Source organism: Streptomyces sp. NPDC002623 (genome assembly GCF_053592635.1).
In genome coordinates, this window is record NZ_JBSFWB010000009.1 from 244,408 (window position 1) to 346,525 (window position 102,118).

Genomic DNA, 102,118 nt, shown 5'->3' on the forward strand with positions numbered 1-102,118 from the left:
AGCTGGTGCGGGCGGTCGGCGCCGGCCAGCCGCCAGCGGATGACCTGCGGGTCGTAGACGTTCCACTCCGCCTTGGGCCGCACCGTCACGCCCACCCGGCGGCGGGACTCGACCAGGTGCATGGACTCCAGGACGCGGACCGCCTCGCGCATGACCGAGCGGGAGACGTCGAAGCGCTGGGCGAGTTCGTCGGTGCGCAGGACACTGCCCGGCGGGTACTCACCCGCGGTGATCGAGGGGCCCAGGGCGTCCAGTACTTGGCCGTGCAGACCCCGGCCCGGAGTGGTCATGCACACAGAGTACGGGGTAGATCACGGAGCCAAAAAGTCAGACTTATATGTCACAGACTCTTGAATTAGTCGTACCTAATCGGTTTCAGTGTCGTCGGCGTCCGTTGACGTCAGGTGTCGAGGAAGACAGCGAGGCAGAGATGCGTACCCCCCACGTCGTCGTGGTGATGGGCGTCGCCGGCACGGGCAAGACCACCATCGGTCCCCTGCTCGCCGCCCGGCTCGGCGTCCCCTACGCCGAGGGCGACGACTTCCACCCGCAGGCCAACATCGCCAAGATGTCGGCCGGCACCCCGCTCGACGACGACGACCGGTGGCCCTGGCTCGACGCCATCGGCGCCTGGGCGGACGGGCGCGCCGGGCTCGGCGGAGTGGTCAGCTGCTCGGCGCTGAAGCGGTCCTACCGCGACCGGCTCCGGGCCTCGGCCCCCGGTGTCGTCTTCGTGCACCTGGCGGGCGACCGTGCGCTGATCGAGGACCGCATGGCGCACCGGCAGGGTCACTTCATGCCGACGGCCCTGCTGGACTCCCAGTTCGCCACGCTCCAGCCTCTCCAGGCGGACGAGGCGGGCGTCGTCGTCGACGTCTCCGGCAGCCCGGAGGACATCGCCGGGCGGGCCATGACCGCGCTCGCCGCTCTCCCCGACGCCGCCGCGTAACTCCTGCGCTCCCCCTCTCCACCCCCGGCTCCACCTCCATCCCGAACCCCATGACCTGTAAGGGACACCCGTGACCAGACTCAGTGTCGAGGCGCTGGCAGCGGACGCCGCCGAGCCCATCACCTCGGCCGGCCACGCGCAGTTGGGCATCGCCGTTCTGGCGGGCATCGCCGTGATCGTCCTGCTCATCACCAAGTTCAAGCTGCACGCCTTCCTGGCGCTGACCATCGGCTCGCTCGCGCTCGGCGCGTTCGCCGGGGCCCCGCTCGACAAGGCCATCGCCTCCTTCACCACCGGACTCGGCGCCACGGTCGCCGGCGTGGGCGTGCTGATCGCGCTGGGCGCGATCCTCGGCAAGATGCTCGCGGACTCCGGCGGCGCCGACCAGATCGTCGACACGATCCTCTCCAAGGCGAGCGGGCGCACGATGCCGTGGGCGATGGTGCTGATCGCCTCGGTGATCGGACTGCCGCTGTTCTTCGAGGTCGGCGTGGTGCTGCTGATCCCGGTGGTGCTGATGGTCGCCAAGCGGGGCAACTACTCGCTCATGCGGATCGGCATCCCGGCGCTGGCCGGTCTGTCCGTGATGCACGGGCTGGTGCCTCCGCACCCCGGCCCGCTGGTCGCGATCGACGCCGTCGGCGCCAACCTGGGCGTCACCCTGGCGCTGGGCGTGCTCGTCGCCGTCCCGACGGTCGTCATCGCAGGCCCGCTGTTCTCGCGCTACGCCGCCCGCTGGGTCGACGTCCCGGCCCCCGACCGCATGATCCCTCAGCGCCCGTCCGAGGATCTGGAGAGGCGGCCCGGGTTCGGCGCCACGCTCGCCACCATCCTGCTGCCCGTCGCGCTGATGCTGTCCAAGGCGCTGGTCGACATCGTCGTGGACGACAAAGAGAACACCGTGCAGCGTGTCTTCGACGTCGTCGGCTCGCCCCTGATAGCCCTGCTGTCCGCCGTGCTCGTCGGCATCTTCACGCTGGGCCGGCCCGCGGGCTTCAGCAAGGAGCGGATCTCCCAGCTCGTCGACAAGGGTCTCGCGCCCATCGCGGGCATCCTGCTGATCGTCGGCGCGGGCGGCGGCTTCAAGCAGACGCTGATCGACTGCGGCGTGGGGCAGATGGTCCTGGACATCTCCGAGGACTGGTCGATCCCGGCCCTGCTGCTGGCCTGGCTGATCGCGGTGGCGATCCGGCTGGCGACCGGTTCGGCGACCGTGGCGACGATCTCGGCGGCCGGCCTGGTCGCGCCGCTCGCGGCCGACATGTCGACCACGCACACCGCCCTGCTGGTCCTGGCCATCGGCGCCGGCTCGCTCTTCTTCAGCCATGTCAACGACGCCGGGTTCTGGCTGGTGAAGGAGTACTTCGGCCTCAGCGTCGGCCAGAACATCAAGACCTGGTCGGTGATGGAGACCATCATCTCGGTGGTCGCCGGCGGTCTGGTCCTGCTCCTCTCACTGGTCATATAACCGGTCTTCAACGGCCATACAGCCCGTCGCCCGGGCACCCGCCTGTGGCGTCCGTGACGGAGATCCGTCACGGACGCCACAGGCGGTGTTCGCGCTCCGCCCACTCCCGGCTCACCGTGCCCGTGCGCATGCCGCGGCGGGCCTCCGGGTCGCCGAGGGCCATCCCGATGTGCCCGGCGAGGACGACGCCGATGGTCAGCGCCAGCCAGTCGTGGACGAAGGTCGCACTGGTGCGCCACATGATCGGGGTGAGGTGGGTGAACCACATGAGCAGACCGGTGCCGAGCATCACCAGGGTCGCCCCCGCGATCCAGGCCGCGTAGACCTTCTGCCCGGCGTTGAACTTGGCCGCCGGACGCGACTCCCGTCGCTTGTCGCGGCGCAGGGCGGCCCGCAGCCAGCGGCGGTCGTGCGGACCGAAGCGGTTCAGGTGCCGCAGATCGGCGCGGAAGGCGCGGGAGGCGAGGCCCGCCAGCACCGGGACGGGCAGGGCGAGACCCGCCCACTCATGGATCCGGACCACCAGCTCGCGGCGGCCCACGAGCTGGGCGAACTCGGGGATGTAGAGGCAGGCCGCGGTCACCACGCACACGCCCATCAGGGCACCCGTGGCGCGGTGCACCCACCGTTCGGCGCGGCTGAACCGGCGGATGCCCGTGGCGGCCGGCGGCGCCTCAGCTCGTAGGCTCATCGTCCCGTCCGTTCGAACGGCCGACCCAGGCGTCGACGTCGTAGCCGCGTTCCTCCCAGTAGCCGGGCTTCACCTTCTCGGTGACGGTGATGCCGGAGAGCCACTTGGCGGACTTGTAGAAGTACATGGGGGCCACATAGAGGCGGACCGGGCCGCCGTGGTCGTGGCCGAGATCCTTGTCCTGCATGCGCAGCGCGACGAGGACGTCCGCGCGGCGCGCCTGGGCGAGGGTGAGGCTCTCGGTGTAGGCGCCGTCGAAGCAGGTGAAGCGGATCGCGCCGGCCTCGGCCCGGACGCCGGCCGCGTCGAGGAGCGCGGAGAGCCGGACGCCCTCGAAGGGCGTGCCGGGGACGCGCCAGCCGGTGACGCACTGGACGTCCTTGACCATGCGGGTCTGGGGCATGGCCCTGAGCTGGGCCAGCGTGTAGCTGCCGGGGCGGTCGACCAGGCCGTCCACGGTGAGACGGTAGTTCGAGGCGTTCTTGTGCGGGACCGACGAGGTCACCGAGTAGTAGCGGAAGCCGCCGCCGTTGGGCAGCAGACCGGTGAGGCCCGTGGGGTCCTTGTCGGCGGCGCCGGCCAGGAAGGCCTCCATGCCGCGCTGGAGCGGGGGCGCGGCGACGACGCCCAGCGCACCGAGGGCGAGCGTGCCGAGGAAGATCCGTCGGCCCACGGGCGCGCCTCGTTCGCCGGGTGCGCCGCGCTCGCCGGGCGGCTCGGGCGGCTTTGACGCCTCTGACGGTCCGGATGGCTCTGACGGTCCGGATGGTTCGGGGTTCACCTTTCCATTCGAACACTCGGGGCCCGGCGGGGCCAGGGATCCCGGGCGGCCGTCGGACTTCCGTCGCACTTCTTACCCCGCTCTCAGACCATGGGCTCCGCATCGGACCCCAGCGCACCGGCACGGGCCGCGTGGAAGGCCTGGTACGGGTCGCGGGCCGGGTAGGACCAGGGCTCGGGAGTGGCGTGCCGCCCGATGCGCCGGAAGAGGGCGGCGGCCTGGGCGCCCCGGCCCTCGCAGAACGTGGCGTGGGCGAGGAAGTTCAGGTCGAGCAGTCGGCGGGGGTGGCCGTCGCCCTCCCACTCCTCCCACTCCAGCCACCAGTCGAAGGCGGCTTTCAGCACGTCCCGGGCCCGGCCGTCCTGCCAGTGCCCGGAGGCGACGGGGTCGGCGGGCGCGAAGCCGTGCGCGGCCAGGACGCGGTAGCGCTCGGCGTGCGCGACGACCGGGAGGACGGCCAGCGGGGAGTCGGCGGGCGCCTGCTCGGCGGCCCAGGCGGCGAAGTCGTAGACCTCGTGCAGCGGGTCCGGGCCGCCGTCCGCCCGACGCTCCGCGAGCCGGGCGACCATCAGGTGGTGGGCGTGGTGGTGGTCGCGGTGCCGGGACCGGACCTCCTCGAAGATCCGCACGGCCGCCGCCCCGGCGTCCTGCTCCAGTTGGAGCAGGCCGAGCCAGGGGGTGGGGTCGGCGGGCGCGAGCGCGGCGGCCGACCGGCAGGCCGCCCGAGCCACGGCCGGGTCGTCCTTGCCGCGCAGCGCCCGGCGGACCCGGGCCAGTGCGTGCAGGACGGCGGCGTCGGCGCAGCCGGGCTCGGCGAGCAGCCATTCATGGGCCCAGGCGGCCGCGTACGGCTCCAGCGCGAGGACGGCGACCCGGTGCGCGCGGCGGTCCCAGTCGTCGCCGGTGCGGGCCAGCAGGGCGCGGACGGGCTGCCGTCGGCCCTGCACCAACGCGGTGCGCGCGACGACGAGTTGGCTGTCGTCCAGCGCCGGGTCGGGTGTGGGGGCGGGGACCGGGGCGAGGGTCGGACGGACGCGCTCGTGGGCGCGGCCGAGGGAGAGCGGGGGTGGGGGCACCGCGGGACTTCCTCATCCTCCTGGGAGGCGACTGTGACATCGGCCCGCGATCGGCCGATCACGCGCAGTCAACCCTCGGCCGACGCTCACCGTCAAGGCCCGGGTCACCGTGACAGGTGTCAACCGGCTTACGACACAGGGAAGTTGGCGACGGTCCGGCCCTGGTGGGAGCCGCTGCGGCCGCCGCTTCGAAGAACCGGTGTGGCGTATGCCATGGCGCGGCCTCGCCGGAGCCCACACCATGGCCGTAGAGGGACGCTAGAGTCGGCCACCACGCACCCCGTCCGTGGTCCGACCGGATGAGCGAGGTACGCAGCGTGTCGGTTCTGGTTCTGGTTCTCGCCGTGAGCGCCGCCTGCTGTCTGGGCTTCGGGTTCGTGCTCCAGCAGAACGCGGCCCAGAAGGCGCCGCTCGGCGACTTCCTCTCGCCGCGGCTGCTGCTCGACCTCATGAAGGTGCCGCGCTGGCTCGGCGGCATCGGCCTCATGGTGGCCGGCATGGCGCTGGGCGCGGTCGCGCTCGGCCAGGGCGAGATCTCCCTGGTGGAGCCGCTCCTGGCGACGAACCTGCTGTTCGCCCTCGCGCTCTCCCGCCACCAGACCAAGCAGCCGCTGGGCCGCCAGGGCTGGGCGGGCCTGCTGCTGCTCGCGGGCGGTGTGACCACCTTCATCGTGGCGGGCGAGCCGCGCGGCGGCAGCGCGCTCACGGATCCGCTGCGGCACTGGCTGATCATCGGCGTGATGGTCGGACTGGCCCTGCTGCTCACGACGTACGCCAAGCGCTCCCGGCTGAGCTCCGGCCCGGTCCTGCTCTCGCTGGCGGCCGGTCTGCTCTACGGCGTCCAGGACGCGCTGACCCGGGTCAGCGGGCAGCGGTTCTCCGCGGGCGGCCTCGGCGAGATGCTGACCGGCTGGCAGCCGTACGCGGTGCTCGCGCTCGGCGTGACCGGACTCGTACTGGTCCAGAGCGCCTTCGAGACGGCGCCCCTGCGGATGTCGCTGCCCGCGCTGACCGCCGCCCAGCCCCTCGCCGGGATCATCTGCGGCGTCGGCTTCCTGGGCGACCGGCTGCGCACCGACACCGGCGCGCTGGCCTGGGAGGCGGCGGGGCTGGCGGCGATCGTCGCGGGCATCGTGCTCCTCGGACTCCACCCGGCGATGCCGCGGGGCACGGCGCCGCGCGAACGCGTGCCGGACCTCCAGCCCCAGTAGCGGCCTGCCCGACCAGCCTGCCCGACCAGTCGGCCCGGACGGCCTGCTTGGATGGGGTCATGAGCGCTGCTGACGAGATCCTCGACATCGTCGACGAGCACGACCGGGTGGTCGGACGGCTCCCGCGCGGGCAGGCGTACGCCGAGGGCCTGCGCCACCGCTGCGTCTTCGTCCGGGCCAGGGACGCCGAGGGCCGGATCTTCGTCCACCGCCGCACCCCGACCAAGCTGGTCTTCCCCTCCCTGTACGACATGTTCGTCGGCGGGGTGGTCGGCGCGGGCGAGAGCTACGACGACGCCGCCCTGCGCGAGGCCGAGGAGGAGCTGGGCGTGAGCGGTCTGCCCCGCCCGGAGTTCGTCCTCAAGTTCCGCTACGACGGCCCCGCCGGGAGCTGGTGGTCGGCCGTCTACGAGGTCCGCTGCGAACTGCCGGTGAACCCCCAGGCGGAGGAGGTGGCCTGGCACGACTTCCTCCCGGACGAGGAGCTCGAACGGCGGCTGCCGGAGTGGGAGTGGGTGCCGGACGGGCTGGCCGCGTACGAGCGGCTGCGGGAGTTCCGGGCCCGGGGCGACGGGTAGGGTCCTGCGGGTGATCGAGTTGGTACGGAACGTCCGGTTGTGGTTCGCGCCCGCGCAGGTGCGGGAGGGGGGCACCACACCCGACTACCGGTTCTCGCTGGCGAACGAGCGCACGTTCCTGGCCTGGCTGCGCACCGCGCTCGCGCTGATCGGCGGGGGCTTCGCGGTGGACCAGTTCCTGCCGGACCTGCGCTGGGGCTGGCGGGTCGGGCTCGCGCTCGCCCTGCTCGCGGCGGGCGTGCTGTGCTCGCTGCGCGCGGTGAACCACTGGGTGCGCTGCGAGCAGGCCATGCGCCGGGGCGAGGATCTGCCGGTGTCCCGCTTCCCGGCGCTGCTGGGCGTGCTGGTCGCGGTGGTGGCCCTGGCGATGGCCGTCGTGGTGCTGGTGGGGTGGGAGGGATGAGCGGCGCGGCGCCGCCGGAGCGCGACCCCGGTCTGCAGCCCGAGCGGACCCGGCTCGCCTGGCGACGGACGACGCTGGCGGGCACCGTCGCCGCCGTGCTGGGCCTGAAGACCGCGCTGCACGGCGGCCCGTCGGCGTCCGCGATCATCGCCTGCGCGCTGGTCTGCGGCCTTTGGCTGGCCTTCCTGCTGCTGGCCCACCGGCGCATCCGCACCCTCTCCGCCACGGCGAGCCCGGCAGCCCTGACCCCACGGCACGCCACGGCGGCGGCGCTGTGCGCGGTGGCCACGGCGGTGTGCGCCGCGGCCCTCGTCGTCTAGCGGCCTCCTCCTCGGCCGGGGGACCCTACTCGGCGTTCTCGTCCGCCCAGTCGACCGTCACCACGATCTTGCCGCGGGTGCGGCCCTCCTGGTTCAGCCGGTGGGCGTCCGCCGCGCGCTCCAGCGGAAACGTGTCGGAGACGTGCACGGAGACCACGCCCTGTTCCGCGAGTTCCGCCAGCCGGGTGAGGTCCGCGGCGTCGGGCCGGACGAAGCAGTACCGGCCGCCGTAGCCGACGACCTCCCCGTCGGCGATCGACACCAGGCGTCCTTCCGGGGCCAGCAGATTGGCGGAGACCTTCAGGGTGTCGCCGCCGACCGTGTCGAAGGCCGCGTCCACACCCTCGGGGGCCAGTCCGCGCACCCGCTCGGACAGCCCCTCGCCGTAGGTCACGGGCTCGCCGCCCAGTGAGCGCACGAAGTCGTGGTTGGCCTCGCTCGCCGTGCCGATCACCCGGGCCCCCAGATGGGCGGCGAGCTGCACGGCGATGGAGCCGACGCCGCCCGCCGCCGCGTGGACGAGGACCGTCTCGCCCCGCTTCACCTGCAGGGCCTTGGTCAGCACCTGGTAGGCGGTGAGCCCGGCCAGGGGCAGGCCGGCGGCCTCCTCCCAGGTGAGGTTGCGCGGCTTGCGGGCCAGGGTGCGCACCGGGGCGGCGACGTACTCGGCGAAGGTGCCGCGCGAGAGGAAGTCCTCGCGGACGTAGCCGATGACCTCGTCGCCGACCGCGTACTCCGCGACGGACACCCCGAGCCGGACGACGACCCCCGAGACGTCCCACCCGGGAACGACCGGGAAGACCGCGTCGAGGATCGGGTCCAGATACCCCTCGCGGCACTTCCAGTCGACGGGGTTCACGGCCGCCGCCCGCACCTTGACCAGCACCGAGTCGGGACCGACCTTGGGGTCCCGGACGTCCCCGAAGCGAAGCGTCTGCGGCCCGCCGTAGCGTGAGTAGCTGATGGCCTTCATGGGTCCGACCCTCCGGGGTACCCGGACGCCACGCAAGCCGAATGACCCGTTGCGCGCAGTTCGCGTGGCAACCTGTCCGACGTCGTCACCCCCCGCAGCTTCGAAGGCGAGCACCGCATGACCACCCTGCACGTCGAACACCCCGCCCACCCGCACAGCCACGGCCCGGACTGCGGGCACACCCGGGTGAGCCACGGCGACCATGTCGACTACGCCCACGACGGACATCTGCACCGGGAGCACGGCGGCCACTGGGACGAGTGCGAGCCCGGCGGGCATGTGACCCACGACGGGCACGAGCACCGGCACGGCGCGGACTGCGGGCACCCGAGCGTGCTCCACGGCGACCACGTGGACTACCTGCACGACGGCCATCGGCACGCCGAGCACGACGGTCACTGGGACGACCACTGACGCGACTTCTGACGCGGCTGCCTACGCGGCCGAAAACCGCCTGCCGACGGCTCCCCGGGTTCGCCCCGGGGAGCCGTCGCCCTATCGTGGCCCAGATCACGTTGGACGCGACCACTGGACGACATACCGACCGGTCGGCATCATGGTGCGGAGCACTCGTCCACCCGTCCCGTCCGTAGGAGCGACGCATGAGCCCCGATCACCCGCCCGGACTCGACCTCGACCGGCTGCGCGCCCTGCTGGAACGCGAGCGCCCCGGTCTGGTCGACGGCCCCCTCACCGGCCGGCTGATCGAGGGCGGGCGCTCGAACCTCACCTACGCGGTCTCCGACGGCGAGGCGAAGTGGGTCGTCCGGCGCCCCCCGCTCGGGCACGTCCTGGCCACCGCGCACGACATGAAGCGCGAGCACCGGGTGATCAGCGCCCTGCACCCGACGAGCGTCCCGGTACCGCGCCCGGTGCTGCTGTGCGAGGACGACGAGGTGCTCGGGGCGCCCTTCTACGTGATGGAGTTCGTCGAGGGCACCCCCTACCGCACGGCCGAGGACCTCGCCCCGCTCGGCGCGCAGCGCACCCGGGACGCGGTGCTGTCGCTGGTGGACACGCTGGTGGAGCTGCACGCGGTGGACCCCGCCGGGGTGGGCCTGGCCGACTTCGGCCGTCCCGAGGGTTTCCTGGACCGGCAGCTGCGCCGGTGGGGCAAGCAGCTGGACGCCTCCCGCAGCCGCGACCTCGCCGGGATCGACGAGCTGCACGCGGCGCTCGGCCGCGCGCTGCCGCACTCCCCCGCCCCGGCGGTCGTGCACGGCGACTACCGGCTCGACAACGTCCTGATCGGCGCCGACGACAAGATCAAGGCGATCCTCGACTGGGAGATGTCGACGCTCGGCGACCCGCTGACCGACCTGGGCCTGCTGGTGATGTACAGCGTGCCGCTGGAGCTGCCGGACTCCCCCGTCTCCACGACCGCCACCGCCGTCGGACACCCGTCGGCGGCCGAGCTGATCGAGCGCTACGCGGCCCGTTCCGGGCGGGACGTCTCGGCGGTCTCCTGGTACACGGCGTTCGCCTGGTTCAAGCTCGCCGTGATCCTGGAGGGCATCCACTACCGCTACACGCTGGGCCAGACCGTCGGGCGCGGCTTCGACCGCATCGGCGATCTCGTCCCCGTCTTCATCGCGCACGGCACGACCACTCTCCAGGAAGGCTGACCGGCATGGACTTCGCGTTCGACGCCCGCACCGAGGAACTCCGCGCCAAGCTGCTCGCCTTCATGGAGGAGTACGTCTACCCGGCCGAGGCCGTCGCCGAGGAGCAGCGTGCGCTGCTGGCCTCGCCGTGGGACACCCCGGCCGTGGTGGAGGAGCTGAAGGCGGAGGCGCGCAGGCAGGGCCTGTGGAACCTCTTCCTGCCCGACGCCGAGCACGGCGCCGGCCTGACGAACCTGCAGTACGCGCCGCTGGCCGAGATCACCGGCCGCTCCCCGCACCTGGCGCCGACGGCCCTGAACTGCGCCGCGCCGGACACCGGGAACATGGAAGTGCTCGCGCAGTTCGGCGACGAGCGGCAGCAGAAGCAGTGGCTGGAGCCGCTCCTCGCCGGTGAGATCCGCTCGGCGTTCGCGATGACCGAGCCGGACGTGGCCTCCTCCGACGCCACCAACATCACCACGCACATCGAGCGGGACGGCGACGAGTACGTCGTCACGGGCCGCAAGTGGTACATCTCCGGGGCGATGAACCCGGACTGCCGGATCTTCATCGTGATGGGCAAGACGGACCCGGACGGCGCCGACCCGCGCCGCCAGCAGTCCATGATCCTGGTCCCGCGCGACACGCCCGGTGTCACCGTCAAGCGCGCCATGAAGGTCTTCGGGTACGAGGACCACTCCCACGGCGGCCACGCCGAGGTGCTCTTCGACCACGCGCGTGTGCCGGTGACGAACCTGGTCGGCGAGGAGGGCGGCGGCTTCGCCATCGCCCAGGCCCGGCTCGGCCCCGGCCGCATCCACCACTGCATGCGGCTGATCGGCATGGCGGAGCGGGCGATCGAGCTGATGTGCCGGCGGGCCGTCTCCCGGGACGCCTTCGGCAAGTCGCTGGCGCAGCAGGGCGTGGTCCACAACTGGATCGCGGACGCGCGCGTGACGGTCGAACAGCTGCGGCTGCTGGTGCTGAAGACCGCCTGGATGATGGACACCGTCGGCAACCGGGGCGCCCACACCGAGATCCAGGCCATCAAGATCGCGACGCCCCGCGCGGTCGTCGACATCATCGACCGCGCGATCCAGTTGCACGGCGCGGGCGGCGTCAGCCAGGACTTCCCGCTGGCCGAGCTGTACGCAAGCGCGCGCACCCTGATGATCGCCGACGGCCCGGACGAGGTGCATCAGCGGTCGCTGGCGCGGCGGGAGCTGAAGAAGTACCTGTAGGGGCATGGCATGCGGTAAGGGGCGGTCGCCATGGGCGACCGCCCCTTACCGCTGCACGCATGGACGCACGCCGCTACGGACGCAGCGCCCGCAGCAGCAGGTCGGCCAGGTGGTCGGCGACCTCCTGGGGGCTCATCGGCCCGCCCGGCCGGTACCAGGTCGACAGGTGGTGCACGGACCCGAAGTGGTAGTCCACGACCAGGTCGGCCGGGGTCGCCGTGGAGAAGACACCGGCCTCCTGGCCCTCCTCGACGAGCGCGCGGAACCGTTCGTGATAGCGCCGCCGCTCGGCTCGCACCTGCTTGTTCTTCTCCGGGCTCAGATGGTGCATCGACCGGAAGAAGATCATCGCGTCGTCGAGGTTCTCGATCGTCGTGACGACCACGTCCGCCGCCGCGCCCCGCAGCCGCTTCTCGATCGGCTCGTCGGCGTTCGCGAAGGCGTCCAGGCGCTCCTGCTGGACGCGCAGCACGCGCGCGTACACCTCGTGCAGCAGGTCGTCCTTGGAGCCGAAGTAGTGGTACAGCGCCCCCTTGGTGACGCCGGCCGCCTCCACGATCTCCTGCACCGAGGTGCGGTCGTAGCCCTGCTCGGCGAAGAGCCGGGTGGCCGCGGCCAGCAGCCGCTGCGGCACGGGGGTCCCGTCGCCGTCCGTCGTCCTGGGCACTGCCGCCACCTCTCGCATCGTCTCTACCGGCTGTCGTGCGCGCGGGAACGCAGTTCCCGACGGAGGATCTTCCCACTCGCCGTCTTGGGCAGGTCGGGCAGGATCTCCACCTGACGCGGATACTTGTAGGCCGCCAGTCTGTCCTTGCAGTAGGCGGCGAGCGTATCGGCATCCGCGTCGGAGCCGGGGCGCAGGCTGATGTACGCCTTGACGGTCTCCCCGCGATAGCCGTCCGGCACCCCGACCACGGCCGCCTCGCGCACCGCCGGGTGGGTGTACAGCACGTCCTCGACCTCACGCGGCCAGACCTTGCCCCTCCTTCTGGGGGACACCCCCAGACCCCCGGCGGACGCGTTGATCATGTCCTTCTTGCGGTCGACGACGTACAGCCGACCGGACCGCCGCCGGTAGCCGAGGCCGACGGGCCCACGTACGACGATCTCACTCGGCTCGCCGAACGGGACCTCAGCACCCTGATCACTGGTCCGTACGACCATGTCTGCCTCGGCCCCACGGCGAGGGTTCCCGACTGGGTCGACCGGTGATTCGTACTGCGGCAGGCCGGAAGCGCAGAAGGCTGCGGACTCAACGAGGTTGCAACGGTTGCCGATGTACGAGCCGGGACCGGCGCGGAACTTCTCCACCAGCACGGGCCACACGGCGGCGCGGCTCGCCGAGATCTCCGACAACAAGGAGAGGTGGTCGCGGATGCCGACAGGACGGGCATCCGACGCCCCGGAAACCGCCGACGGTCCGACCGTGAGGCCGGACCGCATTCGGCGTACGCGTCGAGAACGGGAATCCTCTCGAAGCGGTGCATCACGACTGTGCCCACACTGCTGAGGCACGCCGCGAACTGGCAGACCATGCCGGTGATTTGACCTCCTCCTCACGCCGAAGCACGAGGATTCCAACCCAGTAGGTTGAAGTTCACGGACGCTCGACCGCATACACGGTGTCGTCCCTCCGGCAGGCCCTGCCGCAACACCCCTGTTGGGGCCCGCACAAGGTACCACCGCGCCCAACTCACCCCAAACCGGCGGGCGGTGACCCGCCCGGGCGACGGCGGTGAGGTCGTCGGCGTCGGACGCCCGCTCAAGCCGTTCGAAGGCCAGCACGCGCGCGTCGCCGCGGGTCTGGAAGTCCAGCTCGCAGCCGGTGAGCACGATCCGCACCGGCGAGTCGGCCGCCGTGTCGCGCAGATACGACTCCCAGGCCCGGTCGGAGCAGATCAGCGCGGCGACCTCGCCGTCCCGCAGGACATGGGCGACCTCCCCCGACTTGTACATCGGGTTGACGGGGACGACCGTCGCGCCCGCCTTCCAGGCGCCCAGCAGGGCGACCACGAAGAGCGGGGAGTTCTGCAGCAGCACGGCGACCCGGTCGCCGGGCTCCAGGCCGCGGGCGGCGAGGTGACCGGCGACGGAGTCGCTCAGCTCGTCCACCTCGCGATAACTGAGCCGCCCGTCGAAGTAGGCCAGACAGGTGCGGTCGGGAGCCTCGGCGACAGACCTGCGGAAGGCGTGCACCAGGGAGTCGGCGGGATCGATCGGGGCGCGCTGGGCGTCGTCGAGAAGGTCCAGCCAGGGCTTGGCCGCGTAGCGGGAGGCAGGCGTGGGGCCGGACGCGGGGCCGGACGCGGGGCCGGGCGTGAGGTCGGGCGAGCTCATTCGGCGGCCTCCCACTTCTGCTGGAGGTGGTTCATGTTGGTCAGCCAGCGGTCGGGGTCGCCCGCGCGCACCTGGTAGTACCCGGCGACCTCGGGGTGCGGCAGGATCAGGAAGCGGTCCTCGGCGATGCCCTTGAACAGGGCGTCCGCCACGTCCTGCGGCTCGATCGCGGTCGGCTTGAGCACCAGGTCGCCCGCGCTGCCGGTGGCGTCCAGCATGTCGGTGCGCACGCCCTGGGGACAGATCGCGTGGACCTTGATGCCCCGGTGCCGGTAGGTCAGCGACAGCCACTCGGCGAAGGCGTACGCGCCGTGCTTGGTGACGCTGTAGGGCGCGGCGCCGATCATCGTGAGCAGCCCGGCCGCGGAGACCGTGGAGACGAACCGGCCCCGGCCGCGCTCCAGCCAGTCCGGCAGCAGCGCGTGCGCCGCACGGACATGGGCCATCACGTTGACGTCCCAGGCCTGCGCCCAGACTGCCTCCCCGGCCGCCTCCGAGCCGCCCGAGGCGACTCCGGCGTTGGCGCAGTACACGTCGACCGTGCCGCCGAGCGCCTCCCGGGCCGCCTCGACGATCGCCGAGGCGTCGCCCGGAACCGCGATGCCGCCGATCTCGTCGGCGACGGCCCGCGCCCGGTCCGCGTCCAGGTCGTTGACGACGACCCGGGCCCCCTCGGCGGCGAAGCGGCGGGCCAGCGCGGCCCCGATGCCGCCCCCCGCTCCGGTCACGACCACTCCGGCATCCTGCACGGCTTCCACCATCGGTCTCCTTCGACGCGACTGCGGCACGAATCGGCTCCGACGCCAGACTAACCGGTCGGTATGTCTGACGAAAGGGAGACGGAGCCACGGCGACACCTTAAGGCGGCGCACCGCACGCGCGGGGCCGACCGCGTTCCGGCGTGCGCGACAGGATTGTCTTTTGTACGGATGAGCCGTGACGTATGGCCAATTACGCCCGTTGGCGGGACGATGCGCGCACTTGGCGCACCGCTTCGGGGGACGAGGGGGCCTGTCATGGCGGATCCGGCGATGAGTGTGACTCCCTACTGGGAACTGACCTTCGACGCCGACGGGGACGTCGACGGCGCGCGACGGGACCGGCTGCTGACCGAGGTGAAGCGGCGCGGCGTCCGGGATCTGATCGTCTTCTCGCACGGCTGGAACAGCGACCGCTCCGGCGCGACCCGCCTCTACAGCCGCTTCTTCGCCCCGATCCCCGGTCTGGTCCCGGCGGCGAAGATCGGTTACGTCGGCGTGGTGTGGCCGTCGATGCGGTTCTCGGACGAGCCGATCCCCGACTTCCCGCGGTCCGTCGCGGCCGGGACGGCGGAGGCGATCCGGCGGCCGGCGCTCGACGAGGACACCCGGCACGCGCTGCTGGAGACCTTCCCCGGCCGGGCCACCGTGGTCGACCAGATCGCACGGATGCTGGAGCAGCGGCCGCCCGAGGAGGCCGAACTGGAGGAGTTCGGACGGCTGGTGCGGCTGCTGGTGGACGTGGTGCCGCCCGGGCCGCAGGCGCCGTTCGCGGCGGACACGCTGGCGGAAGGGGTGCCGCAGGACGAGCCGGAGATGCTCGCCGGGTCGACGGCGGCGGCCTGCGAGGAGTTCGCGGGGGCCCTGGCCGGACTCGAATCCCCTTCGGGTGTCGAGGGGTTCGGCCTTCCCAACCCGTGGGACGGGGCGCACGAGTTGCTGCGGCAGGCGACGTACTACGCGATGAAGCGGCGCGCGGGGACGGTCGGCGAGCGCGGGCTCGGGCCGTTCGTCGGCCGGCTGGCGAAGGTCGCGCCCGCCGTGCGGGTGCATCTGGTGGGGCACAGCTTCGGCGGGCGGCTGGTGGCGTTCGCGCTGCGCGGGCTGCCGGAGGGCGTGCGCACGGTGAAGTCCGTCACGCTGCTCCAAGGGGCCTTCTCGCACTACGCGTTCTCCGCGCGGCTGCCGCACGACACGCGCGCGGGCGGCGTGCTGCAGGGGCAGCAGAACCGGATCGACGGCCCTCTGGTGTGCTGCTACTCCTCCTTCGACCAGGCGCTGAGCACGATGTACCCGCTGGCCTCCCGGATGGCGGGCGACGCACAGGGGATGGTCGCGGAGTTCGGCGTCGGGAGCGTGCTGGGCGCCAAGTGGGGTGCGATGGGGCACGACGGGGTGCAGGCGGTGCCGGGTACGCGCGCGTGCACGCTCGCCGAGGCGCTGGCCGGACGACTGCCGGCCGCGGGCTGTGTGAACGTCGACGCGTCCGCGGTGGTCCGCCGCGGTGGGGCGCCGGCCGGGGCGCACAGTGACATCGTGCACCCCGAGCTGGCGCGGGTGGTGCTGGCGGCGGGCCGCATCCACTGAGGACGTCCGCTGAGGACGCGGTCCGCCGCCGTCTTTCACGGGCTCACCGGTGCGAGGTGAACTCCACCACCTGCTGGAAGGTGGGCCGGTTCTGCCAGCTGATGTTGCCGTGCTTGATGCCGCCCAGGGTGCGCTGAACGATCGAGTCGGCGCACCACTGGTTGCCGGTCGCGCACAGGTCGTCGCCCGGGTAGACCTGGGCCGCGGTCAGGCCGGCCGCCGTCTTCAGGGTGCTGATGAGGACGTCCCGGCAGCCGGTGAGGGTGCCGCCGCCGCAGTACTTCTGCGGCAGCCCGCCCTGTACCGACTCGCCGAGCACGGCCCGGATGTCCTTGTCGACATAGCTCCACCAGCCGTACTGGAAGGAGCTTCCGGCGTGCGCCCCGGTCGGGCCGTGGGCCGCGGACGGGGCCTCGTCGATGGGCAGGTTGGCGGTGAACGCGGTGTACAGGGCGGTGCCGAGGCCGGGTTCGAACTCGGCCTTGACCAGCAGCGGCCACCAGGCGTCCAGGATGCGGATCGCGTCGGCGTTGGCGTAGGTCTTCGAGCCCGCCGTGGTCTCGGTGCGTTTGCCGCCGGCCGTGAGCCAGGTCTGGAGCTTGGTCACGGCCGCGGCCGCGGTGGTGTCCGTGACCGTGGAGCTGTTGATCACCTTCAGCAGGTCCGGCAGGACGTCCTCGGCGCGCAGGTCCGCGAGCGCCGCGTCCGCCATCGCCTTCGTCAGGGACGCGCGCGTGACGCCGCCGGCCGCGACCAGCTTCTTCACCCGGTCCTCGAGCAGGTTGCCGCGGTGCACCGACCCGTCGCCCCAGGAGGCCGTCGAGTAGTCCAGGGCCTGTTTGTTGTTCCAGGAGATGTAGTAGTCCTGGTCGATGGAGTTGGGGTGCGCCGAGGCCGGCGTGTACTCGGCCGTGTTGGTGGCCGGCACCCAGTTCTTCCACTCGTACGCCGCCTGCGCCCACACCGGGAACTCGGCGTCGACGCCGCTCGCGCGCACCGGGTTGTCGCCGCTGTTGTAGTACGCGGTGTGGGTGGAGTCGGCGTAGAACCAGTTGAAGGTGTAGTTGATGTGCTGCACCGCGCTCTGGAAGGTCTGCGGGCTCTTGACGTAGTCCGGGTCGTTCAGCATCTGGAAGCCGATGATCGAGTCGGCCTCGTGCATGAACGAGGAGCGCAGGGTGGTGTAGGCGACCTTCTTGCCGCCCACGGTCGCCCGGTACTCCACGGGACCGTACTTGGTGCGGTAGACCCGCATCGTGTACGAGCCCACGGCCGTGTCGTCGGCGGTGGTCGGCTTCCAGGCGTTCTTCTGCTCCACCACGTCCATGGCCGTGCAGACGCCGCGGTACAGATAGTGGAAGTCGTCCTGGCACAGCTCGACCGCGTAGGTGTCGATGATGTCCTGGCCGGAGGTCGTGGCGCTCCACGAGTAGTCCTGGCCGCGGCCGAGCTCGACGTACATGCTCAGCCCCGCGAAGGAGGCGCCGCGGGCGCTGATGCCCGGACCCTGGATCTCCTGGAGCATGAGCAGCTGCGGGGCGAAGTAGCCGGTCTGCGGTCCGAAGACGGCGATCGGGTGACCGCTGGCCGTGGCGCTGCCGCTCACCACGAGGGCGTTGGACATGCCGCGCTTGGCCGAGCTGAGGGCGGTCGCGGTCGCCGTGGCGGAGGCGGCGCTCGCGCTCGCGTCGCCGCCGGTGCCCGTGGCGTCGTAGATCAGCGGCTCCGTGGTCACCGAGCCGGCGTCGGGCAGCGCCGCGCCCTGCGGGCTCGCGGGCTTGGCGGCGTACGGGAAGCTCTGGCCGTCGTGGACGGTGAGGACGGCCTCGGGGTCGTTGCGTTCGCGGAACGCCTCCCAGACCTGGGTGCCCTGTGTGACGCCGTACTTCTCCTGTGCGGCGAGCAGCGAGATGGCGTTGTTGACCTCTCCGCCGCCGCCGGAGCCGAAGAGCGCGCCGATGACCGAGGCCAGCGCCACCAGGTCGGTGATCTTGAAGTGATCGATGGTGCCTGCATTGGTGATTGAGTCCTTGTGGCCGGTCAGGACGTATTCACCGGGGAAGTAGCGGCCGCTGTCGGAGGCGTCGATATAGGCGTTGACGCCGGCCAGATAGGCGTTGGCGTCGGCGAGTGCCTGTTGGCCGCGGGTGCCGTTGTTCGCGACGGCGTTGTCGATCTGGGCCTGGAGGTCTGCCTCGGTGTACGGAGCGTTGCGCCAGAACTGCTGCTCAAGACCCTGGTTGGAGGGGTCGCCGCCGGCGAACGCGGTGAGCTGGCCGCGGCCGACGTGGCGGAAGACGTCCATCAGCCACAGCCGGTCCTGGGCGGCCGCATATCCGGCGCCGAACTCCGTGCCGTATCTGGTGGTACCGGTGATGTGCGGGACACCCGTCTTCTTGTCCCGGACGATCGTCACGTCCGTACGGCCGGCGGGACTGAGGGTGGAGGCGACTTGATCGGCGGAGACTCCGAACGACGCGTCGTTGAAGAACGTGTTGATCGTGGCGTTGGTGAGCGTGGAGTAGCCCTTGGCCAGGTTGGCGTAGGGGCCCAGCTGGTCCTCGGCGTGCTCGGGCTGGGTGCCGAAGGCCTGGTTGAGGAGGATCTGGGCGAGGGTCGCGTTGCCGTTCTCGCCGGGCGGCAGGATGTCGGAGCACTGTCCGCCGCAGTAGTCGTTCGCCGCCGTGACCTCGGCGGCAACCGCCGTTTGGGAAAGCGGCGACAAAAGTCCGGCAATCAGCGCGCATACGGAGGCGGTCTTCAGGAACCCGGGGAATCTGCCGGGAGTTCTCAGTCTGTCGAGAGTTGTTCGGGGGGTTCGCCGTGGCATCGGCTGCTCCTAGCGACAGGGGGGTCGGCGGAAGGTTACCGGCGGTATCCCCGGGTTTGAAGATGAACATGCGTCAAGTTTTCGGCAGGGGGAGGTCATCGGAAAATCGGATGGAGCCGAATCGCATGTCGATACGTCTATTCGACGACGTCCGTACGACGACGCCGAAGTGACCGAAGTACAGGTGCAGATGTGACGGAGGTGCAAGGCGATGGCGGGTTTCCGAAGTCTGGCAAGACAGGTGCGAGACCCTCGGTGCGATCTGGCGCTGCGGCGGTATTCGCTGCGTAAGTGCCTTGAGCGGTTCGCCCCCTACGGGCACAGGGCGACCTGGGACCACCTCTGCTCACGCGCCGGGTTCGGTCCGGAGGACCGCTCCCCCGACCCAGCGCGGCTCGTGGCCGCGCTGGACGAGCTGGAGGAGGCGCGCGCGGTGTGGCTGGCCTATGAGGTCGAGTTCGCCGCGCGCCGCAGGAAGGAGAAGCACGGCGGGTTGCGCAGGCCCGGCAGTGTGGACGACTGGCACCGGCTGACCTGGGGCGGCTTCGGCGTCGCCTGGTGCGACGACCCGCGACTTCACCCCCGTGAGTCGCTGGCCGAGGTACTGCGCAGGCTGATCTCCGCGCTGAAGCGGGAACCGGGCTCGGGCTGCCCGGTGTGCGGCGGCGAGCGGCTCCCGTGGAAGTACGAGCTGGATCACGAACCGTCGGCGGGCCCGGTCTGCGCGGACTGCGGAATCCTCGTACCGCGCCCGGTGCTCACCCCCGAAGCCCTGGCCTACGCCAGGCGCGGGCGGCTGCTGGTGTCGGCCTGAGGCCCTGACACCGGCCCTATGCTCTGCCCAAGGTCGGCCCACGGCCGACCTGAGAGTACGACGGGGGTGCGCCGGGGATGCCGCACCCCCTGTTCCACCGAGACGTTCACGAGCCACTCAGCCGAGCCGACGGATACCGACCCGACGGATACCGACCCGACGGATACCGAGCCGGCGGATGCCGAGCCGACGGGCGCGGGGCCACGGGATGCCGCGCCGAGGGGCGCTGACCCGGCAGGTCCGGAACAGGCCGTGTCCGACGGTCAGTTGGCGTGGGCGGGGACGTTACCAGGGGTTAAACGGGTCGCTCCATCCGTTTCCCGGCGGGCAGAGTCGGGGGGATGAAACCCAGCCGAGGAAGCCGTACCCGGCCCTGAAGGAGCCCTCATGTCGACGCTGCGCGTCACCGCCGAAGTGCTGACCATCCACGAACACCCGGGCGCGGACGCCCTCGAACTGGCCCAGGTCGGCCTGTATCGGGCCGTCGTCGCGAAGGGCGCCTACCGAACCGGCGAGGCCGCCCTCTACATCCCCGAGCAGTCGGTGCTCCCGGCCGAGCTGGTCGAGGAGCTGGGGCTGACCGGGCGGCTGGCGGGCAGCAGGTCGGACCGGGTGAAGGCGGTGCGGCTGCGGGGCGAGCTGTCGCAGGGGATCGTGTGCCGCCCGAAGGCACTGGTGGACGTCGACCTGGCGCTGGCCGCGGCCGAGGGCGCCGACTTCGCGGAGCGGCTCGGCATCGTCAAGTGGGTGCCGCCGATCCCGCCGACCATGAGCGGCGAGGTCGAGGCGGCCCTGGATCTGCTGCCGTGGGTGGACATCGAGAACATCCAGCGCTACCCCGGCATCTTCGAACCCGGCGAGCCGGTGGTCCTGACCGAGAAACTGCACGGCACGGCATGCCTGCTGACATACGTCGCGGACGAGGAGCGGGTGTACGTCTCCTCGAAGGGCTTCGGCGCGAAGTCCCTCGCCCTGGCGGAGGACCCGCGCAACCTGTACTGGCGTGCCGTGCGGGGCCACGGGGTCGCCGAGGCGGCGGCCGGGCTCGCCGAGCGACTGGGCGCCCGTCGGATCGGGATCTTCGGCGAGGTGTACGGAGCGGGCGTGCAGGACCTGACGTACGGCGCGGACGGGCGACGGGAAACCCTCGGATACGCGGTGTTCGACGTGTCCGCGGAGATCGACGGGACGCTGCACTGGCTGGACGCGGCGGAGCTGCTGGAGGGCCGACTGCCCCTCGTGCCCCGCCTGTTCGAGGGGCCTTACGACAGCGGCCGGGTCCTGGAGATCGCGACCGGCCGCGAGACGGTGTCCGGACGTGAGCTGCATCTGCGCGAGGGCGTGGTGATCCGGCCGGCCGTCGAGCGGTACAGCCCGGTGACGGGGGGACGGGCGATCGCCAAGGCGGTGAGCGGGGCGTATCTGACCCGCAAGGGCGGCACGGAGTACGAGTAGTCCTTCGCCGCCCCCGAGCAGCCCTTCGCCGCCCCCGAGCAGCCCTTCGCCGCCCCCGAGCGGCCCTTCACCGCTCCGAGCAGCCCTGCACCGTCCCCGCCTTGCGCTCCACCAGCAGGCGTGAGCCCGAGGCCCGTTCGCCGAAGACGTCGTCCGGGTTGGAGAGGACGCAGGTGGCGAGGGACAGACAGCCGCAGCCGATGCAGTCGGTGAGGTGGTCGCGGAGGCGGTTGAGCTGCTTGATGCGTTCGTCCAGCTCCGCACGCCATGCCTCCGAGAGGCGGGCCCAGTCCTCGCGGGTCGGGGTCCGCTCCTCGGGAAGCTCGGCGAGCGCCTCCCGGATGGTGGCCAGGGGGATGCCGACCCGTTGCGCCGCCCGGACGAAGGCGACGCGGCGCAGTGTGTCGCGGTGGTAGCGGCGCTGGTTGCCCGTCGTGCGGCGGCTGCTGATCAGGCCCTTGGACTCGTAGAAGTGCAGGGCGGAGACGGCGGCGCCGCTGCGCGCGGCGAGCTGGCCGACCGTGAGCTCGTGGATCTTCTCGGGAATCTGCGGCACCCCTCGAACCCTACCCACCGCCGCAGACCCGGGTCCGTTGACATCGACTCGACAGCCGACCATGCTAAGCAGTTGCTTAGACCTATGACATGGTGACCGGGCAGTTAGTGACGCGAGAGGGCCGACAGACATGGCAGAGCCGAGGATCTTCACGTCCGCCGACGACCTGAAGGCGGCGGTGGGCGAGCAGTTGGGGTACACCGACTGGCTGGACGTCGACCAGAAGCGGATCGATCTCTTCGCGGAGGCCACCGGCGACCACCAGTGGATCCACGTCGACCCGGAGAAGGCCGCCGCCGGCCCCTTCGGCACGACCATCGCGCACGGCTACCTCACCCTGTCTCTGCTGCCGCTCTTCGGCCCCCAGCTGATCAAGGTCGAGAACGTCAAGATGGGCGTCAACTACGGGACGAACAAGGTCCGTTTCCCCTCCCCCGTGCCCGTCGGCTCGCGGCTGCGCGCCACCGCGAAGATCACCGGCGTCGAGGACGTCACCGGCGGCGTCCAGGTCAGCGTCGCCTTCACGGTGGAGCGCGAGGGCGGGGACAAGCCGGTGTGCGTGGCGGAGTCGGTGTCCCGGTACTACCTGTAATACCCGTAGCACCTGTAACACCCGCAGTACCCGTACTACCTGTAGTACGGGTACTACATGTGGGCGCTACTTCGTCGCGCCCACCATCCGCAGCACGAGGTCGGCGTACAGCGCGCCGACCTCGTCGGGCGTGCGGGGGCCGTCGACGTTGAACCAGCGGGCCACGTCGATGCAGAGGGACAGCACGGCGAGGGTCGTGCCGCGTACGTCCTGCACATCGAACTCGCCGCTCGCCACGCCGTCCTCGATGATCCCGCGCACCTCGGCGTCGACCTGTCGGCGCAGGTCGAGGATCTCGGCGCGGGCCTCGGGGCCGAGCGCGTCCAGTTCGTACTGCACCACCCGCGCGGTGGTGCGGCGCCCGGCGTGCCAGCGCACGAAGGAGCTCACCGCCTCCGCGAGACGCCGGGTGGCGTCGCCGTCGCCGGCGGCCGCCGTGCGCAGGATGTCCAGCGCGCGGTCGTGGCCGATCCGGCTGATGCGGTGGAGCAGCTCTTCCTTGGTCTTGTAGTGGATGTAGAGGGCGGCCGGGCTCATCCCCGCACGGCCCGCGATGTCCCGGGTCGTCGTCGCGTGGTAGCCGCGCTCGGCGAAGGCCTCCACGGCGGCGACGAGCAGCCGCCGGGCCGCGTCAGGGGTGACCTCTTCCCACGGCTCGATCTCGCCGCCGGTCGTCTCCGCCGCCGTAGTCATCGCTCGTTCGCCCCTCTCGGTACAGGAGCTCCACCATACCGCCGAAGCTGAGCGCCCGCTTAGAGTGCCCGCTCAGAGCTTTTCCGTCTGCTCAGAGCTTCTCGAAGGGGCTGTATGTCCGGACCGCCGCGTCCTGCTTGTCCCTGATCACCTTGGCGAGGGTGAAGGCGGACGTCACGAGGTAGAGGACGGCGATCGCGAGGAAGCCGCGCACCCAGGCGTCGGCGTTCAGCTTGAAGATGCCGATGGCCGTCGCCGCCATCGCCACGGCGAAGGACGCGACCGCCTGGCCGTAGAAGGCGGCGGTGTTCTGCTTGACCGGTGTCTCACTCATGGGAGAAGCCTCGCCGGACGAGGCCTCCGTCACATCCGTCCGGCTACTCAGAAGGTACTCAGAACGCCGAAACCCCGGTCAGCGCCCGCCCGATGACCAGCTTCTGGATCTGGCTCGTGCCCTCGTAGAGGGTCATCACGCGGGCGTCGCGCAGGAGTTTGCCCGCCGGGTACTCGTCGATGTAGCCGTAGCCGCCGAAGACCTGGAGGGCGTTGTTGGCGGCGCGGACGGCGGCCTCCGAGGCGAAGAGCTTGGCCTTGGAGGACTCGGTGGCGAAGGGCAGGCCCCGGTCGATCAGGTCGGCGACCCGCCAGGTCAGCAGCCGCGCCGCGTCGACATCGACCGCGATGTCGCTGATCAGTTCCTGGACGAGCTGGTGGTGGGCGATGCTCCGGCCGAACTGCTCGCGCTCGCCCGCGTACCGGACCGCCGCGTCCAGGGCGGCCTGCGCGATGCCGACGCAGCCCGCCGCGACCGACATCCGCCCCTTGGCCAGCGCCGACATCGCGACCGAGAAGCCCTTGCCCTCCGGGCCGAGCAGCGCGGAGGCGGGCACCCGGACGTCGTCCAGGACCAGTTCCGCGGTCGTCTGGCCGCGCAGGCCGAGCTTGCCGTGGATGGTGCGGCGGGTCAGGCCGGGGGTGTCGGTCGGCACGAGGAAGGCGGAGACGCCCTTGTGGCCGGGGGCGTCGGTCGAGCGGGCGAAGAGCAGGACGACGTCGGCCCAGGCGCCGTTCGTGATGAACATCTTGGCGCCGTCGACGACATACGAGTCGCCGTCGCGGACCGCGCGGGTCGTCAGGTTGCCCGCGTCCGAGCCGGTGCCGGGTTCGGTCAGGCCGAAGCAGCCGACGGTCTCGCCGGACGTCAGCCCCGGCAGCCAGCGCCGCTTCTGCTCCTCGCTCCCCCAGGCGGCGATCGTCTTGGCGACCAGCCCGAGCGAGACGGAGACGATCCCGCGCACGGAGGAGTCCCCGCGGCCGAGTTCCTCCGTGACCAGACAGTAGGCGAGATGGTCGCCGCCCGAGCCGCCGTACTCCTCGTCGACGGTCAGCCCGAGGAAGCCGACCTCGCCGAGCTTCTTGACGATGGACCGGTCCACCTCCTCGGCACGGTCCCAGGCGACGACGTGCGGGGCGATCTCGCGCTCCACGAAGTCCCTGGCGAGCCGCTGGACGGCCGCCTGCTCCTCACTGAGCCCCAGATTCATGAATGCCCGCACCCTTGGATCAGCTGGCTCGACGCCATAAATTAGCACTGCTAGTTTCTGTGCCGCAGCCCTACTATGTGCGCCATGGCCCGACCGCGCAAGCCCCTCCTCAGCACCGACCGGATCGTCGAGACCGCACGGGCGCTCGTGGACGCGGAAGGCCTGGCAGCCGTCTCCACGCGCCGGCTCGCCGCCGAACTCGGGGTGAGCGGGCCCTCGCTCTACAACCACTTCCACACCAAGGACGAGATCCTGGAGGCCGTCGCCGACTCGGTGAGCGCCCAGGTCGATCTGTCGATGTTCGAGGACGGCCGGGAGTGGCGGACCGCGCTGCACGACTGGGCCGCCTCCTACCGGGCCGCCCTGCGGGACCACCCGAACATCGTCCCGGTGCTCGCCCAGGGCCCCGGCCGCCGCCCCGCCGGACTGCGCCTCGCCGACGCGGTGTACGGCGCGATGGTCCACGCCGGCTGGCCGCCCTCGCAGGCCACGTCCATCGGCGCGCTGATGCGCTACTTCATCATGGGCTCCGCGCTCGGCTCCTTCGCCGGCGGCTTCGTCGACGATGTGAGCGCGTACGACCCCGCCGACTACCCGCACCTCGGCCAGGCCCACCTCCTGGCCGAGCAGCAGGAGAAGATCGACGAGCGCGCGTTCGAAACCGGCCTGACGGCCCTGCTGGACGGGCTCGCCCAACAGTTCGAGCAGCTGCCCGCTTCCTGATGCGGACGCATTTCGGCTGACACAGTTCGGCTGACACAGTTCGGCGGGCGCCGAAGTATCCGTCGCTCATGCTGGAACGCGTGAGCATCAAGGACACCGGGAACCGCCGGGACGCACGGGCCCCGGGGCTGGCCGCCCTCGCCGGTCTCGTCGCCGACGAGACCCGGGCCGCCTGCTTGCTTGCCCTGCTCGACGGGCGGGCGTGGACCGCGGGCGAGCTGGCCCGGCACGCGGGGGTGGCCGCGTCGACGCTGAGCGAGCACCTGGGCAAGCTGGTCGCGGGCGGACTGCTGGCCGAGGAACGGCAGGGCCGGCACCGGTACGTACGGCTCGCCGACACCCGGATCGCCCAGCTGCTGGAGGACCTGGCCGCCGAGGTCGCCCCGGACCCCGCCCGCCGTCCGCGCGGCCTGCGCGCCTCCACCGCCGGCTCGGCGATGGCCCGGGCCCGCACCTGCTACGACCATCTCGCCGGCCGCCTCGGCATCACCGTCACCGACGCCCTCGCGGCACAGGGACTGCTGGACATCGAGGGCCGGGTCGGGCTGACCGAAGCGGGGCTGCGGTGGTTCGCGGGCAACGGCATCGCGCTCGACCTCACCACCCGACGCCCGCTCGCCCGCGCCTGCCTCGACTGGACCGAGCGCCGCCCCCACCTGGCGGGCGCCGCGGGCGCGGCCCTGTGCCGGCACGCCCTCGACGCGGGCTGGTGCGTACGCATCGGCACGGAACGTGCGGTGAAGGTGACCCCGTCGGGAGAGCGGGCGCTGCATGAGCTGCTCGGCATCGAGCCCGTCTCGCTCCGCTGAGGCGCCCCCGCCGCGGTGGCCGCTGCCGGCCACCGCGCACCGGCAGACGCACACGGCCGGACGCACACGATCAGACGCACACGACCGAAATCCGCGAGCTCTTCGCCCGTCGCCTTCGTAGCCTCAGGAGAATGATGACTCCCCGCCACACCCCCCTGCTCGCAGGCGCCGCGGCCACCGTGACCGTGGTCCTGTGGGCCTCCGCCTTCGTGTCGATCCGCAGTGCGGGCGACGCGTACTCGCCCGGGGCGCTGGCGCTCGGGCGGCTGGTCTGCGGGGCCGTGGTGCTGGGGGTCATCTGCGCCGTACGGCGTGTGGGGTGGCCGCCGAGGCCCGCCTGGCGCGGGATCGCCGTGTCGGGCGTGCTGTGGTTCGGCTTCTACATGGTGGTGCTCAACTGGGGCGAGCAGCAGGTGGACGCGGGGACGGCGGCCCTGGTCGTCAACATCGGGCCGATCCTCATAGCCCTGCTCGGCGCACGGCTGCTCGGGGACCCGATGCCGCCGCGGCTGCTGGCCGGGATGGCGGTGTCGTTCACCGGCGCGGTGGCCGTGGGGCTGTCGATGTCGGGCGAGGGCGGCGCGTCGGTGCTCGGCGTGGTCCTGTGTCTGCTCGCCGCCGTCGGCTACGCGGGCGGGGTGGTCGCGCAGAAGCCGGCGCTGGCCCGGGCGAGCGCGCTGCAGGTGACGACGTTCGGGTGTCTCGTCGGGGCGGTGGTGTGTCTGCCGTTCGCCGGGCAGTTGGCGCACGAGGCGGCCGACGCGCCGCTCTCGGCGACGCTCAACATGGTCTACCTGGGCGTCTTTCCGACCGCGCTCGCCTTCACCACCTGGGCCTACGCCCTGGCCCGGACGACGGCGAGCCGCATGGGAGCGACGACGTACGCGGTGCCCGCGCTGGTCGTGCTGATGTCGTGGCTGGCGCTGGGCGAGGTGCCGGGGCCGCTCACGCTGGCGGGCGGGGCGCTGTGTCTCGCGGGGGTGGCCGTGTCGCGGTCGCGGTCGAAGGCGGGCGCGCCGCCGGCCGCGCCGCCGGAGCGGGCTCCGGGGCCGCGGCCCGTGCGGCGGGACCCCGACCCCGAGGCCTCCCGGTAGCCCGGGCTTCTAGAAGACCACCAGCGCCCGGCCGCCCTTGCCGGCCAGCATGTTGTCGAAGGCCGCCGGGATGCCGTCCAGGGCGATCCGCTCCGTCACGAGGGCGGAGAGGTCCAGACGGCCGGCCCGTACGTGCTCGGCCAGGACGAGGAGGTCCTCGGCCGGGTCGGAGTTGCCGTACACGTAGCCGGACAGGGTCCTGCCCCAGTGGAAGAGTTCCAGCGCGTTGAAGGTGACCTGCTGGTCCTTGCCGCCGATGCCGACGACCGTGGTGCGGCCGCCGCGCCGGGTGGACTCCCAGGCGGTGCGGATGGTGACCGCGCGGCCCACGCACTCGACGGCCACGTCGACACCCTGCTTCCCGGTGAGGGCGCGGATCTCGCGGGCGGTCTGCGCGGAGGCGACGACGTACTCGGTGGCGCCCGCCGCCCGCGCCAGTTCCTCCTTCTCCGGGGAGACGTCGACGGCGACGATCGTCGAGGCGCCGGCGATGCGGGCCGACTGGAGGGTGGCCAGACCGACCCCGCCGACGCCGAAGACGGCGACCGTCTCGCCGGGCCTGACCCGGGCGGAGTGGTGGATCGCGCCGTAGCCGGTGAGCACCGCGCAGCCGAGGAGGGCCGCGTCGGTGAGGGGGATGCCGTCGGGCAGGGGCAGCAGGCAGGAGGCCGGGACGACCGTCTCCTCGGCGAAGGCGGCGACGTTCAGGCCCGGGTGGAGGTCGGCGCCGTCCGCCGTGCGGGCGTAGACCTCTGCGGCGCCGTTGAGCGCGTTGGCGCACAGCCAGACCTCGCCGAGCGAGCAGGCGTGACAACGTCCGCAGGACGGAGCCCAGTTGAGGACGACGCCGTCACCGGGCGCAAGGTGTTCGACTCCTTCCCCGACGGAGACGACCGTGCCGGCGCCCTCGTGTCCCAGGACCGCGGGGACCGGCACTCGCATGGTGCCGTCGGACAGGGACAGGTCGGAGTGGCAGACGCCGACGGCGGCGAGCCGGACGCGGACCCGGCCGGGGCCGGGCTCCGGAAGGTCGATCTCCGTGATCTCGAGCGGAGCGCCGACGGCGGGCAGTACGGCGGCTCGGACGAAGGGGCGGGCGGCGGCTCGGACGGCCATGGCGGGCTGACTCCCTTAGAACTGGAGGGACTTGGTCTGGAGGTACTCGGCGAGACCGTGCGCGCCGAGTTCGCGGCCGACGCCCGACTGCTTGTAGCCGCCGAAGGGGGCGAGGGGGTTGAAGCGGCCGCCGTTGATGTCGACCTGGCCGGTGTCCATCCGACGGGCGAAGGCCACCGCCGCCGCCTCGTCGCCGGCCCAGACGGCGCCCGCGAGCCCGTACACCGTGCCGTTGGCGATCCGCAGGGCGTCGTCCTCGTCCTCGTAGCGCAGGACGGTCAGGACCGGGCCGAAGATCTCCTCCTGGGCGACGGTCATGTCGGGGGTCACATCGCGGAAGACCGTGGGGCTGACGAAGTAGCCCTGTTCGCGCGGGGCTTCGGGGCCGCCCACGACCAGCCGCGCCCCCTCGGCCACGCCTTTCTCGATGTAACCCCGTACCCGTGCCTGCTGCGCGGCGCTCACGACCGGGCCGATGCGCTCGCCGTACTTGGCGGCCGCCGCCGCGGCGAGCTCGACCGCCGCCTCGTACTGGTCGCGGTGGACGAGCATCCGGGTCCAGGCGCTGCACGTCTGGCCCGAGTTGGACATCACGTTGGCGACGCCGACGTTGACCGCCTTGGCGAGGTCCGCGCCGGGCAGGATGACGTTGGCGGACTTCCCGCCGAGTTCGAGGGCGACCTTCTTGACGGCCGCGCCCGCCGTCGCGGCGATCCGCCTGCCCACGGCCGTGGAGCCGGTGAAGGAGACCAGGTCGACGTCGGGGTGTTCGGCGAGCGCCTGGCCGGCGACCGGGCCGAGGCCGGTGACGAGGTTGAAGACGCCGGCCGGGACGCCCGCCTCATGGACGGCCTCGGCGAAGAGCTGGGCGGTGAGCGGGGTGTCCTCGGCGGGCTTCAGGACCACGGTGCAGCCCGCGGCGAGCGCCGGGGCGACCTTGGCGACGATCTGGTGCAGCGGGTAGTTCCAGGGGGTGATCGCGCCGACCACGCCGATCGGCTCGTGGAAGACGGTCGAGTTGCCGACCCGCTCCTCGAAGGAGTGGGTCGCGGCCAGCTCGGCGTAGGAGCCCGCGACCGCGATCGGCACGGCCGCGTGGACCGCCTGGGAGAACGCCAGGGGCGAGCCGAGTTCGGCGGTGACCGTCTCGGCGATCTCCTCCTTGCGGGCGACCAGGACGTCCCGGAGTGCGGTCAGCCGGGCCGCGCGCTCGGCGGGCGGGGTCGCGGCCCAGCCCGGCAGGGCGGCGCGGGCGGCCCGTACGGCGGCGTCGACGTCGACGGCGTCGCCCGCCGGGACCCTGCCGATCACCTGTTCGTCCACCGGGTCGACGACCTCGATCACGTCCTGGCCCGCGGCCGGGCGCCATGCGCCGTCCAGGTAGATGCCGTCGTGTGCCTTCATCGCGTTCCCTCCGGGCGGTGCTCGTCGTCCGCGACCTAAACTAGCGTCGATAGTTTTGAGGCACCAGAGGACGCCGGAGGGGCGCTGGAGTACGCCTCGTCACCCGACCAGGTCGTCGAGGTCGTCCAGGTCCGGTAACCGGTCCGGGGCCGGACTGATGCGCTCGCCGTGCTGGTCGAAGACGAAGAGATGGGCGATGTCGACGAGGAGGGGGATCTGCATGCCGTGGCGGAGGTCGTAGTCGGGGGTGGTGCGCACGACGAGGTCGCCGAGGGCTCGGCTCTCGGGGACGCCGGAAGACGGGCCCTGCCCCGACGGCTCGTCCAGGACCACGACCGGCCCGGCGCGCAGGCCGCCCGCGCGCTCCCGCAGCCGGCCGAGCACCCCGCCGCGCTCGCGACGACGCCGCCGTGACGACGGCTGCGGGGCGGGCCGTGGCGCCTCCAGATCCGGCACGAGGGCGGGCCGGGAGCCGGTGTTGAAGTGGACGAGCACCTCATGTCCCTGGAACTCGACGTGCTCCACGAGGCCGGTGATGTGCGTCTCGCCGGGTCGGGCGTCGGCGGGCGTGGCGATGCGGACGGCCTCCGAGCGCAGTCCGACGATCACCTCACGGCCCTGCTGCACACGCAGCAACTTGTGGTCCAGGCAGTGGGGTTCGGGCAGCCGGAGGGCCTGCTTGCCGAGGCTGATCGTCATCGCCCCGTCGAGCGGGGCGCGCACCACGCCGCGCAGCAGGTTGATGCGCGGGGTGCCGATGAAGGCGGCGACGAAGACGTTGCGCGGCAGCGCGTAGACCGCGCGCGGGGTGCCCACCTGCTGGAGGACTCCGCCGCGCAGTACGGCGACCCGGTCGCCGAGCGACATGGCCTCGGCCTGGTCGTGCGTGACGTAGACCGTGGTGACGCCCAACTCCCGGGTCAGCTTGGAGATCTCGGCCCGCAGATGGTTGCGGAGCTTGGCGTCGAGGTTGGACAGCGGCTCGTCCATCAGGAAGGCGGAGGGGTGCCGGGCGATCGCCCGCCCCATGGCGACCCGCTGCCGCTCGCCGCCGGAGAGCTGGCCGGGAAAGCGGTCGAGGAGGTCCTCGATGCCGAGCATCCGGGCGGTGGCGTCCACGCGCGGGGCCGGATCGGCGCCGGGCGTCTCGATGCGCAGCGGGAAGCCGATGTTGTCGCGGCCGGTCATGTTCGGATAGAGAGCGAAGTTCTGGAAGACCATCGCGATGTCCCGATCCGAAGGCGCCAGGTCGTTCGCGTACGCGCCGTCGAGCCGCAGCTCGCCCTCGGTGATGTGCTCCAGCCCCGCGATCATCCTGAGCACGGTGGACTTCCCGCACCCGGAGGGGCCCAGCAGCACCAGGAACTCACCGGGGGCGATGTCCAACGACAGCCGGTCCACGACCCGGCTGCCCCGGACATGGACCTTGCTGACGTCGTGCAGAGAGATGGCGCGTGTCATGAGAAGCGTCCCGGAGACTCGGCTTGTGAGTCACGGAAGCTAACGGACTGTACGCACCCGCGGAAGAGAGGGGACCGAATCGGACACCACCGTCCGATACCCGAGAAACCGGACTGCCTGATTCGGCGGGCGGGCGCGGGCCCGGTCGGGCGGGGCCGCCGGTCGCGGGCGGCGGGTCAACGGGTCGCTGTCAGATGGGCGAAGACCACGACGTTGCTGGTGTAGCCCGTCGCATGGCGGAAGAGGCCGCCGCAGGTGAGGATGCGGAGCTCGGGGCGGCGGGCCGGGCCGTAGACCTCCTTGTCGGGGAAGGTGGCCTTGTCGAAGACCCGTACCCGGTCCACGGTGTAGACAGCGGTGCGCCCGTCCGCGCGCTTGGCCTCGATCCGGGCGCCCCGGGCCACCCGCGCGAGGCCGGCGAAAACCGCGGGGCCGGTCTTGGTGTCGCGGTGTCCGACGGCGACGGCCGTGCCCCGCTCTCCCGGGGTGGGGCCGCCGGCGTACCAGCCGACGAGCTTGGGCCTGTCCAGCGGCGGGGTCCCGAGGTGCCGATCGGGGCCGAGCCGCAGCGGGACGATCGGCGCGACGATGCCCAGCGAGGGCACGCGCAGGGTGGTCGCCGGGGACCGGGGCAGCGGGCGGGGAGGGGGCTTGCGGGGCCCGGACGCCTTCTTGCCCGCCGCCCGCTCGCCCTCGTCGGCCTTGCCCGCTGTCCGCTCGTCCTCGTCGGCCTTGCCCGTCCTCCGCTCGTCCTCGTCGGCGCCGCCCCCGGCGGTCGGGGCGGCCGGGGCCCCGGCCCGGGCCGGGGCGACCGGAACGTCGTGCCCCCCGCACCGGACTCCCGCCGTCACCAGGACGACCGCGAGCACGGCCGTCCTGGTGAGGCGAAACGCACGAGTCCGGTGCCAGGGCCTGCGTGCGCGCCTACGCGGCACCGTGCGTGCGCCGGCGGGTCAGTCGGAAGTACGCGACGCCGCCCACGGCCACCAGACCGACGGCCGCGGCTCCGGCCAGCGGGGTGAAGGCCTGCGTGGTGTCGGCGAGGCCGCCGCCGCCCGCGTGGACGCCGCCCTCCGGACCGCCGCCCTTCTCGCCGCTCCAGGCGCTGCCGCTCTGCTCGCTGCCGCTCTGTCGGCCGGCACCCTGACCCGTGGCGGTCTGACCTGTGGCGGTCTGACCCGTCGCAGTCTGACCCGTAGCGGCCTGACCGGTAGCGGCCTGACCGGTAGCGGCCTGACCGGTCGTGGTCTGATCGGCAGCCGACTGGCCCGCGGCGTTCTCGCCGGCCGCGGTCTGGCCGGCGGGGGTCTGGCTTGCAGCGGTCTGGCCGGTGGGGGCCTGGCTTGCAGCGGTCTCGCCGGTGGGAGCCTGGCTTGCAGCGGTCTGGCCGGTGGGAGTCTGGTCGCCGTCGGCCTGGTCGCCGCCCCGGCCGCCCGGAGCCGCGGCCTCCCGGCCGTCGTCCGTGATCGGCCGGTTCGGACCCCGGCCCCCGCCGCGCCCCTCCTGACCGCAGTTGATCCGGAAGACCTTCACCCTGGTCGAGGCGACGACCCCGCCCGAGGCCGAGGGAAGGTCCCAGCTGAGCGTGTACGAGCCCTCGGCCAGCCCCAGCACGTCGGTGTGCCCGGCGCCCTGGGTCAGGTTGATGGTGCCGGTCACGGTGGCGGTGCCTTCCGTGGGGGGCTTCGCCTGGATGGTGTAGGAGACGGATCTGAGGTCGGCGAAGTTCGCGGCGTCGAGGTAGAAGCGGCAGGCCACCGGGTCGTCCTTCGAGACGCCGAGGGGTACCTGCTCGCGGTGGATCCTGATGTCGCCGGCTTCCCCTACGGCCATGGCGGACGGCGCGGCGAGGCAGGTGAATCCCGCCGCGGCCAGCACCGTGAGGGCCGTGGCGCCGAGGCGGGAGCCGCGAGCGGACGGGAGCGTCGAGGTGGACATGTGCATTCCTCCGAGTCAGGACGATTTTCATACAAATCGTTCTCGCACCTGACTCTCTTTCACATCGACGCCCCCGACTGTGGGAGCGCCGCCCGACGCGCCGTCAGACATCGCTCGACCGGCGCAATCCCGATCTGGAGCGCCGTCCGGCCGGGGCCGCCCCCGTGCCCCCTCCCCCGCGCGGCTCCCCCGGCGACCGCACCGCCACCCCGGACGAGATCAGCAGCAGCACCCCCAGCATCACGAACGGCGCGGCCACACCCGCGACCCCGGCCACCAGACCCGCGGCGGCCGGCGCGGCGACCTGGCCGAGCCGGTTGCCGGTGAGACGCAGCGCGAGGGCGGTGGACCGGGCGCCGTCGGGTGCGGCCTGGACGACCGTGGTCATGGACAGCGGCTGCCCGACGCCGAGGCAGAAGCCGAGCAGCGCGAGGATCACGCCCAGCCCCCAGACCGGCGCCGGCAGCGCGATCCCGGCGCACAGCACGGCCGCCAGCAGACAGGTCACGGTGAGCAGCGCGGTCCGGCCGAGCAGCCGCAGCAGCGGGGTGAGGACGAGCCGACAGGCGATGGAGGCCGCCGCGCGGACGCTGAGCAGGATGCCGATCACGGACGGCGCGATGCCCCGGTGTTCGCCGACCACCGGCAGGTAGGCGGTGAGGATGTCGGTCGCGGACAGCACGGAGAGGCTGATGAGGATGCCGGCGGGGACGCCCCGGGCGTGCAGGATCCGGCCGACGGGGACGCGATCGCCGTTGCCCGCAGGGGACTTGGGCCGCGTGTCACGGTGTTCGATGCGCCACAGCGAGGTGAACGCGACCGCGCAGCCCGCCCCCGCGACGAGCAGGGCCAGCGCGCTGCTGCCCGCCATGTCGGGACCGCCGATCAGCGCTCCGGCCGCTATGGGGCCGATCAGCTGGCCGAGGGAGGCGCCGATGGTGAAGTGGCCGAAGTTGCGGTCCTGTTCGTGCGGCGCGGACTGGCGGGCGACCAGCGACTGGGAGCCGATGACGAAGCAGAGGTGGCCGAGGCCCATCACCCCGCTCCACAGGGCCATCGTCCACAGCGAGCCGGCGAGGCCGCTCAGCACGCAGCCGCCGGATATGAGGACCACGCCGACGGGCAGCAGGGGCGCGCAGCGGCCGTGGTCGGTGCGCCGGCCGAGCGGCACGGCCGCGAAGAGGGGCAGCAGCGCGTACACGCCGGCGATGACACCGATCGCCCGCTCGTCGGCGCCGAGCGCGAGGGCCCGGTAGGAGACGGCGGGCCGGGCCATCGACACCGCCCCCTGCGCGAAGCCGAAGGCGATGACGAGACGGAGCAGCCAGCCACGGTTCCTACCGGGCCTCACAAGTTCCTCCACGGGTGGGTCAGATGATCCCGAACAGCATGCCCGCACCGAGGATCACCAGGCAGGTGAGGGCGGCCCACTTGACGACGAACCTGGTGTGGTCGCCGAACTCGACCTTCGCCATGCCGACGAGGACGTAGACGGCCGGGACCAGCGGGCTGGACATGTGCAGGGGCTGGCCGACGAGCGAGGCGCGGGCCATCTCCAGCGGGGAGACGCCGTGCGCCGCACCGGCCTCGGCGAGGACGGGCAGGACGCCGAAGTAGAAGCCGTCGTTCGACATGAAGTAGGTGAGCGGGAGGCTCAGGACGCCGGTGACGAGCGCCATGTGCGGGCCCATGCCCTCGGGGATGACGTCGACCATCCACTTGGCCATGTGGTCGACCATGCCCGTGCCCTGCAGGACGCCGGTGAAGACGGCGGCGGCGAAGACCATGCCGGAGACGTTGAGGACGTTGTCGGCGTGGGCGGCGAGCCGCTCCCGCTGGGACGGGATGTGCGGGAAGTTGACGGTGAGGGCGAGCGCGGCGCCGAGCAGGAACAGCACCGGGATCGGCAGCCACTCCATGATCATGGCGGTCAGCAGGGAGACCGTGAGCAGCGCGTTGAACCAGTACAGCTTGGGGCGCAGGGTGGCCCGGTGCGGGTCGAGGCCCTTGAAGTCGTCGTCGTCCTCGGCCTCGTCGCCGAGCGCGACGGCGCCGCCGGAACCTCCGACCGGGGCAACGACCTTGTCGGTGCCTGAGCCGCCGCCGGCGCCGGCGCCCACGAGCACGGACTCCGTCTGCTCGACCTTCTCCTCGAGGAGCGTCTTCTCGTCCACCAGCGCCTCGTCCAGCGTCAGCACGCCGAGCCGGGCGCGCTCGCGGCGGCCGAGGACGTAGGAGAGGGCGATGACGAAGAGCAGGCCCACGGCCAGCGCCGGGATCATCGGCACGAAGATGTCGCTGGCGTCGAGCTTCAGCGCGGTGGCGGCTCGGGCGGTCGGCCCGCCCCAGGGCAGCGTGTTCATCACGCCGTTGGCCATGGCCGCGACACCGGTCATCACGACCAGGCTCATCTTCAGGCGCTTGTACAGCGGGTACATCGCCGAGACGGTGATCATGAAGGTGGTGGAGCCGTCGCCGTCCAGGGAGACGATCGCGGCGAGCAGCGCCGTGCCGACGACGATGCGCAGCGGGTCGGCCTTGGCGAACTTGAGGATGCCTCGGACGATCGGGTCGAAGAGGCCGACGTCGATCATCACACCGAAGTAGACGATCGCGAACATGAGCATCGCCGCGGTGGGGGCGAGGCTGGTGACGCCGTCGATGACGTAGTCACCGAGCTTGGCGCCCTTCCCGACGAAGACGCAGAACAGGGCCGGGATCAGTACGAGCGCCGCGATCGGCGACATCTTCTTCAGCATGATCAGGACCAGGAAGGTCGCGATCATGGCGAAGCCGAGGATGGTCAGCATGAATGGATACCTAACGTTCGCCCTTGAACATCCCACCTGGGGGTCGGCGGTGCGATGACGTTAGGCCCGTTTAAACGGTGTTAACAAGGAGTTTGCGTGCGAGCAATAAGCGCAAAACTCCAGGTCACGGCTTTGCTCAGCTCACAGGGCCAGTACGGCGGCGCATTCCACGGGCACTCCGTTGAGGACCGCGTTGCCGGACAGGGGGTCGAGCAGGCTGCCGTCGAGGAGCTGGTTGACGTTGACGCCGGGGTCGACGGCGGCGTGGCTGAGTCGGGTGCCGGGGCGGTCGTGGCCCCAGCCGTGCGGCAGGCTGACGACGCCCCGGCGCACGCCGTCGGTGACCTCGGCCGGCGCGGTGACCTCTCCCCCGGCGCCCTTCACCCGCACCGGCGCCCCGTCGCGCACGCCGAGCCGTTCGGCGTCCTCGGGGTGGATGTGCAGGGTGCAGCGGTTGGTGCCGCCGGTGAGGGCGGGGACGTTGTGCATCCAGCTGTTGTTGGACCGCAGATGCCGCCGACCGACGAGGACGAGGCCCTCGGGCTCGCGCCGCAGGCCCTCGCGCAGGCGCGGGAGATCGTCGACGATCGGCTGCGGGAGCAGTTCGATCCGTCCGCTGCGGGTCTTCAGCGGCTGGGGCAGGCGGGGGCGCAGCGGGCCGAGGTCGATGCCGTGCGGGGCGGCGAGCAGCCGGGCCAGGCCCAGTCCGTCCGGGCGGGCGCCGAAGCCGTCGCCGTAGGGGCCGAGGCGCAGCATCATGTCGAGGCGGCGCTCGGGGCCGCTCTCGCCGGTGAGCTGCGCGGCGAGCTCCTGGGGGTCGCGGCCGTGCACGGGCGAGTGCGCCTCCGTGACGGCCTTGCCGAGGGTCTGGCCGATGACGAGGTCGTCGACGGCCGACGGGTCCGCGCCGTGCATGCCGGTCGCGGCGAGGGTCAGCCGGGCGAGGATCTCGGTCTCGGCCATCCGGCCCGGCTCCAGCGGGACGGGGGCGCGGTTGTAGCGGACCTGGTTGCGGACGGCGAGGGTGTTGAAGGCGAAGTCGTGGTGCGGGCTCTGCGAGGGCGGCGGCGGGGGCAGCACGACGTCGGCGTGGCGGGAGGTCTCGTTGAGGTAGGGGTCGACGCTGACCATGAAGTCGAGCGAGTCGAGCGCCTTGTCGAGCCGGTCGCCGTCCGGGGCGGACAGCACGGGGTTGGCGGCGACGGCGACGAGCGCGCGGATCGGCTCGCCCTCCGGCGTCGCGGTGTCGATCTCCTCGGCGAGCGCGGACAGCGGCAGCTCGCCCTTGGCCTCGGGGTGCCCGCTCACCCGGGAGCGCCAGCGGGCGAGCCGGAAGCCGTGGCCGGGGCCGGCCGGACGGGGGGTCCGGTCGGTGGCGGCCTGCGGGAAGAGCGCGCCGCCGGGCCGGTCCAGGTTGCCGGTGAGGATGTTGAGGACGTCGACGAGCCAGCTGGCGAGTGTGCCGTAGGGGACCGTGCAGCTGCCGATGCGGCCGTAGACGGCGGCGGTGGGGGCGGCGGCGAGTTCGCGGGCCAGGGTGCGGACGATCGCGGCGTCCACGTCACAGGCGGCGCTGACGGCCTCGGGGGTGAAGTCCTGGACGGACTCGGCGAGTTCGTCGAGGCCCTCGATGTGCGGGGCCAGCTCCCCCAGGTCCACCAGGCGTTCCTCGAACAGCGTGTACGCCATCGCCGCGAGGAGCAGCGCGTCGGTGCCCGGCCGGATCGCGATGTGCCGGTCGGCGAGCTTCGCGGTGCGGGTGCGGCGCGGGTCGATGACGGTGAGCGTGCCGCCGCGGGCCTTGAGCGCCTTGAGCTTGCCGGGGAAGTCGGGGGCGGTGCACAGACTCCCGTTGGATTCCAGGGGGTTGGCGCCGATCAGCAGGAGATGGTCGGTGTGGTCGAGGTCCGGCACCGGGATCGCGTTCGCGTCGCCGAAGAGCAGTCCGCTGGAGACGTGCTTGGGCATCTGGTCGACGGTGGAGGCGGTGAAGAGGCTGCGGGTGCCGAGGCCGGCGATCAGGACGGTCGGGTAGAGCGCGCCGGCCATGGTGTGCACGTTGGGGTTGCCGAGGACGACACCGACGGAGTTCGCCCCGTACCGCTCGACGACCGGCCGGATCCCGGCGGCCACGGCGTCGAAGGCCTCCTGCCAGGTGGCCTCGCGCAGTTCGCCGTCCCGGCGCACCAGGGGCGTCCGGAGCCGGTCGGGGTCTGCGTCGACGGCGCCGAAGGAGGCGCCCTTGGGGCAGATGAAGCCCTTGCTGAAGACGTCCTCCCGGTCGCCGCGGGCGCCGGTGACCTTCGTCCCCTCGATGGTGAGCGTCAGCCCGCAGGTGGCCTCGCACAGGGGGCAGATTCGCAGGGCGGTGCGGGACACGGGTCCTCCTGGAGCGGCGGCAACGATGACGCACGGACTGCCACCGAGCATACCGACCGGTACGCAGGGAGGGGAGGGGTCTTCGGGCGACCGCTCAGTCCAGCACGCGCGCCAGATACGACCGCAGCAGCGCGCGCGTCTCGTCGATCACCTTGGCGTCGCCCTCCGGATCCACCCGGAAGGCCAGGTGGACGAGGGTGTCGGCGGTCTCCACGGCGATCAGGAAGGTGCGGCGCAGGTCGTCGTCGGGCTCCCGGACGAGATAGTCGGAGAGCAGGGCGGTGAGGCGGTCGGCGACGCGGTGGTTGGGCTCGGCGTGCCGGGCGCCGACCGGGATCTGGTTGCCGAAGTCGACGAGGGAGAACCCGGGCGCGGTGCGCTTCATGGCCAGGTACTCGTCCAGCACGGCGTCCATGGCGGCCCGCCAGTCCCCCCGACGGGCCCCCTTGAGCCGCTCCGTGACGCGCTCGGAGTAGCGCTCGAGGTTGCGCTGCGCGAGCGCGTCGGCCATCTGCCGCTTGTTGCCGAAGAAGCGGTAGACGGAGCCGATGGGGACGCCGGCGCGCTCGGCGACGGCGCGGGTGCTCAGGGCGTCGTAGCCGACCTCGTCCAGCAGGTCGGCGCAGGCGTCGAGAATCCTGGTCAGCCGTTCGGCGCTGCGCCGCTGCACGGGCGCACGACGGAGGGATGTCGCTTGGGGCACGGACTTCATGATGCCTTTCCGCCGCGGCCAGGTGAACCTCGCCCCTCGATACGGAAAAAGATGCCTGATGCACTCACAGGGAGGGCGGGCGCGGGCAGGGCACTCAGGACGCGGGCTCGGACGCCGTGACGTCCGCCGTGCTCTGCACCGGCTTGCCGTCCACCGCCCACACCGTGCCGTCGTCCGCGTACAGCCGGGCGGTGACCTGGTGCGTGCCGTGCGGGAGGTAGCCGGCCGGGATGCGGTAGGCCGGGGTGCGCAGGTCGGCGACCGGCGCGTCGTCCACGAAGAGCCGGGCGACGCCCTGACCGTGGACCGCCCGCGGCTTCGTCCCGGCGGCGGGCGTGAACCGGAAGTTCTCCACCTTCAGACGGACGTCCCAGCTGCCGTCGGCCTCGGGCTCCACCTCGACGCCGACCTCGGGCGCCCCCTCCTTCTCCACCTCCCGGTAGTGCCGGCCTTCGCCGTCCGTGTCCTTCAGGACCTTGCCCACGGGCGACGGGGAGAGCGACACCGCGGTCGTGGCCTCCTGCCCCTCAGGGGCATCACTGGTGCCGCAGCCCGCGGATCCGGTCAGCAGCAGGACACAGACCGCGGCCACGGCAAGGCTTCCGCGCGTCCACGACATGCGGGGGAGCGTAGAACAACGGACCGACACGCGGATCCCCCTGGGGTCGGGTTCCGGCCGTCTTGATCGTCCTCCAGGAGGAGGACCGCCGCACCTCTTGCACCCGGGAAAACGCAATCCTACGGTGATACATAGGAATCAGGATCAGGGATCAGGGATCGGCGACCGGCGACCGGCGATCAGCGATCCAGGAGTCGGAGAGTGGGGCGAGCATGAGCAGCGGGGACGCACGCAAGACGGCCGAGGGGTTGAGCTACCTCTCGGGGTTCGGGAACGAGCACGCTTCCGAGGCCGTCCCGGGCGCTCTGCCCGACGGCCGCAACTCGCCCCAGCGCGCCCCCCTCGGTCTGTACGCGGAGCAGCTCAGCGGCGCCGCGTTCACCGAGCCGCGCGCCCACAACCGCCGCTCGTGGCTGTACCGGATCCGCCCGTCGGCCGCACACCCGGCGTTCACCCGCGTCGAGGACGGCGCGATCCGCACCGGCCCCTTCGCCCAGACCGTCCCCGACCCCAACCGGCTGCGCTGGAACCCGCTGCCCGAGCCGCCCGCGGGCACGGACTTCCTGGCCGGCCTGTGGACCCTCGGCGGCAACGGCGACGCCGCCCAGCGCAGCGGCATGGCCGTGCACCTCTACCACGCGAACACGTCCATGGAACGCGTCCTCGGCGACGCCGACGGCGAGCTGCTGATCGTCCCCGAGCAGGGCGGGCTGCTGCTGCGCACGGAGTTCGGGCTGCTGCACGCCGAGCCCGGCGAGGTCGCGCTGATCCCGCGCGGGGTCCGCTTCCGCGTCGAGCTGCTGGACGCCTCCGCCCGCGGCTACGTCTGTGAGAACTACGGCGCCCCCTTCCGCCTCCCCGACCTCGGCCCGATCGGCGCCAACGGCCTCGCCAACCCCCGCGACTTCCGGGCGCCCCTGGCCGCGTACGAGGACGTCGAGGGCCCGGTGGAGGTGGTCAACAAGTTCTGCGGCCACCTCTGGGGCGCGACGTACGACCACTCCCCGCTGGACGTCGTCGCCTGGCACGGCACCCATGTGCCGTACGTCTACGACCTGCGCCGCTTCAACGTCATCGGGACCATCTCCTACGACCACCCGGACCCGTCGATCTTCACGGTGCTGACGTCGCCGTCCGACACCCCGGGCCTGGCCGGCGTCGACTTCGTGGTCTTCGCCCCGCGCTGGCTGGTCGGCGAGGACACCTTCCGCCCGCCGTACTTCCACCGGAACGTGATGAGCGAGTACATGGGCCTGATCGAGGGCGCGTACGACGCGAAGGCGGAGGGCTTCGTGCCGGGCGGCGGCTCGCTGCACAACATGATGTCCGCGCACGGCCCGGACCGGGAGACGTTCGACCGGGCGAGCGCCGCCGAGCTGAAACCGCAGCGGATCGACGACGGGCTGGCGTTCATGTTCGAGACGCGCTGGCCCATCGCCCTCACCCCGCACGCGGCCGAGGCGGACTGTCTGCAACAGCGCTACGACGACGTGTGGCAGGGCCTCGAACGCCACTTCCGCCCGTCCGACGGCACATTGCACTGAACGTTCCCGACCGGTACGGATAGCCCCGTGACCTCCTTCGCGCCGGACTCGATCGTCCTCACCCGCAAGCTGCCGCTCTGGTACCAGGTGTCGCAGTCGCTGCGCGCCTCGATACTCGGCCGCTCGCCCCGGGACCCCCTCCGGCTGCCCACCGAGGAGCAGTTGGCGGGGCACTACGGGGTGAGCGTGCTGACCATGCGACAGGCGCTGAAGGAACTGGAGGACGAGGGGCTGATCACCCGGCACCGCCGCCGCGGCACGTTCATCGAGCCGACCGCGAGGCGCGGCGCCCCGGTCCGGCTGCTCGGCTCGGTCGACGCGATCGTGGCCCAGCAGTCCGGCATGGCGACCGAGCTCCTCGACCAGGGCCGGGGGCCCGTCCCCGCCGAAGTCGCCGAGCACTTCCCGGATCTGGCCGAGGTGGCCACGTACCACCGCCTCAGAAGCGACGAGAAGACGGGCGAGCCGACCAACCACGCCCGCAACTACGTCCGTCCGGAACTCGCCGCCCGGATCGACGCCGACGACCTGGTGCGCTGGCCCATGACGAAGGTGCTGCGGGACGTCGTGGGCGCGGACATCAGCCGGATCACGGACACGGTCGAGGCGCGGCTGGCGGACCCGGAGACGGCCCGGCTGCTCCGGGTCCCGCTGCTGAGCCCGATCCTGCACTACACGGGCGTCACCTACGACGCGGGCGGCCGGGTCCTCGACGCGGCCGTCATCCACTACCGGGGCGACCGTTTCTCGTTCACCGTCACGCTCGACGCGACCTGACCGGCCGGGTGCGAGCCGTCGTACCATGCCCAGCGTGACGCCCGACGACGCTCCGCCGCTGGCGGACCTCATGCCGTGGTCCGTCGCACCGCCGCGGCTCGGCCGGGGGTGGCCGACGGACCCCGACCCGGCTTCCCTGAAGGCCCGCTGGGACGCCCTCCTGAAGGCCGAGGGACCGGACCGCGAGGCCCTGTTCGAGCCGACGCGCTCCCGCACCCTGCACACGGCGGTGGGGCAGCTGCCCGGCCGGTCCGGCGGCACGCAGAAGCTGGTCCGCGCCGCGGGCCCCTGCCCGGAGCCGATGCGGGTGCTGGCGGCGCCCTTCGACGAGCAGTGGCTCATCCCCGACCACCGCCTCATCGACGCGGCCCGCCCGGAGCTGTGGCGGGTGGCGGACGACGCACAGGTGTTCGTGGTCGAGACCCCGGACACGCCGGACCGGCCGCTGCTGGCGACCTCCCTGCTCCCGCTGCTGCGCCCGAGCCGGATCCGCCCGCTGTACCGGCGGCCGGGCGGCCGGGAGCCGAACCTCGCGCCGGGCCTGCCGGCCTTTCTCGGCAGCCTGGGCCACTCCCCCGATCCGGTGGACTTCCTGGCCTGGACCCTGACGGCCGTGCGCCCCGATCTCACCGTCCCGCTCACCCGGGATCCCGAACTCTGGGCGCACGGCGTCGAGACGGGCCACCGCGCCCTGTGGCTGCTGCGCCGGCACGGCGAGCGCCCCAAGCTCCCCGGCGGCCGCCGCCCGTACGTGCGCGCCCCGCTCCCGGCCCGCCCCCTCACCCTGCTGTACGACCGGGACGAGGAGACCCTGCACCTGGACGAGGGCCGCGTCTCCCCCGTCCCGCCCGAGGCCTGGGACTTCGGGGCGGGACCGGGCGGCCGGGTGCTGGAGCGGTGGTTCGCGGCGCGGACGGCGGAGCACGCCGAGCCGGGCACCCTGGCCGCGATCCGCCCGACGGCCTGGCAGCAGCCGTGGACCTCCGAACTCCTGGAGCTCATCACGGTGTTGGCGCTGCTGGCGGAAGTCGGCGAGCGGCAGGCGGAGTTGAAGGTGACGGACCCGGTCACGGCGGCGGAGCTGCGTGCGGCGGGCGTCCTTCCGGTCCCGGACGCGGCCCGCCGTCCGGCGACGGTCCTGGACCACCACGAGGAGGGGCCGGAGGGCCAGTTCGCCCTGCTCTAGCGTCCACGAGCGGACCGGCGGCCGGTCAGCGACGACCTGTCAGCTGCGGCCTGTCAGCGGCGGCGGGAGACAGGTGGGGACGCCGGTCGGGCCGCCGCGAGCGCTGCCGCGCTCGAACAGAGAGGTGCCTCCACCGCTGCCGGGCGGAGTGGAGGCACGAAGGGGAGACGTTCCCGCGCTCGGGGAGCACACCGAAGCACTGCTGCGTGCCGTGGGGATGACGGACGACTGGATCGCAGCACTGCGCCGGGACGGTGTGGCCGCCTGAGCGCGGGACTCAGTACGCGAGAACGTGCCGGCCGGTCAGTGCTTGCCGCCGAACAGCGTGCGGCGCAGTCGGCGCAGGGGGGCGAAGAGCGAGACGCGGCTCATCCGCGCCGTCCTCGAGCTGTGGTCGCGTACGGGCTCACGCGCGGTCAGCTCCCGCATGAGCGAAGTCGCCTCGACCGTCTCCCGCTGCGGTATGGCGGGACCCGCCAGCACCGAGAGATGGCGGTCCAGGCGCGAACTGGTCGCGCTGCTCCCGCAAGTGATCGCAGGGACCCTCGCCCTGCTGTGCATCGTTATCTGTTCCATGTCACTCCCCACCCGTACGAGTCCACCCGGCCCGGGCAGGGTAACCCTATCGCCCCGTCGCGGCACCCGTGTATCGAGCTCACAGGATTCACCTTCCCCATAAGGGGGTTGACGACTCCTCTCCGATCACTCTCCGAATCCAACCGATTTCAGGGTGAGTTGGACAACTGGCTGCGTGGTGGGCTGCGGCGACCCGCCGTCGGGCTCGACGGTCACAGCGAGTGATGTCGCAGCCTTGTCCAGGCCCGTCGCGACCAAGGGCGTGTCGCCGTCGAAGAGCCCGAGGGAGCGCGGTTGCGCGTTGGGGCGCATGAGCCACAGCTGATGCACCTGTCCGGTGGGCAGGTCGCCGTATCCGCTCAAGGTCACGATCGCCTCCCCCTCCGATGCGGAAGCGATCACTCCGATATTTCTGCCCTGGGCGTCCTTCCCGCCGCTCGCCCGTGCGTCCGGAGCTGCGAGAACGTGGGCGATCTCACGCGCCTGGGCGCGCTCGGCGGTCAGCTGGTCCTGGGTCCGGTCGGCCTGGACCGCGAAGAGCCCGGCGACGACGAGGGCCGCCGCCGCGGTGGCCGTCGCGAACGGCACGAAGAACGGACGGCGCGTGCGGGGCGCACGGGAGCGTCCGGGCGGTGGCTGCGTGCCCCAGACGTGCGGCGGCAGTTGCGGCTCGTGCTCCCGCACCGGCGCACGCGAGTGCTCCTGCGGAGTGCGCTGCACGGCGGCCAGCACCCGGTCGCGCATCGCGGCCGGCGGCGGGGCGGCCGCGGACCAGGCCAGCCGGACGGCGTCCTCGGCCATCGCCCGCACCTCGGCGGAGCACCGGTCGCAGCCCTTCAGATGCTTCTCGAAGCGCCGGCGTTCGTCGCCCTCGAGCGCGTCGAGCGCATAGGGAGCGGCCAGCGAGTGCAGGTCCTCGCGACGGAACAGACCGAGCACACTCATGCGGCACCTCCCAGGCAGTCGCGCAGCCGGGTGAGGCCGTCACGCATCCGTGTCTTCACCGTACCCAGCGGCAGCTTGAGCCGATCGGCCACCTCACGGTAGGTGTAGCCGTCGTAGTAGGCGAGGGTGACGGACTGGCGCTGAAGCGCCGTCAGCCGGTCGAGGCAGCGGCGGACCCACTCGCGTTCCAGGCCGGCCTCGACCTCCTCCGTCACCTGGTCGAAGGCGGGGTCGTGGTAGCGCCGGGCCTCGCGCTGCTCGCGGTCGACGGCCGCACGGGCGCTGCGCACCCGGTCGACGGCGCGCCGGTGCGCGAGGGTGAGGATCCAGGAGAGTGCGCTGCCCCGGCTCGGGTCGAAGCGGCCGGCCGAGCGCCAGGCCTCCAGGAGCACCTCCTGGGCGACCTCCTCCGACTGCGCGGGATCCCTGACGACCCGGCGCACGAGCCCGAACACCGGCCCGGACACGAGTCCGTAGAGCTGTTCGAATGCCTGCTGGTCGCCTCCCGCCACGAGCACCAGCAGCTCGTCCGCCTCCATGCGGTCCCCCTCTCTGCGGCCGCCACAGCCGGGCCGCCCGGTCACACCAGGCATTCGCAACGAACACACCTCCGGATGGGGGGTACGGATACGAAGGCCGAAAACGCGGGTGAGCAGGAAAGAAAAAGTTTTTTGGATTCGACCAATCCGAACCCGCCCTTCGCTCCGTATCACTGTCCGTCAGGCAAGTTGGCACAGAGGACGGACGGCATGACAGCTATCTCCAGGAGCGGCAACCGACGCAAGAGCGTCGCGACCCTTATATGCGGTGCGCTGGCCGCCGGAGGGCTCGCAGCCGCCGGCGTCGCCACGCTGGGGCCGGGGGCGGCCTACGCCTCCAGCCACCGTGAGGCCCCTCTCATCTCCGGCACCCCGCAGTACGACAACACGGACGTGTACGCGTTCGTCAGCCCGGACCACCCGGACACGACGACGATCGTCGCGAACTGGATCCCCTTCGAGGAGCCGGCGGGCGGCCCCAACTTCTTCCCCTTCGCCGAGGACGCCCAGTACGACCTCAACATCGACAACAACGGTGACGCGAAGGAGGACCTGACCTTCCGTTACACCTTCAAGACGCACACGAAGAACAAGAAGACGTTCCTCTACAACACCGGCGTCGTCGAGAGCCTGGACGACCCCGACCTGAACATCACGCAGACGTACGACCTCGAGCTCATCAAGTTGAAGAAGGGGAAGGTCGAGCACGAGACCAAGATCGCGGACGATGTGCCGGTGGCGCCGTCGAACGTGGGCAAGGCCTCGATGCCGCACTACTCGAAGCTGCGCGACGAGGCGATCTACAAGCTCTCCAGCGGCGCCAAGACCTTCGCGGGCCAGGCCGACGACCCGTTCTTCCTCGACCTGCGCGTCTTCGACCTGCTGTACGGCGGCGACCTCTCCGAGGTCGGCAACGACACGCTCAAGGGCTACAACGTCAACTCGATCGCGCTTCAGGTCCCGAACGACATGATCGCCGAGTCGAAGCACCAGCCGATCGTCGGCATCTGGTCGACCACCCAGCGCGAGAACGCCAAGGGCAAGTACGAGCAGGTCTCGCGCCTGGGCATGCCGCTGGTCAACGAGGTCGTCAACCCGATCAAGGACAAGGACAAGTTCAACGCGTCCGAGCCCAAGGACGACGCCCAGTTCCTGAAGAACGTGACCAACCCCGAGCTGCCGAAGCTCATCGAGGCGATCTACAAGATCAAGGCGCCGGCCGAGCCGCGCAACGACCTCGTCGACGTGTTCCTCAAGGGCGTCAAGGGCCTCAACCAGCCGCCGTACGTGACGCCGTCCGAGGAACTGCGCCTCAACACCTCCATCAAGCCAGCCGCCAGCCCCAAGCGGCTCGGTGTCCTCGACGGTGACACCGCGGGCTTCCCGAACGGGCGCCGCCTCACCGACGACGTGATCGACGCCTCGCTGCAGGTCGTCGAGGGCGAGCTGCTCGGCACCAAGAACGACCTGGGCGACGCGGTCGACAAGAACGACAAGGACTTCGAGAAGGCCTTCCCCTACGTCGCCCTGCCCACCGAGGGCTCGCGTGGCGCGACCGCCAAGACCGACGCGGCCACCCGCAGCGCGCTCGGCGACGGCCTCGGCTCGACCAGCAACACCACCCTCATCGCCTCGTCCGCCGGCGCCGGCGCCGCAGGCATCCTCCTCATCGGCGGCGGCCTGATGTGGTGGCGCGGGCGGCGGCGGGCCTACTAGGCCCTCCCCTGAGCGGGCCGGGGAGAATCCTGCGCTCCCCGGCCCTGCCCCACCGACTGGCGCGGCCCGCGTACTCATCCCCCACGGCGCGGGCCGCGCCACCCTCACATCAGCAGGCTGATCAACCCCAGGCGACCTAGGAGAGGGCATGTCCGCGCGGACGAACGACGGCCGGCCGGAGCACGAGGACGACTCCGTCACGAAGAACGCGACCGAGCCACAGGCCGATTCGGCGAAGACCGCGCAGGCCGCGGGCGCAGCGACCGTTCAGGCCGCGGGCCCGGAGGCCGCAGCGACCGCCCGCCCGGAGCCGACGAGCGCCGAGGCCACGACGGACATCGAGCCCAGGGAAGCCGACACCGACTCGGACACCGACTCGGACACCGAAGCGACCGGTGCCGCCGCCGCAGCCGCTGCGGCTGACGCAGGCACCGACGCCGCCGCCGACGACGACGAACGGGTCGCCGCCGTCCGCCGGATGGGCGCCGCGGGCCGCCGCTGGCGCGGGGTTCAACTCGGGGCGTGCGCGGCCATGTTGGCCGTTGCGCTCACCGCCGGGGCGATCGCGTTCGGAGCGGTGCGGGACGGACAGAACGTGCCGGTGGTGAACGCCGCGGCGGTCTCCCCCGGACTGCTCGCCAGCGGTGACCTCGACTCCGGCATCACCGCGCTGCAGGCCCATCTCCGCTCCCAGCCGCGGGACTTCGGCGGCTGGGCCACGCTCGGACTCGCCTACGTCGAGCAGGCCCGCACCAAGGGCGACCCCTCCCGCTACCCGCAGGCCGAGCAGGCCCTGAAGCGCTCCCTCTCCCTGCGCTCCGACAACGACCAGGCCCTCGCCGGCCAGGCCGCGCTCGCCGCCGCACGCCATGACTTCGCGAACGCCCTCGAGCTCTCCGACCGGGCGCTGAAACTGAACCCGTACAACGAGCGCGCCCTGTGCTCCCGCATCGACGCCCTCGTCGAACTCGGCCGCTACGACGACGCCGAGGCAGCCGTGAACACGGCCGACGACCGACGACCGGGCATACCGGTGTTCACCCGCTACGCGTACGTGCACGAACTGCGCGGCGACGTCGACACCGCCCGCCGGGTCCTGGACAAGGCGCTCGCCTCGTCCACCTCCCCGGGCGACATCGCCTACGTCGCCGCCCAGCTCGGCCAACTCGCCTGGAACCAGGGCGACTACGCCACCGCACTCACCCACTACGCCCGCGCGCTCGCCGCCGACGAGAACTACCTCCCCGCGCTGGAGGGCCGCGCCCGCGCCCAGGCCGCGAGCGGTCAGCAGGCCGAGGCGATCAAGGGGCTGGAGCTCATCGTCGCCCGCTATCCGCTCCCCGGCCCGCTCGTCGAGCTCGGCGAGCTGTACGAGGCCCGGGGCGGCGAGGGCGACCGGGCGAAGGCCGCGGACCAGTACGCCCTGGTCGACGCGTGGACGGCGATCGCCCGGGCCAACGGCGTCAACGCCGACCTCGACACCGCGCTCGCCGCCGCCGACCACGGCGACAAGGCGACGGCGCTGCGCGCGGCCCGCGACGACTGGTCCCGCCGGCACACCGTGCACACGGCGGACGCCCTCGCCTGGGCCCTGCACGTCAACGGCAAGGACGCCGAGGCCCTCGCCTACGCCCGGCAGGCCACCGCCACCGGCTACCGCAACGCGTCCTTCCTCTACCACCGCGGGGTGATCGAGAAGGCCACCGGCCACCCCGCCGACGCCCGTACCCACCTCGCCGCCGCCCTGAAGCTGAACCCCGGCTTCTCTCCGCCGGGCGCCGGCGCGGCCCGTACGGCACTCAAGACGCTGGAGGCGAGCAAGTGATTTCCCGTCGTCTGCTCGCCTCCTGCGCGGCCGTGTTCACGGCCGGCTGCGCGCTCGTGCTGGTTCCTTCCACCAGCGCGAGCGCGCACCCCCTCGGCAACTTCACCGTCAACCGCTACGACGGTCTCGTCGCCGCTCCCGGACAGCTCCGCGTCGACCACGTCGAGGATCTCGCCGAGATCCCGGCGACCCAGGCCAAGCCGGACCTCGAACGGCTCGGGATGACCGAGTGGGCCCGGCAGCGGTGCGCGACGGCCGCGAGCGGCAGCAAGCTCACCGTCGACGGCCGTGCCGTCACCCTCACGGCGGGCACGAGCAAGGCCACGGTGCGTCCGGGTCAGGCCGGGCTCGACACCCTGCGCGTGGAGTGCCGGCTGACCGCGCCGCTCCCCGACGAGGAGTCGATCACCCTCGGCTTCCACAGCGAGGGGGCCGCCGGCGGCCCGGGCTGGCGGGAGATCACCGCGCGCGGCGACCGGATGACGCTCACCGACTCCGATGTGCCGCAGAAGTCGGTCTCCGGCGAACTGACCAGATATCCACAGGAGTTGCTCTCCTCCCCCGCGGACACCGCGACGGCTTCCGTGCAGGTGCGGCCCGGCGGCGCGGCCCTCGTCGAGGAGGACCGGGACGCACCGGCCGCCTCCGTGCTGCCGCGCGGCGCCGACCGCTGGACCCGGGCCCTGGACCACCTGGTCGCCCGGCAGGACCTCACCGTCGGCTTCGCCGCGCTGGCGCTGCTGATCGCCGTCTTCCTCGGCGCGATGCACGCGGTCGCGCCGGGCCACGGCAAGACCATCATGGCCGCGACGGCGGCCGCCCGGGGCGGCAAGGCCCGGATGAAGGACGTCCTCCCGCTCGCCGCCTCCGTCACCATCACGCACACCCTGGGTGTCGTCGCCCTCGGTCTTCTCGTCACCGCCGGTTCGGCCGCCGCGCCCTCGGTGATCGCCTGGCTGGGGCTGGCGAGCGGTGCGCTGGTGCTCGTCGCGGGCGCGACCCTCGCCCTGCGGGCCTGGCGCGGCCGCGGCCCGGACACCACGCACGGCCACACCCACCCGCACCCCCATCCCCACCCGCACGACGACCACCCGCACGCCCACACCCACGAGCCGGCGAAAACCCCCGATCGTCAACTCGCTCTCGTCGGCGCCCCCACCCCGCACACCCATTCCCATCACGACCACGAGCCCAGCCATGACCACGATCACGGCCACGACCACGGGCACACTCACGACCACGATCACGACCACCATCATGATCACGATCACTCGCACGACCACGGCCGTACCCACACCCACACCCACGGCGGTCGCACCCACACCCACGCCGTCGCCCCCACGCTGCGCGGCACGATCCTGCTCGGGTTCGCCGGAGGCATGGTCCCCAGTCCGTCCGCCGTGGTCGTACTGGTCGGCGCCGCCGCGCTCGGGCAGGCCTGGTTCGGGCTGCTGCTCGTCGTCGCGTACGGCGTCGGGCTCGCGCTGACCCTCACCGCCGCCGGGTTCGCCGTCGTCAGGCTGGGCGCGGGCGCGACCCGCCTGCTGGACCGTCAGCCGCGCTGGACGACCCATCCGGTCGTGACGCTCGTCCGGCGCAATGTGCCCCTGTGGTCGGCGTTCCTCGTCGTCGCCCTCGGCGCGGGACTCGTGCTCAAGGGGGCCGCATCCGTACTCGGCTGAGCTACGTTTGTGAGGTTGCGGAGGTTTTCGCCCGGATACGAAGAGCGAAATGGGGGCGCGGTGTCCGAAGAACCGGGCAGTGAACGTCTGATCGCGGGCCGGTACCGGCTGCTGACCCCCCTCGGCGAGGGCGGCATGGGCGTGGTCTGGCGGGCCCGTGACGAGGTGCTGCACCGCGAGGTCGCCGTCAAGGAGGTGCGCGCCCCGGCCGGGCTGCCGGCCTCGGACGTCGAGCGGATGTACGCCCGACTGGAGCGCGAGGCCTGGGCCGCGGCCCGGGTCGCGAACCGGAACGTCGTGACGGTGTTCGACGTGGCCCAGCAGGACGGCCGGCCATGGATCGTCATGGAGATCGTGCGTGGGATCTCCCTCGCCGAGCTGCTGGACTCGGAAGGGCCGCTCGAACCGGCGCGGGTCGCGCACATCGGGGCCGAGGTGCTGTCCGCGCTGCGGGCCGCGCACGAGGCCGGGGTGCTGCACCGGGACGTGAAGCCGGCGAACGTGCTGATGTCGAACGACGGCCGGGTGGTGCTCACCGACTTCGGCATCGCGACCGTCGAGGGCACCTCGGCGCTGACCATGACCGGCGAGGTCATCGGCTCCCCCGAGTTCCTCGCGCCGGAGCGCGCGCTGGGGCGTACGCCGGGGCCCGAGTCGGACCTGTGGTCGCTGGGCGTGCTGCTGTACGCGGCGGTCGAGGGCAACTCCCCCTTCCGGTACGACACCCCGCTGAGCACCCTGCGCGCGATCGTGGACGAGGAGCTGCCGCCGCCGCACCGGGCCGGGCCGCTCGCGCCCGTCATCGAGGGCCTGCTGCGCAAGGACCCGGCCGAGCGGCTGCCCGCCGACCGGGCCGAGCAGGATCTGCGGCTGATCGCCGCGGGCGGCGACCCCCGGGCGGACTCGACGCGCGTGGCGCCGCACACGCCGTATCCGCCGACGGTGGCGACCCCCGCCGAGCCGCTGCGCCCGGGGCCGCCGACTCCGACCCCGTCCCAGCCGCAGCAGCCCTGGGCGACCACCCCCACGGGCTCGCCGCCGGGCCCCCCGACGACGGCGTCGACGACGGCCTCGCGGCCGGATCGCAGTCGGCGTGCCGGCGTGGTCCTCATCGCGGGTGTGGTGGCGGTGGCGCTGGCGGTCGCCGGGCTGACGTACGGGCTGCTGAACCGCGACAACGGCAGCGGAGACGCTACCGGCGGGGTCACCAACAGCGGTACGGACGTCGTGAGTTCGCCTGCGACGCAGCCGTCGACGAACGAGGACACCGGCGAGCCGTCGAGTCCCGAGCCGAGCGAGAGCGAAAGTTCCAAGGCCCCGGAGCAGACCGTCGCGGTCACCGTCAGCGGCGCCCACACGGACTACTCCGGCGACTGTCCGCCGGCCGACGAGGACGCGCCCGCGTTCACCGCGACGATCAAGGTGGGGCAGTTGCCCGCGACGGTGTCCTACCGCTGGGTGTCGAAGGACGGCGAGCTCTCCGGGCAGACCTGGAAGACGCTCGAGTTCCCGTCGGGCGGGGGCAAGTCCAAGACGGACAAGGTGATCCTGTCGACGTACGCGGAGAGCGGGACGTACCAGAACGCGATCGCCGTCGAGGTGCGCGATCCGGTGAAGGTGACGTCCAACTCGGTGCCGTTCTCGGTCACCTGTGAGACGGAGGCCCCGTCGGGCGAGGCCTCCCCCTCCTCCTCACCGTCGGAGTGACGGCTCAGGCAGCGCTGTTCAGGACCGGCAGGTAGCCACCCGACTGACCGGATGCGGTCGGGTGGTAGGACTCGCCGATGTTCAGCCAGTTGAGGCTGTGCAGCCAGGAGCTGCCGGAGCAGATCTCATGGCCGCCGAACGGGGTGCGGACGTCGCCGAAGGCGAACCCGTGGGCCGCCGCGCGCTTGGCGACGGCGGCGTCGAGGTAGTCGGCCGCACTGTTGATGGCGGAGCGCTTGGTCTCGGACAGGCCCAGGCAGACCGTGCCGAGCTTGTAGAAGCGGGGGTAGCCGATGACGACCACCTGCGCGTTGGGCGCCTTTGCGTCGATGGCCGAGTAGACGGTGTCGAGTTTTGCGGGGAGCGTCGAGTCGACGTAGGCCCGGGCCGTGTTGATGCGGGACAGACACGTGCTGTCGGAGCCGGTGACGCAGGTCGTCATGACGTCGGCGAAGCCCGCGTCGTTGCCGCCGACGCTGATGGAGACAAGGCCGGTGGAGGAGTTCAGACCGCCGAGCTGGTTCGCCAGCACGTCACCCGTCCGGGCGCCCGAGCAGGCCGCGAAGGTGAACGAGGCCGGTGCGTGGGCGGCGTTCCAGAGGTACGGGAACGCCTTGGTGCTGCGCTTGCAGTCGCCGCTGGAGCTGATGTAGCTGCCCGCGCCGACGCCGGAGGAGTAGGAGTCGCCGAGCGCCACATAGCCGCCGGTCGCGGCGAGTGGGGACGCCTGTGCCGCGGTCGCCCCGGTGAGGGCTGCGCCGGCGGCGAGGAGGAGTGAGCTGACGAATACGACAAGTCGGGAACGTCTCATGGAACCTCCCTTTAGCAGGATCTCTGCCATAACCGTGGTAGCAACTACGCGTGTTGACGGGAAGTGTTCATGCCAAGACTTTTCGGCACCTAGCGGGATCGTTCAGCGCCCGTTTCCGCTCGCCTCGTTACGTGCACATGTCAATGTTGTTGACAACCTTTCAAGTCCCTTGTCTTTGCCCGCGGATGACGGAAGCTTTACCTCGGCCGAGAACGGAACGCGACGTTCGAGGCCGTGTGCGCAACCGCGCGCACTCCCCCACAGCGTGCGCCCCACCCAGGCGCACGCGGCCCTGAGGAGGATTCCCTCGTTATGGCGCAACTGCGTAGCAACAAGGTCCGGATAACCGCCGCCGCCACCGTGGCGGCCGCCGCCCTCGTCGGCGGGCTCACCGCGCTCCCCGCCCAGGCCGCCCCGGCCGAGGGCAAGGTGCTCGCGGCCGGCTCCCCCACCGCCGTCAAGGACAGCTACATCGTCACCCTGAAGTCGCAGGCGGGCTTCAAGGCGTCCTCGGCGACCGGCAAGGACCTCATCAAGGAGTACGGCGGCACGGTCGACAAGACGTTCGGCGCCGCGTTGAACGGCTACACCGCCACCCTCTCCGCCACCGAGGCGAGGAGACTCGCCGCGGACCCGGCGGTGGCCGTCGTCGAGCAGAACCAGACCGTGCGGGTGACCGACACCACGCAGTCGAGCGCCCCCTGGGGCCTGGACCGCGTCGACCAGACGTCGCTCCCGCTGTCCGGCACGTACACCTACCCGGACACCGCGGGCAGCGGCGTCACGGCGTACGTCATCGACACCGGCGTGCGCATCACCCACTCCCAGATCAGCGGCCGCGCCGCCTACGGCTACGACGCCGTCGACGGCGACACCACCGCCTCCGACGGCAACGGCCACGGCACCCACGTGGCCACCACGATCGCGGGCTCCACCTACGGCATCGCCAAGAAGGCGAAGATCGTGGCGGTCCGGGTGCTCGACAACGCCGGCTCCGGCACCACCGCGGGCGTCATCGCCGGCATCAACTGGGTGACCGCGAACCACTCCGGTCCCTCGGTCGCCAACATGTCGCTCGGCGGCGGCGCCTCCACCACGCTGGACACGGCGGTGGCCAACTCGATCGCCAGCGGCGTGACCTACGCGGTCGCGGCGGGCAACAGCGCGGCCAACGCCTCCTCGTACTCCCCGGCCCGCGTCGCCAGCGCGATCACGGTCGGCGCCACCACCAGCACCGACGCCAAGGCCAGCTACTCCAACTACGGCTCGATCCTGGACATCTTCGCCCCCGGCTCCTCCATCACGGCCGGCTGGTACACCAGCGACACCGCGACGAACACCATCTCGGGGACGTCGATGGCCACCCCGCACGTCGCGGGCGCGGCGGCGGTCTATCTGGCGGGCCACACCTCGGCCACCCCGGCCCAGGTCGCCACGGCCCTGACCGGCGGCGCGACCACCGGCAAGGTCACCAGCGCGGGCACCGGCTCGCCCAACCGGCTGCTGAAGATCGTGCCGTGACGCCGTCGCCGCCGGCGTCGACACCGACACCGACGCGGCACTGAAACACCTGTTCCCCGGAGGGCCCCACACCTCCGGGGAACATTTTTTTCTCATGCCCCCAACGGGACGCACCATTGTGTAACGGTCAAACGAACAAAATGGTGAGAGGAACACCAAGGGCTTGCCATCCGGGCGTAATCATCAATACCGTCATACATCTCACTCGCAGCGGACCGTCGGCAACGGCTCCAGGGGAGGGCTCAGGGACCGCGACGGCATCCGGGGCGAGAGCGCGGTAGGGGGGTGCCGTGCTCGGTGGCCACGTAGGCGACCGGGCCGTGCCGCGCGGTCGGCTGCCGTCTTTTCGCCGGTAGCCGGTCAGCTTTGCCAGCTCACCGGTGTGCGCGGAGATCACTCCGGCATGCGGCGGAGAACCAGTCCGCCATGGGTGAGAAACCAACCCCCCTTTCGAACCGGACGTGGATTCGGGCCGCCCCCCAGGGGGCGGGCGGCCCACCGGACGAGAGGGACAGAGTCATGAGTTCCGTTCTGCAGCCGGCGACATCGGGCCAGGATCTCGACAGCCCGTCGACCGTCGGCAAGTACCGGCCCATCTCCTCTCACCTGGCCATCGCGCCACCGGTGAGCGTGGTCATCCCCGCGATGAACGAGGCCGAAAACCTTCCGTACGTGTTCAAGACCCTGCCGGACTGGATCCACGAAGTGGTCCTGGTCGACGGCAACTCCACCGACGACACCGTCGAGGTCGCACGCGAACTGTGGCCCGGCGTCAAGGTCGTCGGCCAGCAGGGCCGGGGCAAGGGCGACGCCCTGATCACCGGCTTCGAAGCGTGCACCGGCGACATCATCGTGATGGTCGACGCGGACGGCTCGGCCGACGGCAACGAGATCGTCAGCTATGTCTCCGCCCTCGTCTCGGGCGCGGACTTCGCCAAGGGCTCCCGCTTCGCCAACGGCGGCGGCACCGACGACATGACGTTCATCCGCCGGCTCGGCAACGCGGTCCTGTGCACCATCGTCAACCGCAAGTTCGGCGCCCGCTACACCGACCTGTGCTACGGCTACAACGCGTTCTGGCGGCACTGCCTGGACAAGATCGAGCTGGACTGCACCGGCTTCGAGATCGAGACCCTGATCAACATCCGGGTTGTCAAGGCCGGTCTGAAGGTGCAGGAGATACCGAGCCACGAGTACCTGCGCATCCACGGCGTCAGCAACCTGCGCGCCGTCCGCGACGGGCTGCGCGTGCTGCGGGTCATCCTCAGGGAGCGGTCCAACCGGCGTGCGCTGCGCCGGCTGACCCGCCGCTCGCCGATGCTCGACTCGGTGCGGGGAGAGCTGTCTTGAGCACGATCGACGTCTCCGTCGTCATCTGCGTGTACACCGAGGACCGCTGGGAGGACATCCTCGCGGCGGTCGCCTCGGTGCAGGCCCAGACCCACCCGGCCCTGGAGACCCTGGTCGTCGTCGACCACAACCCGACCCTCCTGGACCGGCTGCGCAGCGAGTACAAGGAGACCGACGAGGTGCGGGTGCTGCCCAACGCGGGCCCGCGCGGACTGTCGGCCGGCCGCAACACCGGCATCGCCGCCTCGCACGGCGAGGTCATCGCCTTCCTCGACGACGACGCCGTCGCCGAACGGGACTGGCTGCGCCGGTTCGCCGACCCGTACTCCGACCCCCGCGTCCTCGCCGTGGGCGGCCGTGCCGTGCCCGTCTGGTCCTCCGGCCGGCGGCCCGACTGGTTCCCCGAGGAGTTCGACTGGGTGGTGGGCTGCTCCTACCGGGGGCTGCCGCCCGGCCGGGTCCGGGTGCGCAACATCCTCGGCGGCAACGCCTCGTTCCGGCGCACCGCGTTCGACTCCGTGGGCGGCTTCGCCACCGGCATCGGACGCGACGGCAACAAGCGCCCGATGGGCGGCGAGGAGACGGATCTGTGCATCCGGCTCACGCACGCGAGACCCGAGGCCATCCTGCTGATGGACGACCGCGCGGTGATCCACCACAAGGTCCCCGAGGCACGCGAGCACTTCGGGTACTTCCGCACGCGCACCTACGCGGAAGGCCTGTCCAAGGCGCTCGTCGCCCGCAGCGTCGGCGTCGACAAGGGCCTGGAGTCCGAACGCCGGTACGCCACCCGGGTGCTGCCGGCCGGAGTCCTGCGCGGACTGCGCGATCAGCTGCTCGCCCGGCGCGGCGGGGCCCGGCGGGCGGGCGCGATCGTCGCCGGGGTGCTGACGGCGGCCGGCGGGTACGCGGTCGGCAGCATGCGGGCGCGGCGGGCGGGGACGACGTTCGCCGTGGTGCCGATCACCCTGGACGAAGTGGAGCGGGCCGCATGACCGAGGCACGCGTGCCGATCCTCATGTACCACTCGGTGGCCGCCGCACCCAACGACGCCACCCGCACGCTCTCGGTCGCGCCCGAGGCGTTCGCCGAACAGCTGGCGGCGATCGCGGAGCGGGGCCTGACCCCGCTGACCACCGCCGACCTGGCGGCGCGCTGGCGGACCGGCCGGCCGCTGCCGGGCCGCCCGGTCCTGATCACCTTCGACGACGGCTACGAGGGCGTGCACCGGCACGCCCTCCCGGCGCTGGCGGGCCACGGCTTCCCGGCGACCCTGTTCGTCTCCACCGGCTGGCTCCGGGGCGCCCATGACACCGGCGGTGGCCTGGACACCATGCTGGACTGGCGGCAGGTGCGCGAACTGGCGGACGCGGGCGTGGAGATCGGCGGCCACAGCCACAGTCACCCGCAGCTCGACCGGCTCGACGACGCCCGGCTGTGCGCCGAGCTGACCCGCTGCCGGGACATCGTCGCGGACGAGCTGGGGGCCCTGCCCCTGTCGTTCGCCTACCCGTACGGCTACTCCAGCCGCCGGGTGCGGACCGCGGTGCGCGAACACGGGTTCGCCCAGGCGCTCGCCGTGGGCAACTCCCTCGCCCGCCGCGCCCAGGGACCGTTCGCCCTGCGCCGGGTGACGGTACGGCGGACCACGGACACCGCGGAGTTCGAACGACTGCTCGACGGTCGGGCGATCGCCCGTACGTTCGCCCGGGACCGGGCTCTCACCAAGGGGTACGCGATGGTGCGCAGGACCCGGCAACTCCCGCGGCTGGTCTGAGGGGTGGCCCCGGCGGAGCCCGTCGGGGCCACTCACGACTGGCCGGACCGAACAGACACACCCGACACCCGCGACACACCCGACACACCACGCGCACTACGGAAACCGGGTGCAGAGGGCGGCCCCGTGCCGGATCATGGCGGCATGTCCGTACAGCCACACGACGCTCTGCCGATCCGGCTCAACGTGGACGACTCCGACTCCCCGTCCGATGTCGTCGACGCGCTGTTCCTCGGCCGCTTCGCGACGGGCGAGCAGCCGTACTCGCACGCGGTGAACATCGACCGCGTGCGCTCCGGCGCGACCCTGCTGCCGGCGCACGCCCGCGTCCTGCGCGTCGCACGCGACGAGGACCGCAGCGCCACCCTGGCCGAGGGCGACGGCTGGACGCTGCTGATCTCCCGCTGGAACCGCGGCGCCGACGTCACGGTCACGGCGACCACCGCCGAACTGGCCGCACAGGTGCTCGACGAGGCCACGGACGGCGCGGCGGACGAGCCCGAACCCCAGCCGGAGAACGTGACCATGGGCTTCTGGTACGTCTCCCCGCGGCGCGGCCCGCACCGCACCACCCGCCAGATCTCCGCGGGCACCTGGGACGAGGTGCGCACCAACTACACCGCCCCCGTCGCCGACGCGATGGACCATCTGATGGGGACGACCCCCGACGACATCGCGGGCCGGCTGCTCCTGCTGCACGGCCCGCCCGGCACCGGCAAGACCTCCGCACTGCGCACGCTGGCCCGTTCCTGGCGGGAGTGGTGCCAGGTGGACTGCGTCCTGGACCCCGAGCGGCTCTTCTCCGACGTCGGCTATCTGATGGACATCGCGATCGGCGAGGAGGACGGCACGGGCAAGGGCCGCTGGCGGCTGCTGCTCCTGGAGGACTGCGACGAACTGATCCGCGGCGAGGCCAAGCACACCGCGGGCCAGGCCCTGTCCCGGCTGCTGAACCTCACCGACGGTCTTCTCGGCCAGGGCCGCAACGTGCTGGTCGGGGTCACCACCAACGAGGACCTGGAGCGCCTCCACCCCGCCGTCGTGCGCCCCGGCCGCTGTCTGGCGCGTATCGAGGTCGGCCCGCTGACCCGGCGGGAGGCGGTGGACTGGCTGGGCACCGAGGAGGGCGTCGGCCGCGAGGGCGCCACCCTGGCCGAGCTGTACGCACTGCGCCGGGGCGTCTCCCCCACCTCGCTGCCGGAGCCGCGGGGCGGGTCGGACGCGGGGCTGTACCTCTGAGGCGGCTCCCGGGCAGTGTGGGTGTTTTGATGGAGGCATGACGCTGTACGTCGGTACGTCCGGCTGGCAGTACAGGGACTGGAAGGGCGTCCTGTACCCGGCCGACGTGCCCGTACGGCGGTGGCTGGAGGAGTACGCGGCGCAGTTCGCCACCGTCGAGGTCAACAACGCGTTCTACCGGCTGCCGTCGCGGGAGAACTTCGCGTCCTGGGCCGAGCGCGTCCCGCCGGACTTCGTGGTCGCCGTGAAGGCGAGCCGCTATCTGACCCACGTCAAGCGGCTGCACGACCCCGAGGAGCCGGTGCACCGGCTGATGACCCACGCCGCCGGCCTCGGGAGCCGGCTCGGCCCGGTCCTCCTCCAGCTGCCGCCGACCCTGCACGCCGATCCCGGGCTCCTGGACGCCTGTCTGTCCTGCTTCCCGGCGGGTACCCGCGTCGCGGTGGAGCCACGGCACGACTCATGGTGGATCCCCGAGGTGCGGCAGGTTCTCCGGTCCCGGGGCGCGGCCCTGTGCTGGGCCGACGCACAGGCCCGCCCGCTCACACCGCTGTGGCGGACCGCCGACTGGGGATACCTCCGCTTCCACGAGGGCCGCGCCGAGCCCTGGCCCCGCTACGGCCACCGCTCCCTGAAGACCTGGATCGACCGCATCGCGACGACCTGGGCCGACGGCGGTGACGTGTACGCGTACTTCAACAACGACCCGGGCGGCGCGGCGGTGGGCGACGCGGCACTGTTCGGCAGAACGGCCGAGCGGGCCGGGCGGACGGTGACACGCACCCCGCACGCGCTCGCCGCCCGCGGCTGATCACTCCGCGGCCGATCACTCCTCGTAGGCCGCCCGCAGTGCGTCCCGCGCGGCGGCCGACGCCTGCTCCTCGGTGAGCCCCAGCCGCCGCACCCGCTCGGCGTAGGCCTGCGCCGCGGCCGCGGCCTCCCGCTCGGCCGCCGAGCCCGCCGCGGCGACGAACGTGCCGTTGCGCCCCCGGGTCTCGATCACCCCGTCCGCCTCCAGCGCCCGGTACGCCTTGGCGACGGTGTTCGCGGCGAGGCCGAGCGACTCGGCCAGCCCCCGCACCGTCGGCAGCCGGTATCCGACCGGCAGCGCGCCCGACCGCGCCTGCCCGGCGATCTGCGCCCGCACCTGTTCGTACGGTGCGGCGCTCTCATCGACATCGATGTGGATCTTCAAGGTCACGGCCCGATTCTCCCGCACCCACCGGAAAACGGCGGCACCGGAAAATGGGAGGCATCCGGGGGCCGCCCGCCCGTAGCGTGCGCTCACATGACCGTCATCGTGCGCGATCTGCGCCCCGGTGCGCCTGCCGACGTCGAAGGCTTCATCCGGGTCCGGCACCTCGCCCTGCCCTATGTGTACTTCAGCCCGGCGTCCGTGCTGCACAGCCTCTCCCTGTCCCACCCCGACGCCCACGCCCGCAAGCTGGTGGCCGTCGAGGACGGCGAGATCGTCGGCACGGCCCAGGTGAGCCTCGCCCATGACAGCCCGGAACCCGGCCAGGGCTCCCTGAACGTGTACGTGGACCCGGCGCGCACCGGACACGGCGCGGGCGCCGCGCTGGTCCGCGCCGGCGAGGAGCATCTGACGGCGCACGGGGCGACGAAGCTGTTCTCCTGGGTGCTGGACGAGCCGGGCAACCGCGCCTTCGCCGAGCGCCACGGCTACCGGCCGAGCCGCTCCGCGCACTTCCTCCGCCTGGACCTGGCCCGGACGTCGCTGCCGCCGCTCCAGGACCCGCCGCCCGGCGTCGAGCTGCGGACGGCCGCCGACTTCGCCGACGACCCACGCCCGCTGTTCGCCCTGGACGCGGAGGCGGGCTCGGACGAACCGGGCGACATCGACACCGAGTTCACGGACTACGAGGCCTGGGTCGACGAGTACTGGAAGTACCCCCACCTGGACCTGGAACTGACCTCGGTCGCCGTGGCCGACGGCCGCCCCGTCGCCTTCAGCGTGGCCCACACCGGCGACGCCGGCCGGTACGCCACGGGCATGACCGGCACGGCCCGCGCCCACCGCGGCCGGGGCCTGGCCAAGCTGGTCAAGAACGACTCCCTGCACCGCGCCCGCGCCGCGGGGTACACGCAGGCGTACACGGGCAACGACGCGGACAACGGGCCGATGCTCGCGATCAACCGCTGGTTCGGATACGAGATCTGTGCGACGGAGGTACGGCATGTCCGCGAACTCGGCTGAGTCGGCGCGTTCGGTGGAGGTCGTCCTGGTCAAGGGCGGCCGGACGAAGATCCGTTACGCGGCCGAGCTGCTGTCCGACGACGGCGCCCGGATCGCGGTGCGCGCCCCCTGGGCCGGTGACGGCGTGCGCGACTTCGGCTTCGTGCGGTTCGAGGCCGGCGACGTCTTCACCGAGTACTACTGGCGGGACCGCTGGTACGCCGTGAAGGAGGTCCGCGACGCGACGGGCGCGCTGAAGGGCTGGTACTGCGATGTCACCCGCCCGGCCACGCTGTCCGGCACCGAGCTGGTCGTCGAGGATCTCGACCTGGACCTGTGGCGCTCCGCCGACGGGACGGACGTACGGCGGCTGGACGAGGACGAGTTCGAGGAGAGCGGGCTGGCGCGGCGGGACCCGGCGGCCGCGGCCGCCGCGCTGACCGCCCTCGACGAACTGGAGGCGCTCGCCACCGCCGAGGACGGCCTGGAGGCGCTGCTGGCGTGAACGGCCGACGGTGAGGGGCCGGCCGGCGCGAGAGGCCCGGGCGAGGAGGGGCCCGGGTGGCTCTCACACCGTGGCCACCACGGCGTACCGCTCGTCGTCCACCGCCCCGCCCCACAGCCCGGCGTCCTGCGACAGCGGCTCCACGCGCGTGTGCACGGTCACCGGGGCCAGCAGGGCGGTGAGCCGGTCCGCCGGAATGCCGACCGGGGCGACGGTCCCCCACACGCCCTCGACCAGCACGAGCCGCCCTCCCGGGCGCAGCAGACCGCGCCAGTGCCGCAGGACACGGGCGGGGTCGGGCAGCGTCCACAGCACATGCCGTACGAGCAGGGCGTCGAAGCGCTCCTCTCCGACCGGGGGCGCCGCCGCGTCACCGCGGAGGAACACCGCGTCGCGTCCGGCGAGTTTGGCGCGGGCCAGGTCGATCATGGCCGGGGAGAGATCGACGCCTGTCACCCGGTGTCCCTGTTCGGCCGCGAGGAGCGACAGGCTGCCGGTGCCGCAGCCCAGGTCGAGGACGTCACAGCCGCGTTCCGGGAGCCAGGTCCGCAGCCGCCGGGCCCAGGCCGCGCGCACTTCGGGGTCGCGCAGGCCGTGGTCCGGCTCCTCGTCGAAGGCGGCCGCCGCCGCGTTCCAGTCGACACTCGGCGAAGTCGGTTCGTCACCCTTTTTCATCATGTGCCCAAGAGTGACACCCACCACTGACACTCGAATCGTGACAGCCGCCACTGACAGACCGGGGGGCGATGAGGAACTCTCCCCCAAAGGGTCTACCTCCGTGGGATCGCGGAAACAGGTAGTTCCTGTAAGGAGGCAGCCATGCGCCGCACGACCGTGCAGAAGCCCCTGAAGAAGACGGACTCCCGACGCATCCGCGAGGAGGCCGAGGAACGGCCCGCCGGGCGCCCCGAGGTGCGCAAGGACATCGCCCGCACCTGGTGGCCGGACGGCTGAGGACGGCCCCGCCCGGGCCCGCCCCGCTCAGCCCAACCGCTTGCGGTAGTGGATCCGGTCGTAGGGCCCGTCCATGCGACGCTCCACGAGCTCATAGCCGTACCTCGGGTAGATCTTCTGGTTCTCCCACATCATCACGTGTGTGCAGAGCCTGACCTCGGTCAGGCCGAGCGCACGCGCGTGTGCGTCCACGAAGTGCAGCAGCCGCCGTCCGACGCCCTTGCCGTGGGCGTCGGGGCGGACGGCGATGCTGTCGAGGAACAGATGGTCGGCGAACTCCTCGACGACGACCAGCCCGTCGACCGGGTCACCGGTCACGAACACCTTCCCCGCGGCCACGTTCGCCGCGTGGTCCGCCGTCATGGGCAGCGGCACGAGCCCGATGCGCTCGATGTAGGGCGTGTAGGCCGCATCCGTGACGGCCTTCACGGCCGGCACGTCGACCGCCGTGGCGGGCCGGATCTTCTCGCTGGTCATGGCTGGAGGTTAGCCACCTCACGCCTGGAGGTCGGCTACCTCATGCCAGGCTCAGCGTTTCCTTAAGGCGACCCTAAAGATCGCTGACGGCCTCCCCCAGCAGGCGATTCCGCGGTTTCTTGGTTCCGGCACACCTCCACGTGGCAGGACTCCGGGGCCTGACCGGCGGCTCAGGTCGGACAGGCCCCGGCGGGACGAGCGCGGCGGGTCAGCTGAACACGGAGGCGCAGGTGGTGGCGGTGGCGTGGGCCGGGTCGAGCGCGTTGGCCGCCTCGTGGAACGCGATCCGGTCGAGCAGCCCGATCGCCACGTGCTCGGAGAGGTCCAGCGGGCACAGGTCCTGGAGCAGGACGTTGTGCACGCCGGAGCCGCTGAGGTACTGGCTGCGCCAGGGGGTGACCACCTCGTCGTACTTGGTGGCGATGACCGTGTAGCGGACGCCGGGGACGGTGTCGCCGCCCGCGTTGAGCTTGGTGAGGAAGGCCGATCCGGCGATCTGGTCGGCGAGGCCGGGGGTGGCCGTCGAGAGCAGGTCCTCGGCGCCGGGGAAGTACGGCAGCAGGTTGGCGAGTCCGTTGAGCGTGGTGCCGTGGTTGTCGGGGGCGATGCCGACCAGCGCGTTGACCTTGGCGGCTCCGCCGAGGAACTTCAGGTAGTAGCGCGGCATCATGCCGCCCTGCGAGTGGCCGACGAGGTCGGCCTCGGCTGCGCCGGTCGCGGCGAGCACCTTGTCGACGAAGGCGGAGAGCTGCTCGGCCGACTTGTCGATGGGGCCGAGGCCGTTGAAGAGCGGGACGCCCGGCAGCTGGCCGTAGTCGACGGAGAAGACGCAGTATCCGCGGACCGTCAGGTAGGGGGCGAAAGCCAGCCAGTTGTCGATCGAGTTCCCGAAGGTGCCGTGCACGAGCACGACGGGGCGGGGGTGGGCGGCGGAGGGCTTGCAGTTGTAGTCGTTCCAGCCGCTCGACGAGGCGGCGGCAGCGGTGGCCGTGGCGGTGGATTCGGCGTGGGCGGCGGTGGCGGGGACGGTGGCGGCCGTGGCGGCCAGCAGCAGTGCGGTGAGTGGTCCGAGCACGCGCTTCCAGGGCAGCATCGTGTGATCTCCTTGCGGCTCAAGGGAGGTGCGATGGCCTTACGCCCTGTGATCCGGATCACGAGGATGCTGTTCACTCGTCAAGTTACGGATGAGTAGGTGAAGTGTGAAGTTACGCGTCAGTAAAAACTTCCGGTGATAGTCAGCGGCATCAGTGGCGTCAGTGATAGTGGACGGCGATCGGGGTCACTGACATTCCGTCACCAGGTGGGCCTGATGGGACCGTAGGGCGCGATACGCGCCAATTGGTCGCACAACACGCGCACTTCACCCTCGCCCAGCACATCGGCCCACGCCTGCACCGCCTCGGCGGCCGCCTCCTCCGCCGCCCGCGTGCACTCCCAGCCCCGCTCGGTGAGCACGATCAGCCGGGCCCGCGCGTCGTCGGGATGCGGACGGCGCTCGACGTACCCCTTGCGCACGAGCTCCTCGACGAGCTGGCTCGCCGCCTGCTTGGTCACCCCGAGGTGGACGCCGAGCTCACCGACCGTCGCGCCGCCCGGGGCGAGCCGGGCGAAGGCGAAGCCATGGGCGGGCCGCACCTCGACGAACCCACGGGCGACGACCCCGTCATTGATGCGCTGGGTGAGCTCACCCGCGGCGGCGAGCAGGGCGGCGGACAGGGCCAGGGCCTCGGAGTTCTGCACGTCCGCATTGAAACACCTTGACGGAACGGTCAAGCTGCTTGACCATGGAGCCATATAGTCAAGCTACTTGACTATTCCTGAGCCGCCCATCAGCCGGAACCATCCACCAGCCGGAACTGTCCAACAGGAGGCCCCATGCCCGTCGTCCGCTCGTCGGAGGCCGTCACCCATGAGATCCACGGCGCCCGCTTCGTCCTGTACGCCAACCCCCGCACCGGCAGCAAGGAGCTGTGCGCCTGGCGGGGTGAGATTCCCGCGGGGACGAAGGGTCCCGCGCACACCGTCAACCGGGAGGAGATCTTCCATCTGCTCGTCGGCGAGCTGATCCTGACGCTCGACGGCGTCGCCGAGCGGATCACCGCCGGCGACACGGTGATCGTCAATCCGGGCGCGACCCTGGCCGTCGAGAACCCGACCGATCACACCGCGCTCTCCTGGGTCACCACGTCCATCGGCCTGGAGGCGGAACTGGCCGACGGAACCCGGATCGCTCCCCCGTGGGCCAACTGACTCAGGTCCTGGTCACGCCGCCGGCGTTCCCGGCGTGATCCCGCTCTCGGGAGAGGTCCGATCATGCGACATGGAACGTCGCCGCTCCTGCCGGCTGCACCGCCTCCGCGCCGAACCGGTCCCGGGCGCGATCGGCGGCGGCCTCGATGCGGCGGGCTTTCTCGTCGGTCGGCTCGAAGAGCAGCTGACGGGACGCCCGTTCGGCGGCGATCAGGTTCTCCGCCCGCAGGGAGACGGTACGGACGCGGGCGCGCTGAAGAGCGAGTCGGTCATGGAGGTCATGGGCGAGTGCCGTCAGAGCGCGTGTGTGGGCCGTGGGCTCGTGCAGCTTGCGGGTGCGAGTCGTCGTCGAGCGGTCCGCGTAGCGGATGGTGAGAGTGAGGGCGCAGGCCGCCTGGGACTCGCCGCGCAGCTGCAGGCCGAGGCGGTCGGTGAGCGCGAGCAGGGCGGCGCGCTGCCGGTCCCGGTCCAACTCGTCCTGGGCGAAGCGGTGTTCGACGCTCATCGAGCGGGGCGGGGCCGAGGGGATCACCGGCGTCGGGTCGAGGCCGCGGGCCGCGTCGTGGAGGTGGCGTCCGGCGGTGACGCCCAGGATGCGCTGCAGCGTGCCGAGCGGTGCGGCGGCGATCCTGCCGACGCTGTCCAGGCCGTACGAGGACAGGGTGCGGGCGGTCGCCGGTCCCACGCCCTGCAGGGCGGCGGTGGACTTCTTCGCGAGGAAGGCGGTGACCGTGTCGATGTCGTCGGGCAGGGTGCGGACCGCCGAGGACGGGCCGTCGGCCGCGACCATACGGGCGAGCAGCGGGTTCGCAGCGACGCCGACCGTGGAGCGGAGCCCGTACAGCCCACCGGTGCGCGCCCGGATGCGCTCGGCCAGTGCCGTGGCGTCCGCGCCGAAGTAGCGCAGGCTGCCGGAGACATCGGCCAGTGCGGCGTCCGGCGGGAGCGCCTGCACCAGGGGCGTGTACTCGGCCAGCAGGGTGAGAAGACGGCTGTAGAGCTGCTCGTCCTGCAGGTCGTGGAAGTGGATGTAAAGGATGTTCATCCTGCGCTCCCGGGGCTCTGGTGCCATAGCTTGCGACTCTGTTTGACGGACTCGCCGGGCGGCTGCAGATCCGCCCAGGGATGCAGTGCGTAACCGGTTTCCAGTCGGAGACTGCGGCTGCCTGCGGCTCTGTCCGGTGGCGAATCGGCCTGGGTGAGTCGTTCCGTCACCGCCGACAGGCCGCCCTCGCGGCGCAGCTCGGCCAGTTCGGCGAGGTCCCAGGCGGCGGAGCCGGTCACCGACAGCGCCTTTCCGCCGCCTCCGCCACGGCGCTGCACCACTCCGCGCACGAGCAGCAGCCAGGAGTGGAAGACGGTGTGTGCGCAGGCCTCGTGACTGTCCTCGAAGAACGCACAGTCCACCAGGCCTGTCGTGTCGTCGAGCGTGGTGAAGATGACGCGTTTGCCGGAGCGGACCGGCGGGGTCTGAACGGCTCCTTTCGCGCCGGCGACCAGCACCACCTGGCCGTGCGGCAGATCTCTCAGCCGTTTCGCGGAGACGACGCCGAGTTCCTCCAGCAACTCCCGGTGCTCGCCCATGAGATGGCGGGAGGCGTCCATGCCGAGCACCCCGAGCTCGGCTCCGAGCCGCTCGGCGTCGTCCAGGTCGGGCAGACCGGCGGGGGCGACCGTGCTGTGGACCGCACCGGCCTCCCTCAGCGTCAACTGGCCCTGCGCAGAGCTCCGTCGGCTGCGATGCAGCTCGGCGAGGTGCAGAAGCAAGTCGCGGCGGTTGCGGCCGAAGCCGTCCAACGCGCCGACCTGGGCGAGGCGTTCGGCGATCGGCCGGGACGGCCGGGCCCGAGAAGCGAAGTCCTGGAGCGAGCTGTAGGGGCGCCCTGCGACGATTCGCGCCGCCTCGCTCTCACTCATCCCCCGCACGTCACCGAGAGCGAGCCGGATCCCGTGGACGGGCCGACCACCCTCCACATCAGACACCAGTTCGATTTGATAGGCGGCGTCCGACGCATTCACATCCAGCGGCAGGATCGGCACGCCCCGCCGCCGGGCATCCGCGAGCAGCAGCCGCTTCGGATACATCCCCGGGTCGTGCGTAAGAAGCCCTGCGTAGAAGGCGGCCGGATGATGGGCCTTCAGCCACGCCGACTGGTACGAGGGCACCGCGAAAGCCACCGCGTGCGCCTTGCAGAAGCCGTACGCCCCGAACGCCTCGACGATCTCCCAGGTCCGCTCGACGACCTCCTCCTCGTACCCCCGTCCGCGAGCCTCCTGCGCGAACCACGCCCGCACCCGTCCGACCTGGTCGGCGCTCGACAGCGCCCGTCTCGTGTAGTCGCCGAAGGCCAGGGTGCAGCCGGTCATGACCGACAGGATCCGGATGATCTGCTCATGGAAGACCACCACGCCGTACGTCTCCCGCAGCGCGGGCTCCAGGTCGGGGTGCGGACAGCGGGGCGCCTGGCGTCCGTGCCTGGCCTTGACGAACGGATCGACCATGTTGGCCGCGACCGGTCCCGGCCTGAACAGCGAGATGTCGACGACGAGATCGTGGAAGGTCTCGGGCTGCAACCGGGCGATGAGGTCGCGCTGGCCGGGCGACTCGGTCTGGAAGCAGCCCAGGGTCTGCGAGGACTTGATCAGCCGGAACGTCTTCGGGTCGTCCGGCGGTACCTGAGAGGCGTCGTCCAGGTCGATGCGGTGCCCGGTGGTCCGCTCGATCTCGGTGACGGCGTGCGCCATGGCGGACTGCATGCGTACGCCGAGCACGTCGAGCTTGAGCAGCCCGAGGTCCTCCACGTCCTCCTTGTCGAACTGGGACATCGGAAAGCCCTCTCCGCTGGTCGGCATGACCGGGGTGCGGTGCAGCAGCGTCGCGTCGGAGAGCAGGACACCGCACGGGTGCATGGCGATGCCGCGCGGGAGCGCGTCCAGGGCCTCGACCAGGTCCCACATGTGCGGGCCGTACGACTCCTGGTCGATGCCGCGCAGTTCCGGCAGTTCCTGCAGGGCCGAGCGGGCGTCCCGGGCACGGATATGAGGAAACGATTTTGCAAGCCTGTCCACCTCGGCCGGGTCCAGGCCGAGGGCAAGGCCTACATCGCGCACGGCGTGCCGCACCCGGTAGGTCTCCGGCATGGACACGGTGGCCACCCGCTCCGGGCCGAAACGGTCGATGATCGCCCGGTAGACCTCCAGACGGCGGGCGGACTCCACGTCGATGTCGATGTCGGGCAGTTCCGTGCGCCGGTCGGACAGGAAACGCTCCATGAGCAGACCGTGTTCGACGGGATCGGCGGTGGCGATCCCGAGGAGATGGTTGACCAGGGAGCCCGCGCCGGAGCCTCGGGCGGCGACCCGGATGCCGAGTTCACGGGTGTCGGCGACGACCTGGGCGACGGTGAGGAAGTACGAGGCGTATCCCAGTCTCTCGATCAGGCGCAGCTCGTCTTCGAGGCGCTCCCAGCGGCGGCGGTCGCGGTCGTAACGGTGCAGCAGCATGGCGGCGGCGCACTTCGAACGCAGCACCCGCTCGGGAGTGCGCCGGCGGGCGCCGACGAGCTCCGGCTCGGGGAAGTGCACTCGGCCGAGTCCCAGATCGTCCTCGGGGTCGACACGGCATGCGGCGGCGGTCTCCTCCGTGACCTCGAGCAGTCGGCGGGCGGTGTTCGCACCGTACCCGGCGGCTTCGGCGACCTGCTCGGCGATGCGCGCCATGTCCGTCGCCGGCTTGAGCCACCGCTCGCCACAGTCGCGCTCGCCGCGTGGATCGATCGGCACCAGTCGGCGCGCGGAATCCAGGACGTCCGCGACCGGGCCCTGGCCGGGGTCGGCATACCGTACGGCGTTGCTCAGGACGGGCATGATCCGCTGGTCGGCGGCGAAGCCGAGGGCGCGGGCCGCGAGCCGCAGCGAACCGGAGCCGGTGCCGCTGCGGCCGTGGCAGACGACCTCGATGCGGAGTGCCGCGTCCTCGTATCGCTCCCGCCAGGGCGCGAGCAGCGCCGCGGCGCGGTCCGGCCGCCCCGCGGCCAGGGCGCGGCCGACGTCCGAGGCGGGGCCGAGCAGCACGGTGAGGTGCTCCCCGCCGAGGGCGTTCCAGGGCAGCAGGGGGCGCCCGCCTCCCGCGGTGTCCGCATGCGCGGCGCTCACCAGCCGGCACAGCTCGGCCCAGCCGCGGGCCCCGTCCCGGGCCAGGAAAACCACACGCTGGGCCGACTCGTCGACGAAAGCGCCGCCGCGAGCCGGTGCGCGCCGCCGCTCGGTGCGTCCAGCCGCTTCGGGAGGCGCCTCCACCGCGAGATCCACTCCGAACAGGGGGCGGACACCGGCCCGGCCCGCGGCCTTGGCGAAACGGACGGCCCCGCCGAGGGTGTCCCGGTCGGTCAGGGCGACCGCGTCCATTCCCCGCTCGGCGGTCCGCTCCGCAAGCTGCTCGGGGTGCGAGGCGCCGTACCGCAGGGAGAACCCGGAGACGGCGTGCAGATGCGTAAAACCGCGCACCTGGACCACCTCGCCACTGACTGCCCCCTGTCTTCGCATTCGTCACTCCGGCCTCTCCGGGGTGATGTCACCACCCTAGACCAGCCTCGAACATTTATGCGATTCGAAGAGATGCTCTGCGAGGCTCATCGCGCCGCCCCTGCCGTCTCCTCGCCCTCGGCGGCGGCCGGTGCGGCCCGCGGGACATCGTCGTCCGTCGCCCGGGGGCGCTCGCGGAGGCCGAACGCGCTGATGAGCGCGGCGAGGGCGGCTGCGACGAGCGGGACGAGCAGGGCGGCGCGGTAGCCGTCGAGCACCGCCTCAGGGGAGCCGCCGTCAGCGGTCGAGGCGACATCGACCGCGGTGACGGTCGACAGGCCGAGGGCGGCGCCGAACTGGAAGCAGGTGTAGAGCAGGCCTCCCGCGAGGCCCTGCTCCTCGTCGTCGATGCCCTCGGTGGCGACGATGGTGAGCGGGCCGTACGCCAGCGAGAACGCCAGGCCGAGGGTGATGAAGCTGGGGAACATCGCCGCGTACGTCCAGTCGGCGCCGACCGGCAGGAACAGGGCGTACGACAGCACGGCCAGCACCAGGCCGCCGAAGATGACCCGGGCGTTGCCGAAGCGGTTGACGAGTCGGGGGGTGAGGGTGGGTGAGAGCACGGCGTCGATGCCGATCACCAGGAGCGCGAGGCTGGTCTGGACCGTGGACCAGCCTCGCAGCTCCCGCAGATACAGCACGACGATGAACTGGAAGCCGAAGAAGCCACCGGCGAAGAGCAGCGCCGCAAGGTTGGCGCGCACCAGGGAGCCGTTGCGGAAGATGCCCAGCCGCACGAGCGGGGCGGCCGCCCGGCGTTCGGTCAGCACGAAGACGGTGAGAAGCGCGAAGCCCGCGGCGAGGGTGCCCAGCGTCTGGCCCTCACCGGTGTGGGAGGCGCGTTCGACGGCGAGGACGAGGAGCACGATCGCGCCGGTCACGCTGAGCGCCCCGAGCAGATCGACACGCTGCCCGGCGCGGTCGGGCCGCTCCGACTTGGGGATGAGGGCGAGTGCGGCGACCAGGATGAGGAACGACAGGACCACGGGGGCGAAGAACACCCAGCGCCAGTCGGCCGAGGTCAGCAGCCCTCCGACGACCAGGCCGACGGAGAAGCCTCCGGCCGCGGTGCCGGAGTAGATCAGGAGGGCCTTGTCGCGCTGCGGCCCTTCCGCGAAGCCGGTCGTGATGACGGACAGCCCGGCCGGAGTCATGAACGCGGCGGCGACCCCCGTCACAAAGCGGGCGACGATGAGCGTGCGTCCATCGTCGGCGAAACCGCCCAGGCCGGAGAAGAGCAGAAACACGGTGAGCCAGAACAGAAACATCTGTCGGCGGCCGAAGAGGTCCGCCGCTCGTCCGCCCAGCAGCATGAACCCGCCGTAGCCAACGACGTATGCGCTCATCACCCACTGCAACTCGCCGGTGGACATCCCCAGATCGGCACGGATCGACGGCAGGGCCACATTGAGCATGGCCACATCGATGCCCTCCAGAAAGATCGCTCCGCACAGTACGAAGAGCACTCCCCAGGCGCGCCCGCTCAGGCGGGCGGCACCGGGTTCCGGCGGCGGTGACATGGACGACGTGGACACAGGAAGGCTCCTCGAAGCAGGAAAGGAGGGAAGGAGGGAGGGAGAGGCAAGAGAGAACGAAGGCGTCGCAGGCGGTTACCTGATCGCCTGTCAGTTACCTCTTGTTACCGCCTCGATCCTGGTGCACCCTGAACGACCATGGAAGAAGGCACTTTGAAGTCACTCAGTCACTGCACGGGAACCGATGAGGACCAGGCCCGCCAGTGGGACACCCGAGAGGGCTGCGAGGTCCGTCAGATCCTCGACCGCGTGGCCGACAAATGGTCGCTGCTCGTCATCGCCCTGCTCGACCGCCGCACCCTGCGCTTCACCGAACTGCGGCGCGAGATCGACGGGATCAGCCAGCGCATGCTGACCGTGACAGTGCGCCAGTTGGAGCGCGACGGGCTGGTGCGCCGCACGGTGCACCCGGTCGTCCCGCCGCGCGTGGACTACCAGCTCACTCCGATGGGCGCGACGCTGCACGACACCATCCAGGCGCTCGTCGCCTGGACCGAGGGCCACCAGGACGAGATCGCCGCCGCGCGCGCCGAGTACGACCAGCGCGAGTACGACCAGCGCGAGGCCGGCAGCGCGCAGACTGCGATGGACGGAGTGGTCTGAGCCGGGCCCGCCGCCCCTTGCAGCCGCCGGCCATGGGTGGCGAACTGGGTGGACGCCCAGAACGGTGCGGGGATCGTCATCCATCCGGTCGTGCCGCTCACCGAGGCGGTCGGCTCGATGAACTGCACCATGGACGCGGCCAGATGAGCGACCTGGCCCCGGTCGTACCGCAGCGTCACCTACTCGGTGAGATCGACGCCGTCGTCCCGGACATGACCGTCGGCAGTGATCCCGCTGGGTGCGCCGAGCAGTTCGAGTACCAGCGTGCCGGGGTAGATCCCCTGGTCGAGCAGGGCATCGCCACCACGCTGCTCGGCGACCCGAGGACGATCATCCTGGACGAGCCGGTCAACGGCCTGGGCCCGGAGGGCGTGCTGTGGATCCGCAACCTTCTCAAGGGGCTGGCCGAGCAGGGGCGTACGGTCCTGGTCTCCTCGCACCTGATGAGCGAGATGGCGGTGACGGCCGAGGACCTGATCGTGGTCGGGCGGGGCCGGCTGCTGTCGGCCGGTCCGATCGCCGACTTCATCGCCCGCTCGTCCAGGCGCAGTGTCCGGGTGCATGCGCCCGAGGCGGCACGGCTGCGGGAGGTGCTCCTCGGCGACGGCGTCACGGTCAGCACAGCCGCCGGCCTGTCCAACGACGACATCGCGCAACGGCTCTACCTGTCGCCGTACACCGCCAAGACGCATGTCAACCGCATCATGACCAAGCTGGGGGTCCCCGACCGGTCCCAACTCGTCGTCCTCGCCTATCGGACGGGCTTCACCCGTCCCTAGGGCTGTGGCCGCATCAGTTCTCGGTGCGCGGGTCCCACCGCACATGCAGGGTGGGGGGCTTACGGAAGACCAGACCGTACGGGGCCGTGGAGTGGTCGGGGTCGAGGCGCAGGGCGGGGAGGCGTTCGAGGAGGTGCTGGAGGGCGATGCGGGTTTCCAGACGGGCTAGGTGCGCGGCGAGGCAGTAGTGCGGGCCGTGTGCGAAGGCCAGTTGGAGACGCGCGTTCTCGCGGCGGATGTCGAACAGGTCGGGGTCGGGGAAGACGGCCGGGTCGCGGTTGGCCCCCGTCAGGGAGACGGTGACGAGGTCACCGCGGCGGATCGTGGCCGGTCCCAGGGCGGTGTCGCGGGTGGCGTAGCGGTCCACGACCGCCGCGCCGGGTTCGAGGCGCAGTGATTCCTCGATCGCGCCGTCCAGCAGCTCGGTGTCGGCCCGGACGAGAGCGAGTTGGTCGGGGTGGAGCAGCAGGTGCAGCAGCGCGTTGGTGATCATCGCCTCGGTGGTCTCGATGCCGCCGAACATCAGCACCGCCGCATTGGACGCCACCTCGGGCACGGTCAGCTGCCCGGCGGCCGAGACGAGGAGGGAGGAGGCGTTCCGGTCGGCGATGGTGACTTCCACCGCGGTTCGCAGCTGCGTGTACGCGGTGGCGCCCGCGGGTCCCGCCTCGTGGCCGGCGGTGATGTCCGAGACCGACTGCACGATGGAGTCGTACCAGGCGAGCACGGTGTCCGTGGTGGCGCCGACCAGCCCCAGCGCCTCGGTCACGACCGCGACCGCGAGGGGTCCGGCGAAGGCACGTCGCAGTTCGACGGCGCCGGCCGGCTCCAGCGCGGTGACGAGCCGGTCGGTCTCCCGCTCGATGAACGCGGCGAAACCGTCATGCACCGCCCGGGGCCGGAAGGGGGCGGTGAAGGGCTCGCGGTGCCGGGTGTGCCGGTCGCCGTCGAGGGACAGCATGCTGGGGCCGACGACCTGGGCGGTGGAGAACCGGGGGTCGTCGACGGTGAAGGTCTCGGCGTCCCGCATCACGCTCAGCGCGAGGTCGCGACGGGTCACCAGCCAGCCGCCCAGCTCGGGCAACCAGGACACCGGCTCCCGCGCACGGAGCAGCGCCAGTCGTGGATGCGGGTCCCGGGCGAGTTCGGCGAGCGTGGTCGCGGCACCGAGCGGGGACGAATCGACGACGCTCATGGCGTGTCTCGGCCTGGGAGGAAAGAACCGTTCACGTTGCTGAGGCTAACAAGTCGCTCCGTGATCGCAGCAGGCATCCCGGCAGGCATCTCGGCAGGCATCTCAACAGGCGCCGAATCGTGGTGTAGCTGGCTACACCAGGGCTTCGGGAGAGTGCTCCCTCGTGGCGGAGCCCGCCGGACGGGATCGTAGAGATCACTGAGGCACGCCATCCCGCTCTCCGCCGGAACGCGGACGGAGCGAGCCTCCTCCTTCTTCTTCTCCCTCCTCTTCCTTCCCCTCCTCTTGCGTCCCCCTTCTCTTGCATCGCTTTGTCCTGCACCGCCGATATGGAGGCTTCCTCACCGCCATGGCAACTTTCCTGTACCACGTGGGCCGCATCACCTTCAGGTGGCGATGGTTCGTCACCTTCCTGTGGATAGCCGTCCTCGGTGCCGTCGGTTTCGCCGCCACGAAGGCTCCCGCCGCTCCCGACGACGGTTTCGCCATGCCGGGCATCGAGTCCCAGAAGGCGTTCGATCTCCTGGACGAGCGTTTCCCGGGCGCGGCAGCCGACGGTGCAAGCGCCCGCATCGTGTTCATCGCGCCCGGCGGAGAGAAGGTCACCGCCGCCGCGAACAAGGCCGTGATCGAGGAACTGGTCGAGGAGGCCGCCGACGGCCCGCAGGTGGCCAGTGCAGCGAACCCCTTCCAGGTAAAGGCGGTCAGCAAGGACGGCACCACGGCCTACGCCACCGTCTCCTTCAAGACGCCCGCCGACGACCTGACCGATGCGAGCAAGACCCACCTCGAGCGCGCCGTCGAGCAGGCCCGGGACGCGGGTCTGACCGTCGAGATCGGCGGGGACGCCCTGGCGACGCAGCCGGCCGCGGGCGGATCCGCCGAGGCGATCGGCATCGCGGTCGCGGCGGTGGTCCTGCTGATCACCTTCGGGTCCATGGCCGCCGCCGGGCTGCCGCTGCTGACCGCGATCATCGGCGTCGCCGTCAGCATGACCGCCATCATCGCCCTGGGCAGCACGTTCGGACTGTCCCTGACCAGCGGGACCCTCGCCTCCATGCTGGGCCTGGCCTGCGGCATCGACTACGCGCTGTTCGTCGTCTCCCGCTACCGCGAGGAACGCGGCAAGGGCAGGGCGCCGAGGGAGGCCGCGGGCATGGCCGTCGGCACGGCCGGATCCGCGGTGGTCTTCGCCGGCCTGACGGTCGTCATCGCACTGGCCGGACTGTCCGTGGTGGGCATTCCGATGCTCACCAAGATGGGCCTCACCGCGGCCGGCGCCGTCCTCGTCGCCGTCCTCATCTGTCTGACCCTGGTCCCCGCTCTCCTCGGGTTCTGGCCCGACGCCGTGCTCGCCCGCCGCGTCCGCAAGGGCAAGAAGCCCCGCCGCACCAAGAAGGACAGCGCGGGCAATGTGGAGAACGCCGGCAGCCGCTGGGCGCGCCTGGTGATCCGTCACCCCCTGCCCGTGCTGCTGCTCGGCGTCGTGGGCCTGGGCGCACTCGCGGTACCGGCCGCCGACCTGCAACTGGGCATGCCCGGCGACGAGGCCAAGTCCACCTCCACCACCGAACGCCGCGCCTACGACGCTCTCGCCGAAGGCTTCGGCCCCGGCTTCAACGGCCCCCTGACCATCGTCGTCGACGCCAAGGGCGCGGCCGACCCCGAGGCGGCTGTAGCCAAGGTCAGCGGGCGGATCGCCGACACCAGCGGAATCGTCTCCGTCTCCCCCGCCCGCTTCAACAGCGCCGGTGACACCGCCGTACTCTCCGCCACCCCCTCCACCAGCCCCACCGACGCCAGGACGATCGACCTGGTGAAGACCATCCGCACCGAACGCTCCGGCATCGAGAAGCAGGCCGACGCCACCTACGAGGTCACCGGCAGCACCGCGATGAACATCGACGTGGCGAAGCGGTTCCAGGACGCGCTGGTGCCCTATCTCATCGTCGTGGTCGGCCTGGCGATCGTGTTGCTGCTCCTGGTCTTCCGCTCGCTCCTGGTACCGCTGAAGGCCGCCCTGGGCTACCTGCTCTCCGTACTGGCCTCGCTCGGCGTGGTCGTCACGGTGTTCCAGCACGGCCACGGCGCGGAACTGCTCGGCGTCGAGACGACCGGCCCGATCATGAGCATGATGCCGATCTTCCTGGTGGGCATCGTCTTCGGCCTCGCCATGGACTACGAGGTCTTCCTGGTCTCCCGGATCCGCGAGGCGTATGTCCACGGCGACCGGCCCGGGCAGGCGATCGTCTCCGGGTTCCGCACCAGCGCCCGGGTGGTCGTCGCCGCCGCGCTGATCATGATGGCGGTCTTCGCCGGCTTCGTCGGCGCCAGCGAGTCCATGATCAAGATGATCGGGTTCGGTCTGGCGACCGCCGTCCTCTTCGACGCCTTCGTCGTCCGGATGGCCATCGTGCCCGCCGTCCTGTCCCTCCTCGGCGACCGCGCCTGGCATCTGCCCCGCCGGCTCGACCGGCTGCTGCCCAGCATCGACGTCGAGGGAGAGGCGATCACCCGCAAGCACCCCGCCCCTACGGCACCGGTCGTCGACCAGCACGATCCCGAACTCGTGCACAGCCGGTAGATCCCCGCACCACCCGGTGGCCGCCTCCTTGCAGGCGGCCACCTCCGCGACCGGGGCCACCATGGCGGTATCGGCCCTCCGGGACAGTGACGGCGCTCATCTGCCACCAAGCACGGCCGTACGCCAAGGCCCTTGTCGTCGTGAGGCGGCCCCACGAGACCGTCGTACCGAAGGGTGCCCCCAGCTCACGCGTGGTCGGCCATGGCCAATCCGCGCGCGTACCGGTGACCGGTCGTCACACGCCGCGCGCTGTCCGCCGTAGCGCTCGGCAGCAGCAGGTCCCCTGCCCACGCCGGGGCCGGGATCGACGTGGACACCGTCACGATCGTCGTCCGAAGCGGTGCCGGGCTCTTCGGCCGCTCGGCGGCCTTGTTCCGGCCGACGGCGAAGACGTACAGGCGCAGCACCAGGAAACGTCCTGTGCCGGCGAGCGCGGAGGCGCTGAGGTAGACGGCCTGCTCGGTCGGCATCCCGGCCGAGGGCTGCACCAGATGCAGTATCAGCATCGCGACGGTGGTCACCGCGTAGGCGGCCGAGGCCGATCCCGCCGACTGCACATGCTGACGCCATCCGGCACGCCGCCCGCCCCCGAAGGTGAAACGTGCGTGGAGCTCCGTGCACAGGATGGTGGAGACGACGGTGATCAGCGCGTTCGCCAGCGCCCAGGGCATCAGCCCGGCAAGCAGGGCGACGGCGGCGCTGGAGGCGATCCCGACGCCGCCGCCGAACAGGACGAACCGGGCGAAGGAGGCGAGTGGACCGGGGCGGTCCGGGGTCTGGCGTGCGTCGTCCCTCTCGGTCTCCGTCCGCTCCACGTGCCGCGCCCCACAATCCGTTCCCGGATTCGACGAGAGGAGCGACTTCATGGGGAGTTTCCTTCCGGACGGGGGACCGTGATCAGCCGCGATCAGCCGCGATCAGCCGCGATCAACGATGCCTCCGCACGCTCGCCGGAACGATGACGCGAGCTCCCGAACTCATGGTGTAGCCAGCACCACCACGAGCCGGGGGCCCGCTCCCTCACCGAAGGCACGGCTCGCCGAGGGAGCGCACGCACGAGGTCCCGCCCCTCGTGTGCGGGGCGGGACCTCAGCAAGCGTCGGGCGGGTCAGCCGATCTGCGTCCCCGTGGCCGACAGCGCCTCTGTGACCGGCTGGAAGAACGTCTCCCCGCCGGAGGTGCAGTCACCGCTGCCGCCCGAGGTCAGGCCGACGGCGCTGCTGCCCGAGAAGAGGGAGCCGCCGCTGTCGCCGGGCTCGGCGCAGACGTCGGTCTGGATGAGACCGTTGACGATGTCTCCGTTGCCGTAGTTCACGGTGGCGTCCAGGCCGGTGACCGTGCCGGAGTGCACCTGGGTGGTCGAGCCGCTGCGGGTGACCTTCATGCCGACGGTGGCCTGCGCGGCGCCGGTGATCGCCTGCGCGGAGCCGTTGTAGAGGTCGACCTCGCTCGGGTGGTCGACGTCGGCGGTGTACTTGACGAGGCCGTAGTCGTCGCCCGGGAAGCTGGAGACCTCGTTTGTGCCGATCTCGGCGCCGGAGGAGTCCGACCAGGTGGAGACGGCCTCGGTGCAGTGTCCGGCGGTCAGGAAGTACGGCTCGCCGCCCTTGACCACGTTGAAGCCGAGCGAGCAGCGCCCGCCGCCGCCGGTGATGGCGTCGCCGCCGGCGATGAGGGGTTTGAACTCCCCCTTGGTGCGCTGGAGTTCGGCCGTCCCGCCGAGCCCGTCGACGACCTTGGCGAGCTTGGCCCACTCGGCGTCGGAGACCGTGCGGTCGGCGGTGACGACGACCTTGTTGGCGGTCGGGTCGGTCACCCAGGCGGTGCCCGGGATGGTCGCGTCCGCCTTGAGCGTCGCCTGCGCGCCGGTCAGTTCGGCGAGGGAGTTCTCGACGAGTCTGGCCTTGGCCCCGGCCGCCTCGACGGCCTTCGCGGCGGTCTCGTCGAGGACGTTCACCACGAGACTCCTGCTCTTCGCGTCGTAGTACGTGCCCGCCGCGTCGGTGCCGAGGTCCTCGCCGAGCGTCGAGGCGAGCTGTCCGGCCGCGAGGGCCGAGAGGGTGGTCGGCTGCGGGGTCTTCGCGGACTCGCTGGCGTTCGCAGTCTGGAAGGTGACTCCGGCCGCGACGAGCGCGGCGATGCCCGCGCCCGTCATGACCGCCCGTCGCCCGGGTATGCGTCGGTGCTTCAACTCGCGTCCTCCTGTGGGGGGCGGCCCGGCGGCCGTGGGGGACCGCGGCGGGCCGGAAGGCCGGGACTTGCCCTGGTTGACGGACGCTCACTCTTCCGAACCGCACAGGGAGCACACAAGGTCGCCTTCGGGACGCGCACAAGGTGGGCACCGCGCGCCCTCCGCTTCTTCACCACCTTGTCCGGACAGCGATGCTGTGCATACGCAAAATCGCGCAGGCCGGCCCTACTCCTCGATCGACTCCGCCTCCGGCGCGGAAGCGGGCGCAGGAGCGGGCGCGGGCGCAGGAGCGGGAGCAAGAGCGGGCGCAGGAGCGGGCGCGGGCGCAGGCGCGGGCACGGGCGCAGGCGCAGGCGCGGGCACCGGCGCAGGCGCCGGAACGGGAGCGGGCGCGGGAGCGGGTGCCACGGGCGGCTGCTGGGCCCGTTCCAGGAACCTGAGCAGTTCCACCGGGAACGGCAGCACCAGCGTGGAGTTCTTCTCGGCGGCGACCGCCACCACTGTCTGCAGCAGCCGCAGTTGGAGCGCGGCGGGCTGCTCGGACATCTCCTTCGCCGCCTCGGCGAGCTTCTTCGACGCCTGCAGCTCGGCGTCGGCGTTGATGACCCTGGCCCGCCGCTCACGGTCGGCCTCGGCCTGCCGGGCCATGGACCGCTTCATCGTCTCCGGCAGCGAGACGTCCTTGATCTCGACCCGGTCGATCGTGACGCCCCACTCCACGGCGGGGCTGTCGATCATCAACTCCAGACCCTGGTTGAGCTTTTCGCGGTCGGACAGCAGATCGTCCAGCTCGCTCTTGCCGATGATGGACCGCAGGGAGGTCTGCGCCATCTGCGAGACGGCGAACCGGTAGTCCTCCACCCGCACCACCGCCTCGGCCGGCGCGGTCACCTTGAAGTAGACGACGGCGTCCACCCGCACGGTGACGTTGTCCCGGGTGATGCCCTCCTGCCCCGGCACCGGCATCGTGACGATCTGCATGTTGACCTTCTGGAGCCGGTCGATGCCCGGAACGATCAGGGTCAGTCCCGGCTCGCGCACCTCGGGCCGGAGTTTTCCGAGGCGGAAGACCACGCCCCGCTCGTACTGTTTGACGACCCGCGCCGCCGCCGCCGCATACACCGCCCCGGCGGCCACGAGGGTGACTCCCGCCGCCAACAGTTCCTCAACCATGCCGGCCCCCAAGGGTCCGAAACGCTTCCCGAACTTTCCGAAGCACTTCCCGAAGCACTTGCAGTACCACGACGGTAACTCCGGGTTCCGGGCAAGAGCGAGCCCCCGCACGCCGGTTCGCGCGCGGGGGCTCGTGGTGCGAGAGCTCATGGTGCGGGAGCTCGTGGTGCGGGGTCGGGACGGGCTAGAAGACGCTCACCCCGTACGCGCTCAGAGCCTCGGCCACCGGCTGGAAGAAGGTCGTGCCGCCGGAGGTGCAGTTGCCGCTGCCGCCGGAGGTCAGACCGTAGGCGATGCCGCTGGTCGAGTACAGCGGACCGCCGGAGTCGCCGCCCTCGGCGCAGACGTTGGTCTGGATCATGCCGTAGACGATGTCGCCGCTGCCGTAGTTCACGGTCGCGTTCAGCGCGGTGACCCGACCGCTGTGGATGCCGGTGGTCGAGCCGTCACGGTAGACCGTGGTGCCGACGCTGGGCGTGCCCGAGCTGGTGATGTCCGTGTTGCCGGCGCCGCCGGTCTTGGTGACCGAGGTGTTGGTGTAGCGGACCAGCGCGTAGTCGTTGGTCGGGAAGCTGTAGCTGACGTTCGTGCCGAGCGTGGTCGTCTGCCCGGAGTTGGAGTACCAGGTCGACGCGACCTCGCCGCAGTGGCCGGCGGTGAGGAAGTAGTAGGTGCTGCCGCTGACGACGTTGAAGCCGAGCGAGCAGCGGTAGCCGCCGCCGTAGATGGCGTCGCCGCCGGTGATCAGCTTGTTGAACTTGCCCGGCGTGTGCTTGATCGTGAGCGCGGCGGCGTTGCTGCCCGCCTGCTCCTTGATCTGCGCGATCTCGGCCTGCGAGACCGTGCTGTCGACGGTGACCACGACGCGGTTGGTCTTGGCGTCGACCGCCCAGGCGGTGCCCGCGATGTCCGCCTGGAGCACCGAGCTGCTGGCGCTCTTCAGCTCGGCGGTGCTGAAGGTGGCGTCGTCCGCCGCGCTCGCGTTGGGGGTCGCGATGGCGGCAGCGGCCACGAGTCCGGTGGCGACCGCAGTCAGCCGCATCCGTCTCGAGATACCGCTCATGGGGGTGGTGGGGGTGGTGCGCTTGATCCTCACGTTTCGTTCCCTCCCAGGGGAAGTCGGGGGCCCGTCGTGTGGGGTCGGGGCCCGTGAGGCGCAGCCAGGACCGACGTTCGCCCGTAAATCGGACACGCCGTGCCCCTGACAAGCGCTGAGGGGGAGTATTCGGCCGAACGGCCGGTCGGCGCAAGAGCGCCTTTCGGCCGTCAGACTTCGATCGAACTGCCCGAGTTGATCCCTCCGGCAGCCCTCTTGCCCCAGCTCAGACCAGGTTGCGCTCCCCTGCCTCGACCGCCACGTGACATGTGTTCCCCGGCGACGGTCCGGGGCAGCCGAAACCGTCGGCAAGGCGCACGGAGGCAGTACGCACGGTGGAGGTCGACGGCTGTGCATCCGTCCGCGTCGGGTGCGCCGGAGCGCGGTGCCGTCCTTTTCCGTCACCCGGGTCCCGGGGGTGTCCGGAAGTCGACCGTCCGGATCGTCGGGCGGTCGGCGGGCCGGGGCAGCCCCAGGTGCTCGCGGAGTGTGCTGCCCGGATAGAAGGTGCGGAACATACCGCGGTGCTGAAGCAGCGCCACCGTGCCGTTGACCAGCCGTTCCAGGTCGCGGCGCGGTTCCACGGGGATCAGGTGGAAGCCGTCGACCTCGCCGTCCTGCCGCCAGGACGCGATCAGGTCGGCGAGGTCGACGGGGCCGCCCCGGTAGAGCGGGCCCTGTGCGGTCTGCCGGGGGCCGCCCCCGCCGTGGCCGCGTTCGGCGGCGTGCTCGCCGTCGCCGAGGTCGATCAGCAGACTCACCAGGACCCGCAGGCTGTTGGGGTCGCGTCCCGACCGGGCCGCCTCGGAACGCAGTCGGTCGCCGACGGCACGGGCCTGCGCGCAGTCCGCCACCCGGACGAGAGCCACGTCGGCCCGGCGCGCGGCGACGGACAGGGCCGGTCCCTCGACGGCGTCGACGACGCACACGGGTCGTCCCCGCGCAGGGCCGGACACCGGGGAAGGGCTCTCGGCGGCGGAGACGGCGATCCCGCCGATCCGCCATCCGGCCCTGCCTGCGCTGACCCGGTCGAGGTCGGCCGCCGCGTCGGCGGTGGTGCACCTCGGCACCAGTCCGACCCGGTGCGTGGCCGGCGCCACCCGGGACAGCACGGCCGACGCGTCCGGCCCGGGCCCCGCGAAGGCGTCGTCGTCCAGCGTCACGAAGTCGAGCCCACCGCGCTCGGCGAGTCGCGCCAGCTCGACGTGGGGGCCGGTGTCGCGCACCCCGGGCAGGTCGACTGCGGCCGCCAGGTGCAGCAGGCCCCGGCCGGGCGATGAGGTCATCGGGAGGAACCCTTTCTCTGACACGGGACGCGGTGCCGCTGCGCAGTGCTCGACCGGCTCACCCGACGGCGTCGGCGCCCAGGTCCCGCAGGAACACCAGGGCGGCCCGCGCGGTCGCGTCGTTCTGCCGGAACGCGGGGCCTCCCGTGCGCGGCCGGGTGAACGCCCCGGGCGTACGGCCGTCGGTGTTCGGGCCGAGCGCGAAGCGCCGTGGGTGCGGCAGCCCGGCCCGGTCCAGGATCCGGCCGTCGGCGCGGTCCACCCGCAGCAGCCCGTCCGGGGTCTCGCCGGCGCCGTCGGTATGCAGCTCGCGCAGCAGCGGGTCGAGGGCGCGCCGGAGCGTAGGCTCGGGCAGCCGGGCCTCGACCAGCGCCCGCGCCTCGACCGAGAACCCGGGCACGGTCGCCCCGGACGCCCGGAACACCCCGTCCTCGGCACGTACGGCCATGTCGGCGCCGACGAACTTGAGCAGTCCCGCCCGGGACAGGGCGAGCAGCTGCCGCAGCCGGGGGCCGGGCGGCCCGGAGGCGAGGTAGCTGAAGAACCCGTGCCACGAGGAGCCGATGTTCCCCAGCCGGATCAGTTGCCCGTAGACGGACAGCAGTCCCAGGAAAACGGCCAGGTCAGGGCTGTAGGCCGCATTGTGACGGCGGCTCAGATCGTCCTCGACGTATCCGCGCAGGCCCTCCTGGAACTCCTCGAAGGACCCGTACGTCACCCCGTCCAGCGGTCGGTCGAGGGCGGTCAGATCGAGCCGGTCACGTGGGTCGGGCACCGCGGAGGCCACCAGCGCCTCGCGCTCGGCGCCCTCGGAGGCGGCCGCGTACTTCTCCTCGAAGTCGGTCCAGGCGATCGCGGTCCGCTCGGCGTGGACGGTGAACAGACGGTGGTAGTGGGCGAAGCCCAGCTCCTTCTCCACCAGCGGCCACACGTCCTGCCGGAAGTCGAAGCCCTCGGGCCGCGCGAGCAGTCCGTCCACCTCGGCGGGTCCCAGGAACCGGGGCAGCGGCGGCCGCTCACCGGTCCAGTCGTAGCCGATCTTCGAGTGGTACGGCACTCCGCGCCGGGAGCCGACGTACAGCACCGGCTCCCGCCCCGAGGGCACGTACGCGTCCCCCTCGTACCGTCCGCCGCGCCCCTCGGTGAGCAGCGCCATCAGGTCGACGAAGGCGAGCCCGAAGCCGCGCACCAGGACGGGTTCGCCGGCCGGGAGCGCGGACAGATCGCTGTCGGCGGTGAAGTCCGGCGGGAGGTGGACGAGCCCGTGCTCGCGCGCATAGGCAGCCAACTCGCGCTGTTCGTCGTCGAGTTCGGCGTCGAGGTGGCCGAGGGCGAGGACGACGAGGTCGGCGATCAGGGGCCGGTCCCGGCCCTCCAGCCACACCTGCTGGCGCCCCTCGCGGGAGCCGCTCACCCGCAGCGCGCGCCGCGGATGGTGGTGGACGGTGATGTCCGGGGGCAGTGCGGCGACGGCCTGCTCGTGCACCCAGCGCAGATAGTCGCCCTGGATCCGCCGGTCGGCGAAGGTGCGCCCGTCGATGCCGGCCCACTCGTGCAGGGTGGGGCCGGGCCGCACGGGGCCGTCCATCTGCACCGTCTCGTCGGTGAACATGGTGACGTCCTCGGCGTGCGAGTTCATCCACAGCAGCGGCGACTGGGCGGCCCGCCAGATACGGCCCGCGCCCGGCGGATGCGGGTCGACGAGGTGGATGTCGAGACCCGAACCGGCGTACAGCTCAGGCGCGTTGGCGGCGATCCGCTCGATGAGACCGGTACCCCGCGGCCCGCCCCCGACGATCACGAGGCTGGCAGGGGATGCGGGAGTGAGGGTTTCGGAAGACATGCGAAGGCTCCGTGACAGCTGGATTGGACACGGTGGGGTGCCTTCACGCACCGGAAACGGCCTAGCCCCTCAGCAGGGCCGCCCGGCGAGCGTACGCGGGCGTTTCCCCCAGCTGTCAAGGCCGTCCACACTGTGAGCCGTACGTCTCACGTCGGTTGACGCAAAACCGGAGACCTGTTCCACTTGGCCCATGCATCCGCAGCAGTGGCTGGTCACCCGCTCCCACATCGACTTCGGTCGCGTGTGGTCCTGTTCCTGTTGAGCTGACCCACTGCGGCCCCCGGTTCCCGGGGCGCCCTTCTCGTGCTCTTGCCCGCACCCGGTCCAGCCTTCACGCACACCCGCGCGCCCCCTCGTCTCGCGCACCCTTCACAACGATCAGCGCACCCCGACCGCATTCCGTCCGGCGGCGGCCCGAAACCCGATCACCCGGTCCATCAACGCCCCCAGCACATCCCGCACGGAGTCACGCTCACGCGCGTCGCACTCCAGCACCGGCACGTCGACGCTCAGCCCCAACGCCTCCCGGACGTCCTTCAGTTCGAACCGCTCGGCCCCGTCGAAGCGGTTCACGGCAAGGACGAAGGGCTGGCCCCGGGTCTCGAAGTAGTCGACGGCCGGGAAGCACTCCTCGATCCGCCGGGTGTCCACCAGGACGACCGTCCCGAGCGCCCCTTCCACCAGGTCGTCCCAGAGGAACGAGAACCGGCCCTGTCCGGGCGTGCCGAACAGATACAGCGCGATGGTCGGATCGACCCTGATCCGGCCGAAGTCGAGGGCGACCGTGGTCGTCGTCTTGGACTCCACGCCCTCGAGCGAGTCGACCCCGACCGACACCTGGGTGATGGCCGCCTCCGTGTCGAGCGGCTCGATCTCGGAGACGGCTCTGATGAAGGTGGTCTTGCCCACGCCGAGCCCGCCGCTCACCACGATCTTCACGGCGAGCGGCACGGTTTTGTCAGAACGCCCGGGCATGATCACTGATCCTTTCGAGCCTCCGCGTCCGCATCCTCTCCGGGAGATACGTCCCCGGGGTGCTCGCCGCTCACCGTGGCGCCCGCCCGCCACGGACGATGAGCGCCCGCACACGGCAGGTGACGTCTCGTCAGCAGGAGCAGTCGCAGCAGGAGCAGCACTCACAGCACTCGCACCCGTCACAGCAGTCGCAGCAATTGCAGTCGCAGTTGCTGCACCAGCCTTCACGCTTCTTCCGCGACCAGGGCCCCTCGAACTCGTCGGCGCAGCACGCCTTGCAGGTGCAGCACAGCCCGATCGCGACCGCGCAGCCGGCCAGGAAGCCCCGCTTGTCGGGCCGCGGCGGCTCGCCCCCGTAGGGGTTGCCGTACGGGTTGCCGGGGTCGGCGGGCGCGTTCGGATCCACCGGGCCCTGCGGGGCGTAGGGACCGGTCGGCGGCCCGAACGCGCCCTGCGGCCCGTGCCCGCCCTCCGGGCCGTGGGCGTGTCCGCAGCTCTGTGTGCCGAACGCCCGGTCGACCGACCGCTCCAGTTCGTGCGCGAGCAGCAGATGCACCAGCTTGCCGTCCACGAAGGAGGCGTCCTTCAGGGCGAGCCGGATCCCGTGCAGCGCGTCGTCGGCGAGCCGCCGAGCCTCGGTGAGCGGGGTACCCGTGGCCGTCAGCGGGTTCCAGGCGCCGTTCGCCGCGTCGGCGTGCCGGTCCTCGACCGCGTCCAGCAGATGGGCCAGCCGGCCGAAGAGCCTGCCCGCCTCGGCGAGCGGCGCCGCGTTGCCCGCGCTGCCCGCCAGGACCGCGGTGTGCGCGAAGGCCGCGGCGGTGGCGGTCTCGGTCGGCTCGGTGACGGTCAGCAGCGAGGTGCCCGGTCCGGCGAGCGCCTCGATCCCGACCTGCCGGTCCACGGCGTCGACGAGGACCGCCGTGTCGAATCCGACGGCGGCCCCGCCGCGCTCCCCGGCCCGCCCCCAGCTCGCGGCGACCCGGCGCGCGGCGACGGCGACCGGCCGCCGCGCCAGCAGCCCGTCCCCGTCGGCGACGTGGTCGCGGACCTTGGCGGAGGCGAGCACCAGCGAGACGGCGGCCGCGAGCCGCGCGCCCTCCCCCTGCGCGACGGACGCGGTGCGCATCCCGCGCAACGGGCAGGGTCCCGCCGTCCGCCGCCACCCGCCGGCCGTGACCCGCTCGGCCTGAGCCTCCGTCAGAACCGATATGAGCAACCCGTCGTAGTTGGTGACGACCCGGGCGAACTGCCCGTGATCACCGCGCAGCGCGAGACACAGCCCGCACAGATGCGCCATCCACTGCGTCTTGAGACCTTCACCGAGCCGGTGACTGCATGGCCTGACGATTCCGAACACGACAACCCCCGTCGTCCTTGGGACATTGAGCTGGCGCATGTTATCGACCGATTGTCATGCCGGAGTGAACGTCTCGGTTCACCCGGACGCACCGAGCGTCACCCATCCGCCACGAAGAATCATATTTCACTCACAGTCAGCAGCCGTATGCGGTAGGACCCTTGGGGGGCGCGGGCTCTGTACGGATTCGCTGTGCACCAGTACCGTCACAAACCCCCCGCGCGGCGTCTATCCACTTGGCGCGACATCCGCATCATGGACGACCATGGGGAATGCGGAAAGCAGAAAGACCGCTGTGAGAGGAGGCGTCCATGGGATCGGTGCGCAAGGCGAGTGCCTGGCTTGGCCTCGTCGACGACAACGATGACGAGCGTTACTACGACGACGACTATTCCGAGGGGACCGACTCCGGAGAGGCCTGGGTCACCGACCCCCGCGTCAAGGTCGCCGCGGACACGGCCGAGGAGAAGGGCCGACGGATCGGCACCGTGACCCCGGACAGCTTCCGGGACGCGCGGGCGATCGGTGAGCTGTTCCGCGAGGGCGTGCCGGTCATCGTGAACCTCACGGCCATGGAGGCCGGCGACGCCAAGCGCGTCGTCGACTTCGCGGCCGGGCTGATCTTCGGCCTGCGGGGTTCGATCGAGCGGGTGTCCACCCGGGTGTTCCTGCTGACCCCCGCCAACACGGAGATCGTGAACGGCGACCCGTCCGCGCGTCGGGCGGACGGTTTCTTCAACCAGAGCTGAGGCAGGGCCGCTCGCCGGCCCTGCCCCCTCCGGGGGTCAGCGGAAGGCGTCGAGTCCGGTGAGCGCCTTGCCCAGCACGAGCTGGTGCATCTCGACGGTGCCTTCATAGGTGAGGACCGACTCCAGGTTGGTCGCGTGCCGCATGACGGGGTACTCGAGCGAGATCCCGTTGGCCCCGAGGATCGTGCGGGCGGTCCGGCAGATCTCGATCGCTTCCCGTACGTTGTTGAGCTTGCCGAAGCTGACCTGCTCGGGACGCAGGCGGCCGGCGTCCATCCGCCGCCCCAGATGGTGGGCGAGCAGAAGCCCCTTGTGCAGTTCGACCGCCATGTCGGCGAGCTTGGCCTGGGTGAGCTGGAAGCCCCCGATGGGCCGCCCGAACTGCTCCCGGGTCTTCGCGTATTCGACGGCGGTCTCGAAACACGACCGCGCCGCGCCCATCGCGCCCCACACGATGCCGTAGCGAGCGTGGGACAGACAGCTGAGCGGCCCCCGCAGCCCGGTGACCTCCGGCAGCACGGCATCGGCGGGCAGCCGTACGTCGTCGAGGACGAGTTCGCTGGTCACGCTGGCCCGCAGGGACCACTTGTGCTTGATCTCCGGGGCGGAGAACCCGGGGCTGTCGGTCGGGACGACGAACCCCCGGATCCCGTCCTCGCTCTGCGCCCAGACGACGGCCACCCCGGCGACCGACCCGTTGGTGATCCACATCTTGCGCCCGCCGATCACCCAGTCGGAGCCGTCGCGCTTGGCGTACGTCCGCATGGCGGCCGGGTCGGACCCGTGATCGGGTTCGGTGAGCCCGAAGCACCCGATGACCTCGCCGGCGGCCATCCTCGGCAGCCAGGCCTGTTTCTGCTCCTCGCTGCCGAAGCGATGGACGGCGTACATGGCGAGGGATCCCTGCACGGAGACGAGGGAACGGATCCCGGAGTCGGCGGCCTCGAGTTCGAGGCAGGCGAGCCCGTACTGCACGGCACTGGCGCCCGCGCATCCGTAGCCGCTGAGCGACATCCCGAGCGCCCCGATCCCGCCGAGCTCGAGGGCGAGCTCCCGGATGACCGGCAGCTCGCCGCGCTCGTACCACTCGGCGACATACGGCAGCACCCGATCCGCGGCCCACGCCCGCACGGTGTCCCGCACGGCCTTGTCCTCGGGCTCGAGCAGGTCGTCGAGGCCGAGGGGATCGGCGGGGTCGAAGGGGGGCAACTTCGAGGACGCAGACATCGGCAAACCCTCCGCCACTGGAAAACTAGCACCGCTAACCACCCTGCCCCGAGTCGCGCTGCGACCGCAAGACGCCAACGGCGAACAAGCCCCGCGGGAAACGCCCACCGATCAAGAAACAGCAAACGAGCGGTGCGTGGGTGGGAGATTCAGGCCGAGACGCGGGACTTCGCGACCTCCCGGGGCGCAGGGAGTTCCACCTCCGCCGGAGGCGCCTCGCACTGCATGACCCGCGGCAGGCGCACCGCCATCAGCGCCCCGAGCAGCAGCAGCCCCGCGCTCACCAGCAGCGTGACATGCAGCCCGTGCACGAAGCTGTCCCGAGCCGCCCGGCGCAGGGCCGCCCCCGCCGACCCCCCGAGCCGCCCGGCGACCTCGTAGGCCTCGCCCAGCGAATGCCCCGCCGAGGCCGATGCGGAGGCCGGCACCCCCGGCACACCGTTGAGTCCGGGCGTGTACGCCGCGTTCATCACGCTGCCGAGCAGCGCGATCCCGATCCCCGCGCCCAGCTGGTACGAGGTCTCGCCGATCGCCGCCGCCCCGCCCGCCTGCTCCGGCGGGGCCTCGCTCAGCATCGACTCGTAGGCCGCGAACAAGGTCGTCTCCAGGCCGAAGCCCAGCAGGAGGAACCCGATCAGCAGCAGCCCCGCGTTGTCGGAGCCGCCCATGGCGGTCAGGGTGAGCACGGCCAACGCCGTGAGCAGGAATCCCCCGCACACCATCCGCCGCGGGCCGAACTGGCGCAGCAGCCGCGCCCCGGCCAGCCCCGCGGCCATCGCGGCGAAGGTGAGGGGGAGCAGTCGCAGGCCCGTCTCCAGCGGGGACAGCCCCAGCACCAGTTGCAGGTACTGCGCCGCGATCAGTTCGAGGCCCACCAGCGCCAGCATCGCCAGCACGATGCACCCCACCGAGGTGCTGAACGCCGGCCGCCCGAACATCCGCAGGTCGACCAGGGGATGGGCGCACCGCCGCTGCCTGCGGACGAACAACGCGATCAGCACCGCGCCCACGGCGAGCGGCGCCACGGTGAACAGTCCCAGCTCCCCGCCGCCCAGCCGCTTCACGCCGAGCACGACACCGAACAGCCCGGCCGCGGCCATCAGCGCGCCGACCACGTCCCAGGGGCCGTCCTTGGCGCCCCGTGACTCGGGCAGCAGCAGTCGTCCGATCGGCAGACTGACCAGCATCAACGGAATGTTGACGAGGAAGACCGAGCCCCACCAGAAGTGCTCCAGGAGAAAGCCGCCGAGCAGCGGACCGACCGCGGCGCCCACCGCGGCCACCGCGCTCCAGATGCCTATCGCCAGCGCCCGTTCGCGCCGGTCCGGGAAGACCTGGCGCAGGATCGACAGCGTGGCCGGCATGATCATCGCGCCGCCGACGCCCAACAGCGCCCGCGCCAGGATCAGCGTCTGCGCGCTCCCGGCGAACGCCGCCAGTGCGGAGGCGACGCCGAACAGGGCGTATCCGAGCAGCAGGACCCGCCGACGGCCCACCTTGTCGCCGAGCGTGCCGAACAGGATCAGCAGCGAGGCGCAGACCAGTGGATAGGTGTCGACGATCCAGAGCAGCTCGATCCCGCCGGGCCGCAGGTCCTCGGTGACGGCGGGCACCGCCACGTGCAGCACGGTGGCGTCGACGGCGACCAGCAGCAGGCTGACGCACAGCACCACCAGCACGACCCAGCGGTTGGCACCGGCCCCGGCCGCCCTACGGCGCAGCCCAGCGGCGGCCGTGGTCGTCCCGGACATGTACGTACCTCCCAGGTGATCCCTCGTTCCGGCGGGCTCGCGGGGTGGGGACTCCCCGCGACTCGGCCGGAGAGGAGCGGTGGTCTCCGGCCCGCGCAAACGAACACGAGTGGAACGCAGCGTACGCGAGTTCGCGCCACGGCCAAGTGGCGGACCTCTCACCGTCCACGGGCAACCTGTGTGGTGTACGCCACTCCCCACGCCCCTTGCCGCGCCCCCTGACGCGCCTGCGTGCACCGTCGCGCACGCCCCGGCGGTCCGCGCCGCCGAGCACCCCGTCGATAATCGAGCCCGTGACCGATCTCGAGACGCGTGTGACGCCCCGCGGCGCCGCGGCCCTGCGCCGGGCGGCTCCCGCCCTCCTGGGGTACGCCGCCGTGCGCGCCCTGGGCCTGCTCGCCCTGGCCCTGTGGAGCGCCGCCCGCGACAAGAGCGCGTACACGCTGCTGACCGCCCGCTGGGACGCCCTCTGGTACACGAGGGTCGCCGAGCTGGGCTACGGCTACGAGGTCCGGCTGCCGAACGGCGACGTCCACTCCAATCTGGCCTTCTTCCCGCTGCTGCCCTGGCTGGAAAGGCTGCTGCACGCGGTGACCCCGCTGTCGTACGCCGACGCCGGTTTCGTCGTCTCGCTGGTCGCCTCGCTCGCGGCCGCCGGGGGGATCTTCGCGGTCGCCGATCACGTGTACGGGCGGCGGGCCGGGGTGTGCGCGGTGCTGGTGTGGGCCGTCCTGCCCGTCGGGATCGTCCAGTCGATGGCGTACAGCGAGTCGCTCTTCACCGCGCTGGCCGCCTGGTCGCTGTACGCGGTGCTCACCGGCCGGTGGGTGACCGCCGGGGTGCTGGCGTCGTTGTCCGGGCTGACCCGTCCGGTGGGGCTCGCGGTGGTCGCGGCGGTGTGGGCGGCGGGCATCGCGTCCTTCCTTCGGGAGCGGGAGTCGTCCCGGACGGTCTCGTTCGCGGGAACCCGCAGCACAGCGCCCGAGTCCGGCGCGCCCGCCCCCGAGCGCGCCCCTCGCCCGTCGGCCGGCGACCCTTCCGGGCGCGAGGTCACGGCCGGCGGGCCCCGCCTCGCACCGCGCGCTCTCGGCATGCTCCTCGCGCCCCTCGGCGCCGCCGGGTACGTCCTGTGGGTCGGCCGTCACACCGGCAAGGGGCTCCTCGGCTACCTCGACGTCCAAGCGGGCTGGCGCAACGGCTTCGACGGCGGGTACGCCTTCGCCCGCTTCGTCGCCGACAAGTTCACATCGTTCCCGTCGGCCCTCGCCGGCCTCGGCCTGATCGTCGGCGTCGCCCTGCTGCTGTGGCTGTACGTCACCTGCGTACGGCAGCGCCAGCCGCTCCCGTTGCTGGTGTACGGGGGCGTGGTCCTCGCGCTCGCGCTGTGCGCGTCGAGCTACTTCGGCTCGAAGCCGCGCCTGCTGCTGCCCGCCTTTCCGCTGCTGCTGCCGCTCGCCCTCGCCCTGGCCCGGCTGCGGACCGCCGGGGCGGCGGCGGTGCTGGCGGGCCTCGCGACGGCCTCGGCCGTGTACGGGGCGTGGTGGCTGAACGGCTCCGGCCCTCCGTAACGGTGAGTCCGGCATTTCGGTGAACCTTTTCATAAGTTCCCTAAAAGCATCCCGTGGAATGATCAAAAGAATTGAAGGGAACAGCGTTCGACGAATACTCATTCCACAGTAATAAACAGCTCCCTGAGAGCAATCCCACATCACATCGTCATCACAAACCGGCGGTATCGGCCGGGTCGCGAGCTCACTCGCTGTAACGTCGTTTAGGTGCGTACCGAACAAAACCTCACCCGTCTGGACCGGGTGTTCGCCAGGCTCGACCGTGAGCCGGAACGACCGGCCCACATCGATGTGCCGAAGATGAGCAGGCACCGGGTCGCCCTGTTGTCCGCGACCCTGGCCTTCTATCTGGCGATCGTGTGGCTCGTGGTGGTCACCTCATGGCTGGTCCGCTTCGACTGGCAGGTCATGTTCTTCCGGCCCTACCAGCAGTGGCCGGAGATCCACGCCTTCCTCGACTACTACGTGGTCCTCGGCCAGCGCGGCCCGACCGCCGTGATGGTCGCCGCCTGGCTCGGCTGGAGATCCTGGCGCCAGCACACGCTTCGCCCGCTGCTCACCCTGGGCGCCTCGCTGCTGCTGCTGAACATCACCGTGGGCGCCGCGAAGCTCGGCATGGGGCGGCTGGGACCGCACTACGCGACGACCATCGGCTCCAACGAGATGGGTCTGGGCGGCGATATATTTCCCAGCGGCCACACCGCCAACGCCGTGGTGACCTGGGGAATCCTGGCGTATCTGGCCTCCACGCCGAGGGCGCGCCGCTGGCTGTCCGCGGTCTCCGCGGTGGTCTCGCTCGGCGTCGGCCTCACCACCGTCTACCTCGGTACGCACTGGCTGAGCGACGTGGTGCTCGGCTGGGCCGCCGGTCTGCTGGTCCTGCTGGCGCTGCCCTGGTGCGAGCCGCTGATCGCGCGCGCCGAGGTCTCGATCTTCGCCCTGCGTGACCGCCGGCGCGAGCGCCGCAGCACCACGTTCCCGGCTCCGGCTCCGGCTCCGGCGGCCCCCGTCGCCGTGTCCCTGCCCCTCAAGCCGCACCCCGTGGCCCAGGACGAGGCTGCCGCGGCCCGCGAGCCGCTCGCCCCGGCCAGGTCCCCGCGCGCGCCGGCCTACATGGCCCCCGGCCCACACGCGACGCGCTCGGAACGCACCCCGGTCACCCCGATCGGAACCCGCCGCCCACCGCACGCCGACCGCCTCCCCCGCGGTACGACGGCCTCGGCGACCCGCCCCCTCACAGGCGGCTGACCAGCGCGATCGCCGCCCGACACGGCGGGACCCCGGTACGCACAACCCGGTCCCGCGCCAGAAGGCCCCGGTTCCCGAAGCTCGGGAACCGGGGCCTTCGCCGTGTCGGCGCGAGCCGCTTGCGAACGGCTCAGCCCTTCCAGGCGCGGGTCACGCGTCCGGCCCGCACCTCGAAGTTCAGCCGCCCGAAGAGGTACTCCATGGTGACGATCGTCCCGGGCGCCAGCGAGCGCACCGTCGACCATCCCCGTTCGCGGGCGAGCCGCTCGGCCCGTGCGGCCTCGAGGCCGACGTACCCGTCCGGATTGTCCTGGGGCTCCGCTGGCGGAGTGTGATTCGGTGCCATGCCGCCACGCTAGGCCGCGGGGCGCGCCCCGGGAAGACCGGACCGGGGATACGGATCACTCCGGTCACACTTCTGTCACAGGACCACGACACGCGTTTCGGCCCAACCAGATCACACGTACGAGCGGTTTCGTACGCCTGCCGCGTGCATTCGAACTTAATTCCCGTGTGTCGTTCGGGTGCCCCGAATAACCCGCCGAAAAGCGCGCGGACAGCCGTCCACACAACCCGTTCCTTTTCGATTCCGGGCGGGATCTCGGGAGCTGACTGCGCATAGGAAATGCACTGTTCCCCCACACCTCCTCCGTACCCGTCCTCCGTACCCGACGGGCCGGGTGTCTCACGGTGTGTACGCCAGTTGCGGGACGTCGAAGCAGGTGTCGGTCATCTCCGACTGGGTGACCCAGCCCTTGCCGTCCTGCCAGCGGGCGACCGACAGACACGTCCGGCGGCTCTTCGGCGGTTCGGCGAGCCGCTCGAACCGCACGGGGAGCAGCAGCCCGCCGGCGTCGTACCCCTGGCTGCGGTTCATGAAGGCGTCGACGCACGCGCGCGTGACACCGTCTCCCCCTGTCCCGCCTTCCTCCGTCCCGCCGTGCTCGGCGCACGACTCGGCCGCCTCCGTGAACCACCTGGCGGCCGCCCACCCCTCCAGCTGCCACTGGGAGTGCGTCTTCAGCCCCTCGGTGGCGTCCCGGAACTCCCGTACGGCCCGGTTCGAGGTGTCCTCGTAGTTGCGGCTGGACCCGGTCGCCCACAGGGCGTTACGGCAGTTCGGGGAGTCCTTGTAGTCCTCGGGGACGGTCGAGTTCCAGTTCTGGACGTTCGTCACCTTGGCGGTGACCTTCGCGCCGACCTCGTCCATCGCTTCGCACAGCCGGGCGTTTCCGTGCGTGTCGAGGGCGTCCAGGACGAGGTCGGCGCCCTGTTGCTCGAGGTCGGCCGCGACCGCGCGGAAGTTGGGCAGCGCGAAGTCGACCTGCTCGCTGACGACCTTGTAACCCTCGGCCTTCAGACCCCGCTCCACGAGCCTCGCGTAGGCGGCGGACGCGGACTGGTTGTAGGAGACGACGGCGGCCGTACGCGCTCCGTGCGCACGCTTGAAGTACCGGTAGGCCTCGGTGCCGCCGTACAGCTCCCCGTCCCAGCCCGGGCGGCCGTCGCGCGGCGCGAGGCTGCCGTAGACGCCGTACAGGTGCGGCCAGGTGTCGTAGGCCGCGCCGATGGGCTGGCCGCCGATGTCCGGCACCCCCGCGCGGGAGACCCGGGAGGCTCCGGCGTAGTCCAGGGCGGTGGTGGCGACCAGGGCGACGACCTTGTCCTCGTCGAGCAGCCGGTGCACACAGGTGTTGTCGCCGACGCCGCTGCCGCCGTCGTCGCACAGCCGTACCTCGACGCGGCGGCCGTCGATGCCCCCGCGCGCGTTGAGACGGTCGAAGTACGCCTGCGCGCCGTCGCGCGGGCCGGTGAACGCGCTGCCGCCGACCGGGCTGGTGGCGCTGGCGATGATGCCGACGCGGATGGGCGCGCCGCCGGTCTGCCCGGACGGGGCCCGCGAGGACGCGGCAGGGGACGCGAAGTCGCTCTCCGGGAGCCGGCTGCCGCAGGCCGCGCTCAGCAGGAGCAGCAGCGCCGCAGCGGCCGTCTCAGCAGCCCGGGAGCGCCGACGCGGACGCATCGCCGCTCAACCGGACCAGCGCGCACAGCGAGTTGACGGACACCTTCCAGGTGCCGTCCTCCTCCACGGACGTGCCGGAGGCGCCCGGCAGGGCGGTCGCGCCGTCGAGCGTGAGCGTGTACGTGACGGTCGCCTCGGTCGGCTTGGTGAACTCCACCTTCTCGACCTTCGCCGCCACCTGCCCGCCGCGCTGGTCACCGCTGAAGGCGTCCAGGACCGGGCCCATCAGCTCGCCGTGCTCCAGGACGTCCTGTCTGTCCTCGGCGGAGGTCGCCGGGTCGAAGAACTTCTCCCAGTTCTGCCGGATCTCCCGCTCGGCCGCCGCCGGGTCCGCGGGCGCGTTCGTGGCCGCGGGCGCGCTCGTCGTCGTCCCCGGGGCCGACGCCGAGGGGGTTCCGGAAGCGCTGCCGCCGGAGTCGTCGTCGCTGCAGGCCGCGAGGGCCGGGGTCAGCAGGAGGATCAGGGCGGCCGCCAGTGCCGTGCCCCGTCCCGCCGCCCGCGGGCCGCCTCCCCTCGTTGCGTTCCCCCGCCTGAGGTCGCTCCCGAGAACCATCTGGCTCACCACCGGGTGTCGGTCCGGGCCGAGGACGCCCGGTGCTTTCAGGGTCAGCTTCCAGAGGGCATAGTGCAAGCCATTGGCCGGCTTGAGAACGCAGCCAGACACACGACGTGTGGGAGCCGACGATGCCGAGGACGCCGACCGTGCGGAGCGCGCCGAGTGCGCGACTGCGCAACGTCCACCCCGTCCTGTGGGCCGGCTGGGCTGCGCTGGCCGTCGGCGCGGTGCTGTGCGCGGTCGGCTGGTACGGCGTCTCCGGCGAACGGTACGCCGAACGCCAGCTGCCCTATCTGGCCTCCTGCACGATCCCCGGCGCCGCGCTGATCGTCGCCGCGGCCGTCCTCCTCACCTACGGCCGGAGCGCCGTCTCCCACGCGCGCGTGGACGAGCTGTACGGCCTGCTGGTGGCGGCCGGGCCGGAGGAACCCGAGGAGTCCGCGGCGACCGCGCCCGTCGCGGTCAGCGGCGAGCTGCGCATGGTGCCGGGCGGCACCCTGTGGCACCGCGCGGACTGCCCGCTGGTCGCCGGGAAGGCGGAGGCGGTGCCGGTGGACGGCCGGCTGCTGGCGACCGGCGACCTCGACCCGTGCCCCATCTGCGAGCCGGACGCGGCGGACTCCTGATGTCCTCCCTCACCTACGACCTCACGCTCGCCGGTCTCTCGGTCGGCAGCGCGGCGGCGCTCACCGGGATCGGTCTGATCGTCACCTACCGGGCGACGGGCGTGCTCAACTTCGCGCACGGGGCGATCGCGATGCTGTGCGCCTACGTGCTGCGGCAGTGCGTGGTGGGGTGGGGGTGGCCGCTGTGGCCGGCGGCGGCGGTCACGCTGCTGGTGTTCGCGCCGGCCGTCGGGGTGCTGCTGGAACGGTTCGTCTTCCGTCCGCTCGCCGTCCTCGGCGACGACCCGGCCCAGACCCTCGTCGCGTCCATCGGGGTGTTCGTGCTGCTGGTGGGCGGGGCGGCGCTGGTGTGGGGGCAGGGGGCGCGGGACGACGTGCCGGAACTGGTGTCGGCGTCGGCGGATCCATGGGGGCAGCTCGCCGTGGTACTGGCGCTCGCCGTGGGCGTGGCGGCGGTGATCCGCGGGACGCGCTTCGGGCGGGAGCTGCGGGCCGTGGTCGACGACCGGGAGCTGGCCGTGCTCGGCGGGATCGACGCGGACCGGGTGGCTGCGGCGGGCTGGGCGTTCGGGTCGTTCACCGCCGGTCTGACGGGCGTGCTGCTGGCGCCGTACGTGCGCCTGGACCCGTACGGGCTGCCGCTGCTGGTGATGGAGGTCGTCGCGGTCGCGGTGGCGGCGCGGATGCGCAGTCTCCCGGTCGCGGTGATGGTCGCCCTGGGGATCGGCGTCGCGCAGAGCCAGCTGACCCGGCTGCATCCGACGGGCTGGGGCGCGCCGCTGCTCCAGGCGGTCGGCGCGAACCTGTTCGTCCTCGCCCTGCTGGTCGCCGCACTGGCGCTGCCCGGCGTCGGCACGCGCGACGCGCTCCCGCGTCCGGCACGCGCGCGTGCGACGACCCCGCCGGGGGCCTGGATCGTGGCCGTCGTGCTGTTCCTGCTGCCGCTCGGGCTCGCGGGCTCGGACCTGCACACGGCGGTCCAGGTGCCCGCCCTCGGCGTGATCCTGCTGTCCCTGGTGGTCGTCACCGGCCGCGGCGGCCAGATCTCGCTCGGGCAGGCTGCGTACGCGGGTCTGGGCGCCCTGTTCACGGCACTGCTCGCGGCCGGCCGCTTCCCCGGCCTCCCCCGTCTCCCCGAACTGGCGGCGCTGGCCGTGGCGGTCCTGCTGGTGGCCCCGCTGGGCCTGCTGACCGGCTGGCCCGCGATCCGCCGCCACGGCCTCGCCCTGGCCCTCGCGACCTTCGTGGTCGGCGTCGCGGTGAGCCGCTTCGTCTTCGCCCAGCCGTACGCCACGTCCGGCCTCTCCCTCGGCCGCCCCGCCGGCTTCGACGGGGACCGCGCGTACTACGTCCTGGAGCTGGCCCTGCTGGCGGCCGCGCTGCTCGCGACCCGGGCGCTGCGCCGGGGCCGCACCGGACGGGCCCTCGCGGCGATGCGCGACCACGAGCCGGGCGCGGCCGCGGCGGGCGTACGCGTCCCGTCCCTGAAGCTCCTGGCCTTCGTCGCGGGCGCCGCCCTGGCCGCGCTGGGCGGCGCCCTGCTCGGCATGGGCCTGCGCGCCTTCGACGCGGGCGCGTACGACCCCGTGCGGGGCTTGCTCTGGTTCGCCGCCGTGATCGTCCTGGGCGCGGACAGCACCCTGGGCGCCCTGGCCGCGGCTGCCCTCCTGGTGGGCCTGGACGCGGGGGCCCGAGGCGGAGTCGCGGCGGCCCTGGTGGGAGTCCTGGCAGTGCTCCTGGGCCGCTTCCCCGACGGCCCGCACGGCGCCCTGCGCGCAATCGGCGAGCGGCTGCGGGCGGGAGCCCGGCAGCGGAGGGCGACGTTGACCCCGCTGGGGGCACAGGTGAGGGAAAGGCTGGGGCGGGACGGACCGGGCGCCTCGCGCCCACCGCCCCCCGCGCCGCCCGCCCCTGACCGCACCCCGCCCCCGCCCCCGCCACACCGCGCTGCGCGCCGCGCCCCCTCCCCGGCTCCCCGCGCTCCCCTCCTCACCGCCCGGCGTCTGCGGGCCCGCTACGGCGGGTTCACCGCGTTGGACGGGGTCGAGTTGAGCGTCGGGGCCGGTCGGGTGGTCGCCGTCGTGGGGCCCAACGGGGCCGGGAAGAGCACGTTGTTCCACTGTCTCGCCGGGACCCTGCGTCCCGCGCGCGGGCAGGTGCTGCTCGACGGGCGCGACATCACCCGGCTCGCCGCGCCCGCCCGCACCCGGCTCGGTGTCGCGCGGACCTTCCAGGAGCTGGCCGTCTTCCCGTCGCTGACGGTGGCCGAGAACGTCCGGGTCGGCGCCGAGCAGGGGCGGATCGCCGACCCGGCCGCCGCGGAACGGGCGTTGGCACTGTTCGGGCTCGACGGGGCGGTCAGGGCGCTGCCCGCCGCCGGGCTGCCCACCGGCACACTGCGCCGGGTCGAGCTCGCCAGGGCGTTCGCGGGCAGCCCGCGGGTGCTGCTGCTCGACGAGCCCGCCGCCGGTCTCGACACCGTCGAGGTGGCCTCGCTCGCCCGGGTGCTGGGCGCGCTGGCCGCCGAGGGCACCGCCCTGCTCGTCGTCGAGCACGACCTGGACCTGGTCGCCGGCCTCGCCGACGTCGTGCACGTCATGGCGGCGGGCCGGATCGTCGCCTCGGGACCGCCCGACCGCGTCCTCGACGCCCTGGCCGCGCAGGAGGCGAACCCGTGACGCTCGCCCGGCACTCCCCGCTCACCCGGCACTCCCAGCTCGCCCTGCGGCACGCGCGCGTGCGCTTCGGCCCGCTCGAAGCCCTGCACGGCGTCTCCCTCACCGCCCCCGCCCCGGGCCTCACCGTCCTGCTGGGCCGCAACGGCTCGGGCCGTACGACGACGCTGCGGGCGCTGGCCGGGGTCGTGCCCCTGTCCGGGGGCGCGGTGGTCTGGGACGGGACGGACGTGACCGGGATGCCCGCGTTCGAGCGGGCGCGGCACGGACTGTGCCTGGTTCCCGACCGGCGGGCGGTGTTCGGCTCGCTGACCGTGCGGGAGAACCTGGACCTCGCCGCCGCCGACCACACCGTCTACCCCCACCTCAAGAGCCTGCTCGCGCGCAGGGCGGGCACGCTCTCCGGCGGTGAGCAGCGCATGGTGGCCCTGTGCCGTGCCCTGTCGACGCACGCGCGTGTGGTCCTCGCCGACGAGCCCACCCAGGGCATGGCCCCGGCGGTCGCGGCCCGTACCTACGAGCTGCTGGCCTCGCTCGACGCGTGCGTGGTGCTGGCCGAGCAGCGGCTGCCGCCCGTGCTGCTCGGCCGGCGGGCCTTCGTGTACGAACTCCGCCGCGGGGCCGTCGCGTTCGCCGGGGAGGCGGGCGAGTGGGCGGCACGGCCGCCCGGAACGCCGTAGTGGCCCCACCCGGCCGGTACTCCGGGTGGGGCCACTGGCGGGTGCTCAGAGCGTCAGGCGCTGACCGGGCACGATGAGGTCGGGGTCGCCTCCGACGACGGCCTTGTTGGCGGCGTAGATCCGCTGCCAGGTCGTCGCGTACCGGGCCGCGATGGTGCTGAGGGTGTCGCCCCGGACGACGGTGTAGTCGCCTCGGGACGTACCGCGGGAGGTCTGGCTCGTCGAACGCTCCGGCGCGGTCGAGGAGCTCGACTTCGAAGAACCGGAGTGCGAGGAGTTCGAAGACTTCGAGGAGTTCGACTTGCCCGAGCTCGACCCGCTCGACTTGCTCGACTTGCTCGAGTTCTGCTTGCCCGAATTCGACTTGCTCGAATTCGACTTGGTGGAGGACGAACCGGAGTCCGGCGCGCTGCCGGACGCTCCGGCGCGCGCCGAGCAGGTCGGCCACGCACCCCACCCCTGTGCCTTCTGCACCTTGGCGGCGACAGAGATCTGCTGTGCCTTGCTGGCCTTGTCGGCGGTCGAGGCGTAGGCGGTGCCGCCGTACGCGCGCCACGTGCCGGCGGAGAACTGCAGCCCGCCGTAGTAGCCGTTGCCGGTGTTGATGTGCCAGTTGCCGCCGCTCTCGCACTGGGCGATGCGGTCCCACACCCCGCTGTCGGCCGCCGCGGCGCTGCCGGTCGCGGACAGCAGTCCGAGGGGGGCGAGGAGTACCGCCCCGGCGAGGACCGCCGTCTTGCGCGAAGCCTTGCGGGTGTAGTTATCGGCACATTCGGACATGTAGATCCCTCTCTACGTACCCGGGCTCCCCGTGGCCGGGCGCGTCGGCCGCGCAGTGACGCGGTCGGCGCGCCCCGCCCCGTCCGCCGGCGATGGTGCCGCGCGGTGCCGACTCTGCGTCTGACGCTTCGTCTGGCTCTGCGCGGCCGGCGGACGTACCCGAGCGGTGCGAGTTGCACACGGCGGAGCAATCTAGGGACCTTGATGACCCGTTATCAACCAACTCCCTGTTGTCCCAGGCCAGTTAGCCGTTACCGTAGGTAGCGGCGAATTCCGGCCACCTACTTCATTCCCTCATTTCATGATTTGTCGACCAGGCCTTCGAACAAACTGTGAGTCAGTTCACCGGGCCAACTTCCGTAACCTCTCTGTTACTTGACATGGAGTGTCCAATTCCGCACACAGCGTGACGCTGCATGCAGGATGGTTCGATTCCGTCAGCGTTGCAGCGTGACTCCCGCCACAGCTCGCCCGTTGTCTTCTTCATGAGCCGGGGACCTGCCCGGACCACGAGCCGGAGCCACCCGGCCTCGCCCACGCACCGCATCCGAGGGAGCCACCCGTGCCGCGCATGCTCGACGTCAGCGACGAGGTACGCGCCGAGATCGGCGACGAAGAAGCCGACCGGCTACTCGCCGGAGACAACGCCCCGGGCAGTTACGACTGCACGTCCTGCCGCACCCAGGGCGACTCCGAGAACGAGCGCACCAGCACCGTCCTGTTCATCGGGGACGAGACCGCCGTCCTCGCCTTCGCCCACGCCACCTGCCTGCCCTCCCAGGTCGTCCAGGTCACCGAGGAGCAGCTGCAGGGCGCGGTGCGCTCCATCAGCGGCGACACCGTCGACCTGGACCCCGACAAGGTCGTCCCCGAGCAGGCGGTGCTCGGCGTGACCAGCGGACTCGTCCTGATCGCCGGGGAGTTGCACCCGGCCCTGGTGGTCGAGCCGACCGCGCCCATCGTGCGGCCCGGCACCGTCGGCGCCGGCGACGACTTCCTGCCGCTGCTGATCGAGCAGGGCTTCATGCCGCTGAGCGAGCTGACCGAGGTGCCGCCGGTGCAGCACGGCTGGTCCGTGCTGCTGGCGATGGGGCAGCTGCACGCGGTGCTGCAGCCGTCGGCCAACGGCGGCCAGCCGGTCGCCTGGTGGCAGGCGCACCAGCCGCTCCAGGTGACGGAAGGGTGGCGGGCCGCGGCCAACAAGCACCAGCAGGTGCTGATGTTCGCGGCCCCGGTCGGGTCGATCGGCCGCCAGCCCCGGGAGGACCTGCTGCGCGGCGCGCTGGACAAGGCCGCGGCGAACGGGCAGCTGGTCGGGGCCGCGCTTCCCCTCGCCGGGACCTGAGTCCCGCACGGGGGCACGGGGCGGGGACTGCGGTCGCAGCTGAAACCCGGCCCCGCGCCCCCAACGGCATGCCGTGCGACCGCATCTCTTGAAGTCCAACCTCGTTTGGACATACGTGCACACCTACGACGTTCCCCGCCGCCCGGCCTTCCCGTCGATCCCGTCCGCGCGACCGGCTCAGGACTCCCAGGGCGGCCCATCGGCCACGCCGATCTACGACGCGCTCTACGCCGAGTACGTCAAGACGTTCCGCTCGCTGCCGGGTGACCGCAGCGGCGAGGACGAACTGGGGTTCACCGCCTTCGGGAACATCCCGCACAACACGGGCACATACGCGGCGCCCCGCCCGGGATCGTTCAGCAGCTCGTACAGCGCCTACAGCGCGGGGGCGCAGAGCGCGCGGCACGGGACGGGGCAGCAGTCCCAGTGGCAGCGGGTCGGGCAGATCGGCCAGCCGCCCACACCCACCGCGCTGCACCACATCCCGGCGCTCCCGCCGGCCCCCCGCAGGACCTTCTGACCGGACCAGGTCCGAGACGGCCGGTCCGCGCATGAGGGGAGGGCGGTACCCGTAACCACGGGTAC

Annotated in this window: 92 protein-coding genes and 3 pseudogenes (1 of these 95 cut by a window edge); 45 read left to right on the forward strand and 50 right to left on the reverse strand. The window is 71.9% G+C overall.

What is annotated here, in order from left to right; all coding sequences use genetic code 11:
* Window positions 1-290, reverse strand: partial view of a FadR/GntR family transcriptional regulator gene (locus tag ACWD4O_RS19220; RefSeq protein WP_451281185.1) — the 5' end (the start) only. 412 nt of this gene lie to the left of the window's left edge; only the first 290 of its 702 coding nucleotides appear in the window; its start codon is at window positions 288-290; its stop codon lies off the left edge, out of view.
* A gap of 140 nt (window positions 291-430) precedes the next feature.
* On the opposite strand from ACWD4O_RS19220, the gene ACWD4O_RS19225 reads away from it, so the two are divergent.
* On the forward strand, window positions 431-949 hold the full coding sequence (locus ACWD4O_RS19225) for a gluconokinase (protein ID WP_450947767.1): 519 nt from the start codon (window positions 431-433) through the stop codon (window positions 947-949).
* A 70-nt stretch (window positions 950-1,019) separates the two neighbouring features.
* The gene (locus ACWD4O_RS19230; protein ID WP_451281187.1) at window positions 1,020-2,417 is read left to right on the forward strand and encodes a GntP family permease; all 1,398 of its coding nucleotides are present in this window, start codon (window positions 1,020-1,022) and stop codon (window positions 2,415-2,417) included.
* Between the two features lie 67 nt (window positions 2,418-2,484).
* Here ACWD4O_RS19230 and ACWD4O_RS19235 read toward each other — a convergent pair whose 3' ends face one another.
* From ACWD4O_RS19235 to ACWD4O_RS19245, 3 genes are all read right to left on the reverse strand, one after another.
* A complete protein-coding gene (locus tag ACWD4O_RS19235; RefSeq protein ID WP_451281189.1) occupies window positions 2,485-3,108 on the reverse strand; it encodes a cytochrome b/b6 domain-containing protein in 624 nt (207 codons plus the stop codon).
* Window positions 3,092-3,889, reverse strand: a complete 798-nt coding sequence (locus ACWD4O_RS19240) for a molybdopterin-dependent oxidoreductase (protein WP_451281191.1) — start codon at window positions 3,887-3,889, stop codon at window positions 3,092-3,094. The genes ACWD4O_RS19235 and ACWD4O_RS19240 overlap by 17 nt, the downstream gene beginning before the upstream one ends.
* Before the next feature lie 83 nt (window positions 3,890-3,972).
* Window positions 3,973-4,965, reverse strand: a complete 993-nt coding sequence (locus ACWD4O_RS19245) for a hypothetical protein (RefSeq protein WP_451281193.1) — start codon at window positions 4,963-4,965, stop codon at window positions 3,973-3,975.
* 317 nt (window positions 4,966-5,282) lie between these two features.
* On the opposite strand from ACWD4O_RS19245, the gene ACWD4O_RS19250 reads away from it, so the two are divergent.
* From ACWD4O_RS19250 to ACWD4O_RS19265, 4 genes are read left to right on the forward strand one after another with little or no spacing between them, the layout of a single operon-like run.
* Window positions 5,283-6,176, forward strand: coding sequence for a DMT family transporter (locus ACWD4O_RS19250; RefSeq protein WP_451281195.1), 894 nt, complete (start codon window positions 5,283-5,285; stop codon window positions 6,174-6,176).
* Between the two features lie 59 nt (window positions 6,177-6,235).
* The gene (locus ACWD4O_RS19255; protein WP_451281197.1) at window positions 6,236-6,754 is read left to right on the forward strand and encodes an NUDIX hydrolase; all 519 of its coding nucleotides are present in this window, start codon (window positions 6,236-6,238) and stop codon (window positions 6,752-6,754) included.
* Window positions 6,755-6,764: 10 nt separating this feature from the next.
* The gene (locus ACWD4O_RS19260; protein ID WP_451281199.1) at window positions 6,765-7,157 is read left to right on the forward strand and encodes a YidH family protein; all 393 of its coding nucleotides are present in this window, start codon (window positions 6,765-6,767) and stop codon (window positions 7,155-7,157) included.
* A complete protein-coding gene (locus ACWD4O_RS19265) occupies window positions 7,154-7,477 on the forward strand; it encodes a DUF202 domain-containing protein (protein ID WP_451281201.1) in 324 nt (107 codons plus the stop codon). Before ACWD4O_RS19260 ends, ACWD4O_RS19265 begins: the two co-directional genes overlap by 4 nt.
* Window positions 7,478-7,502: 25 nt before the next feature.
* On the opposite strand, the gene ACWD4O_RS19270 is transcribed toward ACWD4O_RS19265, so the two are convergent.
* A complete protein-coding gene (locus ACWD4O_RS19270) occupies window positions 7,503-8,450 on the reverse strand; it encodes an NADP-dependent oxidoreductase (RefSeq protein ID WP_451281202.1) in 948 nt (315 codons plus the stop codon).
* 117 nt (window positions 8,451-8,567) lie between these two features.
* On the opposite strand from ACWD4O_RS19270, the gene ACWD4O_RS19275 reads away from it, so the two are divergent.
* The 3 genes from ACWD4O_RS19275 to ACWD4O_RS19285 all read left to right on the forward strand — a co-directional run bounded on the left by ACWD4O_RS19275 (window position 8,568) and on the right by ACWD4O_RS19285 (window position 11,295).
* On the forward strand, window positions 8,568-8,864 hold the full coding sequence (locus tag ACWD4O_RS19275) for a hypothetical protein (protein ID WP_351914226.1): 297 nt from the start codon (window positions 8,568-8,570) through the stop codon (window positions 8,862-8,864).
* A gap of 188 nt (window positions 8,865-9,052) precedes the next feature.
* Window positions 9,053-10,075 carry a phosphotransferase family protein gene (locus ACWD4O_RS19280; protein WP_451281204.1) on the forward strand — a complete coding sequence of 341 codons (1,023 nt, stop codon included), beginning with the start codon at window positions 9,053-9,055 and terminating at the stop codon, window positions 10,073-10,075.
* Window positions 10,076-10,080: 5 nt separating this feature from the next.
* Window positions 10,081-11,295, forward strand: a complete 1,215-nt coding sequence (locus ACWD4O_RS19285) for an acyl-CoA dehydrogenase family protein (protein WP_451281206.1) — start codon at window positions 10,081-10,083, stop codon at window positions 11,293-11,295.
* 73 nt (window positions 11,296-11,368) lie between these two features.
* Here the strand turns inward: ACWD4O_RS19285 and ACWD4O_RS19290 are convergent, their stop codons facing one another.
* The 3 genes and pseudogenes from ACWD4O_RS19290 to ACWD4O_RS19300 form a co-directional block, all read right to left on the reverse strand.
* Entirely contained in the window at window positions 11,369-11,962 is a 594-nt protein-coding gene (locus ACWD4O_RS19290; protein WP_451281207.1) for a TetR/AcrR family transcriptional regulator, read from the reverse strand.
* Between the two features lie 23 nt (window positions 11,963-11,985).
* Window positions 11,986-13,632 (reverse strand): annotated as a pseudogene (locus ACWD4O_RS19295) (AMP-binding protein).
* A complete protein-coding gene (locus ACWD4O_RS19300; protein ID WP_451281209.1) occupies window positions 13,629-14,393 on the reverse strand; it encodes an SDR family oxidoreductase in 765 nt (254 codons plus the stop codon). Before ACWD4O_RS19300 ends, ACWD4O_RS19295 begins: the two are co-directional and overlap by 4 nt.
* Window positions 14,394-14,648: 255 nt before the next feature.
* Here ACWD4O_RS19300 and ACWD4O_RS19305 point away from each other — a divergent pair, with 255 nt between their 5' ends.
* The gene (locus ACWD4O_RS19305; protein WP_451281211.1) at window positions 14,649-15,977 is read left to right on the forward strand and encodes a serine-threonine protein kinase; all 1,329 of its coding nucleotides are present in this window, start codon (window positions 14,649-14,651) and stop codon (window positions 15,975-15,977) included.
* Window positions 15,978-16,020: 43 nt separating this feature from the next.
* Here ACWD4O_RS19305 and ACWD4O_RS19310 read toward each other — a convergent pair whose 3' ends face one another.
* Window positions 16,021-18,807: a penicillin acylase family protein gene (locus tag ACWD4O_RS19310; protein ID WP_451281212.1), complete on the reverse strand. Its 2,787-nt coding sequence runs from the start codon at window positions 18,805-18,807 to the stop codon at window positions 16,021-16,023.
* Window positions 18,808-19,018: 211 nt separating this feature from the next.
* Between ACWD4O_RS19310 and ACWD4O_RS19315 the strand changes: the two genes are divergently transcribed.
* Entirely contained in the window at window positions 19,019-19,621 is a 603-nt protein-coding gene (locus ACWD4O_RS19315) for a hypothetical protein (protein ID WP_451281213.1), read from the forward strand.
* Window positions 19,622-20,008: 387 nt separating this feature from the next.
* Window positions 20,009-21,076 carry an RNA ligase (ATP) gene (locus ACWD4O_RS19320; RefSeq protein WP_451281215.1) on the forward strand — a complete coding sequence of 356 codons (1,068 nt, stop codon included), beginning with the start codon at window positions 20,009-20,011 and terminating at the stop codon, window positions 21,074-21,076.
* Between the two features lie 67 nt (window positions 21,077-21,143).
* Here the strand turns inward: ACWD4O_RS19320 and soxR are convergent, their stop codons facing one another.
* Window positions 21,144-21,632, reverse strand: coding sequence for a redox-sensitive transcriptional activator SoxR (gene soxR / locus ACWD4O_RS19325; protein ID WP_451281217.1), 489 nt, complete (start codon window positions 21,630-21,632; stop codon window positions 21,144-21,146).
* 130 nt (window positions 21,633-21,762) lie between these two features.
* Between soxR and ACWD4O_RS19330 the strand changes: the two genes are divergently transcribed.
* A complete protein-coding gene (locus ACWD4O_RS19330; RefSeq protein WP_351914242.1) occupies window positions 21,763-22,224 on the forward strand; it encodes a MaoC family dehydratase in 462 nt (153 codons plus the stop codon).
* Window positions 22,225-22,290: 66 nt separating this feature from the next.
* Here the strand turns inward: ACWD4O_RS19330 and ACWD4O_RS19335 are convergent, their stop codons facing one another.
* The 3 genes from ACWD4O_RS19335 to ACWD4O_RS19345 form a co-directional block, all read right to left on the reverse strand.
* A complete protein-coding gene (locus ACWD4O_RS19335; protein WP_451281219.1) occupies window positions 22,291-22,917 on the reverse strand; it encodes a TetR/AcrR family transcriptional regulator in 627 nt (208 codons plus the stop codon).
* Between the two features lie 91 nt (window positions 22,918-23,008).
* Window positions 23,009-23,251, reverse strand: coding sequence for a YiaA/YiaB family inner membrane protein (locus ACWD4O_RS19340; protein ID WP_451281220.1), 243 nt, complete (start codon window positions 23,249-23,251; stop codon window positions 23,009-23,011).
* Window positions 23,252-23,309: 58 nt separating this feature from the next.
* A complete protein-coding gene (locus tag ACWD4O_RS19345) occupies window positions 23,310-24,461 on the reverse strand; it encodes an acyl-CoA dehydrogenase family protein (RefSeq protein ID WP_451281222.1) in 1,152 nt (383 codons plus the stop codon).
* Between the two features lie 84 nt (window positions 24,462-24,545).
* Here ACWD4O_RS19345 and ACWD4O_RS19350 point away from each other — a divergent pair, with 84 nt between their 5' ends.
* The 3 genes from ACWD4O_RS19350 to ACWD4O_RS19360 all read left to right on the forward strand — a co-directional run bounded on the left by ACWD4O_RS19350 (window position 24,546) and on the right by ACWD4O_RS19360 (window position 27,087).
* Entirely contained in the window at window positions 24,546-25,184 is a 639-nt protein-coding gene (locus ACWD4O_RS19350) for a TetR/AcrR family transcriptional regulator (RefSeq protein WP_451281224.1), read from the forward strand.
* 68 nt (window positions 25,185-25,252) lie between these two features.
* Window positions 25,253-25,993: an ArsR/SmtB family transcription factor gene (locus ACWD4O_RS19355; protein ID WP_451281225.1), complete on the forward strand. Its 741-nt coding sequence runs from the start codon at window positions 25,253-25,255 to the stop codon at window positions 25,991-25,993.
* Window positions 25,994-26,127: 134 nt separating this feature from the next.
* Window positions 26,128-27,087: a DMT family transporter gene (locus tag ACWD4O_RS19360; RefSeq protein WP_451281332.1), complete on the forward strand. Its 960-nt coding sequence runs from the start codon at window positions 26,128-26,130 to the stop codon at window positions 27,085-27,087.
* A gap of 9 nt (window positions 27,088-27,096) precedes the next feature.
* Here ACWD4O_RS19360 and ACWD4O_RS19365 read toward each other — a convergent pair whose 3' ends face one another.
* The 10 genes from ACWD4O_RS19365 to ACWD4O_RS19410 form a co-directional block, all read right to left on the reverse strand.
* Window positions 27,097-28,203 (reverse strand): Zn-dependent alcohol dehydrogenase, encoded by a 1,107-nt coding sequence (locus ACWD4O_RS19365; protein ID WP_451281226.1) that lies wholly within the window; start codon window positions 28,201-28,203, stop codon window positions 27,097-27,099.
* Between the two features lie 15 nt (window positions 28,204-28,218).
* Window positions 28,219-29,607, reverse strand: a complete 1,389-nt coding sequence (locus ACWD4O_RS19370; protein ID WP_451281228.1) for an aldehyde dehydrogenase family protein — start codon at window positions 29,605-29,607, stop codon at window positions 28,219-28,221.
* A gap of 99 nt (window positions 29,608-29,706) precedes the next feature.
* Window positions 29,707-31,068, reverse strand: coding sequence for an ABC transporter ATP-binding protein (locus ACWD4O_RS19375; RefSeq protein WP_451281230.1), 1,362 nt, complete (start codon window positions 31,066-31,068; stop codon window positions 29,707-29,709).
* A 176-nt stretch (window positions 31,069-31,244) separates the two neighbouring features.
* A complete protein-coding gene (locus ACWD4O_RS19380) occupies window positions 31,245-31,937 on the reverse strand; it encodes a class F sortase (protein ID WP_451281232.1) in 693 nt (230 codons plus the stop codon).
* 55 nt (window positions 31,938-31,992) lie between these two features.
* Complete coding sequence (locus ACWD4O_RS19385; RefSeq protein ID WP_451281233.1) at window positions 31,993-33,006, reverse strand: hypothetical protein; 1,014 nt, start codon at window positions 33,004-33,006, stop codon at window positions 31,993-31,995.
* 103 nt (window positions 33,007-33,109) lie between these two features.
* The gene (locus ACWD4O_RS19390) at window positions 33,110-34,357 is read right to left on the reverse strand and encodes an MFS transporter (protein ID WP_451281235.1); all 1,248 of its coding nucleotides are present in this window, start codon (window positions 34,355-34,357) and stop codon (window positions 33,110-33,112) included.
* A 19-nt stretch (window positions 34,358-34,376) separates the two neighbouring features.
* The gene (locus tag ACWD4O_RS19395; RefSeq protein ID WP_451281236.1) at window positions 34,377-35,816 is read right to left on the reverse strand and encodes a CitMHS family transporter; all 1,440 of its coding nucleotides are present in this window, start codon (window positions 35,814-35,816) and stop codon (window positions 34,377-34,379) included.
* Window positions 35,817-35,957: 141 nt separating this feature from the next.
* Window positions 35,958-38,195: a molybdopterin oxidoreductase family protein gene (locus ACWD4O_RS19400; protein WP_451281238.1), complete on the reverse strand. Its 2,238-nt coding sequence runs from the start codon at window positions 38,193-38,195 to the stop codon at window positions 35,958-35,960.
* Between the two features lie 94 nt (window positions 38,196-38,289).
* Window positions 38,290-38,907, reverse strand: a complete 618-nt coding sequence (locus tag ACWD4O_RS19405) for a TetR family transcriptional regulator (RefSeq protein WP_451281240.1) — start codon at window positions 38,905-38,907, stop codon at window positions 38,290-38,292.
* Window positions 38,908-39,001: 94 nt separating this feature from the next.
* Window positions 39,002-39,526: a hypothetical protein gene (locus ACWD4O_RS19410; protein ID WP_451281242.1), complete on the reverse strand. Its 525-nt coding sequence runs from the start codon at window positions 39,524-39,526 to the stop codon at window positions 39,002-39,004.
* Between the two features lie 212 nt (window positions 39,527-39,738).
* Here ACWD4O_RS19410 and hmgA point away from each other — a divergent pair, with 212 nt between their 5' ends.
* The 4 genes and pseudogenes from hmgA to ACWD4O_RS19430 form a co-directional block, all read left to right on the forward strand.
* Window positions 39,739-41,070 (forward strand): homogentisate 1,2-dioxygenase, encoded by a 1,332-nt coding sequence (gene hmgA / locus ACWD4O_RS19415; protein ID WP_451281243.1) that lies wholly within the window; start codon window positions 39,739-39,741, stop codon window positions 41,068-41,070.
* 27 nt (window positions 41,071-41,097) lie between these two features.
* Entirely contained in the window at window positions 41,098-41,847 is a 750-nt protein-coding gene (locus ACWD4O_RS19420) for a GntR family transcriptional regulator (protein WP_451281245.1), read from the forward strand.
* Window positions 41,848-41,872: 25 nt separating this feature from the next.
* Window positions 41,873-43,033 (forward strand): type ISP restriction/modification enzyme, encoded by a 1,161-nt coding sequence (locus ACWD4O_RS19425; protein WP_451281246.1) that lies wholly within the window; start codon window positions 41,873-41,875, stop codon window positions 43,031-43,033.
* A 67-nt stretch (window positions 43,034-43,100) separates the two neighbouring features.
* A pseudogene (locus tag ACWD4O_RS19430) lies at window positions 43,101-43,301 on the forward strand (CoA transferase); the annotation flags it as partial.
* A gap of 35 nt (window positions 43,302-43,336) precedes the next feature.
* Here the strand turns inward: ACWD4O_RS19430 and ACWD4O_RS19435 are convergent.
* The 3 genes from ACWD4O_RS19435 to ACWD4O_RS19445 all read right to left on the reverse strand — a co-directional run bounded on the left by ACWD4O_RS19435 (window position 43,337) and on the right by ACWD4O_RS19445 (window position 45,093).
* A complete protein-coding gene (locus ACWD4O_RS19435) occupies window positions 43,337-43,609 on the reverse strand; it encodes a hypothetical protein (protein WP_351914273.1) in 273 nt (90 codons plus the stop codon).
* Window positions 43,610-43,735: 126 nt separating this feature from the next.
* Window positions 43,736-44,554, reverse strand: coding sequence for an anti-sigma factor (locus ACWD4O_RS19440; RefSeq protein ID WP_351914275.1), 819 nt, complete (start codon window positions 44,552-44,554; stop codon window positions 43,736-43,738).
* Window positions 44,551-45,093: a sigma-70 family RNA polymerase sigma factor gene (locus tag ACWD4O_RS19445; RefSeq protein WP_351914277.1), complete on the reverse strand. Its 543-nt coding sequence runs from the start codon at window positions 45,091-45,093 to the stop codon at window positions 44,551-44,553. Before ACWD4O_RS19445 ends, ACWD4O_RS19440 begins: the two co-directional genes overlap by 4 nt.
* Before the next feature lie 210 nt (window positions 45,094-45,303).
* Between ACWD4O_RS19445 and ACWD4O_RS19450 the strand changes: the two genes are divergently transcribed.
* The 4 genes from ACWD4O_RS19450 to ACWD4O_RS19465 all read left to right on the forward strand — a co-directional run bounded on the left by ACWD4O_RS19450 (window position 45,304) and on the right by ACWD4O_RS19465 (window position 52,023).
* Window positions 45,304-46,809, forward strand: a complete 1,506-nt coding sequence (locus ACWD4O_RS19450) for a DUF4331 domain-containing protein (RefSeq protein ID WP_451281249.1) — start codon at window positions 45,304-45,306, stop codon at window positions 46,807-46,809.
* A 148-nt stretch (window positions 46,810-46,957) separates the two neighbouring features.
* Window positions 46,958-48,634 carry a tetratricopeptide repeat protein gene (locus ACWD4O_RS19455; RefSeq protein WP_451281251.1) on the forward strand — a complete coding sequence of 559 codons (1,677 nt, stop codon included), beginning with the start codon at window positions 46,958-46,960 and terminating at the stop codon, window positions 48,632-48,634.
* Entirely contained in the window at window positions 48,631-50,316 is a 1,686-nt protein-coding gene (locus tag ACWD4O_RS19460; protein WP_451281253.1) for a HoxN/HupN/NixA family nickel/cobalt transporter, read from the forward strand. Before ACWD4O_RS19455 ends, ACWD4O_RS19460 begins: the two co-directional genes overlap by 4 nt.
* 60 nt (window positions 50,317-50,376) lie before the next feature.
* Window positions 50,377-52,023, forward strand: a complete 1,647-nt coding sequence (locus tag ACWD4O_RS19465; RefSeq protein WP_451281255.1) for a serine/threonine-protein kinase — start codon at window positions 50,377-50,379, stop codon at window positions 52,021-52,023.
* Between the two features lie 4 nt (window positions 52,024-52,027).
* On the opposite strand, the gene ACWD4O_RS19470 is transcribed toward ACWD4O_RS19465, so the two are convergent.
* The gene (locus ACWD4O_RS19470; protein WP_451281257.1) at window positions 52,028-52,834 is read right to left on the reverse strand and encodes an SGNH/GDSL hydrolase family protein; all 807 of its coding nucleotides are present in this window, start codon (window positions 52,832-52,834) and stop codon (window positions 52,028-52,030) included.
* A gap of 312 nt (window positions 52,835-53,146) precedes the next feature.
* Between ACWD4O_RS19470 and ACWD4O_RS19475 the strand changes: the two genes are divergently transcribed.
* The 6 genes from ACWD4O_RS19475 (at window position 53,147) to ACWD4O_RS19500 (ending at window position 59,532) form a co-directional block, all read left to right on the forward strand.
* On the forward strand, window positions 53,147-54,355 hold the full coding sequence (locus ACWD4O_RS19475) for a S8 family peptidase (protein WP_451281259.1): 1,209 nt from the start codon (window positions 53,147-53,149) through the stop codon (window positions 54,353-54,355).
* A 519-nt stretch (window positions 54,356-54,874) separates the two neighbouring features.
* On the forward strand, window positions 54,875-55,705 hold the full coding sequence (locus tag ACWD4O_RS19480; RefSeq protein ID WP_451281261.1) for a glycosyltransferase family 2 protein: 831 nt from the start codon (window positions 54,875-54,877) through the stop codon (window positions 55,703-55,705).
* Complete coding sequence (locus tag ACWD4O_RS19485) at window positions 55,702-56,700, forward strand: glycosyltransferase family 2 protein (protein WP_451281263.1); 999 nt, start codon at window positions 55,702-55,704, stop codon at window positions 56,698-56,700. Before ACWD4O_RS19480 ends, ACWD4O_RS19485 begins: the two co-directional genes overlap by 4 nt.
* A complete protein-coding gene (locus ACWD4O_RS19490) occupies window positions 56,697-57,482 on the forward strand; it encodes a polysaccharide deacetylase family protein (protein WP_451281265.1) in 786 nt (261 codons plus the stop codon). The genes ACWD4O_RS19485 and ACWD4O_RS19490 overlap by 4 nt, the downstream gene beginning before the upstream one ends.
* Before the next feature lie 144 nt (window positions 57,483-57,626).
* Window positions 57,627-58,721, forward strand: a complete 1,095-nt coding sequence (locus tag ACWD4O_RS19495; protein WP_451281266.1) for a DUF5925 domain-containing protein — start codon at window positions 57,627-57,629, stop codon at window positions 58,719-58,721.
* Window positions 58,722-58,758: 37 nt separating this feature from the next.
* Complete coding sequence (locus tag ACWD4O_RS19500; protein WP_451281268.1) at window positions 58,759-59,532, forward strand: DUF72 domain-containing protein; 774 nt, start codon at window positions 58,759-58,761, stop codon at window positions 59,530-59,532.
* 15 nt (window positions 59,533-59,547) lie between these two features.
* Here ACWD4O_RS19500 and ACWD4O_RS19505 read toward each other — a convergent pair whose 3' ends face one another.
* Window positions 59,548-59,922 carry a GntR family transcriptional regulator gene (locus ACWD4O_RS19505; RefSeq protein WP_363171135.1) on the reverse strand — a complete coding sequence of 125 codons (375 nt, stop codon included), beginning with the start codon at window positions 59,920-59,922 and terminating at the stop codon, window positions 59,548-59,550.
* An 87-nt stretch (window positions 59,923-60,009) separates the two neighbouring features.
* Here ACWD4O_RS19505 and ACWD4O_RS19510 point away from each other — a divergent pair, with 87 nt between their 5' ends.
* Window positions 60,010-60,939, forward strand: a complete 930-nt coding sequence (locus tag ACWD4O_RS19510) for a GNAT family N-acetyltransferase (protein WP_451281270.1) — start codon at window positions 60,010-60,012, stop codon at window positions 60,937-60,939.
* A complete protein-coding gene (locus ACWD4O_RS19515) occupies window positions 60,920-61,423 on the forward strand; it encodes a DUF402 domain-containing protein (RefSeq protein ID WP_451281272.1) in 504 nt (167 codons plus the stop codon). Before ACWD4O_RS19510 ends, ACWD4O_RS19515 begins: the two co-directional genes overlap by 20 nt.
* Before the next feature lie 63 nt (window positions 61,424-61,486).
* On the opposite strand, the gene ACWD4O_RS19520 is transcribed toward ACWD4O_RS19515, so the two are convergent.
* Window positions 61,487-62,101, reverse strand: a complete 615-nt coding sequence (locus ACWD4O_RS19520; RefSeq protein ID WP_451281274.1) for a class I SAM-dependent methyltransferase — start codon at window positions 62,099-62,101, stop codon at window positions 61,487-61,489.
* A gap of 141 nt (window positions 62,102-62,242) precedes the next feature.
* On the opposite strand from ACWD4O_RS19520, the gene ACWD4O_RS19525 reads away from it, so the two are divergent.
* On the forward strand, window positions 62,243-62,377 hold the full coding sequence (locus ACWD4O_RS19525) for a hypothetical protein (protein ID WP_328482808.1): 135 nt from the start codon (window positions 62,243-62,245) through the stop codon (window positions 62,375-62,377).
* Window positions 62,378-62,404: 27 nt separating this feature from the next.
* On the opposite strand, the gene ACWD4O_RS19530 is transcribed toward ACWD4O_RS19525, so the two are convergent.
* The 3 genes from ACWD4O_RS19530 to ACWD4O_RS19540 all read right to left on the reverse strand — a co-directional run bounded on the left by ACWD4O_RS19530 (window position 62,405) and on the right by ACWD4O_RS19540 (window position 64,594).
* A complete protein-coding gene (locus ACWD4O_RS19530) occupies window positions 62,405-62,854 on the reverse strand; it encodes a GNAT family N-acetyltransferase (RefSeq protein ID WP_451281276.1) in 450 nt (149 codons plus the stop codon).
* A 208-nt stretch (window positions 62,855-63,062) separates the two neighbouring features.
* Complete coding sequence (locus ACWD4O_RS19535; RefSeq protein ID WP_451281278.1) at window positions 63,063-63,947, reverse strand: esterase/lipase family protein; 885 nt, start codon at window positions 63,945-63,947, stop codon at window positions 63,063-63,065.
* A gap of 200 nt (window positions 63,948-64,147) precedes the next feature.
* Entirely contained in the window at window positions 64,148-64,594 is a 447-nt protein-coding gene (locus ACWD4O_RS19540) for a MarR family winged helix-turn-helix transcriptional regulator (protein ID WP_451281280.1), read from the reverse strand.
* A gap of 135 nt (window positions 64,595-64,729) precedes the next feature.
* Between ACWD4O_RS19540 and ACWD4O_RS19545 the strand changes: the two genes are divergently transcribed.
* Window positions 64,730-65,104, forward strand: a complete 375-nt coding sequence (locus tag ACWD4O_RS19545; RefSeq protein ID WP_451281282.1) for a cupin domain-containing protein — start codon at window positions 64,730-64,732, stop codon at window positions 65,102-65,104.
* A gap of 61 nt (window positions 65,105-65,165) precedes the next feature.
* Here ACWD4O_RS19545 and ACWD4O_RS19550 read toward each other — a convergent pair whose 3' ends face one another.
* The 3 genes from ACWD4O_RS19550 to ACWD4O_RS19560 all read right to left on the reverse strand — a co-directional run bounded on the left by ACWD4O_RS19550 (window position 65,166) and on the right by ACWD4O_RS19560 (window position 71,208).
* On the reverse strand, window positions 65,166-66,149 hold the full coding sequence (locus tag ACWD4O_RS19550; RefSeq protein ID WP_451281284.1) for a DNA polymerase Y family protein: 984 nt from the start codon (window positions 66,147-66,149) through the stop codon (window positions 65,166-65,168).
* Window positions 66,146-69,610, reverse strand: coding sequence for a DNA polymerase III subunit alpha (locus ACWD4O_RS19555; protein ID WP_451281286.1), 3,465 nt, complete (start codon window positions 69,608-69,610; stop codon window positions 66,146-66,148). The genes ACWD4O_RS19550 and ACWD4O_RS19555 overlap by 4 nt, the downstream gene beginning before the upstream one ends.
* Window positions 69,611-69,735: 125 nt before the next feature.
* Complete coding sequence (locus ACWD4O_RS19560) at window positions 69,736-71,208, reverse strand: MFS transporter (RefSeq protein ID WP_451281334.1); 1,473 nt, start codon at window positions 71,206-71,208, stop codon at window positions 69,736-69,738.
* 153 nt (window positions 71,209-71,361) lie between these two features.
* Here ACWD4O_RS19560 and ACWD4O_RS19565 point away from each other — a divergent pair, with 153 nt between their 5' ends.
* Window positions 71,362-71,826 (forward strand): winged helix-turn-helix transcriptional regulator, encoded by a 465-nt coding sequence (locus tag ACWD4O_RS19565; RefSeq protein WP_451281288.1) that lies wholly within the window; start codon window positions 71,362-71,364, stop codon window positions 71,824-71,826.
* 293 nt (window positions 71,827-72,119) lie between these two features.
* Window positions 72,120-72,605, forward strand: a pseudogene (locus ACWD4O_RS19570) (LuxR C-terminal-related transcriptional regulator); the annotation flags it as partial.
* Between the two features lie 13 nt (window positions 72,606-72,618).
* Here the strand turns inward: ACWD4O_RS19570 and ACWD4O_RS19575 are convergent.
* Complete coding sequence (locus tag ACWD4O_RS19575) at window positions 72,619-73,800, reverse strand: cytochrome P450 (protein WP_451281290.1); 1,182 nt, start codon at window positions 73,798-73,800, stop codon at window positions 72,619-72,621.
* A 349-nt stretch (window positions 73,801-74,149) separates the two neighbouring features.
* Between ACWD4O_RS19575 and ACWD4O_RS19580 the strand changes: the two genes are divergently transcribed.
* On the forward strand, window positions 74,150-76,384 hold the full coding sequence (locus ACWD4O_RS19580; protein ID WP_451281292.1) for an MMPL family transporter: 2,235 nt from the start codon (window positions 74,150-74,152) through the stop codon (window positions 76,382-76,384).
* 185 nt (window positions 76,385-76,569) lie between these two features.
* Here the strand turns inward: ACWD4O_RS19580 and ACWD4O_RS19585 are convergent, their stop codons facing one another.
* The 8 genes from ACWD4O_RS19585 to ACWD4O_RS19620 form a co-directional block, all read right to left on the reverse strand.
* A complete protein-coding gene (locus ACWD4O_RS19585) occupies window positions 76,570-77,250 on the reverse strand; it encodes a hypothetical protein (RefSeq protein ID WP_451281293.1) in 681 nt (226 codons plus the stop codon).
* A 242-nt stretch (window positions 77,251-77,492) separates the two neighbouring features.
* Window positions 77,493-78,575 (reverse strand): S1 family peptidase, encoded by a 1,083-nt coding sequence (locus ACWD4O_RS19590; RefSeq protein WP_451281294.1) that lies wholly within the window; start codon window positions 78,573-78,575, stop codon window positions 77,493-77,495.
* A gap of 225 nt (window positions 78,576-78,800) precedes the next feature.
* Complete coding sequence (locus ACWD4O_RS19595; protein ID WP_451281295.1) at window positions 78,801-79,748, reverse strand: slipin family protein; 948 nt, start codon at window positions 79,746-79,748, stop codon at window positions 78,801-78,803.
* Between the two features lie 184 nt (window positions 79,749-79,932).
* Window positions 79,933-80,844 carry a S1 family peptidase gene (locus ACWD4O_RS19600; RefSeq protein WP_451281297.1) on the reverse strand — a complete coding sequence of 304 codons (912 nt, stop codon included), beginning with the start codon at window positions 80,842-80,844 and terminating at the stop codon, window positions 79,933-79,935.
* A 401-nt stretch (window positions 80,845-81,245) separates the two neighbouring features.
* Window positions 81,246-82,130 (reverse strand): LLM class flavin-dependent oxidoreductase, encoded by an 885-nt coding sequence (locus tag ACWD4O_RS19605; protein WP_451281299.1) that lies wholly within the window; start codon window positions 82,128-82,130, stop codon window positions 81,246-81,248.
* 58 nt (window positions 82,131-82,188) lie between these two features.
* Complete coding sequence (locus ACWD4O_RS19610; RefSeq protein ID WP_451281301.1) at window positions 82,189-83,973, reverse strand: FAD/NAD(P)-binding protein; 1,785 nt, start codon at window positions 83,971-83,973, stop codon at window positions 82,189-82,191.
* A 378-nt stretch (window positions 83,974-84,351) separates the two neighbouring features.
* Window positions 84,352-84,948, reverse strand: a complete 597-nt coding sequence (locus ACWD4O_RS19615; RefSeq protein ID WP_451281303.1) for a GTP-binding protein — start codon at window positions 84,946-84,948, stop codon at window positions 84,352-84,354.
* A 130-nt stretch (window positions 84,949-85,078) separates the two neighbouring features.
* Window positions 85,079-86,305 (reverse strand): DUF5685 family protein, encoded by a 1,227-nt coding sequence (locus ACWD4O_RS19620; protein WP_451281305.1) that lies wholly within the window; start codon window positions 86,303-86,305, stop codon window positions 85,079-85,081.
* A gap of 311 nt (window positions 86,306-86,616) precedes the next feature.
* Here ACWD4O_RS19620 and ACWD4O_RS19625 point away from each other — a divergent pair, with 311 nt between their 5' ends.
* Window positions 86,617-87,054: a cell division protein SepF gene (locus ACWD4O_RS19625; RefSeq protein WP_351915227.1), complete on the forward strand. Its 438-nt coding sequence runs from the start codon at window positions 86,617-86,619 to the stop codon at window positions 87,052-87,054.
* Between the two features lie 36 nt (window positions 87,055-87,090).
* Here ACWD4O_RS19625 and ACWD4O_RS19630 read toward each other — a convergent pair whose 3' ends face one another.
* On the reverse strand, window positions 87,091-88,281 hold the full coding sequence (locus ACWD4O_RS19630; RefSeq protein WP_451281307.1) for an acyl-CoA dehydrogenase family protein: 1,191 nt from the start codon (window positions 88,279-88,281) through the stop codon (window positions 87,091-87,093).
* Between the two features lie 149 nt (window positions 88,282-88,430).
* Window positions 88,431-90,032 carry an MFS transporter gene (locus tag ACWD4O_RS19635; protein ID WP_451281309.1) on the reverse strand — a complete coding sequence of 534 codons (1,602 nt, stop codon included), beginning with the start codon at window positions 90,030-90,032 and terminating at the stop codon, window positions 88,431-88,433.
* A 293-nt stretch (window positions 90,033-90,325) separates the two neighbouring features.
* On the opposite strand from ACWD4O_RS19635, the gene ACWD4O_RS19640 reads away from it, so the two are divergent.
* Together ACWD4O_RS19640 and ACWD4O_RS19645 are read left to right on the forward strand one after the other, a co-directional pair.
* A complete protein-coding gene (locus tag ACWD4O_RS19640; protein ID WP_451281311.1) occupies window positions 90,326-91,600 on the forward strand; it encodes a mannosyltransferase family protein in 1,275 nt (424 codons plus the stop codon).
* Between the two features lie 207 nt (window positions 91,601-91,807).
* Window positions 91,808-92,848: a phosphatase PAP2 family protein gene (locus tag ACWD4O_RS19645; protein WP_451281312.1), complete on the forward strand. Its 1,041-nt coding sequence runs from the start codon at window positions 91,808-91,810 to the stop codon at window positions 92,846-92,848.
* A gap of 130 nt (window positions 92,849-92,978) precedes the next feature.
* Here ACWD4O_RS19645 and ACWD4O_RS19650 read toward each other — a convergent pair whose 3' ends face one another.
* The 3 genes from ACWD4O_RS19650 to ACWD4O_RS19660 form a co-directional block, all read right to left on the reverse strand.
* A complete protein-coding gene (locus ACWD4O_RS19650) occupies window positions 92,979-93,194 on the reverse strand; it encodes an I78 family peptidase inhibitor (protein ID WP_451281313.1) in 216 nt (71 codons plus the stop codon).
* A 339-nt stretch (window positions 93,195-93,533) separates the two neighbouring features.
* A complete protein-coding gene (locus ACWD4O_RS19655) occupies window positions 93,534-94,871 on the reverse strand; it encodes an ABC transporter substrate-binding protein (RefSeq protein WP_451281315.1) in 1,338 nt (445 codons plus the stop codon).
* On the reverse strand, window positions 94,840-95,424 hold the full coding sequence (locus ACWD4O_RS19660) for a hypothetical protein (protein WP_451281316.1): 585 nt from the start codon (window positions 95,422-95,424) through the stop codon (window positions 94,840-94,842). Before ACWD4O_RS19660 ends, ACWD4O_RS19655 begins: the two co-directional genes overlap by 32 nt.
* A 131-nt stretch (window positions 95,425-95,555) precedes the next feature.
* Here ACWD4O_RS19660 and ACWD4O_RS19665 point away from each other — a divergent pair, with 131 nt between their 5' ends.
* The 3 genes from ACWD4O_RS19665 to ACWD4O_RS19675 are packed head-to-tail and all read left to right on the forward strand — an operon-like array spanning window position 95,556 to window position 99,408.
* Entirely contained in the window at window positions 95,556-96,053 is a 498-nt protein-coding gene (locus tag ACWD4O_RS19665; RefSeq protein ID WP_451281318.1) for a hypothetical protein, read from the forward strand.
* A complete protein-coding gene (locus ACWD4O_RS19670) occupies window positions 96,053-98,731 on the forward strand; it encodes an ABC transporter permease subunit (RefSeq protein ID WP_451281319.1) in 2,679 nt (892 codons plus the stop codon). Before ACWD4O_RS19665 ends, ACWD4O_RS19670 begins: the two co-directional genes overlap by 1 nt.
* Complete coding sequence (locus ACWD4O_RS19675) at window positions 98,728-99,408, forward strand: ABC transporter ATP-binding protein (protein ID WP_451281321.1); 681 nt, start codon at window positions 98,728-98,730, stop codon at window positions 99,406-99,408. The genes ACWD4O_RS19670 and ACWD4O_RS19675 overlap by 4 nt, the downstream gene beginning before the upstream one ends.
* A gap of 45 nt (window positions 99,409-99,453) precedes the next feature.
* Here the strand turns inward: ACWD4O_RS19675 and ACWD4O_RS19680 are convergent, their stop codons facing one another.
* Complete coding sequence (locus ACWD4O_RS19680; protein ID WP_451281323.1) at window positions 99,454-100,188, reverse strand: transglycosylase family protein; 735 nt, start codon at window positions 100,186-100,188, stop codon at window positions 99,454-99,456.
* Between the two features lie 562 nt (window positions 100,189-100,750).
* On the opposite strand from ACWD4O_RS19680, the gene ACWD4O_RS19685 reads away from it, so the two are divergent.
* Window positions 100,751-101,533, forward strand: a complete 783-nt coding sequence (locus tag ACWD4O_RS19685; RefSeq protein WP_450951491.1) for a hypothetical protein — start codon at window positions 100,751-100,753, stop codon at window positions 101,531-101,533.
* A 115-nt stretch (window positions 101,534-101,648) separates the two neighbouring features.
* Window positions 101,649-102,053, forward strand: a complete 405-nt coding sequence (locus tag ACWD4O_RS19690; protein WP_451281325.1) for a hypothetical protein — start codon at window positions 101,649-101,651, stop codon at window positions 102,051-102,053.
* The last annotated feature ends 65 nt before the right edge of the window (window positions 102,054-102,118 follow it).

Coding starts and splice junctions, on each gene's coding strand:
- ACWD4O_RS19225 (WP_450947767.1), top strand. CDS start 431: ATGCGTACCCCCCACGTCGTCGTGGTGATGGGCGTCGCCGGCACGGGC.
- ACWD4O_RS19235 (WP_451281189.1), bottom strand. CDS start 3,108: ATGAGCCTACGAGCTGAGGCGCCGCCGGCCGCCACGGGCATCCGCCGG.
- ACWD4O_RS19255 (WP_451281197.1), top strand. CDS start 6,236: ATGAGCGCTGCTGACGAGATCCTCGACATCGTCGACGAGCACGACCGG.
- ACWD4O_RS19265 (WP_451281201.1), top strand. CDS start 7,154: ATGAGCGGCGCGGCGCCGCCGGAGCGCGACCCCGGTCTGCAGCCCGAG.
- ACWD4O_RS19270 (WP_451281202.1), bottom strand. CDS start 8,450: ATGAAGGCCATCAGCTACTCACGCTACGGCGGGCCGCAGACGCTTCGC.
- ACWD4O_RS19275 (WP_351914226.1), top strand. CDS start 8,568: ATGACCACCCTGCACGTCGAACACCCCGCCCACCCGCACAGCCACGGC.
- ACWD4O_RS19280 (WP_451281204.1), top strand. CDS start 9,053: ATGAGCCCCGATCACCCGCCCGGACTCGACCTCGACCGGCTGCGCGCC.
- ACWD4O_RS19285 (WP_451281206.1), top strand. CDS start 10,081: ATGGACTTCGCGTTCGACGCCCGCACCGAGGAACTCCGCGCCAAGCTG.
- ACWD4O_RS19300 (WP_451281209.1), bottom strand. CDS start 14,393: ATGGTGGAAGCCGTGCAGGATGCCGGAGTGGTCGTGACCGGAGCGGGG.
- ACWD4O_RS19305 (WP_451281211.1), top strand. CDS start 14,649: ATGGCGGATCCGGCGATGAGTGTGACTCCCTACTGGGAACTGACCTTC.
- ACWD4O_RS19310 (WP_451281212.1), bottom strand. CDS start 18,807: ATGCCACGGCGAACCCCCCGAACAACTCTCGACAGACTGAGAACTCCC.
- ACWD4O_RS19315 (WP_451281213.1), top strand. CDS start 19,019: ATGGCGGGTTTCCGAAGTCTGGCAAGACAGGTGCGAGACCCTCGGTGC.
- ACWD4O_RS19320 (WP_451281215.1), top strand. CDS start 20,009: ATGTCGACGCTGCGCGTCACCGCCGAAGTGCTGACCATCCACGAACAC.
- ACWD4O_RS19330 (WP_351914242.1), top strand. CDS start 21,763: ATGGCAGAGCCGAGGATCTTCACGTCCGCCGACGACCTGAAGGCGGCG.
- ACWD4O_RS19335 (WP_451281219.1), bottom strand. CDS start 22,917: ATGACTACGGCGGCGGAGACGACCGGCGGCGAGATCGAGCCGTGGGAA.
- ACWD4O_RS19340 (WP_451281220.1), bottom strand. CDS start 23,251: ATGAGTGAGACACCGGTCAAGCAGAACACCGCCGCCTTCTACGGCCAG.
- ACWD4O_RS19345 (WP_451281222.1), bottom strand. CDS start 24,461: ATGAATCTGGGGCTCAGTGAGGAGCAGGCGGCCGTCCAGCGGCTCGCC.
- ACWD4O_RS19350 (WP_451281224.1), top strand. CDS start 24,546: ATGGCCCGACCGCGCAAGCCCCTCCTCAGCACCGACCGGATCGTCGAG.
- ACWD4O_RS19355 (WP_451281225.1), top strand. CDS start 25,253: ATGCTGGAACGCGTGAGCATCAAGGACACCGGGAACCGCCGGGACGCA.
- ACWD4O_RS19360 (WP_451281332.1), top strand. CDS start 26,128: ATGACTCCCCGCCACACCCCCCTGCTCGCAGGCGCCGCGGCCACCGTG.
- ACWD4O_RS19365 (WP_451281226.1), bottom strand. CDS start 28,203: ATGGCCGTCCGAGCCGCCGCCCGCCCCTTCGTCCGAGCCGCCGTACTG.
- ACWD4O_RS19370 (WP_451281228.1), bottom strand. CDS start 29,607: ATGAAGGCACACGACGGCATCTACCTGGACGGCGCATGGCGCCCGGCC.
- ACWD4O_RS19375 (WP_451281230.1), bottom strand. CDS start 31,068: ATGACACGCGCCATCTCTCTGCACGACGTCAGCAAGGTCCATGTCCGG.
- ACWD4O_RS19385 (WP_451281233.1), bottom strand. CDS start 33,006: ATGTCCACCTCGACGCTCCCGTCCGCTCGCGGCTCCCGCCTCGGCGCC.
- ACWD4O_RS19395 (WP_451281236.1), bottom strand. CDS start 35,816: ATGCTGACCATCCTCGGCTTCGCCATGATCGCGACCTTCCTGGTCCTG.
- ACWD4O_RS19405 (WP_451281240.1), bottom strand. CDS start 38,907: ATGAAGTCCGTGCCCCAAGCGACATCCCTCCGTCGTGCGCCCGTGCAG.
- ACWD4O_RS19410 (WP_451281242.1), bottom strand. CDS start 39,526: ATGTCGTGGACGCGCGGAAGCCTTGCCGTGGCCGCGGTCTGTGTCCTG.
- hmgA (WP_451281243.1), top strand. CDS start 39,739: ATGAGCAGCGGGGACGCACGCAAGACGGCCGAGGGGTTGAGCTACCTC.
- ACWD4O_RS19425 (WP_451281246.1), top strand. CDS start 41,873: ATGCCCAGCGTGACGCCCGACGACGCTCCGCCGCTGGCGGACCTCATG.
- ACWD4O_RS19435 (WP_351914273.1), bottom strand. CDS start 43,609: ATGGAACAGATAACGATGCACAGCAGGGCGAGGGTCCCTGCGATCACT.
- ACWD4O_RS19440 (WP_351914275.1), bottom strand. CDS start 44,554: ATGAGTGTGCTCGGTCTGTTCCGTCGCGAGGACCTGCACTCGCTGGCC.
- ACWD4O_RS19445 (WP_351914277.1), bottom strand. CDS start 45,093: ATGGAGGCGGACGAGCTGCTGGTGCTCGTGGCGGGAGGCGACCAGCAG.
- ACWD4O_RS19450 (WP_451281249.1), top strand. CDS start 45,304: ATGACAGCTATCTCCAGGAGCGGCAACCGACGCAAGAGCGTCGCGACC.
- ACWD4O_RS19455 (WP_451281251.1), top strand. CDS start 46,958: ATGTCCGCGCGGACGAACGACGGCCGGCCGGAGCACGAGGACGACTCC.
- ACWD4O_RS19470 (WP_451281257.1), bottom strand. CDS start 52,834: ATGAGACGTTCCCGACTTGTCGTATTCGTCAGCTCACTCCTCCTCGCC.
- ACWD4O_RS19475 (WP_451281259.1), top strand. CDS start 53,147: ATGGCGCAACTGCGTAGCAACAAGGTCCGGATAACCGCCGCCGCCACC.
- ACWD4O_RS19480 (WP_451281261.1), top strand. CDS start 54,875: ATGAGTTCCGTTCTGCAGCCGGCGACATCGGGCCAGGATCTCGACAGC.
- ACWD4O_RS19490 (WP_451281265.1), top strand. CDS start 56,697: ATGACCGAGGCACGCGTGCCGATCCTCATGTACCACTCGGTGGCCGCC.
- ACWD4O_RS19495 (WP_451281266.1), top strand. CDS start 57,627: ATGTCCGTACAGCCACACGACGCTCTGCCGATCCGGCTCAACGTGGAC.
- ACWD4O_RS19500 (WP_451281268.1), top strand. CDS start 58,759: ATGACGCTGTACGTCGGTACGTCCGGCTGGCAGTACAGGGACTGGAAG.
- ACWD4O_RS19510 (WP_451281270.1), top strand. CDS start 60,010: ATGACCGTCATCGTGCGCGATCTGCGCCCCGGTGCGCCTGCCGACGTC.
- ACWD4O_RS19515 (WP_451281272.1), top strand. CDS start 60,920: ATGTCCGCGAACTCGGCTGAGTCGGCGCGTTCGGTGGAGGTCGTCCTG.
- ACWD4O_RS19520 (WP_451281274.1), bottom strand. CDS start 62,101: ATGATGAAAAAGGGTGACGAACCGACTTCGCCGAGTGTCGACTGGAAC.
- ACWD4O_RS19525 (WP_328482808.1), top strand. CDS start 62,243: ATGCGCCGCACGACCGTGCAGAAGCCCCTGAAGAAGACGGACTCCCGA.
- ACWD4O_RS19530 (WP_451281276.1), bottom strand. CDS start 62,854: ATGACCAGCGAGAAGATCCGGCCCGCCACGGCGGTCGACGTGCCGGCC.
- ACWD4O_RS19535 (WP_451281278.1), bottom strand. CDS start 63,947: ATGCTGCCCTGGAAGCGCGTGCTCGGACCACTCACCGCACTGCTGCTG.
- ACWD4O_RS19545 (WP_451281282.1), top strand. CDS start 64,730: ATGCCCGTCGTCCGCTCGTCGGAGGCCGTCACCCATGAGATCCACGGC.
- ACWD4O_RS19550 (WP_451281284.1), bottom strand. CDS start 66,149: ATGAACATCCTTTACATCCACTTCCACGACCTGCAGGACGAGCAGCTC.
- ACWD4O_RS19560 (WP_451281334.1), bottom strand. CDS start 71,208: ATGTCACCGCCGCCGGAACCCGGTGCCGCCCGCCTGAGCGGGCGCGCC.
- ACWD4O_RS19565 (WP_451281288.1), top strand. CDS start 71,362: ATGGAAGAAGGCACTTTGAAGTCACTCAGTCACTGCACGGGAACCGAT.
- ACWD4O_RS19575 (WP_451281290.1), bottom strand. CDS start 73,800: ATGAGCGTCGTCGATTCGTCCCCGCTCGGTGCCGCGACCACGCTCGCC.
- ACWD4O_RS19580 (WP_451281292.1), top strand. CDS start 74,150: ATGGCAACTTTCCTGTACCACGTGGGCCGCATCACCTTCAGGTGGCGA.
- ACWD4O_RS19585 (WP_451281293.1), bottom strand. CDS start 77,250: ATGAAGTCGCTCCTCTCGTCGAATCCGGGAACGGATTGTGGGGCGCGG.
- ACWD4O_RS19595 (WP_451281295.1), bottom strand. CDS start 79,748: ATGGTTGAGGAACTGTTGGCGGCGGGAGTCACCCTCGTGGCCGCCGGG.
- ACWD4O_RS19605 (WP_451281299.1), bottom strand. CDS start 82,130: ATGACCTCATCGCCCGGCCGGGGCCTGCTGCACCTGGCGGCCGCAGTC.
- ACWD4O_RS19610 (WP_451281301.1), bottom strand. CDS start 83,973: ATGTCTTCCGAAACCCTCACTCCCGCATCCCCTGCCAGCCTCGTGATC.
- ACWD4O_RS19615 (WP_451281303.1), bottom strand. CDS start 84,948: ATGCCCGGGCGTTCTGACAAAACCGTGCCGCTCGCCGTGAAGATCGTG.
- ACWD4O_RS19625 (WP_351915227.1), top strand. CDS start 86,617: ATGGGATCGGTGCGCAAGGCGAGTGCCTGGCTTGGCCTCGTCGACGAC.
- ACWD4O_RS19630 (WP_451281307.1), bottom strand. CDS start 88,281: ATGTCTGCGTCCTCGAAGTTGCCCCCCTTCGACCCCGCCGATCCCCTC.
- ACWD4O_RS19635 (WP_451281309.1), bottom strand. CDS start 90,032: ATGTCCGGGACGACCACGGCCGCCGCTGGGCTGCGCCGTAGGGCGGCC.
- ACWD4O_RS19650 (WP_451281313.1), bottom strand. CDS start 93,194: ATGGCACCGAATCACACTCCGCCAGCGGAGCCCCAGGACAATCCGGAC.
- ACWD4O_RS19655 (WP_451281315.1), bottom strand. CDS start 94,871: ATGCGTCCGCGTCGGCGCTCCCGGGCTGCTGAGACGGCCGCTGCGGCG.
- ACWD4O_RS19660 (WP_451281316.1), bottom strand. CDS start 95,424: ATGGTTCTCGGGAGCGACCTCAGGCGGGGGAACGCAACGAGGGGAGGC.
- ACWD4O_RS19665 (WP_451281318.1), top strand. CDS start 95,556: ATGCCGAGGACGCCGACCGTGCGGAGCGCGCCGAGTGCGCGACTGCGC.
- ACWD4O_RS19670 (WP_451281319.1), top strand. CDS start 96,053: ATGTCCTCCCTCACCTACGACCTCACGCTCGCCGGTCTCTCGGTCGGC.
- ACWD4O_RS19680 (WP_451281323.1), bottom strand. CDS start 100,188: ATGTCCGAATGTGCCGATAACTACACCCGCAAGGCTTCGCGCAAGACG.